We start from the raw sequence: 85,014 nt of genomic DNA, 5'->3' as shown, positions 1-85,014 counted from the left end.
TTCTTATCGAAATACTGATGCTATTATAACCAAAAAGAAAAGCCCTGTATGTTGTTAAAACAACATATCGGACTTTTCCCGTTATATTTTTACATATTTTTGATTTATTATTCTGGTCTAACTGCTGTGATAGCTTCTGCATAACGCTGTACTTTTGCTTTATACTCATCACTTCTTGCAGCAGCGCCTGCATTTTTCTCATTATTCTGAATATCATCTGCATGAATAAACTGACCGCTTAAAGTATCATGTGCATGCTCAATCTGGGATTTATCAAAGGTAAAGCGAACCTTTCCATCTTCTGTCACTAATTTACCACGGATACCGCACTGACCGCAGACTGCCACATTATCCCCCTCAATGTAGAAGTTTCTGGAATGGCAATGCGGACAGACACCGTCCTCACCCTTCCAGGTTGCATGTTCGATATCTTTTGCAGCTTCTGCAAGGTTTACACCGATCTGATGTGCACGGGCTACTTTGGAATCGTCAGTTAAAATACCAAGTGACCACATAAATACTTCATTATCGATGACTTTCCACATCGGTGTCAGCGCATGCAGATAGAAGTCATTCTGAATCTCTGTTGCCCAGTCAGAACCACCGATTCCCATATAGGAAACAACTCTTGTTTTCATATATTTCGGATCAATCCGTTTACCGCCGTTAGATGCTGAAATCTTGTCCGCAACAATGTTGTTGGATAATCCCATACGTGGTCCAAAACGGTCCATAATAGTATGGAAAATACCTGCTGCACATTTTTCAAAGATTGGAATAGAAAAGATGATTCCGTCTGCATCCAGCATTTTATCTAATAACCACTGAAAGTCATCTTTTAATACACACATGTTTCCTCTGCCGGAAAACAGGCTCATAACGCATGCCTTACATCCGGTACAGTGTTTGATATCAAGATCCATCAAACGTACAAATTCAATCTCAGCGCCCTGCTCTTTTGCCGCAAGTAACGCTTCTTTACACATGCAATCGTTGGCACCATTTTTGTTACCACCTGAAATACCTAAAATCTTCATGTTATTTTTCTCCTAAAAAAATTTGTCCTAATATGTCCTAAACTGTGCCATACAGTTTCGCAGATCCAAAAAACTTGCGTATGAGTAAAAGAATGGCGTAAAGGATCTGCGCTCCTGCATCATCTATTGTAAAAATGTTTTACAACCAAAGTTAACTTAGCGCATCGGCAGATAGCCTCTGTACTGTTTCAAATTGTCGCTGGTTGCAATATCAGTTAAAAACAGGCTTGCAAACTGGAACTGTGGGCGCAGATAAGGGAAGTTATCATACTCAGCCCATTCCGGTTTCTTGAAAGATGCAGCATTTTCAACGGCACAGTGATACCACTCTTCCGGACCGTCAAACCACATTTCCACACAGCGGTCCATATGACAGTTGTTAATCTCTTTTTTGACTTTGCTTGTCATCATGCGGGTAACTTCCGGCATTGCCGCAAAGGCAGGTAATACCTCATTCATCATCCACTGATCACCGTCCTCTTTGTGACCTTCCGGATAGGAAACAAGAAACTGCCAACGGTAATTCGGACCATCCACCATAGTACGACCGGCGCCTTTGAGATCCTGCTCCCAGAAGATCGGTAAAAAAGCAAAGATAAACGGCGGACAGCCATTGTCGCCACCGGAAGCACGGGCAGCTTCTCCATCTGCCATAAATCCATCCTCTTTCACATTTTCTGGAATTGTTCCCTGCCAGATCATGGCATCGATTGGGAAATATTCGTTCAGTGAATTTACCAGACTTTCCTGACTCATAGGATTGACCATCCAGTAGTGCTCGGTGAGCTGCATGCGGTAAGTACCAAAGCGCTCTCCCTGTGGTGGTGTCGGAAGTGCATTATAATAAGCATATTTTGTTACCCATGGCTCAAATTTTGCAATGCTTTCCGGTGCATGATAGTAATAAAGCCAGTGCTGTAATTTGTGTCGGTACTCTTCTTTGACACAGTCTACATAAATCAGGCTTCGAAGTGGCTGATACGTAATTTCTCCCATAATAAAATCCTCCTTCTTCGTACAATAAAATGTAACGTACTTGTTATCTGATACTTAAAATTATAAAGACAGGCGTGGATTGTTGCAAGCAGGAAAGAAAGATGATAGTATAAGTATAACTTATGGAGAGACGCTGTATCAGGCATTTAAAATTGTATTATCTCGGGGAAAATTGATACTGTTTTCTGGAAAGTATAAGAAAAATGGAGGGGAACTATGACATTACAACAATTAGAATACTTTGTATCCGCGGCGCATAATCTGAATTTTTCCAAGACCGCAGAGATGTTTTTTGTCTCACAGTCTGCGATCACGCAGCAGATCCGTAGTCTGGAAAAAGAACTGAAGCTGGATCTGTTTGTCCGGAAAAATAATCGTATATCATTGACAGATTCCGGTCAGGTATTTATGCGGGAAGCAGAACAGATCCTGGCAAAAGTCAGCGATTCTATTGAACGGGTACATTCGGTACAGCGTGGTCAAAAAGGAACGTTGCGGATCGGTTATATCAAATGTATGGAGATGGGAAGTTTTCCAAGAAATGTACAAAATTTTTATTTCAAATATCCAGGTGTGGGGATTGATCTGAAACGGGACAATGCAGTGGCATTGCATGATGAGTTTTTGATGGGAGAATATGACATTATTTTTAATGTGGAAAGTCCACTGCTCTCCTATCCGGATACGACAAAAATTATAAAAATCGGGGAATATCCGTTTTTGGCCGTCATTCCACCGGAGCATCCGTTGACTCATCGTGAGGTGATTACACAGGAAGATTTGAAATACGAACGACTGATCATCCATAATTTCAATCGCAGTAAATCAGAATGCCCGCATGATTTTCCAACGGGCTATTTAGATAATGAACTGGTGCAGAATATTTCCAAAACAAACGATGATGCAACAACAATACAGATTATGGTGGCGGCTGGTATGGGTATCGGAATACTAACGGAACTGGAAGTAGAAAAGGCTTCTATTCCACTAAATCTTTCATATATCCCACTGGAAACAAATGGAATTCAGGAAATCCTGTATGTCATTTATTCAAAAGAAAATGATAATCCTATGATTCCACTTTTTTTAGAAGAAATCAAAAAATAATGAAGATTTAATTAATCCTCAAATAAAAATGAGCTCTATTTTCTAAAATCAAGAAAACAGAACTCATTTTTATATTTATTTTTTAAGACTTAGCAAACAATGACAGACATTCGGTTATTATAGCGAATTACTATCTTGCTTTTGTCTCAATTTCAGTTGTCAGTTTTTCAACGAACTCGTCTAATGGAAGAACTGTAGTCTCTTTCTGACCATGGAGACGGTATGCAACTGTACCATCTTCTTTTTCTTTCATACCAATAACAAGAAGATAAGGAACTTTCTGAACCTGTCCTTCTCTCATACGGTAACCAAGTTTCTCAGCTCTGTTGTCTAATTCAACACGAACATCAGCTGCATCCAGAGCATCATAAATTTTCTGAGCATACTCATTGAGTTCCGGATCATCTGTTTTAACCGGCATGATACGTGCCTGAACCGGTGCTAACCATGTTGGCAGATTTCCTTTTGTCTCTTCAAGAATGTAGGCCATAAAACGATCCAGAGAGCCAAGAATTGCACGATGAAGTACAACAGGTGTCTTTTTCTCACCATCACGGTCTACATAAGTCAGCTCAAATTTAGCCGGCAGACAGAAGTCCAGCTGACAAGTAGAAAGTGTATACTCATTACCTACTGCTGGTTTTACATTTACATCAAGTTTCGGTCCGTAGAAAGCAGCTTCGCCGATTTCCTCAGTATATTCGATTCCGAGAGAATTCATAACTTCGCGAAGTGCATTTTCTGCTTTGTTCCACATCTCATCATCATCATGATATTTCTCTTTGTCTTCCGGATCACGCAGAGACAGCACACATCTGTAATCTGTGATACCGAAATCTTTGTAAGTAGAGAAAATTAAATCTACGACTTTGGAGAATTCATCTTTGATCTGCTCCGGAGTTACAAACAGATGCGCATCATTCTGGCAGAAATGGCGTCCTCTTTCGATACCTTTTAAAGTACCACTAGCCTCGAAACGGAAATCATGTGCGATCTCACCGATACGGATTGGCAGATCTTTGTAAGAATGAATTTTATTTGCATAAATCATCATATGATGCGGGCAGTTCATTGGTCTTAATACAAAAGACTCTCCCTCAACTTCCATCGCAGGGAACATATTATCTTTGTAGTGATCCCAATGACCGGAGGTTTTATACAGATCTACTGTACCAACACATGGTGTCATAACATGCTGATATCCAAGTTTACGCTCTTTGTTTTTGATATAATTTTCCAGTTCCTGCCAGATTACATATCCTTTTGGAAGGAACATCGGAAGTCCACGACCAACCAGATCATCCAACATAAATAATCCCATGTCTTTGCCGATTTTTCTGTGGTCACGCTCTTTTGCTTCCTCTAATAACTGAAGGTGTGCTTCCAGCTCCTCTGCAGTCGGGAAACATACACCGTAGATACGCTGCAACATCTTGTTTTTGCTGTCACCTTTCCAGTAAGCGCCGGAATGTCTGATCAGTTTGAAATGACGGCATAATTTTACATTGTCTACATGAGGGCCACGACAGAGGTCTGTAAAATCACCCTGTGTATAGCAGGAAATCTTACCATCTTCCAGGTTAGAAATCAGATCCAGTTTGTAGTTGTCATCTTTGAACATTTCCAAAGCTTCTTCCTTGGAAATTTCATGACGGATGATTTTTTTTCCGGATTTTGCAACTTTTTTCATTTCTTTTTCAATAGCGGCGATATCCTCATCACGGATAACATCATCGCCCAGATCGATATCGTAGTAGAATCCCTCTGCTACCACCGGTCCAACCCAGAATTTTGCCTGTGGATACAGGTGCTTAACAGCCTGAGCCATCAGATGGGCACAGGAGTGATTGAGCATGCTTAACTGTTCATCTTCTTTAAAATTAACCATTGTGTTTTCCTTTCCAGAACCTTGTTTATTGAGTTACTAATTACTTCTATAAACTAAAAAAGCACCTTTAAATATACCTGCTGCCAGATATACTTAAGGGTGCATACATACACGGTTCCACCTTAATGTTTTACTTATTTAGCCTGTAACGCGGCAAGACGGTGACGCTTAAAAATCTGTCCTTACAATTCGACATTCTTTCACGTACAGCTCAAGACTGGTTTTCCTGTATGATATTCATAAGCAGCTTCCACCAACCTGCTCTCTCTGGAATGTTTCAACATACAGTACTTGTTCTTTCATTGCTTTTCTCAATATCAAATCAAATTATAACATACTGAAAATTATTGTACAAGAGGTAAAATTATTCCTCTTCAGATTCAGGCTGCTTTTCCCGCAATCGAACCGCTTTTGCTGCCATACGGCGTCTGCTGTCAGCTTGTGCTGCATAGTGTTTTTTTGTTGTATTGACATCCTTGTGTCCTAAGACATCTGCTACCAGGTAAATATCTCCTGTTTCCTGATATAATGTTGTACCATAAGTACTGCGCAGCTTATGCGGTGTTATATTTTTTACCGTTGTCACAAGGCGGGAATATTTTTTTACCAGATTTTCTACACTGCGCACATTAATACGTTTATTTTGCATGGAAAGGAATACTGCTTCGGTACTTCCCGCCTTTGGCTCCATTTCCAGTCGTTCATCCAGGTAGGCATCCAGTGCTTCAGCTACTTCGTCTCCAAAATATACCATAACTTCAGAACCACCTTTTCGGTGAACTTTAATACCATTATTTTTTGGATCAATGTCATTCAAATCCAATCCCACACATTCAGATACACGAATTCCTGTGCCAAGTAAAAGCGTCAGAATCGCCACATCCCGCTTTTTCGTTTTATTGTGATAAATCTTCTGACGTTCCGTTAATTTCTCACCGGATTCCGCCTCATCCAGCAAAATCGCAATTTCATCCACATCCAGACGGACGATATTTTTCTCATGCTGCTTTGGCATTTTAACCAGTGTAGCAGGATTTTTTTCTATAATCTCTTTGCGAAAGAAATAGTTATAAAAACTGCGCAGGCAGGCAAGCTTACGCATCTGGCCACGCTCATCATTAGTATATTCTTTTCCTCTGTGATGATAAAGTTTCAGATATTGCAGATATTCTTCAATATCCATTGGCGTAATCTGTTCTAAAATATCAATCGGAAAATCGATAATCTCCATTTTTGCCATTGCAGCGTTATTTTCATGCAGATAGTGAAAAAAAACGCCCAGGTCATAGGCATAGGCAATCCGAGTCCGGGAAGACGTTGATGGCTCGATACCGATAAAGTATTCGCGGCAGAAACGTGGTAATTCGGCTACCAATGCACGGAGTTTCTGTTCGTTTTCAATATTGATCTGGTCACTGTATTTTCGTTCTTTCATATCAAATCATTCTTTCTAAAAAATTGTGTTCGGATACTGCTTTTTCGTTTATCAGTAAAAGAATATTACTCATTCTGATCTTCCCAGTCCGGAATATGTCCATTGATCAGTGCGGTAAACAGACGCGTCTTTGCTCCTGGATTTTCATGGTTGATAGTTCGGATAAGCTGTTTGATATATGCACGTCTTGTGGCACCATCCGCTGGACATGGATTTTTCACTACCGGAAGATTATATTTATTTTTGAAACCGATCACATCTGCTTCTTCTACATACAGAAATGGTCGGATGATTGTCAGATCCATGCGGTCTAAATATGTTTTGGGTGGAAAACAATAAAAATGTCCTTCATAAATCAGTGACATCATCATAGTTTCAATAAAATCATCTTTATGATGTGCGTAAGCTACTTTATTACAACCAAGCTCTTTCACAGCATTGTATAATGCACCTTTTCGCATTTTTGCACACAGGGAACAAGGATTCTTTTCTTTGCGTTCTTCAAACACAATCTGCCCAATTTGTGTTTTTACGATATGATGTGAGATGCCAAGCTCGTCACAAAGTTGTGTCACCGGACTCAGATCAAATCCTTCCAATCCAAGATCCACACTGACCGCTGTCAGAGAAAAATGCTTTGGATAAAAACATTGCAGACCATGCAGGGCATATAGTAATGCGAGAGAATCCTTTCCTCCTGATACACCGATGGCAATATGATCTCCTTCGTCAATTAAGTGGTAAGTATCTACTGCTTTTCTGGTAAGACTTAGTAGCTGCTGCAATTTCATAATATCGGTTCCTCGTTTCAGTATTGATTTTTCATTAAAAGTCCTTTAGAATGATAACATATTTTGACATTTTGGTAAACAGTTTCGAACGTTTGTTTAGATTTTGGCTTAGAAAAACATGCGTTTGAGTGAAATGGACAATGATAAGAAAGTACAGTTTGTTTCGCTGTTTTAAAGTTTATGAAGAAAGGATTTTAAACGTATGAAATTTGTAATTCAGCGTGTGCAGCACGCTTCTGTGACAGTAGACAACGAAGTAATTGGAAAAATCGGGAAAGGATTTCTGGTTTTGATTGGTGTTTCAGAGGAAGATAATACTGAGATTGCAGACAAAATGATTAAAAAGCTGATTGGCATGCGTATTTTTGAGGATGAAAATGGAAAAACCAATCTGGCACTTAAGGATGTAGATGGTGAATTGCTGCTGATCTCCCAGTTTACTTTATATGCAGACTGCAAAAAAGGAAATCGTCCGTCCTTTATTAAGGCGGGAAATCCAGATCTTGCAAACAGCTTATATGAATATATTATTGCTTCCTGCAAAAAAGAGATTCCTGTGGTAGAAACCGGAAGTTTCGGAGCAGATATGAAGGTAGAACTGCTCAATGATGGACCGTTTACCATTGTGCTGGATTCCGATGAACTTATGAAATAATAATCGTATAGTATCATGAGCAAATAAACCGGGGCATTTTATTGCCCCGGTTTGTTTGGTTCTATATTTTGTTTTACTATCTTCTGCTTTAATCTGTCATATACAAGTTGGCGGAACAAGGTATAACACACTGATGAGAGCGGAATAAACAGAAACATTCCAACAATTCCCATCAGTTTACCTCCAGCGATCACTGCCAGCAGTACCCAGATGGATGGCAATCCGACAGAGTTTCCTACCACATGTGGATAGATGAGATTGCCCTCGATTTGCTGTAATACAAAAAATATAATCAGAAATACAACCGCCTGCTGTGGATTCACAATAAAAATCAGAAAGACTCCAAAGATGCATCCTATAAAAGCACCAAAGATTGGAATCAGTGCGGTACAAGCTATGACTACACTGATCAGCAATGCATACGGCATACGGAAAATCGTTAGTGTCAGCAGAAATAATCCGCCCAGAATCAGTGCTTCCACGCACTGCCCGGTAAAAAAACGTGTAAAAGTTTTGGAAATCATGGCACAGATGCCAAATAACTTTTCTGATCTTTCTTCAGAACAAAACGCATAAATTACCTTTTTAAGCTGCATTTGCAGTTTCTCTTTTTGAAATAGCAGATAGCATGCAAAAGCAAATGCCAGAAATCCGGTCACGATTCCCTGAAATACAGAACTGATGGCAGAAATAGTGGATCCGGTAATCGTTTTCGCACTGTCTTTCAAAAAATCAGAGACCGTCTGAAGAATCTGCTGTGTTTCAAAAGTCTGCGTTCCCATCAGGTGTTTAAGCAGAGGGATTTTTTTATTTAGATGCTCCATCGTGGATTGAAATTGTGGTACAAAATCTGTAATATTTTCATTCAACATGGAAAAGCTGTTAGCCAATTGCGGAATCATAAAAAACAGAATCAGCCAGATAATCGCAATAACGATGAGCAGTGTTAATAAAAAACTGGCAATACGAATCGATATTCGATAGCTGTTCGATTTATTTCGAAACAGCTTTTTTTCAATAAAACGCATGGGAATATTCAAGATAAATGCCATAATGCATCCGGTCAGAAATGGCAGTAAAATTTCCCAGATAGTGCGTAGCAGATTCCATTCTGTGTCAGTTTTTCCAAGGAGCAGGATAAGCAAAACTGCAATAATAAGCAGTAAATATTTATGCTTTTGTATAAAATCCTGAAATTTCATTTTAGTCCCTCAATTCTTTCTATTTTTAATCCATTTACATAACTGGATGATCGGCAGACTCAAAAAAGCATACAAATATACAATTCCAAGTTGTGCCAGCGTCAAAGTCTGCACTTTAAACAGATTTTGTAATCCAGGAAGTGTGAGAACTCCGGTAATTAATACGGCTCCTAATGCAAATGCACCAATTAACCACTTGTTATTTTTTATTTTTTTTGTAAACAGAACCGGTTTTTCTGATTTGCAATTAAATCCATGGAATAATCGGGCCAGACACAGAGTTCCAAACGCACAGGTGCTTGCAATCAGAGCATTTCCCTGCTTTAATCCCGTGAGGAAAGAACAAACTGTTACAATTCCAATTACAAGTCCTTCCAGACCTATTTTTTTCATAAAAGAGGCAGTTAAAATAGAACTGGTGGCAGCTCGCGGATGTTCTTTCATTACATCATCTGTGTGCGGTTCCAGACCGAGGGCAATCGCAGGCAGACTATCTGTCAATAAATTAATAAATAACAAATGCACAGGTGCAAAAGGAACCGGAAGTCCTGCCAGAGATGCTGTTAAAACGGTTAAAATGGCACCGAGATTTCCTGATAACAGAAATTCTATGGCATGCAAGATGTTACGATACAGATTTCTTCCATTTTTCACTGCTGATACAATAGTAGAAAAATTGTCATCTGTCAAGACCATGTCAGCAGCATCCTTTGCAACCTCAGTTCCAGTAATTCCCATAGCAACGCCAATATCTGCCTGTTTCAATGCCGGGGCGTCATTCACGCCGTCTCCTGTCATAGCCACTATATTTCCACGTGCCTGCCATGCGCGGACAATACGAATTTTGTGTTCTGGTGAAACACGTGCATAAACAGATATTTCCGGAACCAATTCCTGCAATTCTTGATCTGTCATCGTATCAAGCACAGCACCTTCACAGGCTTTTGTATCCGGTGTCAAAATTCCAATTCGTCTGGCAATGGCAGATGCCGTCACAATGTGGTCTCCGGTAATCATGACTGGTCGGATACCTGCATGGATGCAGGTCGCTACTGCATCTTTTGATTCCAGACGTGGCGGATCCATCATGGCGATAAGACCAAGAAATGTCAGATGAGATTCATGGTCAAAGGTCAGTGTATCCGTATCAGAAAACTCTCTGTAAGCAAATGCAAGCACGCGCAGTCCTTGTTCAGAATATTGCTGATTTTGTATCTGAATCCGTTTTTTCTCGTCACTGTTCATAGGAATTGTGCCATTTGTTGTCCAGATCGCATCTGTTCGCTGTAATAATACATCAACTGCACCTTTCACAATTAAAATCTGTTTTTCAGCAGAATCAGAACTATAATCGTTTTTGGAACATGTATGCAGTGTTGACATCATTTTACGTTCACTGTCAAAGGGAAGTTCGTCGATTCGTGGATATTTTGCCTGTATTTCAGAAATAGCAATGTGCATTTGAGGCTCCATCTGCAGCAAGGCAATTTCTGTAGGATCTCCGATTTCTTCATTTTTATTTTCAATTCTTGCATCATTGCATAATACACTGGCAAAATAGAGTAATTTATTGGAAGTATCAGAAGATGTTGCCTCATCTGCAAGAACAGACTGTCCGTTTACATAATAGTCTTCCACTGTCATTTTATTTTGAGTCAGAGTTCCGGTTTTATCTGAACAGATGACTGAAATACTTCCAAGCCCTTCTACTGCCTGAAGTTTTCGGATAATGGCATGCTCTTTCGCCATTTTTTGTGTACCAAATGACAAAACGATAGTGACAATGGAACTTAATGCCTCAGGAATAGCTGCAACCGCCAAAGCGACAGCAAATAAAAAGGCATTTCCAATAGATTCACCGCGAAAAACGCTGATTCCAAACAAGATTCCACAAAAGACTAAAATAGCGATGGAAAGCTTTTTGCCGAAAGAATCAAGCGATATTTGCAATGGAGTTCGTTTTGCTGATGTATTGTGTAAAAGACTTGCTATCTTGCCAACTTCTGTATGCATACCGATGTCAGTAATAATGATTTTTCCGCGTCCATTCGTAATGAAACTGCCGGAAAATACCATGTTTCTGCGATCTCCCAGAGCTACCTGATTGGAAATCACATCGGTGATTTTATCGACACTAAGGCTCTCACCGGTCAAGGCACTTTCATCAATTTTCAAACCAGCACACTCAATAATTCTTCCATCAGCAGGAATGATATCACCTGCTTCCAAAAGGACGATATCGCCCGGAACCAGCTCTCTGGCAGGAAGCTGCACAACACTTCCGTTACGAAATACGGATGCTTTTGGTGCGGATAAGTTTTTTAAACTGTTTAAAGAACGTTCCGCCTGTCGGGTCTGCACCGTTCCAAGAATGGCATTTAGGGTGATAACGACCAGAATAACGACAGCACTTTCTGCGTCACCTAGCAATCCGGATATGATTGCTGCAATAATGAGAATGATTACAAGAAAATCCTTAAATTGTTCCAGAAAAAGTTTCCATAAAGGTTTCGATTTCGCAGATGTCAGTTCGTTCCAGCCTGATGTGTAATGGCGTTCCTCTGCCTGTGTAGATGTCAGTCCCTGTACGGAACTTTCAAAGTGATCCATAACCTGCGTCGCGGTCAACTGATACATTTCTTTCATGTCAAATCCTCCTTGCGTTTGCCTGCATCATGTTATCTGCAATATGTGTTCCGATTATGCAAGTTCAGATTTTTGGAATAAAAAAAGACCCTTATTGCACAATCAATGTACAATAAAAGTCTCACCGTTTCCTTACGACACCGGATGTATTTATATTACATCGTACTGACGACACCGCAAACGTATAGTCACGTAGGTTACTCCCTCTTATTGATTCTACTATATATGATAAAGAGTGGGTGTGTCAAGGAAATTTTGTTAAATAATCAGTTCCACATTTTGTTCGATTTCAATATGGGAACCCAGTAAATCGTTTTTGTAACGGGTATATTCCTCAGGTTCAATGCGCCAGGCAAGTCCGCAACCGGCGGAAAGCTCCCTTGGAACCGGGATCAGACGACCGGAGATGCCATGCTCTTTACAATACAGCTCCATAGCCATGGCTGCTGATGTTGTATGAAATGTTATAATCTGATAAGGTTTTTTCTTTCGCATGACAATAATTCTCCATTTTTCTGACATTTTTGATAATATGAATTTTAATTTAATACGTAATGATATATAGTCACCACTCGTTCGTATATCGACGAATCTTCGGCTCCCTTATTATGCGCGAAATGTGATTTCAAAGCAACTGTTTTTCTGTTGGGTTTGAAACTCTTTTTTCTGATATTTCAGCGTTTTTTCAATGTTTGTTCTTGTGTGAGCTTCATCGCCGATCACATGAATGGTTTCACCCGGATGCTCATCCATGGCGTCCATAACAAGTAAAACCGGTTCCGGACAGGAAAGTCCTCTTACATCTACTTCAATATATTCTGCCATTTTTATTTTCCTCTTTTCAGATTTCTTTTATTTGTTACTGCAATGATAAATAATACAATGATACATACGATAACTGCTGCTTTACCCGCCGTAGCCGGACCGCCTGCAACGGCTGCTTCTGTCTCAGTCGCTGCTTTTGCTGCTGCGCCTGCCAGACCAAAGTTATGTGCAAATGCAGCGCCAAGGAGCATGCCAAGAAAAGTTACGGCACTGTCGGAGGAACCTTGACCTGCCAGAATCAGCTGACGCAGCGGGCATCCGCCTGCCAGTACAGCACCAAATCCTACCACATACATGCCAAGGATATTCCACAGATGCTGGGAATGTGCGATTGGCTGTCCGGAAAAACTTAAATGGAAGTGTCCTGTTACAATATTGTAGATTAACATAACAACGAACAGTGCGCCGATAATACTGATCAGATCAAAGTTTTTCATCAGAATTACGTCACGGATACTTCCGGCAAAACACATTCTGCTCATCTGTGCGATGACGCCAATGATCAGTGCTACAATTAATGCGATGGCAATTGGCGCATGCATACTTCCAGGTCCTTCCGTACTTGCTGCATATGCACCGGTTGCTACACCGATGATCAGTAATACAATTAATGCGATTGGTAACACCATACCGTTTGCCTTTTTAGTTTCATAAGCTCTTCCAAGAGAAAATCCTTTTTTCAGAAAGAAAGTTCCGGTTGCCACACCGCCGGCAAATCCGATGAGTGCCACATAAGCATTCAAATCTCCGGCAGACATGCGAATGACCATACGAAGCGGACATCCAAGGAATACCAATGCTCCAATCATTATGATCATTCCAAGCAGGAAACGAATCATGGGGGAAGAACCTGCAGTTGCTTTATATTCCTTTGTAATCAGAGAAATTAAAAAGGCTCCTACTACAAATCCTACGATCTCCGGACGAAAATACTGTACAGGCGCTGCGGAATGAAGGGCTAGTGCTCCTGCTGTGTCACGGATAAAACATGCTACACAGATGGCCATGTTTGCCGGATTACCAAAGAATGCAAGCAATGCTGCCAGTATACCAACGATGGCACCTGCAAATGCAAGTTTCCATGTTTTGTCAAATAGTTTCATAACTGTTCTCCTCATATCTTTCTGACGTATCATTACGTCTGTTTTTGTTATATTCAGTATATCATTCCTGTATTTCCCAGTAAAATTGTTAATATTGATAACTCAAATAATTCTATTGATAAAACCTATAAATAAGAGTAAAATTCAAGTAGAAGCAGTTAATAATGATTTTTCTATAGGATATAAATTCCCTTATATAAGCAAAAATCATAAGAACAAAAATGAATATGATTTACATTATGTAATAGAAAAAATGATATAGAAGAATATCAGGATTTTTTTACACAAAATATGTAGAAAGGAAACATCTATATGGATATCAGACAACTTGAAGCATTTGTATACACCGTAAAATATCAGAGTTTTTCTCAGGCAGCACAAAAACTGTACCTGTCCCAGCCGACAGTCAGTGCTCACATCCGTTCTCTGGAGCAGGAATTTCATACGCAGTTATTAAAACGAACAACAAAAACCCTGTCCATAACACCAGCAGGCATGAAGCTGTACCAATACGCCTCTGAAATTTTAACATTACAGCAGAAAGCTGTACTGGAGCTTTCCAATGAAGGTACAAATAAATTGCAGATTGGTGTATCCTCTGTACCATCGCTTTACGTACTCCCAGAGCTTTTGACAACATATCATAACAAATTTCCAGACGTAACGTTTCATACTACCTGTGGAGACAGTCTGGAGATCATTCACAAAATAGATGATGGCGCCTGCGATCTTGGACTTGTTGGAACAACCTGTTCGGATACAACCTGCGAATTTTTATCTTTTGCATCGGACGAACTGGTTATCGCTGCTCCTGCGACACCTTATTATCAGGCTTTCACCAAACAGACAGAACCATTGGCAGTTCTTTTGAAGGAGCCATTTTTGTTACGGGAAGATAATTCCGGAACCAAACAGGAAACCCTTCATTTTTTAAAAAACAGAGGGCTTACATTGGATGATTTAAATGTTATTGCGATTATGGACGATGCGGATTCCTTAAAAAAATGCATTAAACTCGGAATGGGAATTTCGATTCTCTCCCGTGCAACAGTAGCTTCTGATGCAAAGCAGGGAAAACTGCTGATATTTCCTTTAGGTGAAGAAGCTTTTTTACGAAAACTGTATATCGTATATTCACCGGTTCGATATCTGCCGGAGCCGGCAGGACAGTTTCTGGAATTTTTGAAAAATTATTATCAACTGTCATGAAATTTGATAAATTGCAAGAAAGTGTGCTATCATACACTTACGTGTTTAAAATTATCAATAGCACATCTTTCTTGCCCGCGCCGAGCACGCTTGCAAAGCAAGAATCTCTTCTCGTGCGAGTGCGCATCATTTGCACGAAGTGCTTTTGTTTGATAGGAAATTCATCGTAATTTCCTATCAAACAAGCAATCGAACATTCTGTTCGATTGCTTGCATGATTTCACAATTATAACTCGGAAACTGTTTCCACATATGGAATCATCAGATAAGCACCACTTTCAATTGTATCATCCGTCAGATGGTTCATCTCTTTTACCTCGTCAATATACTCCTGTCTGTCGAAGCTGTTACTTCCCATATACTGATCAGCCAGTGTCCATAAAGTATCGCCTTCTTCTACCTGAATGGTCTTATAGTAAATGTTCTCCTCATGTACGGAAGAAGCCTTTACCTGATTTGCTTTCAAACAGTTTGTACTCACCAAAACTGCAGCCAGAATCGTAAGAAACATAACGGCTATTCCAAATGCCTGTCGTTTCAGTGCCTGTTTCTTCTTGGCAGCCTGGATACGTGCTCTTTTCTGCGCTTGTGTTCTGGCCTGTGCCTTCTGATACGGATTTGTATTGTAAATTACAGAATATGTACTCATGTGTGTATCCTCCCCTGTTTTCTCTTTAACAATGATGTGTTTAACAAGTATCCGATATTTTGTTCGGAACACCTGTTCGATAATTGAATTATACAAAACATATGTTCGGATGTCAAGAACAAATACGAACAGATTTTCGGAACAAGTTTTCGAATATATTTGAAATCAATAGTTCATTATGCTATAATCTAATTATTAAACAGCGAATCAATTTTAAGGAGATCTGAGTATATTATGTCATACGGAAAAATCAGCGATAAGCAGAGAGAAATTTTAGAATATATCAAAGCAGAAATTTTAAACAGAGGATATCCACCTGCAGTACGTGAAATCTGTGAAGCCGTCAAATTAAAATCAACTTCTTCTGTCCATGCGCATTTAGAGACGCTGGAGAAAAACGGTTATATTCATCGTGATCCGACCAAACCGCGTGCAATTGAGATTGTGGATGAGAACTTTAATCTGACCAGACGTGAAATGGTCAATGTACCGATCGTTGGAAAAGTTGCAGCCGGTGAACCGATTCTGGCTGTGGAGAATATCGAGAACTACTTCCCGATTCCGGCAGAATTTATGCCAAACGAGCAGACATTTATCCTGCAGGTTCAGGGCGAAAGTATGATCAATGCCGGTATTTTAGACGGGGATTATATTCTGGTGCAGCAGCAGTCTACTGCAAATGATGGAGATATGGTCGTTGCGCTTGTAGATGATTCTGCAACGGTAAAGACATTTTATAAAGAAAATGGCTATTATCGTCTACAGCCGGAGAATGATTTTATGGATCCAATTATCGTGTCCGAAGTCATGATCATGGGAAAAGTAATTGGAACTTTCCGTTTCTTCAGATAGGCTTTGCGGCACGAAGTGTAATGTAGTGCAAAATTTACAAATATCATAGTGTAAATTGAGAACACCAGCAAATTTTCTCAAGGAGCGATTGTTAGCGACTGAGACAAATTGCTGGTGTTCTCTTATAAAAAATAAATAGTAAATTTTAAGCCAAAAAATTAAAGATCTTCCGGTGCAATGATTTTACCATCCTGCCAGATTCTCTCCAGATCATAGAATAAACGGTCCTCTTTGGAGAACAGATGAATGATAATATCCTTATAATCCATCAAAATCCAGCTGGAATTATTATTTCCTTCTTTCTGTGCACAGTGGAATCCTGCTTTGTACAGATCTTCCTCTGCGGCGTCCATCATAGCCTGCAGCTGATTTGTATTTGCAGCACTTGCAATTACAAAATAATCTGCAATTACAGAAATTTCACTGATATCGATAACCTGTACATCTTCTGCTTTTTTCTCAGATAATGCGTGGCAGGCGATTTTTGCCATTTCGCGGGATACGTCGTTCATATTACTCACCCTATTCCTTTCTGATTGGTGCTCTGGTTTTCAAACCAGTCTTTATAATAATCGTAAGCGTCCAGTGTGGTCGGATCCATGGTCTGATCTTCATGTTTTTCCAGATATTCCACCGTATCTTTTAAGATGTGATACGTGGTCAGATCCAGATTCTGTTCAGCTATCTTACGAAGTTCCTTTAAATGAGGTGCTTTGTCCCGGTTTGGCTCAATATAATCTGAAATAAAAATAATTTTATCCAGAAGATTCATGTCCGGAACACCTGTGGTGTGTACACGGATTGCATGCAGAATATCAAAATCTGTCACCTGGTACTCATGTTCGGCCAGAATGGCACCGCATTTTGCATGCAGCAAGGATGGATTTTTATATTCGGCATCACTGATGGAAACGCCATATTCCCGGCAGAGAGCGATTTTTTTATCATCATCCATATATTTGGCACAGTCGTGTAACAGACCGGCCAGTTCCGCCATATCCTTGTCATAACCGTAAATTTCTGCAAGGTGACATGCTGTTTTTGCTACTCCGAGTGTATGCTCATATCTTGACGGTTTTAATTTTGCTTTTAACTTTTTTTGTATCTCTTTTGCTGTCATGTGGAATTCCCTTCTATGAGAAAAATAATACTGCTCAACACATGAAGTGGAGTCTCAGCTTAGATTGAGATAAAGTGCATGATCTCTGATATATTGCTCTACCTGTGGCGGAAGCATGTAGCGAACCGTTGTTCCCTGCATCACCCGCTCTCTCAGTTCCCTGCTGGATACACTGAAATTCGGAGTGTTCAGACGGTAAAAACCGGAATGGTATTTTTCTTTTAAATATGCAATCTGGCGGTCTACTTCATCCGCATTCAGATTATCCCGGACAGCTGCCAGAATGTTTGCATATTTACAGATTTCCTCCGGATGTCTCCAGTCGTCAAAATCGAACAGAGAATCTGCTCCGAGGATAAAATATAATTTACAGTCCGGATAATCTTTCTGAAATTGTGCCAGGGTCACATACGTATAGTTGACACCGGTACTCTCAATTTCCCGATATGAAATGGAAAACTTCGGATTATCCGCAATGGCCGCTTCTACCATATGACAGCGGTGTACACTCATTTTCTCTCCCATAAATGCCTTGTGTGGCGTATGCCCGGTAGGGAGAAAAATTATATGATCCAGATGAAACTGGTCGCAAGCATTTTCCGCAATCAGCAGATGCCCGTAGTGAATCGGATTGAAGGTACCGCCAAATATACCGATTTTCTTTTGTGTCAGAGTCATATACGATACTCCATTTCTGTCGGATTAAGGTAAAACGATCTTTGGATCATCCTTATCCGGTTTGTATAAAACGATTTTCTTACCGATGACCTGTACCACCTGGGAATGGGTACGCTCTGCAATCACATTTGCAATCTCACGCGGATCGTCAAAACAGTTTTTTAATACACTTAATTTGATCAACTCATGTGTATTAAAGCATTCAGCAATTGCATTTACGATTTCCGGTGTTACACTGGATTTCCCAACCTGAAAAATTGGTTCCAGATTCATGGCAAGACCTTTTAAATAAGCTCTCTGTTTACTTGTCATAATTATTTCTCCATATGCTGACCATACAAGCTTTTGAATATCAAAAATCCTTACATAATCAGACTGTACTCTATTTTATTTATAGTAATCAAAGGAAAGTCCATACATACGAACAGTATCGCCTTCCTGAATGCCTAAGTTTTCCAGTTCCTCTAAAATTCCCTGATCTTTTAAGAAACGCTGGAAAAACAGGAAACCTTTCTCGGATTCAATATTGGTATAGCCAAGCATTTTTTCAATACGAGGACCTTCTACCACAAATTCATCATTTTCTTCGTCATATGCAACAGTATACGGCTCATCCAGATACATTGCTGTGGACGGATCGTATTCCTGCTCAAATACAACCGGCTCAGAATCCATGCTCTGAAGCATCTCATTTACGGCATATAAAAGCTCTTTTAAGCCTTTTCCACTGACTGCAGAGATTGCAAATACACGGATACCCTGCGGTTCAAATTCCTGACGCAGTTTTTCTACCGGATCTTCATCTCCTGCATAGATGGCATCAATTTTATTTGCTGCGATCACCTGTGGTTTCTTTGCAAGTTCCGGATTGTATGCTTCTAGCTCTTTATTGATGGCATAAATATCTGCGATCGGATCACGTCCTTCGGTAGATGCAGCATCTACCATGTGGATCATGACTTTGGTACGCTCAATGTGTTTTAAAAACTCATGACCAAGTCCGATTCCCTCGGATGCACCCTCGATCAGTCCCGGGATATCTGCGATAACAAAGCCCTGTCCTTCGTCCAGATCAACCACACCAAGATTTGGATTTAAAGTAGTAAAGTGATAATTTGCGATTTTCGGCTGCGCATTGGTTACACGGGATAATAAAGTGGATTTTCCAACGTTCGGGAAACCAACCAGTCCGACATCTGCGATGACTTTCAGTTCCAGACGGACTTCCAGTTCGATGCCCGGCTGTCCCGGCTGTGCATATTTCGGAGCCTGCATGGTTGCGGTTGCGTAATTCTGATTTCCTTTACCGCCGCGTCCGCCTCTTAAAATGATCTGACGGGTATTGTCACCGGACATATCAGCGATAACTTTGTCTGTCTCGGCATCGCGGATGATGGTTCCCGCCGGAACTTTTACAATGATATCCGCACCGTTTTTGCCATGGCAGTTCCGTTTTCTGCCCTCTTCTCCGTTTTCGGCGGCATATTTACGACGATGTCTGAAGTCTGTCAGAGTGTTCAAACCTTCATCGACCTGGAAAATAACGTCTCCGCCTTTTCCACCGTCTCCTCCGTCAGGACCGCCGTTCGGAACGTATTTTTCACGGCGGAAGCTGACATGTCCATCTCCGCCTTTTCCTGATTTTATAATAATTCTTGCACTGTCTGCAAACATAATTTTCTTTTCCTTTTTTATAGTAGAAAATAGACCCGGCTATGAAAGTCGAGTCTATTGATGGTTTCATTATTCGTTCGTTGCTACTGGATAAACGGAAGCCTGTTTTTTGTCTCTTCCTTTTCTCTCGAATCTTAATACACCATCTACTTTTGCAAATAATGTATCATCTCCGCCGATACCTACGTTCACGCCTGGGTGAATCTTAGTACCACGCTGTCTGTATAAAATGTTTCCAGCTTTTACAAACTGTCCGTCTGCTCTTTTTGCTCCTAATCTTTTGGATTCGGAATCACGGCCGTTCTTTGTAGAACCTACACCTTTTTTATGAGCAAAGAACTGAAGATTCATGTTCATCATGTTTCTTACACCTCCTCGAAGATCAAATCAATATATTCTTCGTAGTTACTCTCCATGTCCTCTAAACCTAAAACCAGCGATTTCAGCAAAAGCTGTGCATCTGCTCCATTGTTTTCTGTAATTCGAAAAGATATCATTCCGTCCGCTTCATTGCTGTCGCAATAAAACAGTGTATCGGTAAATGTCTCAATAGAATTCATGCAGTTGATCGTCATTGCGGATACAGCAGCACACACGATGTCATTTTCATCGGAATATTCTGCATGTCCCAAACAATCAAAACCAACAAACTGCTGATCATGGTTCTGGTAAACTGTTATTTTTACCATCACATGTTACCTTTTCAATTAACCATTAATCTTTTCGATTTTAACTTTGGTAAAGTACTGTCTGTGTCCGTTTTTCTTATGGTAACCGGTTTTTCTTTTATATTTGTAAACGATTACTTTTTTTGCACGTCCGTTAGCTACAACGGATGCTTCTACGGTAGCGTTCTCAACAGTCGGGTTACCGATTTTCAGACTTCCGTCATTCACTGCTAATACCTGATCGAAAGTTACTGTCTCACCAGCTTCTACACCAAGCTTTTCAATGGTAATGATATCGCCTTCAGAAACTTTGTACTGTTTACCACCTGTTGCTATAATTGCGTACATATGGCACCTCCTATTTATCATTACTCGCCAATTTCGGTGTTGCATAATATGCAGTCTTGTACCTCATTGTGCGGCATCTTTTGTATAATATCAGAATGTTACTGTTCTGTCAACTGTTCTGCCAAACTTTTTTCAACTTTTTTTCTCGTAAGTTCCACGAGATTCAATCTGGTCATATCAACGACCTGAACCGGTACAGAATCTTCCCGGACATACCGTCGCAGATACTCCATAACCGTTTGCCGGTCTTCTTCCTGTTCCAGATTGATAAAGTCAATGATCACAATTCCGGAAATGTTTCTAAGACGCAGTTGTGCGGCAGTTTCTTTGGCCGCTTCCAGATTGATCTTCAGAAAATGCTCTTGCCGGTCTTTTTTTGTCACACTTTTTCCGGTATTGACATCCACAACGGTCAGTGCTTCTGTCGGCTCGATCACGAGATAACCGCCGGATTTCAGCCAGACTCTTTTCTGCAAGGCATCCTCCGTCTGTTTGTTCAGATTATAAAGTGCAGCCAGTGGAAGCAATTTATCCTCGTATAGCCGAAGAGGGATCTGTGCAAAAGAAGGATCCATTTCCTGCTGCTGCCGTACTTCCTTATAAACATCCGGCAGATCGGTCAGAATTTCCGTAAAACCATCTTGATAACTGTTTTGCAGATAGGTCATGTAGCTTTCCGGTGTACGGCTGACACAGGAAAAACAGGTGCGCATGGATGCCGTATGACAGATGGTCTGCAGCCGGTCTTTTAACTGATGCAGTTCTGCAATCAGCACATCCGCAGACACATCTCTGGCATTCGTGCGGACAATAATGCCAAAAGAACCATCCCATTCCGGCTCCAGCAACGCGCCAAGCTGCTCTTTTTCCGGTTTTGTCAGCTTTGATGAAAAACCCATTCTGCAGTCCCCACTGGTCAGAACCAGATAACGGCCAGTCAGGTTCAGATTGCCGGATACGGTCGGTGCTTTTGTTTTTACACTCTCCCGCGTCAACTGAACCAATAGTTCCTCTCCTTGAACCAGTTTTTTTGCGGAAATCTTTTTTGCAAAAATCGGTTCCGCTTTTTCTGCCATGGAATAGTAGCAGCAAAGTCCGGGCTTGATTTCTATAAAAGCAGCCTGAATGCTCGGTACGATTTTTTGTACCCGCCCCACATAGATATTTCCAAGAATGGATTCCTGACCGAGTTTCCGGCAGCGTACTTCCAGCAGACGGCGTTCTGATACCGTAGCACACATGCGTACCTGACTGCCACAGATAGTCGTATCTGTGATAATGACTTTATGATTCAATGTTGTCACCTGCCTGATACAGCGGTCTTAATCCTTCTTCTGTACGCTCATAGGTTTCCACTCTGTGGATCTGCATATTAAACGGATCATAAGTTTTTCCAAAATACTGATAAAAATCCTGTAATACCAGTTCCGGTTTGATATTATCGGTACTTCCGGTAGAAAGCCGCAGGAAAAATCCATGCCATCCAAGTTCCTCCAAATCACATGGGGCGAACTGGTAGATCAGTGGTTTGATATCAATGACACGCTCACTTTTTTTCGTCTGCTTTGTCACTTCAATGGTTTCCCGTTCCTCGTAATACTGAAGGATTTTTTCTTTCAGTTCTTCCAGTGTGAAATCAACCTGCTTTTTGAAATAAACAATATAATCTGCTGCCGCTACGGAAGTCATCGCTTTTTTTGCATCCTGACGCAGAGCAACATATTCTGTAATTTCAATACCATCCACCATAACCGCATTCAGTGCATCTATGGATTTATCGGTAGATTTTGTGGAATGTACCTCAATATCCAGATACTCACCGTCACTGGTAATGCCTACGCCAAGAGGAGCCGCAAAGGACATAATCTGATGCGGGGAAAATCCTTCTGAATAGGCAATATCGATATTGGCACGGCGCATAGCTTTCTGAAAATAACGCATGATATCCAGATGCCCGATAAAACGCATGACACCATATTTACGGAATTTAATTCTGATTCTCATAGCATACGCCTCCTTTGTATTTCATTGCTCCGCAGCCGGCGCATTTCTGGCGGCAGTTTGGTGTTACCGTCTCTGCATTTGCCGCATGCCATTCACGCAGCAGGAAGTTTTTTGTTACGCCTGCATCGATAAAATCCCATGGAAAGATCTCGTCTTCGCCGCGGACACGAGTGGTGTAGAAATCTGTATCAATATTTTCTTCGCTAAAGGCATCCTGCCAGATCTGATCATCGAAAAATTCAGACCAAGCGGCAAAAATGCCATCTTTCTCATAGACACGGATCAAAGCATCACATAGACGGCGGTCACCTCTGGCAAGAATCCCCTCAATCATGGTTACATCTGCTTCATGCCAGTTATACTTAATACTTTTTTTGTTTAACTGAGATTTGATCGTCTCATTTACGATTTTTGCACGACCAAGAAACTCATCCTTTGTGCACATCGGGCTCCACTGGAATGGCGTAAATGGTTTCGGTACAAAGAAAGAAGTACTTACGGTGATCTGGCATTTACCGTTGCGCTGATCTTTCGGAATCTCATAATAGCGTTCCGCAATCTCTTCTGCAAGTTCACCAATGGCCTTCATATCTTCCACTGTTTCTGTCGGCTGTCCAAGCATAAAATACAGTTTTACTTTATTCCATCCACCTTCAAAGGCAAGTCCTGCGCCATGCAGGATATTTTCCTTTGTCAGACCTTTGTTGATGACATCACGCAGACGCTGGGAACCGGCTTCCGGCGCAAATGTCAGACTACTCTTTCGAATATCCTGTACTTTACTCATTACATCCAGAGAGAAAGCATCGATTCGCAGAGATGGCAGAGAAATATTTACCCCTTTGTCTTTGAATTCATCGATTAGAAAGGTTAAAAGTTCTTCCAGACAGGTGTAATCACTGGAACTTAAAGAACTTAAGGATATTTCCTCGTGTCCGGTGCTTGTCAGCATCTGATAAGCCTTTTCTTTTAACATTTCAAGGCTGCGTTCCCGCAGCGGGCGGTAAACCATACCAGCCTGACAGAAACGGCAGCCACGGATACAACCACGTTGTATTTCAAGTACGACACGATCCTGTGTCACTTTGATAAATGGTACCAGCGGCTTGTCCGGATAGACAGATTCTGACATATTTTCCACGACCTGACGCTGAATCACACGCGGGATATCGTTATACATCGGGTGAAACTCTGCGATAGTGCCATCCTCTTTATAGGATACTTCATAAAGAGACGGTACATACAGTCCCGGAATTTTTGCTGCTTCATGTAGAAAATCGTGACGAGTATAACAGCCATTCTCTTTCATCTGCTCATACAGATCAAACAGATCATCATATACGGTTTCGCCTTCTCCAATATAGAAAATATCAAAAAAGTCAGCGATCGGTTCTGGATTGTAAGCACATGGGCCGCCGCCGATGACAATTGGCATATTATCTGTCCGCTGTACAGATTTTAATGGTATCTGACCAAGGTCCAGAATCTGAAGGATATTCGGATAGCAAAGTTCGTACTGCAGGGTCATACATAAAAAATCAAAGTTTTTGATCGGATCCTGGGTCTCCAGTGCAAAAAGCGGAATCTGCTGTTCCTTCATAATTTTATGCAGATCCGGCCACGGAGAATAGACACGCTCACAGTATACATCCTCCCGGAGATTAAACTGATGATATAAAATCTGAATACCAAGATGAGACATACCAATTTCATATACATCTGGGAATGCAAAAGCGACACGTATCTTCACATCTTCCGGATTTTTACAGACCATGTTCACTTCATTTCCGATATATCTGGCAGGTTTATCAATGGTCAGTAAAATTTCGTCTTTTAACGCAAGTTTATTATTCATTCTGTTGTTCCTATTCTTTTTTCTTTTCCATTTTTCACCGTTTTCAAGATATGCAGGGAATTCTGTTTCCTGCACAATTTTCCATTCTAGCATAAGACAGTAAAAAGCGTCAATATTTCATGACGCTTTTACCAATGATTTCTTATTCAGTTTTAAAGTTTAATCGATTCTAATCTTCTTGAACAAAGTTCAGGAAGTATCGTTCACATGCGAACTCTTTTGCAAATGACATAGTGAACTGCGCTTTTTTTTATTATTCAACGCTCTTGAGCGCATCCACCATATTAATCTTATCCAGCAGATGGTTTGTGATCAGATCTACCGCCAAGGCAAAAAGGAATGTCATACCGCCTGCAAACAGGTAGGTAATTGGATGTATCGAAACTGCAAAATATATAGAAGGCATTTTCAATACGCTGGTCAGCATACCACTGAAAAATCTGCCTACCGGAAGGCCGAGCAGGATACCGATTACTGTAAGAATCAGGGTCTCTTTATTAACATACATGTGAACTTCCTTATCAAAAAAGCCAAGTACTTTAATCGTTGCAAGTTCTCGCTCCCGTTCGGAAATATTTGTGGTCGCCAGAGTAAACAGTACAACAAAAGCAAGTCCTGCCGCCAGAGCTGTTACCAAAACAACTACACAGTTGATCAGACTAAAGGATTTTGAAAATTCATCCCGCATAGCCTGTACACTGTTGCAGGATACCACATCACTCTCTCTGGAGAGCGTATCCGCATAAGATACCGGATCTTTACATGTGTCAGATAAGTGTGCCAGCACTGTATTTGGAGCATAATCTCCCAGGAGTTCTTCGTATCTGCTCTGCCGCATATAGATCGCATTTCCAAGATAATTATGTAAAATACCAACCACAGAGAAAGAAGATTCTTCCATCGTACTATTTTGAATTTCTATGGTATCCCCAGTGGTAAATCCCATAACTTCTGATAGATTCTGTGTTACAAAAATATCCTCATCATCCAGTTCTTCTTCTTTGCCATCCAAACCTTCCAGATTAATGTAGTCCGTGATGGACGCATCATCTGGAATAACATACAAAGGAACTGTTTCTTCCATCGTATGTGCTGTATTTCTGACCTGTACCGTATCCATTTGAAGGCCAAGATAGTCAGAAATATTGGAATCTGAATCAATCTGATCTGTAAAGGTGCCATAATCATCAGACATCACAACTGCCATCAGATCGTAGCGATAAATATGATTATATTGCTTTGGCATCAAATCCGTAACGGAATTTTTAATTGCCATACCGACTACAAGAAGTGCGGTACAGCCTAAGATTCCACTGATGGTCATGATCAGACGCTTTTTATAACGAAACAGGTTTCGGAATGTTACCTTATTCAGGAAAGAGAGACGCTTCCACAAAAATGGGATTTTTTCTAAAAATACCCTGGATCCGGCTTTTGGTGCCTTCGGGCGCATCAACGCTGCCGGACACTGGCGCAGTTCACTGTGGCATGCACAAACCGCTGCGATTAACATACCTGCCGCAAACAGTAAAATACCACTGATACCGTAGCCCCAATGGAACAAAAACAGGTAGGATGGAATCTTATACATGACTTCAAACACGATAAACAGAAATTTGGGCAGCAGGATAAATCCACCGATATCTCCCAACAATCCACCGCAGATGCATGCAGACAGTGTATAAATCAAATATTTTCCATAGACATGAGTGTCTGAAAAACCCAATGCTTTGTAAATACCAATCTGTCCACGCTCTTCTTCCACCAGACGCGTAATGGTGGTCAGACTGATCAGAATAGCTACTGACAGAAATAAAATCGGAAATACATTGCCGATGGTTTCAATGGAATCCGCATCACTTTGAATCGTGGAATAACTGCCGATGGAACTGCGGTCCTGCACATACCATTTCGCCATGTCAATAGCATCAATATCTGCCTGGGCATTCGCAATCTCATCATATGCCTTTGTACGCTCTTCCTCTAATGTCAGCATCTGTTCTTCCAGTTCAGCGGTCCCATCTTCTAATTCTTTCTGCGACTGATTCAGCTTTTCCGTATTCGCCTGAATCTCCCTGTCCGCCTTAGCAAACTGTGCATTGGCATTTTGTTCCTGTGCTCTTAGTTCAGCAAGACCTGCATCCAGTTCTTGTCTGGCGCTTATGAGTTTTTGTTCCTGTGCGCTTAATTGCTGGACTGCAGACTGAAGCTGCTGCTTTTGTGCTGCAAGTTGAGTTTCTGAATCAGAAAATTGCTGCGCTGCCTCCTGCTGTTTTTCCTGAAGCACTGCTTCCTGCGCTTCTAACTGAAGCAGTGTCCCTTGCACAGTTTCATATTGTGTCTCAAGCACTGACATTCCATTCGGAATCTGCTGTAATTGTGTTCGCTGGTTTTCCAGAGAATTTTTTTGTATGTCATAATCTTCAGTTGTCGGATCCAACTGTGCAATCTGTGCATCCAGTATAGCGGTCATATCGTCAATGGTTTGTTGCAGCTCTGTCTGAAAGCTTTGACGCATGGCGGCATCTGTCTGACCGGATTCCACAGATGTCTGATAATCATTCCAGGATGATTCCGGCCATACAGTTCCAAGCTGTCCCTTCACTGCAGATATCTGTGTCAGAATCTGATTTTTTCCAGATGTGGCCTGATCTTTTCCGGCAGTAAGCTGAGCCTTTGCATCAGAAAGTTCCTGCATGGCAGCCATTTTTTGTTGTTTGAGTGCAGTCTCCCCCTGTTCTAACTGCTCCTGATGTGTATTTAATTCGGCCTTTCCGTCATTTAACTGTGCTTCTCCGGATGTAAGTTGTTTATAGCCATCAGAGATTTTCATATATCCCTGTAAAAATTGTTCGGAAGCTTTCTGTTTTTGCTGTTTTAACTGCTGAATGCCATCCTGTAACTGTTTCCATCCGGATGTTAACTGAAGCTTACCGTCTTCCAGTTCAGCTCTTGCTTCCGCAATTTTATCATCTGCCTCTGCAAATTTTGTATCGGCTTCATCTCTTGCATCCTGCAGTGTAGCAGTGGCCTCGCCTACGATTTTGTCATAACGAGCCTTTTCCCGGTCTGTTTTTATCTCTTTTTCAATCCGTTTTTTTACTGATGCAACTTTATTCTGATATTCTTCAGAAAAACAAGATAATTCCTTTGCACCTTCTACCCGTAATTCAATACTGGAATATACCTCATTATTCAGAGCATCCGCAGTGACATAAAAGAAATATTTTGCAGATTGTGAAGAACGGAAGGATACCGCTCCATCATCGGCAACCAGATCTGTTGCATCCTGCATGACTGCAGTAATCGTATATTCATGCTGTTTTAAGGCAGAAGTATTCTCCCCGGTATCTGCGTTCTGTGCTGTCAGCGTAACTTTATCTCCAATTTTTTTATCTGCATCAGTGCAATAATTTTGTGAGACAGCAATCTCAGATGCCTTTTTCGGAAGCGCTCCTTTCAGCAGGCGTGGCTGACTCAGGCCATTTATGTCAAGCAGCGTCACTTCCGCTTTCTGTTGCAGACCACCTGCTTGAACAAGTGCTGTTTCACTGTATGCTCCATGTACTTCTGAAATCCCATCCACTTTACTTAGGGCCGCAACGTCCTCATTCGTAAGTCCAAGTGTGGACTGTACTTTGATATCATACAGATCCTGATCATCATAGTAGCGGTCCGCAGACGCCCGCAAATCCCGGCAGCCGGCGGAGAGTCCAGCAAACATTGTCACTCCTAGAAATGTAATCAAAAGTATGGAAAAAAAACGCTTTTTCTCTTTTTTAATTGTTCTAACAATATCTTTCCAATATGCTTTCATTTGTTTGCGTTACCACTCTATTTCTGCAATCGGAATCGGTTGCGCATTTTTGGTCTCACTAATCACAGTACCATTTTTAAATTGGATCAGCCGGTCGGCCATTGGTGCCAGTGCGGAGTTATGGGTGATGATCAATACAGTAATTCCTTCCTTTCGGCAGGTATCCTGCAGCAGCTGCAGGATCTGCTTACCGGTATTGTAATCCAATGCACCGGTAGGTTCATCACAAAGAAGCAACTTCGGATTCTTAGCCAGAGCTCTGGCGATGGAAACACGCTGCTGCTCTCCACCAGAAAGCTGGGACGGGAAATTTTTCATACGCATTCCAAGTCCGACTTTTTTGAGTGTCTGCGCTGCATTCAGGGAATCTTCACAGATTTGTGAAGCTAATTCCACATTTTCCAATGCAGTCAGATTCGGAACCAGGTTGTAAAACTGAAAGACAAATCCAATATCTGTGCGCCGATACTGGGTCAGCTGCTTTTTCCCGTATGTAGTAATATCAGAGCCATCCACCAATACCTGACCGGAAGTGGCTGTATCCATACCTCCCAAAATATTTAATGCAGTTGTCTTTCCGGCACCGGAAGCACCAAGGATAACGGCAAGTTCTCCTTTTTCTACTGAAAAAGAAGCATCTTTCAATGCAAAAATAGAACTTCCTCCCGTGTTATATTCTTTCGTAATATGCTGAAATTCAATATACGACATATTTTTCTCCTTGATGTAGCATATAATTTCAAATTTATAAAATAGCTACAAAAATAACGCACATTTTATAAATCCGAATGTCTTATTTTATTATAGTTTTATCTAAAATTGAAATCAATAAAGAAAGTATAAATTTTTCAGTTTCTACAGTACACCCATTGGCTATGGAAGAAAATTGATCTGTTCCAGAATTTTCGATAGGTCAACGGTCTTTTGAATCTGACGGGTAATCTTTGCCGCATTCCATCCTTTCCAGGAAAAATCAGCCTGTTTCATCGCAAGAAAAGAAAGAAACAGTCCCAGAGCCAGTATAAAGCGAATGGCAGGAAAATTACGGTGCTGTTTTTCTGGGATCTTTCGATCAGCTTGTTCTGAATCTGCGTAGATTCCTTTCTGTCCAATAGCAGAAAAACTGCTTTTTGCGGCATCAGCGTAACGTTTTCGGTCTTCATATTGTTCGGAATACATAAGTGGTTCACTCCTTTTTAAAGCAAAAAGAAAGTTTATCATCACATCATGTAATCATAAACTTTCTTCTATCGTATCCTGCTTTTTATTTACTTATGCTATATTCCGGAATTTCAGAACTAACCCGATTCAAGTCGAACGCACGTGAGACTTGGTGCGTGATTCTGGTCAGCGTAAGCTGACATATTCATCTCAGAATCACTGCACATCTACACTTCTATCGCTGGGATAACTCCTCAAGTACCTCATCCCATGTGATGCCCTTGTCAACCATCATAACCATCATATGATACAGGAAATCAGCAATCTCGTATTTAATTTCTTCCGGATCTGGATTTTTGGCTGCAATGACAATTTCTGTTGCCTCTTCTCCGACTTTTTTCAGAATCTTATCAATTCCTTTGTCAAAGAGGTAATTGGTATAAGACCCCTCCTTCGGATGTAGTTTACGATCCAGAATGACATTGTACTCATTTTCAAATACTTCCAGCGGATTTTTCTCTTTGTACTCTTCGTGTACCAGATTTGTATAAAAACAGCTGCGGTTGCCGGTGTGGCAAGCTGCACCAATCTGGGATACTTTTGCCAGAATCGTATCTTTGTCACAGTCTATGGACAGAGATTTTACATATTGGTAATGACCGGAAGTCATGCCCTTGGTCCAGAGTTCGTTTCTGCTTCGGCTGTAGTAGGTCATTTTCCCAAGAGACAGTGTGGTATAAAAAGCTTCTTCATTCATATAAGCAAGCATCAGTACATCATTTGTCTTATAATCCTGTACAATGACCGGGATCATGCCATCAGAGTTCAGTTTGAACTCAGCCCATTCACAGGAAGTCTCCAGATGACCGGTCTCAATGCCCTGCTCTTTCAGATAAGCTTTCAGCGCCATCACATCGGTATTCGGTGCACTGATTGTTTTTGAAGAAATACCGGTAATCGTTTCATCAGACTTTAAAGCCTCGCAGACACTTTCGTTGTCTGTCTCTGTCAGCAAAACGGAATAAGGCATGTCAGTAACATTGCCCAGTGTTCCCATCAGAGCCGGATCCAGAACAATCAGTTCACTTGTGTTATTTTCCACATCTTCTTTCTGCTTAAAAAACAGATCTACATTGTGGATGGAAAGTGCCAGAGATTCTTTGCCAAAACGCATAGCACCTTCTCTTGACACCTGTGCCGTTACATCTTTCACCGGGTTTAAAATTGCTTTTTTACAACCTGCATATAAAATCTTTTTGATATCTTCCAGACGGTTGATATTACCACCTGCATATACCGGGATCTCAGATACACGGTTGATTTCTTTCATGGTATGGAGATTTAGTTCGTGTTCCGCATCATTATCGGACAGATCAAACAGATAAATCTTGTCGATTCCATTATCATTGTAGAGACGGATGCGTTCCATCAGATCATCCTGCTCTGTATAATCTTTGAAACCGTTAACCAGTTTTCCGTTTTTTAAATAAATCGTTGCGATTAAGTTTTTTTTATTCATAATTTATAAGCTGCCTTTCGTGGATAAAATATCCGTTACACGCGGATCATAGGATGACGCTTCATCCAGGGCTTTACCAAATGCTTTAAACAATGCCTCAATGATATGGTGATTATTTGTTCCGGAAATCACTTTCATGTGCAGATTCATGCCAGCTGCATAGGAAATGGCATAGAAAAATTCACGCACCATTTCCGTATCCATATCCCCTACCCGGTCTGTGGTAAATTCAGCATCAAATGAAAAATAAGGACGTCCGGACAAATCAATGGCACATAAAACCAAAGTTTCATCCATTGGAAGTATCATGCTTCCAAAACGCCTGATACCTTTTTTATCGCCCAGAGCTTCCCGGATGGCATTGCCAAGCACAATTCCGGTATCTTCAATGGTATGATGGCAGTCTACTTCCAGATCCCCTTTCACATCAAGACTCAGATCAAAAAATCCATGTCTTGTAAATCCGGACAGCATATGATCAAAAAATCCGATGCCGGTGGAAATGTTCTGTTTACCGCTACCATCTAAAGTAAGTGCCAGATTGATATCCGTCTCATTTGTTTTTCTGTGTACCTGTGCATATCGCTTTTCTGCCATTTCTATATCCTCCGGATTATTTGTTTTCGTCTTCAAATCTGACGCGGATGGAATTTGCATGCGCGGTCAGCTGCTCACAGTCTGCAAACTGTGCAATATCTTTGTATACCGCATGCAGGGCATCTCTGGAATAAGAGATGATGCTTGATTTCTTAATGAAATCGTCTACGCTTAGTGGTGAGAAGAATTTTGCGGTTCCGTTTGTTGGGAGGACATGGTTTGGTCCTGCAAAATAATCGCCCAGCGGCTCACTGCTATATTCGCCAAGGAAGATTGCACCTGCGTTTTTGATCTTTGTCATTACTTCAAAGGGATTTGCGGTTACAATTTCCATATGTTCGGATGCAATCTCATTTGCGGTATCAATCGCAGTATCCATATCCGGTGCGATCAGGATATAGCCATAGTTCTCTAATGATTTTTCAATAATGTTTTTTCTGGAAAGCACTTCGCAGAAGCCTTCTACTTCTTTGGATACTTCCTCAGCCAGTTTTTCACTTGTTGTAATCAGGATTGCGGAAGCCAGTTCATCATGCTCAGCTTGTGATAACAGATCTGCAGCCACAAAACGTGGATTTGCAGTTTCGTCTGCCAGCACAAGAATTTCACTCGGACCTGCAATGGAATCTATGCTGACATGTCCGAACACTGCTTTTTTTGCCAGTGCAACGTAAATGTTACCAGGCCCTACGATCTTGTCTACTTTCGGAATACTCTCGGTTCCGAAAGCAAGTGCCGCGATGGCCTGTGCACCGCCAACTTTAAACACACGGTCAGCGCCGGCTTCTTTTGCGGCAACCAGTGTGGATGGGTTAACTTTTCCTTCTTTGTTACATGGAGTTGTCATAATGATTTCCTCTACTCCGGCAACTTTTGCCGGCATGATGTTCATGAGCACGGAAGAAGGATAAACAGCTTTTCCACCCGGAACGTATACACCTGCCTTTGCAATCGGTGTAACTTTCTGACCAAGCATAGTTCCAGGAATGGAACTATCAAACCAGCTGTACTGTTTCTGCTTTTCGTGATATACGCGGATATTTTCTTTCGCTTTACGAATAACTTCTAACAATTTCAGGTCTACCTGTTCATAAGCCTCTGCAATCTCAGCTTCTGTCACTTCAATATTTTCTGCAGTTACAGTTGCTCCATCAAATTTTTGTGTATAATCAAAAACAGCTGCATCACCGTTTGCACGGACATTGGCAATAATCTCATTGACACTGCTCTCATACTGTGTATAGTTGTTCGGACTTCTTTTTAACAGATCTGTCAATATATTCTGAATGGTTTCTTTTGTGAGTTTTAACGTACGCATCTTAGTTTTCTCCTTTATTCATTACTTCGCGTAGATCAGAAATCAGTTTACCGATCCGTTCCTGCTCCATCTTCATACTTACCGGGTTAACTACCATACGGGCCGATAACGGACAAACTTCTTCCAGAACAGTCAGACCATTTTCACGTAAGGTGGATCCGGTCTCTACGATATCCACGATCACATCAGCCAGACCAACGATCGGAGCAAGCTCGATGGAACCATTGAGTTTGATGATTTCCACAGTCTGATGTTTTTTATTGTAAAAATAATCTTTCGCAATTTTCGGATATTTGGTTGCCACACGGATCTGTTCATGATGCTGCAGCAAATCTCTGGCAGATTCCGGACCACAGACACACATTCTGCATTTCCCAAATCCAAGATCAAGAACCTCATAAATATTACGAGCTTCCTGCAGGATCGTATCTCTGCCGACAATTCCGATATCTGCAGCACCGTACTCTACATAAGTCGGTACATCCGGTCCCTTGGAGAGAAAGAATCGCAGTTTCAGGTCTTCGTTTACAAATATCAGTTTTCTTGTATCTTTATCTTTCATTTCTTCGCAGGTGATACCGATTTTTTCAAACATTTCAAGTGTCTTGTTGGCAAGACGGCCTTTTCCTAAAGCAAATGTTAAATATCTCATGTTCCGGTCCTCCTACATATAGAAAATAATGTCCTGAATATGATTTTCTTCGGCATATTTTTCATAGACATCTTTTGTGTTCTGCTCTGTCAGCGGCATCAGTTCCACCTGTTCTCCACGGCTTCTGAGTACCTGAGCATCTTTGATGGCATCCTGACGGTATTGTTCGCTGTAAATAAACCATTTTGTTGTATTTTCAAACGGAATGCGTACGTTCTGTCGCTGCAGTGCCGCCATCAGCTGATTGATGACTACTGCAAAACCGATGGACGGTGCAGATTTTCCAAAGGATTTCAGCAAATTATCGTAACGACCACCGTTTACGATGGCCTCGCCGCTTCCAAACGTATATCCGGCAAAAATAATGCCGGTGTAATAATTAAATCCGGAAATCATGGCAAGTTCATAGGATACATATTTATGGATATTGTATAATTCTAACAGTTCATCCAGCTGTTCTAAACGGGTCAGTGCTTTCAGTACCCGAGGAAAATCCTGTGCCCATGCTTTCGCAGCAGTGATTTTATCTTTATCCAGCATCACATCGCTGAGCAGAGCGAAAAGCTGTTTCAGATTTTCATCTGTTACATGCTGCTCGACTACCTCCTGTACACCGTACAGATTACGGTTTAACAGCAGGTTACGTATTTCTTCCATCACGTCTTCTTCCAGATTTGCAGCCTCAAACAGACCACGCAGGAAATCTGCATGTCCCACACTCAGCTGAAACTCTTTTAAACCTGCTGCCTGCAATAGTTGCGCAGATAACGCAAGCATTTCTGCGTCTGCCTCCACGCTTCCGTCTCCGATGAGCTCAGCTCCGGACTGGGTATTCTCTTTTAAACGCCCCTGATAGCTGGAATTATTCCGGAATGTGTTTCCGGTGTAGCACAGACGAATTGGAATGGCCTGCTCCATATAATATTTGGATGCGCACCGTGCGATGGACGGTGTGATATCCGGCCGGAGAACAAGCGTGTTGCCCTCACGGTCAAAAAACTTGTACAGATCTCTGGATGGAGTTGTACCGATTTCTTTTCCGAATATATCAAAAAACTCAAAAGTTGGTGTCTGGATTGGGTGATAACCATAGGATTTCATTACAGAAAGCAGACGGCTTTCCAAAATAATCTTACGTTCACATTCTTCGTTGTAAATATCTCTGACACCTTCGGGCGTATGTAATAATTGATTCTTCACGTCTTTGATCCCCTCTTTGTTCTGTTGCATTTTTTATACATATTTCCCATGCACTTTAGCGTGCTACCATGCTAATATGTAAAAATCTTTAAATATTATATGAAATTAACTATAAAATGTCAATCCCTTAAATTCAAATCCATCTGCAGCGCATCCAGATAAGGAACCAGAAGTCCGGAATGACCGCTAAAAAAGAAGTTTTCATCCAGTTCATCCATGCGAAAACTTTTTCTTCCCCCCTGCTGCATCCGCGCCCAGAATTCACTGAACTGACGGAAAGGCAGATAGTAAAATTTTTCCAGATGCGTATAAAAGATCAGAAAAAAAGCGATGCCGCCTTGCTGTTCAAAATCCCGCATAAAGTCCACCTGATGGGGGTGAATATTCTGTAACGGAAAGGTATCGACCTGACATTCCTTGGCATCAAAGCATACCGGGATTCCCTGCACCACACCGATATAATCCACGGTACTTTTTTGCTCAAAATAAGCCAGAGTAATATGCCGGTTCTCCTTATCCATTTTAATAGGCGTGATCGGGGTCGGTACTTTCTGGATCAGTGCCAGATGATTTTCCCGATACCGCTCATTGGTACGGTTGATAAATTCCTCCAGTGTGGATCCGCGCAGTCCACGTGAATTCCAGGTCGGCATTACAAAATCCCCCGATGGGTGAGTTCCGGATCATTGTAATAAAGGATATTTTCTTTTTCTACGATAAACTGTCCATCTTTTACCAGAATGCGGTTGACACTGCAGTTTGGCTGATGGATCGTCCAGAACTCATCCATTGGTATATGTTTAATATACGTCAGAAACGCACGGATGACAGCACCATGGCAAACAACCAGTACATTTTCCACTGCCGGATCATGTTCCATCGGCAGAATTTCATCTTTCAGAAATGTCTCAATCCGTCCATACAGATCTGAAAAATTATCTCCGGTCTCATCGGCCACATACAGAGACGGTTTGGAAAAACAGTAGATCAGGTTCTGGTCCCCCTTTGTTCTGATCTCACTGATCTTATCTCCTTCATACTTGCCAAAACACATTTCACGCACCCGCTGCTCAATATGAACAGAAGCCGGCTGTTTTTCTGCAATGATCTTTGCTGTTTTTACCGCACGTTGATAAGGACTGGTATAAATTCTCTGAAACTGGATTCCATCTCTTTCAAAACCATCCCTGGTATCTGCGGCTAATTCTTCCCCGTAGGGAGTCAGAGCGATATCGGAGGAGCCCTGAATCAGTCCTTTTTTATTCCAGAATGTCTCACCGTGTCTCATGATATATAAATGCATTGTATCTACCTCTTCTCTTTTGCAAGTTTTATCTGCACCCGTTCAAATGCAGCCGGTTCCGGCGCAGTAACGATTTTTCCGTCCGGAAATTCCATGCGGTATGCGTGCAGCAGCTGGGAACGTACCCTGCAAGTGTCTTTTAACGTCTGGTTTACTTTTCTGTCACCGTATTTCGCATCCCCGAGGATTGGATGCCCGATACTGGCCAGATGCGCACGGATCTGGTGGGAGCGTCCGGTGATCAGATGCACTTCCAGCAAGGTCATATTTTCATATACTTTGATCGGATGATACGCAGTTTCAATATAAGAAGCATCTGCAAAAGCTTCCTTGCGGATCGTCACTTTATTGCTCTGATGGTCTTTGGCCAAATACCCTTTCAGATGTGCATCCTGCTCGATATGGCCTGACACAAGGCAACGGTAATATTTTTGCATACTGCGGGATTTCAGGGCTTCTGCCATCTCCTGTAGTCCGTGCATAGTCTTTCCGGCAATCAGAAGACCTGAAGTATTTCGATCCAGCCGATTGCAGATGGACGGATGAAAGGTGCGCAGCTCCGCACGGGTCAGCTGTCCGCTCTCCAGCAGATAGTCGATGACCATTTCGTTGGCGGAATAATCTTCTTTCTCTGCTTTCTGGGATAAAAGTCCCACCGGTTTATTCAGGATCAGAATATCATCATCTTCATAGACAATCTGAATTTTCGGATGATGCACTGCAGTTGTATTTGTAGCTGACTTAACGTTTCCTTCCTTTGCCTTCACCGGCTGTTTTTGCTCCGGTGTCTCCACCAGTGCGGAAGCGAATTTATCAAAGGTCTCATCGGACAGATAAATTTTTATCTGATCTGTGGCTTTTAACACTTCCTGCCCCGTTGCTTTTTTATCATTCAGCATAATATTTTTTTTCCGCAGCATTTTATAAACAAAGCCCTTGGACGCCTGATTTAGGATTTTGAACAGATATTTGTCCATACGCTGCCCGGCTTCTTTGGATGAAATAGAAAATTCTTTCATATACGACGTTTTTCTCTTTCTGTAAAATAATATATGGGAAGGATTGTGAGAGTGCAAAGCACGGAACAATCCGTGTAATCAAGATTTGGGTGTTTTGCCCCCAAATCTATATAGTAAAAAAATTGTATCTATCTTATTTATCTGAAAAACAAACAGATACGCCTATTTCTGTTTTTTCTTATGTACGTTACGGATGGCTTTACGCTTTTTCGGACGTACTGCAGCAGTTCCATTTTCTTGTCTGTTTCCTGTCTGGGAACGGTTATTTCCTTTTGTATTATTAGTTTTTTGACTATTGTTGTTATTCCGTCCTTTGTAAGAATCTTTTGTCCTGTTACTGCCGGAATTTCCGGTTGTTTGTCCACGGTATCTGTTGTCACCGTCCAAATGTCCGTTGTGTTTCGGCCGGATCAGACATTTCGGTCCAAAACCGATCAGATCCGTTCGGTGCGCCAGATGCAGTGCTTCATAAACCAGATCATAGTTTTTCGGATTGCGATACTGGATCAGGGCTCGCTGCATGGCTTTCTCATGCGGATTGTTGGTGACATACACCTTTTTCATGGTTCGTGGATCCAGTCCGGTGTAATACATGCAGGTAGAAATCGTGGATGGTGTCGGATAGAAATCCTGCACCTGTTCCGGCATATAACCCAGATCTCGCAGATATTCTGCCAGTTCCACTGCTTCTTTTAACGTTGAACCCGGATGGGAAGACATCAGATACGGAACCAGATACTGCTTCTTTCCGATGCGCTCATTGATCTTTTTATATTCATCTTTAAATTTATTGTATACAGCCACCGGCGGTTTTCCCATCAGGGAAAGTACTGAGTCAGAAATATGTTCCGGTGCTACTTTTAACTGTCCACTGACATGATGCTCACATAATTCCTGGAAAAAGGTCTTGTCTTTGTCGCAGATCAGGTAATCAAAACGGATGCCGGATCGGATAAAGACTTTTTTCACATTAGGAAGAACCCGCAGTTCCCTCAGCAGATCCAGATAATCCGAATGGTCTACCTTCAGGTTCGGACATGGTGTCGGGAATAGACACTGTCGGTTTTTACAGACACCACGGGTCAGCTGTTTATCACAGGACGGACCGCGGAAGTTTGCAGTCGGACCGCCAACATCATGAATATATCCTTTAAAGTCCGGTTCCCAGACCATCTGTTTTGCCTCATTAATGATGGATTCGTGGCTTCTGGTCTGAATGATCCGCCCCTGATGGAAAGTCAGAGCACAGAAACTGCAGCCACCGTAACAGCCACGGTTACTGACCAGGCTGAATTTTACTTCCTCGATGGCCGGTACTCCACCCGCTTCCTCGTAAGACGGATGATAAGTTCTCATATATGGCAGTGCATACACAGCATCCATTTCGCTGGTGCTCAGCGGTTTGGAAGGTGGATTCTGCACGACATAACATTTGTTTGGATATGGCTCGATCAGCCGTTTTGCAGTAAATGGATCTGTATTACAGTATTGTGTATAAAAACTGCGGGCATACGTTTCTTTGCTGGTGCAGATCTCTTCAAAAGACGGCAGCATAATACCGTCATACACACTGTCAGGATCTTTGGTTTTATATACTGTTCCGTCAATATAGGTCAGATCTTTGATGTCAATGCCGCTGCGCAGTCCTTCTGCCACACCTACAATGCTGCGCTCTCCCATTCCATACATCAGTAGATCTGCGCCTGAATCCATCAAAATGGAACGTTTTACTTTATTGGACCAGTAATCGTAATGTCCAAGACGACGCAGACTTGCCTCCAGACCGCCGATGATCAGCGGTGTATGCTTATATGTTCTGCGGATCAGATTGCAATATACCACAGTGGCATAATCCGGACGTTTTCCCATGACGCCCCCGGGCGTAAATGCATCTTTTTGCCGGCGTTTTTTGGATACAGAATAATGGTTTACCATAGAATCCATATTCCCGCCGGTTACGATAAAACCAAGTTTCGGTTCCCCAAGAATACTGATACTTTCCGGATCTTTCCAGTCCGGCTGTGAGATGATTCCCACGGTAAAACCGTTGGCTTGTAAAATACGGCTGATAATGGCATGTCCAAAGGACGGATGATCCACATACGCATCTCCGATGACATATACAAAATCAAGCTGTTCGATTCCCTGTGCCTTCATATCGGCACGGCTGATTGGTAAAAATTGTTTCATCTATTTAAATCCTCATAGGTATGATACAGGATCTGCCTGTAATCAGTGATATAATAATCTGCCAGTTTTCGTTTTTCTACCCGCAATGGTGCCGAATAGTCGTCTTCCACGGCGCAGACGGTCATACCGGCCCTTTTTCCTGCCAGAATTCCCATTGGAATATCTTCAAATACCAGACAGTGTGATGGATCTGTCTCCAGTTTTTCTGCAGTTTTCAGATACACATCCGGTTCCGGTTTTCCTTTGTTGACATCACAGCTTGTGGTGATGGCGTCGATGATGTTTGTCAGTTCTCTTGCTTCCAAAAACGCGTCCAAAAGCAGTCTGGAATTGCTGGTCGCAATACCGATCTTTATCTGTTTTTTTTGCAAATACTGCAAAAATGCAGGCAGACCGGGTTTTAATGTTGTTTCGTGTACATATTTATCCATGGCAAGCTGATTCCACAGTTCTTTTACTTCATTCACAGTTTTCGATAGATGATAGGTATCAATAAAATACTGTGCTGTTTCGGTAAAACTCATTCCCTCGATCTCTTCATGCAGATTTTCTGGCATGGGGATGCCTTGCTGTCGGAAAAAATCCTGATCGATTTCCTCCCAGATCCACATGGAATCTGTCATTGTGCCATCCAGATCAAAAATGACAGCCTGTATCTGTTCTGTTATCATGCTTTTTCATCCTTTAAGTTTGTAATTTCTTCTTTCGTTAACGCCCGCCAGTTTCCGGGAGCAAGTGTTTCATCCAGCGTCAGGCTGCCCATGGAAAGACGTTTCAGATAAACGACTTTTTTACCCACCGACTGAAACATCCGTTTTACCTGATGATATTTTCCTTCGGTGATGGTCACTTTTATTTCTGAAATGGAATCGGTCTCACCTGCATGCAAAATCTCAAGTATTGCCGGTGCTGTCCGCTTTTTCTCGCCGATATCCAGACCAGACTGAAACTTCACAACATCTGCACTGGTAACAATTCCGTCGATCCGGGCATAATACGTTTTCGGTACATGCTTTCCCGGAGCCAGAAGCTGATGATTGAGGGCTCCATCATCGGTGATCAGAAGCAGCCCTTCCGTGTCTTTATCCAGTCGCCCTACCGGTGAGAGGCCACGGCGCAGTTTTTCCGGGAGAAAATCCATGACCGTTTTGTCGTACCGGTCTTCTGTTGCCGTGACACATCCTGTCGGTTTGTGCAGCATCACATAATGGTATTCCTGATATGCGATTGGAACACCATCCAGACAGATAGCATCGATGTCCGGATCACATTTTTCACCGCCATCGGTAACCGTTACACCATTTTTTGTGATGCGTTTATTTTTTATCAGTTTTTTACTCTCGGAGCGGGTAGCTACCTGCATCTGAGAGAGGAATTTATCAATTCTTATCATATTTTTCTACTTTCTGAGCTGGTTTCAAAAATATATGTGACATCTTTCACACATGTTGCAATCATTCCTATTATAGTGGTCTGAAAACAAATCTGCAAGCATCAGTTACCGGTGATTCTTTTTCCGCAAATATGGAGATGATTTTTCGCAGTTAATTGATCTAATTTTTTAAAATGTCGTTAACTGAGATATTGTGCACGAATTTTGCTGTGTTCTATCTCTTTGAGGTAAAGATAAGGGTTTACAGGCTCATCCCCATGATCTCCGGGCACATAAATGCCAACATGCAGATGTACGTCAAACTGTCCGGTAGTTCCTTTCGTTCCATATCCGGAATCCCCGGCGAATCCAAGAAACTGTCCGGCTTTGACTGCCATACCCTCTATAAGGTCCGGTGCATAAGACTCCAGATGCGCATAGTAATAATAAACACCGGAAGAACTTCGGATGCCAATGCGCCAGCCACCAAGTTTGAGCCAGCCTAGCTGCTCAATCGTGCCCTCGGTCATACTGACCACCGGATATATACCCCGTTCATTTGTGGCGGTCATCAGGTCGGTACCTTCGTGTTTCCGATCCCCGCCAAAGGTCCGCGCATTCTGCCAGGAATCCTCATAGGCACAAATATTCGGTTCTGACAGATCTGCAGCAAGCGGAAAATAGACCAGATCCGATAAAACATCCGGATTTAACACGAACGTTGTGTGTTGTTTAAAAAACAGAGATTTCCCATTTGAGATGTTTTTTATCATCAGACAGTCAAGTAAGCTGAAAGACAGAATCAGAATTATCACAAGTTGCCACATTTTAATCTTTTTCATTCTTTTTTCTCCGAGGATGAATTACTTTAAGATATGAAAAATAAGATATAGTATGAAAAAGAAAATGTTAGCCTTCCTGCTGGCTTTATATATCTGTTATGGTATTCTGTTTCCAAAACTTTTTGCCGCTGCGGCAGCAAATGGACTGTATCTCTGGTATCATTCGGTATTGCCGTCCCTTCTGCCCTTCAGTATCCTGTCCGGCATCGTGATCCATACCGAGATATACGATACGGTATTTGATAAAATCTGCCCAATATTGGGACGTATTTATCCACTACGTGCCCCTTTGTTTTTTCCACTGATCGCAGGCTTTTTGTTCGGCTTTCCTCTGGGAAGCAAACTGTGCGCAGATTTATATCATGTTGGTAAAATTTCAAAGGAAGAGGCTATAATTGTCAGCTGTATCAGCAACAATTTCGGACCGGCTTTTTTGTATAACTATGTGTTCGCTTCGTTACCGGAACATCAGATGCCCGGCTGGCTTTTTCTTCTGCTTTGCTACCTGCCGCCGCTTCTGCTCGGAAGAATCCTTATATTTACTGTTCATAGCAACGTTCCGGAAAAATGCTCAGAAAAAATGCCGGCATCCAGATTTGAAATAAAATTAACAATCATTGATGACGGCATTATGAACGGTTTTACAACAATGATAAAACTCGCCGGTTATATTATGTTTTTTTCAATTGCGGCAGATATAATGCAACATATACCATTCCTACATCCAGCTGTTTCTTGTTGTTTTACCGGATTTCTGGAAATCACAAATGGAATTCATGCCATTACATGTACAAATCTGCCTCCAACAGGACAATATCTGTTTGCTACTGCATTTGTGTCTTTCGGTGGTCTCAGCGGCATCTTCCAGACGGCCTCTATGCTGTCTGAATTAAAGAGCGGAATGAGAACCTATGTAAAATTCCGAATGTATAATACTTTTGCAACGGTTTTGCTTACAGCTGCTCTGGTTTGTTGTCAGTTCCACCGATAACGTCAAACTGCTCCGGCTCAGCTGCAGTTTCTTCTGTAGTTTCTTCTTCTGTCTCCTCAGTCGGAGTAAGTTCGTTACGGTTTGCTTTTACGATATCATAGCAGTTCTGAAGAGAGGACATCAGTCCATCGTATTTTGCTTTGTTTGTATCAATGGCATGTACCACGATATTCTCCAGATTACCAAGCAGATTATCAGTATACTCGATGGCTGCTGTACGGATATTGTCCGCATCCTCGGTTGCCTTGTCCAGAATCTCCTGTGCCTGATTTGTGGCAATGGAAACAACCTCGTTCGCCTGTGCATAAGCCTGCTGCATGATCTGGTGCTCGCTGACAAGTTCATTTGTCTGAATCTGCGCCTGAGCCAGAATCTCTTCTGCCTTTGCCTGTGCATCTGCTAAAATGGCATCTTTGTTGCTAATGATCTTCTGATAACGTTTGATCTCCTCCGGAGTTTTCATACGCAGTTCTGTCAGTAACTCTTCCAGTTCCTCTTTATTTACAATAATTTTAGAATTTGACAGTGGCTGAAATTTGCAACCGTCAATATATTCCTCAATTTCAGAAATAATCTGTTCAATACGGCTTGTCATTTAAATCTCTCCTTTATCGTTTTATGTTGTATTTGCTGTACACTCTTTCAATCAGTCCCTTCGGAACAAATTTTGATATATCACCGCCATAGGAAGCGACTTCCTTTGTGATCGTAGAGCTTAAATACGCGTACTGAAGACTGGTGGTAAGGAAAATCGTATCAATTCTTGGATTGACAGCATGATTCGTCTGTGCAATCTGTAATTCATACTCAAAATCAGTTACCGCGCGCAGACCACGCACAATGATATTGGCTCCGATCTGATCTGCATAATCCGCTAAAAGTCCATCATATGCAGTCACTGTAATATTTGGAAGATGTGATGTAAATTCTTTTATCATACTAACACGTTCATCCACAGAAAACAACGGATTTTTCGCATTATTCTTTAAAACTGCCACATTCAGTTCATCTACAATTCTGGATGAACGCTCAATAATATCAAGATGTCCCAGCGTCATTGGATCAAAACTGCCAGGGTAGATTGCTTTTTTCATTTTCATATCTGTGATTTATTTATCACAGGCCCCTTTACTGTATTCTTCTCAGGAACACGTGCTGGTTTGTTTTATATTTTTTTACACGTGTAATTTCAAAACCATATTTTTCCATTTCGTACGGATCTGTCTCAAGAGATTCTTCCACGATGATCAGTGTATCTTCGTTCAGAATAGAGGAATCTTTTAAATGTGCCAGGGCATCGTATTCCAGTCCCTGTTCATATGGCGGATCCATAAAGATGATATCAAACACATATCTGCGTTCTAGCATGCGGAGTGCAGATAATGCGTCCATACATTTCAGATCACAGCTGGAGGTAAATTTTGTAAATCGGATGTTTTCCTGAATGCAGGCAGCTGCCTTCTTGCTATTTTCTACAAATACAGCTTTTTTGGCCCCACGGCTGACTGCTTCCAGACCGATGGCACCACTCCCGGCAAACAGATCCAAAAAAACAGAACCTGGCACTTCCATCTGTATGATATTAAATAATGTTTCTTTGATTCGATCGGTTGTAGGCCGCGTATCTTTGCCTTCAATGGTTTTTAATGGCATACTGCGGGCTGTTCCGGCTATAATTCTCATAGCGGACCTCCTAAATAATATAAATTAAACTATGTACTTTCATGACACCTGATTAATCCTGCTCTTTTAAAACTGCTTTGTTTTTGCAGAGATAATCAATCAGAGACACAACAGTCAGAACCAGTGCCACATACGTTGCGATCAGTGCCAGTACATGAATGATGCCAACACCAGCTACATATACGTCAAAGTTCATGTTCAGGATCAGCAAAATGATCATGGACATCTGAAATGTCGTCTTAAATTTGCCCCACATGCTTGCAGCGATAACGATCTGATGCTCTGCAGCAATGAGACGGAATCCGCTGATGATAAATTCACGGGCAATGATGATGATTACGATCCATGACGGCAGTAATTTCAGGTCTACCAGACAGATCATTGCAGAACACACCAGCAGTTTGTCTGCCAACGGGTCCATAAATTTTCCAAAATTTGTAACCAGATTATATTTTCTGGCAATTTTTCCATCCAGCATATCAGTCAGACTGGCAACGATAAAGATGACAAGTGCCAGATAGTCTCCGGCTGCTCCAAGTACATCCGTCAACAGGAAAAATACAAAAAATGGAATTAAGATCACACGAAAAATCGTAAGTTTATTAGGTAAATTCATAAGTTCCTCCTATCTCGTATCAGATCAGTTCCCCAATCAAGTCATACTCATATGCACCTGTAATGCGGACTTTCACAAAATCACCGCTTACCAGTTCCACGTCTGTGTTTACAAAGACAAGACCGTCAATATCCGGCGCATCACGGTAACTTCTTCCCACGTATGCATTTTCATCTGCTACTTTTCCTTCGATCATAACAAGAATTTCCTGTCCGATCATGGTCTCATTCTTGTCTAGAATGATTTCTTCCTGAAGTTCCATGACATCGGCCTGCCAATCTTCTTTCACAGACTCTTCTACCTGATTATCAAAGGTAGCAGCCGGTGTATTCTCCTCTGGAGAGTAAGTAAATGCACCAAGGCGGTCAAATTCTGTCTCATTTAAGAATTCCATCAGTTCTTCGTGCTGCTGGGATGTCTCACCCGGGAAACCGCAGATCAATGTAGTACGGATTGCAATATCAGGAATTGATGCACGGAGTGCCGCAATTTTTTCTTCCAGCATTTCCCGATTGGTCTTTCTGCCCATACGTTTCAAAATATCAGAATTGATGTGCTGGATTGGCATATCAATATAATGACAGACTTTTTCGTTGTCACGGATTGCTTCGATCAGTTCATCGTAGATCTCTTCCGGATAACAGTACATCAGACGGATCCAGTAAATGCCCGGAATTTTGTTTAACTCGTTCAGCAGGATATGCAGGGATTTTTTGCCATACAGATCAATTCCGTAAAGGGTTGTCTCCTGCGCAACCAGGATCAGCTCTTTGACACCTGCCTCTGCCAGATCTCTGGCCTGGCTTAAAATCTCTTCCATCGGAACAGAGCGAAAATCACCGCGGATGGAAGGAATAATACAGTAAGTACAATGTTTGCTGCATCCCTCTGCAATCTTCAGATGCGCATAATGTCCGCCGGTGGATACGCTTCGTTTTGCTTCATGTGACTCGATATTTGTCAACGGCTCGTATACCTCATATTTATCACCAAGCAGAACTTTTTCAATGGCCTCGCAGATCTTCTCTGTGGAGTTGGTTCCAAGGACCGCATCCACTTCCGGAATCTCTTTTAAAATTTCGTCCCGATAACGTTCTGCCAGACATCCGCAGACGATCAATGCCTTACAGGAGCCGCTGGTACGGTACTGTGCCATGTCAAGAATGGACTGAATACTTTCTTCTTTTGCATCATGAATGAAACAGCAGGTGTTTACTACAATGACATCTGCCTGGGTTTCATCATCAGTTACTATAAATTTATGCTGAGTCAGTTTACCAAGCATAAATTCAGAATCGACAAGGTTTTTATCACAGCCAAGTGAAATAAATAATACTTTCATTTGGTTCCTCCATTAAAAAATATCGTAACTATTCAGAGCAATCTCGATTTCGCTACGCTTCATCTCGATGTGGCTTCTCGCCAAATAGATTTACAAGAAAAAGTGCTCGTTTATACAAGCATAACTCGCATTTTTTTCTGTAAATCTGCTTGACTCTGAATAGTTACAAATTATCATACAAACAACAATGCTGCCTTTTGGAAGGCAGCATGTGAATCAAGGGGGCTTCCCTAGCGGTCACCCTCTTCTTTTACATCATCATCTTCACCGAGGATTTTTACATTTCCTGTGTATAACTCCTCTACTGCGATAGATAACGGTTTCTTGCCTGCTGCGTTTGGAACAGTCGGCTCAGCTCCGCCGATAATCTGACGGGCACGTTTTGCAGATGCAATGACGATGGAGTAACGGCTGTTTACAACCGGCTCCTCACCATACTCGGCGTTATTATTTACGACTTTCATTAATTCATTATAAGATGGATGTATCATGATAAATCTCCTTTCACAAATTGTTTTAAATCATTTTTTATTGTCTCAATGGTATTCAGGTTATGCTGCATACGCTGATGCTCACTCCGAATAATCTGGTGTACATGTTCTACTGCCTCATCCAGTTCATCGTTGATGACCAGATAATCATATACTTCACAGCCGTCCGCTTCCTCAATGGCTCTGGAAAGTCTGGAATTAATGACTTCTTCTGTCTCCGTACCACGTCCGGTCAGACGGTCTTTTAAGATCTGTGCGGAAGGAGGTGTAACAAACAGTAGCAAAGTCTGCGGGAACTGCTCTTTGATCTTTAACGCACCCTGAATTTCAATCTCAAGAATTACGTTTTTGTTGGCTTGCAGCTGTTCCTCCACATAAGCTTTCGGTGTACCATAGTAGTTTTCCACATACTGCGCATGTTCCAGAAGCTGACCATTCTCAATCATAGTAAGAAATTCTTCTTTTGTTTTGAAAAAATATTCTCTTCCATTTTGCTCTCCCTCACGCGGTCCGCGGGTGGTGGCTGAGATGGATAACGCGTATTCATCCGGATAACGCGCGATTAGCTCTTTCATGATTGTTCCTTTTCCAGAACCCGAAAATCCTGATATTACAATTAAAAATCCTGAATCTGCCATGACTCAATCTCCTCTTTACAGCATTTCTTTATGCTCTTGTGTATTTTGAAATCTGCCAGCCAGTGTATCCGGCTGAAGTGCAGACAATATCACATGTTCACTGTCGGTCAGAATAATGCTTTTTGTTCTTCTGCCCTGCGTGGCATCCACGATCCGCTCGGATTCTTTGGCTTTCTGAACGATTCGTTTGGCCGGTGCAGAGTCCGGATTAATGATAGTTACGATTTTATCTGTGTTTACCACATTTCCAAAACCGATATTGATCAATCCTGCCATATCTACTCCTTTTATTCAATGTTCTGAATCTGTTCCCGCACTTTCTCAATCTCTGTTTTTAACTCAATTGCAATGCCTGAAGTCTCCAGATCATTTGATTTGGACAGGATCGTGTTGGCTTCACGGTTCATTTCCTGCGCGATGAAATCCAGCTTACGTCCGATGCCCTCATTTCCATCCAGTGCATTTAACATGGATGTGATATGGCTTTTCAGGCGAACGGTTTCCTCATCTGTACAGATTTTATCAGCAAACAGAATAATCTCTGTGGACAGTCTCGCCTCATCAATCTGGGTATCACCAAGCAGTTCCTGTACTTTTTCTTCCAGTTTTGTACGGTACTCCCTCACGATCTGCGGTGCACGTTCCTCCACCTTATCGACATTTAACTTCATGTGATGCAGTTTTTCTACCAGATCCTGTTTCAGATGCGCACCTTCCACAGCACGGGTTTGGGCAAACTGTGTACAGGCATTACGGATTGTCTGCTCTAACTGTGACCAGAGTTCCTCCTCATCCGGTGTCTGCTCTTCCATGGTCAATACTTCCGGATATCTGGATAATGTGCTGACTCTGATATCATTTTCCAGGTTCAATTCATCTGCCATTTGCTGCAGATAGCCAAGATACTCTCGGGCAATTGCGGCATTGTACTTAACCGCCATGGTCTGCTCGGAAAAATCTTCGTAGCTGATAAACACATCTACTTTTCCGCGCTGCATATATTCTTTCAGCAGACTGCGGATAGCAGCTTCAAAGAAATTCAACTTCTTCGGCATACGGATATTTATATCGAGGTATCTGTGGTTTACGGATTTTAACTCAACCGTGATCTTTCTCTTATCATTAGAAAGTTCGCAGCGGCCAAATCCTGTCATACTTTTTATCATGTGTCTGCACCTGCTTTATCTCGAATTCTGTTTATGCAGAAGCCTTCTGCCCTGCATAATCAATTTATTATAAAATGTTTTTTTACGGAAGTCAAATATTTCTGCGTTCTAATTTATTGTTTCAGTCTAGCTTCTTTCTGGCGCATATCTTTGAACTGAAGATACACATACCATATGGTAATAACCGCTGCGGCCAGATCTGCAATCGGTCCCGCATACATGACACCATCGATTCCCATAAATACAGGAAGGATCAGGATCAGTGGCAATAAAAACATGATCTGGCGGGTCAGAGACACGATCATACCAAGTTTCGCCTTTCCGATAGATGTAAAAAATCCGGAGGACATCGGCTGGATACCATTGATGAATGTCATAAACATAAAAATACGGAAATACCGTTCCGCAAACCGGAAATATGCTTCGCTTCCACCACCGAACAGGGAAATGATCTGGCGTGGGAACAACTGGAAGCAGGCAAAAAACACAATACCGGCAATAACAGCTGCAACAGCCGCTTTTTTGTAGGTTTCCCGTACACGCTCAAATTTTTCCGCTCCGTAGTTAAATCCAAAAATTGGCTGACAGCCCTGTGAAATACCAATTCCGATGGACATGAAGATCATATTTACCTTGGAAATAATTCCCGCACAGGCAATTGGAATATCCGCACCGTAATCAGAAATGGCTCCGTATTTCCGCAGGATATTGTTCATCGTGATCTGAATGATTGCCATGGCCACCTGATTGATTCCGGAAGCAAGTCCAAGAGCTGTGATCTCACCCAGGTATTTTCCTTTTGGAATCAGCTGCTGACGGGTCAGTTTCATTTTGGAAAATTTCCAGAAATACACCAGGATCATAACACCGGAAACAACCTGTCCCAGAACGGTCGCCCAGGCAGCACCTTTAATCCCCCAGTGGAAGGCAAAAATAAATAACGGATCCAGGATCGTGTTGATGATCGCACCTGTCAGCATACAGGCCATGGAAAAAGAAGGGCTTCTGTCCGCACGCACCAGATGGCATCCACCGGTGGTCAGTGTCAGGAATGGTACACCGATGGCTGTGATGCCCGTGTAATCAATGGCATACGACAGCACCTCTTCGGTTGCTCCGAAAATATGCATCAATGGAGTTAAAAACAATAATGTAACAGCGGTGATGATCACGCCACATACCACAAGCATGGTAAGACCGTTACCGGCATAATTTTTCGCTTCTTCTGTGTGTCCGGCGCCGGATTTCAGATTAAAATTGGAAGCACTGCCGATTCCAAGCAAAAGTGCCACTGCCGTACAAATGATATTTACCGGAAATGCAATATTCGTTGCCGCATTACCCAGCATACCAACACCCTGACCGATAAAAATCTGATCTACAATATTATATAAAGAACTTACCATCATACTGATAATGGCCGGAATGGTAAATTTTAAAATCAGAGAACTTACCTTTTGTGTGGCAAGTGGATTCTTCTCTTCTGTTTGCATTGTAAAAAACTCCTTTCTTTTCTCTCTATCTCTTATTTCGTCAGTGACAAAGTACTAAAAATTTCTATATTCTTGTTTCCTGTAGTCAAACATCCAATATAATACCACAGCATTTATGGTTTTTCCAGTTTAAATTTGCTTTTTTATGAAAATCATGCTACCATTTTGTCATTAGCGAATTGCATTTTTTTCACGAAATTTGCAGTATTACAAGGCAAGGTAACAATATTGTTGTGTGGAAAAATATGGTTCAGATAGTTAGTTAGGAGGAGTTTTATGGCTCTTGATGGAATCGTAGTTGCCAGTCTGGCAAAAGAATTAAAGGAAAATTTCACAAATGCACGTTTGAGCAAAATTGCTCAGCCGGAAAAAGATGAATTACTTCTCACCTTAAAAGGAACTTCCGGTCAGAAACGTCTGCTTTTGTCTGCCAGTGCGTCACTGCCACTGGTTTATATTTCAGATAAAAATAAGCCCAGCCCGATGACAGCACCAAATTTCTGCATGCTGCTTCGAAAACATGTGGCAAACGGACGCATCATATCCATTACCCAGCCGGGTATGGAGCGTATTATCGTGTTTGAAATTGAGCATCTGGATGATCTGGGTGATCTAAGGCACAAAAAACTGATCATTGAACTGATGGGAAAACACAGCAACATTATCTTCTGTGATGAAAATGACATGATCCTTGACAGTATCAAACACATTTCTGCACAGGTAAGTTCTGTTCGTGAGGTACTTCCGGGACGCACCTATTTCATACCGGCGCAGCAGGACAAAATAAACCCGCTGGAAGAAACCGGGGAACATTTTATAGCACACGCATTACAGAAACCATGCAGCGCCGCAAAAGCAATTTATACATCCTATACCGGCATCAGTCCGCTAGCTGCCAATGAATTCTGCTATCGGGCAAATGTGGACGGTGATGCTCCATGCGCTTCACTGACAGAAGCTGAGCAGCAGAAACTGACAGAAGTTTTTCTGGCTGCCATGTCAGATATCCGGGAAGGTCGTTTTTACCCGAACATCATTATGCATCAGGATGAACCAATTGAGTATGCAGCAATCCCGCTGACTTCCTATGCTTCCGATACGATCGTTCCTTACGATTCTATCTCTGAGGTACTGGAAAACTATTATGCGCAGCGCAGTCTTTACACCCGGATGCGTCAGAAATCTGCAGATCTGCGTCATGTGATCAATACACTGTTAGAACGAAACCGCAAAAAATATGATCTGCAGAAAAAACAGTTAAAAGATACAGAAAAACGGGAAAAATACAAAGTATACGGCGAACTGATCCATACTTACGGCTATCAGCTGGAAGAAGGCTGCAAAGGATTTGATGCGTTAAATTACTATACAAATGAAACAATCCATATTCCTCTGGACGATACAATCTCACCACTGGATAATGCAAAAAAATATTTTGACCGGTATGCAAAACTGAAGCGTACTTATGAGGCACTGACGGATCTGATTGAGGATACACAGCTTGAGATCGATCATCTGGATTCCATCGCCACTGCCCTGGATATTGCAGAGACGGAAGCCGACTTGCAGCAGATCAAGGAAGAGATGATGGAAAGCGGGTATATTAAGCACAAATATTCCAAAAAGAAGACACAGGGCAAGAGCAAACCGTACCACTACCGTTCCAGCGATGGATTTGACATTTATGTCGGCAAAAATAACTTCCAGAACGATGAGCTGACGTTCAAATTTGCTGAAGGTAACGACTGGTGGTTCCATGCAAAAGGAATGCCGGGTTCCCATGTACTTGTGAAAACCAAAACTGGTGAAATGCCGGATCGTACCTTTGAAGAAGCCGGACGACTCGCTGCTTTTTATTCCAAGGGACGTGGCAACGAAAAGGTAGAAATTGATTATCTGCAGAAAAAGAATGTAAAGAAACCAAATAAAGCAAAACCAGGATTTGTAGTCTACTATACAAACTACTCTCTTACTATTCAGCCGGACATTACGGGGCTGAAACTGGTTTCGGAATAATTTTTAATTATTGACTAAAAAGAATCTGCCCGAACTGGACAGATTCTTTTTGAACATGTATTTAATTATATTTATAGAATCCTTCTCCAGTTGCAACACCTTTCTTACCTGCATCAATAAATTCTTTCAGACGAGTGGCAATCTTGCCCGGTAATGTCTCTGGATTCTTTGCCTCAGGATTCATCATTACGATATTGTAAGCGGTATCCAGTCCGACAATATCCAGAATACGGAACGGTCCAAGTGGTGCTCCGGTTCCAAGCATCCAGGTCAGATCGATAGTTTGCGGATCGGCTACGTCGTTTGCATATAAGGCCTGTCCGGCATTCAGGAACGGAACCAGCAGAGAATTCAAGATATATCCCGGCTGCTCTTTTTTCAGCTGTAACGGAATCATTCCGATTTCTTTTGCAAATGCAACGACTTCATCATAGTATTTCTGATCTGTTCCCGGGTGTCCCATGATCTCAGCCGTATTGTTTTTCCATATTTCATTTGCAAAATGAAGTGCCAGATACTTTTCCGGTCTGCCTGTATAAGATGCAAAAGTACTTGGAAGCATTGTGGAAGAATTAGTTACGACCACTGTTTTCTCCGGAAGTAATGGAGCCATTGCCTGATAAAACTCAATTTTGGCTTTCGGATCCTCGGAAAGAGACTCAATGACAAGATCTGCATCAGCCATAGCTTTTGCCATATCAAGTTCGTAAATCAGCCCCTCATATGCCTTATCAGCCTGTTCTTTTTTCAAATACAATCTGTTTTCGTGAGATATATGTACAGAAACGGATTGTATTTTTTTAAGAACAATCATGCAATTGCGCTTATTATACAGACAATTTTTCGGAAATGCAATAGGATTTCCATTAATTAATTATTTAACACTAACGTTATTTTTTTGACACACTAAAGTGTTTCTTTTGCCTCCGGATTACGGGCATATTCCTGCCGTTGTTCATCCCCCCAGATGGCATGTTCGTTCTTTTCGTTGGTACGGATTTTAGTTGCTGTACGCAGTTCATAGCTGAAAATTTTTCCATCACCGACATTTCCGGTATAAGCAGTTTTCTGGATGGTATCAATTACCTTCTCTTCCCATTTTTCGGAAGAAACCACAATCTCCAGTTTAATCTTCGGCAGCAGGTTAATCTCTACCTCGGAACCACGGACATAACGCTTTAATCCACGCTGGGTACCGCAGCCCATGACCTGTGACACCGTGATACCATTGACATGAATAGCATTTAACGCTTCTTTGACATCTTCGAATTTTTCTTCATTTATGATTGCTTCTACTTTGATTAACATAGATATCTCCTTACACTTCATCCTGCATTAGCAAAATGAATTTAAATTTTTCAATACATCATTATTTCAGGACATCGAACAATTTTCACATCAATATGCATTAATCCCAGCCGTTGAAGGACGGGTATGCTTTCTCACCATGTTCGGACAGATCCAGACCGATGGTCTCGGCACGGTCATCCACACGGATCTTTGTAAAGATACGCACGATTCCAATACAAACCAGTGTTCCGACTACTGCGATTGCAATGGTAATACCGATACCTGCAAGCTGTGCCAGAAACAGATGTAGATCGCCAAATACTAATCCATCCCAGCGTGCAGCGCTGTTGATAGAAGTTTTTCCGAATAACCCGGTTGCGATACCACCCCAGATACCACCGATACCATGGCATCCGAAGGCATCCAGCGCATCATCGATTTTCAGTTTCTGTTTGATCAGTTTGACACCAAAGAAGCAGATTGGGCTGACGAGTGCTCCAATGATAAATGCTGACCAGATCGGCACGAAACCTGCCCCCGGTGTGATGGCTACCAGACCGACAACCAGACCAGTGGATGCACCAACCAGTGTTGGCTTTTTATCCATAATCACATCCAGAAGCATCCAGGATAACAATGCAACACCTGCGGAAATCGCACTTGTCATAAATGCATGTGCAGCAAGTCCGTCTGCTTTTAAAGCACTTCCTGCATTGAATCCGAACCATCCAAACCACAGCATAGATGCGCCAAGAACAACAAATGGAATGTTATGTACCCGATAAGCCACTTTATTATAACCTTTTCTGCGGCCAAGTAAAATAGCCAGTGTCAAAGCTGTGATACCGGAACTGATATGAACGACGTTACCACCTGCAAAATCCACGGAACCAATGGCTGCCAACAGACCTCCTTCGCCCCATACCATATGAGCCAACGGATAATATACAACAACCGACCATAAAGCAATGAAGAAAAACAATGCTTTGAATCTCATTCTTCCTACGAGAGATCCTGTAATCAGAGCTGGTGTAATGATTGCAAACATCATCTGAAAAGCAATGTAAACTAAATGCGGAATACTGTCTGCATAAGGTCCCGCTTCTGACATGCTAATACCATGTAAGAATGCCCAGCGGAAGTCTCCAATAATACCTCCGTGATTGCCGCCAAATGCAAGAGAATATCCAAAAGCAACCCACATTACAACTGCAAGCCCCATGATGGATACACATGCCATCATTGTGTTTACAACATTTTTCCTGCGGACCAGTCCTCCATAAAAAAACGCCAGACCCGGTGTCATAAAAAATACCAGTGCCGAGCAGATCATCATAAAAGCGGTATCTCCTGTGTTCATTTTCAAAATCCTCCTTAACAACACAAAAAAGACGCCCGGATGAATTTCATCCAGACGTCTTTGTCTTTCTGCGTCTGATTCTAGCACAACAAAAATGCAATTGCAACACTTTTTTGTGCTCCAGTTTAAAAAATGCGAATGGTGCGTGTGAACTGTAATTACACTGAATTACTGCATCGTGGAAATGATCAGTAATTCTACCGCAAGCTGGTCTCCCATCTGACCTGTTTTGATATTTTCCTCTGTCTGTACACACTCCCGCATAATTTCTTCCAGTCTCAGGCCATCAAAAGCCCGGGCCTGCCCGGTATATTTGCGCACGGCAAATTCCGGTACACCGACCTTGGAAGCCATGCTCTTATAATCAAATCCGCCGCCGGCCATCTCACGCAGCTGCATCAGGATCTGGAAATGACGTGTGATCAGAAAAAGGATACGCATTGCAGGTTCCTTCAACATCAGAAGGTCGTAATACAGATCCAGTGCTTTTTTCTGTTCTTTGCGGCCAATGGCATCCACCATATCAAAGATTTTTCCACTGATCTGATTGGCACAGATTGCATCTACATCTTCTGCTTCAATCACATCTTTTTCCAGCGTATAACACAGCAGTTTTTCCAGTTCCTGAGCGATCAGTTCCATATCGTTTCCTGTCTTACTCAAAAACAGTTCCATAACCGAACGGGTAATCTTTTTATTTTCTTTTTTCAGTGTTCCGAGAATCCACTGCATCAGAACTGCGTCCGTCTGACGCTTGAATTCTACCACGCTGCCGTACTTTTTGACCTGCTTGTACATTTTTCCGCGCTTGTCCACTTCTTCTTCCACAAAGACGAAATAGGATGTCTCCGGAAGTTCAGCCATGTAAGTGGCAAGGTCTTCCATACTTTTTTTGAAAAATCCACTGTTTTCCACCAGAATGACACGCCGTTCTGCAAAAAATGGCAGTGTCTCCGAAAGGTCGATCAAAGCCTCTGGGCGAATATCTTTCCCGGAAAATACGGATGTATTCATGGTGTCCCCTTCTACCGACAACGCATTTTTCAGACGTATTTTATACTGCTGTACCAGATAAGGTTCTTCTCCATATAGCAAATAGCAATGTTTAAAATTTCCTGTTTTTAAATCTTCCTGTAATGTTTTCATGTCTCAAAGTATAATATGAATGCCCAAAAAACACAAGGTGGGAAAGAAAAAACTCTCCCGCCTTAAATATTCGCAATATTAGAATTTACTACTTAGCACAACTAGCGTTAAAAATCGTGGATTTAATCTGACAATAAACAGAATCAGCCACCAAGTTCTACCATACGGTGAATGCAGCGGCCTGCACCTTCCATCACATCATCCGGCAAAATAATTTCTTCGCCACCACAGCCTTTCAAACAGTTATAAACATCCATCAGTGTAGTAATTTTCATATTCATACAGGTAAGCTGTACTGTCAATGGGTAGAACTGCTTCTCCGGGCAGTCAAACTGCAGATGCTGTACGATACTATTCTCTGTACCAATGATAAATTCTTTGTGCTCGGATTTTTTTGCAAAATCCATAATCCCTGTGGTAGAACCAACGTAGTCTGCCTGTTCTACTACTTCCTGTCGACATTCTGGATGAACTAAAAGAAGTGCATTGGGATGAAGTTCTTTTGCCTTTCTGACGTGATCTGGTGTCACGATCATATGGCGTGGACATCCTCCTGTATAAAAGGCAAACTCTTTTTCTGGAATCTGCTGAGCCACATAGCGTCCAAGGTTTGGATCTGGAATGAATAGAATTTTATCAGAATCCAGTTTTTTACAGATTTCCACAGCAGAGGAGGAAGTAACACAGACATCACACTCTGTCTTTAGTTCGGAAGTTGTGTTAATGTAAGCTACAACTGCATGATCCGGATATTTCTGCTTTAAAGCACGCAGAAAATCGAGATCCAGCTGCTCTGCCATCGGACATCCCGCTGTCGGATTTGCCAGCCAGACTTTCTTTTTAGGACTTAAAATCTTGCATGTCTCAGCCATAAAACGCACACCACACATGATAACACCCTTGCAATTACTTTTTGATGCCTGCACACTCAATCCGTAGGAATCTCCCATATAATCAGCAACTTCTAAAATATCCTGCCCCTGATAGGCATGTGCCAGAATACAGATATCCTGTTCTTTCTTCATACGCATAATTTCCTGCTGTATTTCTGCTATCGTCATTTTGATTTCTCACTTTCTCATTTTTACATATCATTAGATATTTATAAGTACTCCATATAAAAGTTCTATGATATATCACCTGGTAAATATTTTCCACCGCCTAAATTGCATGCAGATGCTTCATGGAAATATCAAGAATCGGAGCAGAATGTGTCAGCGCACCGCTGGATACAAAATCCACACCTATCTCACAGATTTTCGCGATATTTTCCTTTGTAATATTACCGGAACACTCCGTCTGTGCACGACCATTGATCAATGATACTGCTTCTTTCATCACCTCTGGGGTCATATTATCCAGCATAATGATGTCTGCCCCAGCATCAACTGCTTCCTGAACCTGATCCAGTGTCTCTACCTCAATCTCAATCTTTCTGACAAATGGTGCATATGCTTTTGCCATCTGGATAGCCTTTGTTATGCTTCCGGCAGCTCCAATATGATTATCTTTTAATAAAACACCATCAGACAGATTGTAACGATGATTGCATCCTCCACCCACTCGAACTGCATATTTTTCAAAAATACGGCAGTTTGGAGTTGTTTTTCTAGTATCCAGAAGTGTCACTTTACTGCCTTTCAGCAACTCTGCTACTTGTCTTGTATAAGTAGCAATTCCACTCATGCGCTGCAGATAATTTAATGCAACACGCTCACCGGAAAGAAGCACACGGATATCTCCTTGTACAACAGCCATCCGCTGCCCCTGCTTTACATTGTCTCCATCTTTGCAGTAAAATGTTACTTTTGTCTCAGGATCCAACAGATAAAAAACCCTCGCATAAACATCAAGACCTGCGATCACACCATCTTCCTTTGCAATCAGATCCACTTCACCCGGTTGTGCAGTTGGCATTACAGCATTAGTAGACACATCCTCACTTGTAATATCTTCCTGTAATGCAAGGCGGATCAGATTGTCTGCCTGCAGTTTCATTGTTATATCATTCATGACTGTTTTTCACCCTCTCAATCTCATTTTTTACTGCGGTATGATATTCAGATAAAATCTGTTCACGGTCTTCGTATTTCTGAATATCTATCGGTATTCTCTCATATTTTGTCTGTGTTCCAAACAGAATATCATCGGCTGCTCTGCGCGAAAACACCAGTGATTCCAAGAGAGAATTGCTTGCCAGACGGTTTTTACCATGCACTCCATTACAACTTGTCTCACCACAGGCATACAATCCTTTCATTGAAGTGCGGCTTCCAAGATCGACTTTGAGACCGCCCATGAAATAATGCTGTGCCGGAACAACCGGAATCGGCTCTTTGCATGGATCAAATCCTTCCTCAAGACATTGCTGGTAAATGTTTGGAAAATGTGATAAAATCGTATCTTTGCCAAGTGGACGCATATCTTCCCAGACATGATCCGATCCTTCTTTTTCCATCTGGGCAAAAATAGCCTGGCTCACTTTATCCCGCGGCTGCAATTCATCTGTAAAACGTTGTCCGTTCTTATCCAATAGTAAAGCGCCTTCTCCACGAACAGATTCAGATATAAGGAATCTACGTCCTGGCTTCTTTGAAAAAAGAGTCGTCGGATGAATCTGTATGTAATCAATGTGCTCAAGTTGAACCTGATGCTTTAATGCAATGCCAATCGCATCGCCCGTAATATGTGGGAAATTTGTAGAATTCTGATACAAACCACCAAGTCCGCCACATGCTAATACCACATGCTGTGCATAGACCGGATAAACCTTATTATCCTGATCCATAATAATAATTCCACCGCAGACATTATTATTTGCGATTAAATCTACCATAGTCATGTATTCACAGATTTCAATATTCGTTTTTGCCTTTACTTCATCTAATAAAGTCTGTGTAATCTGTTTTCCAGTAATGTCCTCATGAAACAGAATACGTGGTTGGGAATGAGCTGCTTCTCTTGTAAACATCAGATTTCCCTCTTTATCTCTTGTGAAATCAACTTTTCTCTGTACAAGATCACGAATAATATCATTAGAACTTCGAATCATCAGATCTACAGCACGCTCATCGTTCTCATAATGTCCTGCACGCATGGTATCTTCAAAATAATTCTTATAATCATCTTCTCCGCGAAGCATGCAGATACCACCTTGAGCAAGGAAGGAATCTGACTGATCTGCTTCCTGCTTTGTAATTAATAAAATTCGTTTACGCTCCGGTAGGTTTAATGCACAGTATAAACCAGCTGCACCGGTGCCTACGATAATGACGTCATAATATTCTTTCATAGTATTTTTCCTCTTTATAATGCTTTCGCCATTATACTATCATCGTTTACAACTGTCAAGACAGCTGTTTTACACATGTAACCGTATACAACTAGATTTTTGAATTATTCTGTATAATGCTGCAACACCCACTGTCCTTTCCGATATAAAATAGACAGTTGTCCCATATCTTTAGTACAACATATTCTAACTTTCTGATTCCGCAGGCGTTCAATTGTGTCTGGTGACGGATGTCGATAGCGGTTATGTGCACTACTTGAAATCAGTGCGATTTCTGGCTGAATCCTTGTTAGAAATTTCTCACTACTGGAGTAACGCGAACCATGATGAGCTACCTTCAGAGCATTAACCGGCTTTAGCAAATTCCGTTCCAACAATAAAGTTTCCTGTGCTTCACCAATATCCCCTGTAAAAAGCATAGCAAAATCATGGCTTCGCAGTTCCCATACCTGACACAATCCATTGATGTCTGCAGCTGTCTCCTGTACATCTGGATACAGACAGTGTAATTCCATATCCCTTAAATGCAATTCACTTCCTGTCCTTACATACTGTATATTGGTGCCTTTCTGTTTAGCCAAGCTAATCAATTCCTGACAGGCCTCCTCTTTTTCCTGTGCTTTTGCCAGAATCAAATGTCGGATCGGATATTCTGCATCAAGTAGTTCCAGCAATCCTGAAATATGATCCGCATCGGGATGTGTAACAATCCAGTAATCAATAGCCGGTACTCTGTGATATTTCAGAAAAGGAAGCATCCGATAGGTACCGACAGAGGATTCTGAGCTGCTTCCACCATCCATCCATATTCTGCCACCGACGCCATCAGTCAGAAACAGCCCATCTCCCTGACCAACATCCAGCATGTAAATTCCTGGAAGTTCTGCCGGATGAAACAGCAGGGTTCCTGTCAGAAGTCCGCCACAAATTCCGGTAAAAAAGACCTTTTTCCGAATTTCCATATTATCTGTGTGTCTGCATTTCCATATACAGAATAGCGCCAGGAAAAGATAGTAAACAACCATACACCAAAGTTCCGGGCGCCCTGTCAAAAGCAAATTTCCAGGCAGTATTCGCATAAACTTCATACCTGCCTCATAGACATTTAAAATTTCATGACAGCCGACTAACATCCAGCCCGCAATATACGGCAGTTTCGGATAAAGTAATGCAGCCAGTAATCCGCCACCAAGCAGCCAGCCGCTTAATGGAAGAACCAACAGATTTAGAAAAAAAGAATATGTCGGGACTTCATAATAAAACCATGCCGTCAAGGGCAACAGCCATAGTTGTAACCACAGGCTGAACAGGCAATTGCTTTTCAAGGGGAATAGCATTTTTTGTAAAACCAACTCTTTCCAGGGTACTTTCCGTTCCTCGTGTTTCTTCTCTTTCCACCTTGTATCCTGAAACAATATACCATACAACACAATCGAAAGCATTGCGGTAAAAGAAAACAGGAAACCGCTCTGATCCAGTATCATCGGATTTTCAATCATTAATAGGATAGCAGCCAGTGCTAGTCCGTTGGCCGCTTCATAAGTACGGCCAAGTACCTGCGCTCCCATCATACATAGATACATGATAACCGCTCTGCGGGCAGGGATCCCAAATCCACTCATATAGGCAAAGCAGAAAACCAAAACGATGCTGAAAGCCGCAGAAAACAGATAAGATCTACGCATTTTTCTAAGCAACCGATATAGACTGAATCCAATAATGGAAATATGCAGCCCAGAGATAGAAAGCAAATGTGAAATTCCTGCATTCTGGTACACTTGTCTGGTGTCGGGATCCAACTGTGATCTGCTCCCTGCTGCCAGTGTACACAATATTCCTGCATCCCGTTCATTTAAATTTTCGACATACACCTTAACCATCTTTTTTTGAAGTTGATATATGGTTTCTCTTATAAAAAAATGTGGTGCAACATTTTGCCTGATCATGTCCGCATTTACGCGGCAAATAATATTTAATTGTCTGTAATACGTGGCGAAATCAAAATTTCCATCATTTCGCGCATGGGAAAACAACTGTGCCTTCCCGGATACAGTAACCACCGCTCCCACCGGAATGTCGTCCTGTTCGTTTGTTACAATAATTTGCCCAAGAAAAATAGGCGTTTGGTCTGCATTCAGATATGTCTGTCTGATATGATACAGATAAGAATCAGATTTTATTTCTTTACGGCTTACGATGCCGATGATTTCAACCTCTGCAAGGTTCTGAACGACCGCTTGTCGTTCTGCATAAGATGCTATATATCTTCTAGTCCGTGCAGCACCCAAAATACTGCATATTGCGAGGATCACGATCATGACCCTCATTTCCAATCGGGGTGTATTGCCCCGTTGTAATAGTCCGGTCACACAGCCAAATAAAAGAAAAACTGCCGGAATCACATGAATGGCCGATACTTCACCGGCCAGCAGAATTCCAGCAGTCAATGCAGCTGCACACAAACAGATATGTCGTTTACTGTCCAGAATCAAGTAAGCCCTCCTTCTCCTGTTTTTGTACGACTTCAACGTCGTCCCCCTCTTCTGTGACAAGATCCAGATTACGTTTATAATATTCGCTTAATGACATCTTTTCTCGATATGTGATATTTGTTTTTCCGTTGACTGCAATCTGTACCGTGTTGATGGTATCCAGTTCTGTCAGCGAATCCACGATAGAATAAATAATTACGTCTTCTTTGATCTCAAAATTCTGTGCCAGGAAACCTTCCCCAAGATTTACCAGGCACACGCCATCCATGACAGACACACTGATCAGGTCTGTATTATCCGGTATGGCAGATCTTGCATTGGAAGATTTCGGTCCATCTAAAAGCCGCTCCATGATCAGTTTTTCAATAGACGTATTGCTGGAATAATACACATGCTGTGTCTCCCGCACAAGCCCGTCTCCTGTAGTAGAAGCAAAATATAACGTCAGATTTGCCTCCTGAATATTGTTGATCTTCTCCCCCGGATTTTCCACAAAGGAATCATTGGTGAGAATACCGACTTCCTTGCCGTTTACATCCGTTAAGGGCAGATTGTTGACATAGAAAGACACACCTTCCACATCCGGAATCTGCATCATATTGTGGACAACAGCTCCACGGCAAAGCACCTCTTCCGTAACCGGAATATCGCTGTACGCCTTGTTAAAATACAGATAAAGCTGATGATTCGTATATTCATAACGCTCAATCTGTACATTATCCGGAAATATTTTTTGATAATCCACATCATCCGTCTCTTCTGACATCTGATCAATAAATTCTTCGATGAGATCCGTTGTGTCCGATGCCACCGGTTCATAAGACTGGCTCACAATTTTGGTTTTCTGTTTGTTCAGATAAAACATTGTATATCCGGTATTTTCTTTTTTGTGCTTCCCGCATCCGGCAAACGAGCCGAAAGCTACTAAAACAGCCAAACACAAAACACCTGTTCGTTTCCAAATTTTCATAGATATCCCCTTATCTTAACCTGCGATATAGGTCAGAGGAATCCGCACCGTAAAGGTTGTTCCTTCCCCTTCCATACTGTGTACCTTAATCGCGCCACGATGCATAAGGATCGCATTTCGCGCAATGGCAAGTCCCAGCCCGGTACCACCAATCTCTCGTGAATGAGATTTATCTACCCGGTAAAATCGTTCAAAAATGCGATCCTGTGCTTCTTTCGGAATGCCAATACCATTATCTTCCACTGTCACAAAGAAATTCTGATGATCCGCATTCAGAGATACATGTACCCATCCTTCCGGGTTATTGTATTTAATCGCATTCTCAATCAGATTTGATAATGCCAGTGTCAGTTTTACCTCATCTACCTCAGCCACAACCGGACGAAAACTCTCCATCACCAGTTCCACATTCTGTTTCTGGGCAATTGGACGCAGGCGTTTCATAATACGCTCTAACAGCTCATTAATCTGTACGCTCGCAATGTTGATATTTCCTGCAGACTTGTCCATTTTCACAAGTGAAAGAAGATCGTTGATAATCTTGTTCTCACGATCGATTTCGTCTCCGATATCAGACATAAATTCCCTGTAAAGTTCCACTGGAATGTCTTCCTGACCAATCAGGGAATCTGCCAGAACTTTCATAGATGTCAAAGGAGTCTTCAACTCATGGGATACGTTGGATACAAATTCCTGTCGGCTTTCGTCTAATGTCTGCAAACGCTGCAGCATTTCATCGCAAGCTGCAGAAATCGTCTCTGTCTCAGAATAGGAACTGACACTGATAAAATCCGCTTCATAGCCATCCTGCACATCTTTGATAGATTTTGTCAGACGTTTAAATGGTCGAACCAGTCCACTGGATGCGGCAAATCCTGCGATTACAACAATTACTGCTACCAAAAACTGCAACATTAGCGCATATTGCTTTAAAATGCCAAGTGTAGCCGCAATGCTATCGGTAGAAACACTTACCAACATAACGCCAATTACATGTTTACCGGATTCATCATTAATCGGAAGCGTCATTTCAATATAGCGATTGTCTGCATCATATTTTTGCACTGTTTCTCCGCCATAAGACTGTATCACTTCTTCGGACAAAATTGTTTTCTGCTCATCCAGTGCATATGTATCTTTCACAATTGTGAATGTATTGTCGATCAACATGACACGCCCGTCATAAATTGTGGAAAGCTGATCTAGCTGTGTAGTAATGCTTGGTGCTGAGGTATCTAGCAGATAATTATTTGCCACAATCTGTGTGGCTAACAATTTTGCCTGACTTGTGATATCTACGGTACGAGTATCTACCGCTCGTTTTTCATAAGCCGACAAAATACCAGCCCGCAACAGAAAGGTTGGAACAAGTCCAAATAAAATAATCAATAGAAAAATACGGAATTTCAGACTTTTAAAATATGTGATAATTGCTTTCAAATCTACTACCTCTGTTTGTCAGAATGATAATAATAGCCCACGCCCCATTTGGTATGCACATATTTCGGCTCACTCGGATTTGCCTCTACTTTCTCACGCAGACGGCGTACATGCACATCCACGGTACGGAAATCACCTGGATATTCATAGCCCCATACCAGATTCAACAGGCGCTCCCTGCTGTATACTTTTTCCGGTGTCTTAACCATAAGTTCCATCAGATCAAATTCTTTTGCGGTCAGTTTGATCTCACGGCCTTTGATAAAAAGACGTCTGCTCTCACAGTCGAGACGCACATCTCCATCCACGATCACATTCGGATTTTCTTCTACTTCTTTGCGGGAAGTACGACGCATGATTGCTTTCAGCCGGGCCTTAACCTCCAGAATATTAAACGGTTTCGTTATGTAATCATCTGCTCCATATTCCAGACCAAGGATTTTGTCCATATCATCACCTTTTGCAGTCAGCATCACGATCGGTACGTTTGAAAATTCGCGAATCTGCTGGCATACTTGAAATCCATCCAGTTTCGGAAGCATGATATCGAGTAAAATTATGTCATACTCCTTTGATTTTGCCATATCCAGCGCTTCTTCACCGTCATAGGCACAGTCAACTTCCATACCATCCTGCTCCAGACTGAACCGAATTCCTTTCACGATTAATTTTTCATCATCTACCACCAGCACTTTTTTCGCCATTTCGTCACCTCATTGAACTCTAATGTTATCTTTTATCTTGTCATAGGTTCCCTGCTTGATCCCGTCGACATTCATAATTGCCTCCGGATTGGCAAAGGAACCATATTTTTCTCTGTATTCCAGGATCTGTTCCGCACGGGTCTGACCGATGCCTTTTAAGGTCATCAGTTCTTCCACGGAAGCTGTATTAATATTGACACGACTGTCGGTTGTTATCTCACCGTTATCGCTCCCCTGTAATTCAGAGACTTCTCCCTGAAAAGGAATCTGCAGTTTCTGCCCGTCTGTCAGCACTTCTGCCAGATTCACAACTGTTCCGGCTGCATTTTCTGACATTCCGCCGGCCTGCGCTACCGCTTCATAAGCTCTGCTGTCCGCAGGCAGTTCATATACCCCGGGATTGCACACGGCACCACAGACATAGACAAATATCGTGTCCGCCTGTACCAGATCTTCCTGCAGTTCTGTAACCGACAGTTCCTGCGAGGAATCCTTCTTCAGTGATGGTGCTGCTTCCTGCTGTACGGATGACTCCGCTGCCAGAAGAATTTCTTCTGGTTTTGTACCGCATCCGGGTAATACACTCAAAAGTAACAGAACACCCATCCAGATTCGTATCCATCGTTTCATTTTCATCCTCCTTTGTATATGCAAAGGAGATTCTCAAATACCTGTAACAATTTTATCAAATATTACAAATATTACAAGCCTTGTTTTTGCTATCTAAAAAATTCTTAATAATTTCTAAACGACAGAGCAAACGTTTTTCGTATCAGTAGGGTGTACTTCTCTGTTTCGAATTCGTACATCAGTTTTACTACTTCCGCTCCCACTGGAAAATGACCACACCTGTGATCGCAATTGCCATTCCAATTAACTTCTGCATCGACCAGTCCGCTTTCTCCGTTCCGAACCACCCAAGCAATTCTATGACATAGGCAGTGATCATCTGTGCAACCACGATAAAGAGTACCGCCTGCGCCGGGCCAAGGGTATTCATGCTTTTTACAACCGTCAGTGTAATAAACGCACCGATCACACCGCCCACCAGCACATACTTCGGCTGCACTTTCCAGAGAGCCGCAAAAGAAGATCGGTCTGATATTCCCCATGCCGCCAGACAGACAGCCAGCGCGGTAAACTGCACCCAGCTGTTTGCCACCCACAGACTGCTCTGCTTTGTCACATCTGTATTAAATACGCCTTGAACACTCATCAGCATTCCAGATAAAATTGCTATCAAAATTCCCACCATAAGTTCCGCTCCCTTTTTTGTCTGATATATTTTTATGCATGTATTTACTATTATGTCACAGAGCGGATTTTTTATACGCAGGATACTTCTTTTTTATTCAAAACGCAATACGATCTTACTCACGCGTAAAAACAGACAGTCCTGCTTTTCAAAAAGAAAAACACAACTGTCTGCCTGATTTTCAAGTCAAACGTATATAAATTTAATTAGAATGTTGCAAGAATCTCATCTAATTTTGCGGCCATCTCATCCACATGCTCTTTTTCAATTACAAGTGGTGGAACGAAACGAACCACGTTAGAACCTGCGGTAATGATGATCAGGCCTTTCTCCAGAGCTTTTGCCGCAACCTGACCAACCGGAATATTCATCTCCAGTCCCTGCATGAGTCCCATACCGCGACGGTCTGTGATAAAGTCATATTTTGCAGCCAGTTCATCCAGCTTCTGCTCCAGATACGGTGCGATCTCATGTACATGGTTGATGATCTGGTCTTTTTCAAAAATATCAAATACTGCGCTGACAGCAGCTCCAACGAATGGGTTTCCACCGTAAGTAGTTCCGTGATCACCCGGTGCCAGAGATTTGTCTGCCACTTTCTGAGTCATCATAAATGCACCTACCGGCACACCACAGCCCAGTGCTTTTGCAACGGTCATGATATCCGGTTTTACACCATAATTCTGCCATGCAAACATTGCTCCGGTACGTCCCATACCACACTGGATCTCATCCAGAATAAGTAAGATGTCATTCTCATCACAGAGTCCACGAACACCTTTTAAAAACTCTGGATCAGCCGGGTAAATACCACCCTCGCCTTGTACCGTTTCCATAATGATAGCACAAGTCTTGTCAGTAATCTGTGCTTTTACGCTCTCCAGATTATTATACTCGGCAAAGCGGATCCCCGGAATCAGCGGCTCAAACGGCTCCTGATAATGCTTTGTTCCGGTAACAGATAATGCGCCAAGGCTTCTTCCGTGGAAGGAATGCTGCATTGCAATCACTTCGTGACCTGCATGTCCGTCTCTGGTGTAAGCGTATTTTTTTGCTGCTTTTAATGCACCCTCAATTGCCTCGGTACCACTGTTGGTAAAGAAGATACGATCCATCTCAGCGGCAGCCAGTGCTTTTTCGGCGGCTTCCATAGTTGGTACATTATAATATAAATTAGAAGTATGTAATAATTTATCTACCTGATTTTTCAGAGCATCGTTATACTCCTTTTTGCCATATCCGAAGGCACAAACGGCGATACCAGCCGCAAAATCAAGATACTGTTTATTGTCTGTGTCATACAGGTATACGCCCTCGCCGTGATCTAATACAACCGGAAAACGATTGTAAGTATGAAGCAGGGACTGCTCTGCATGATCAATATAATTCTGTTTATTCATGGTCAAATCTTGCCTCCTCATCTCCAAGGATCGCTGTTCCGATTCCTTTGTTTGTGAAAATTTCCAGTAACAGGCAGTGAGCCATACGTCCATCTAAGATATGAACTCTGGAAACACCGTTTTCTACTGCATGGATGCAGTTATTTAATTTCGGAAGCATACCGCCAACGACATAACCGCTGTCAAGCAGGTCTTTTGCTTCAGAAACTGTCAGTTCAGAAATCAGTGTGGACGGATCCTTCGGATCACGGTAAACACCTTCGATATCTGTCAGAAAAGCAAGTTTTTCCGCATGAACTGCTGTTGCAATCGCGCATGCCGCATCATCAGCATTGATATTGTAAGTTTGATAATCATCATCCAGACCGATTGGGCATACGATTGGAAGGAAATCTTTCTCTAACAGGTCAAATAAAATTTTTGGATCTACGGATTTTACATCACCTACAAATCCGATATCCTGTCCCTGAGAATATTTTTTTTCAACTTTCAGTAAACCACCGTCTTTGCCGCTGATGCTGACAGCCTGAACACCCAGTTTTTCTACCATGGATACCAGAGATTTTCCGACTTTTCCAAGTACCATTTCTGCGATCTCCATTGTCTCTGCATCTGTTTTTCTCAGACCGTTTACAAATTCCGGCTCCATTCCGGCTTTTGCAACCCATTTGCTGATTTCTTTTCCTCCACCATGTACGATAATCGGTTTAAACCCAACCAGTTTCAACAGTGTCACGTCCTGAATCACACGTTGTTTTAATTCTTCATCCAGCATGGCACTTCCGCCATATTTTACGACAATGATCCGGCGGTTAAAACGCTGGATATATGGCAATGCCTCAATCAGCACCTCGGCTTTCGCCCGTAATGCTTCGTATTTACCTTCGTTCATCTATCTGTCCTCCTGTAACAAATCACTTTTTTATATTAAGAACGATAATCCGCATTGATTTTTACATAGTCATAGCTGAGATCACAGCCCCATGCAGTTCCCTGTGCATCGCCAAGTTTCAGATCTGCGATGGCAGTTACTTCCGGCTCGGATAAGATTTTGGTTGCTTCTTCCTCGCTGTAATCAAGCGCAACACCGTTCTCGATCAGTTTGATCTTACCGCCTTTGCTCTCAAAATACAGATCTACTTTGTCCGGATCAAAAGTTGCTCCGGAATAACCCATGGCACAGAGAATTCTTCCCCAGTTTGCATCATGTCCGAAAATAGCTGCTTTTGTCAGGCTGGAGCAGATGACAGATTTTGCAAGTACCTGCGCCTGTTCTTTTGTCTCTGCATTGACAACGGTTACTTCAAATAATGCTGTTGCACCTTCGCCATCTCCTGCCATCATTTTTGCTAACGTTGTGTTGACAAAATTCAGTGCTTCACAGAATGCATCATAATCTGCGTTTTTTTCTGTAATCTCCGGATTTCCTGCCAGACCGTTTGCCATTAAAAGCAGTGTATCGTTTGTGGAAGTATCTCCGTCAACTGAGATCATATTGAAAGTATCTTTAACATTGGCAGAAAGTGCTTCCTGTAATAATTCTTTGGAAATTGCAAGGTCTGTTGTCACAAAGGCAAGCATGGTGCACATATTCGGATGAATCATACCGGAACCTTTGCACATGCCACCGATGGTAACAGTTTTTCCGCCAACTTCAAATTCCACTGCCACTTCTTTTTCGTGTGTATCTGTGGTCATAATGGCTTTTGCTGCTGCATTTCCTGCTTCCACACCATTTGCAAGTTTTGGTGCTAATGCCCCCACACCTTCCATGATACGGTCGATTGGAAGCTGTTTTCCAATGACACCGGTAGATGCTACGCAGACAGCACTTGCCGGAATACCAAGTACTTTTGCTGCCTGATCTGCTGTCTTCTGGCAGTAGTCTAAGCCTTCCTGTCCGGTACATGCATTTGCGATACCTGCATTGACAACAACTGCCTGTGCATATTCACTGTTTTTTACAATGTTCCGATCCCAGAGTACCGGTGCCGCCTTTACAAGATTTGTTGTAAATGTTCCTGCCACACGACATGGTACCTGACTGTAAAGCATTGCCATATCGGTACGATTTTCATATTTGATTCCGGCTGCTGTGCAAGCTGCCTGAAATCCCTTTGCCGCTGTCGCGCCACCTGTAATCTGTTTCATGATCCAATCCTCCTGTAAGATACCTGCCAGATCTGTTTCTATGTATATCCGGTATCATCGTATCTGTTATTTTTATCTTTTCATTTCATTTAAAAATTTATTTGAAAACATTGCTTATTTATTCGTTGAATTTTGTAATGTTCTCGTCATTCAAAACAAAGTCATAATAATTCACATCGTCTCTCATCTTCCAGCCTTCTTCCCGCCAGAACTGATTGCCAAGTTCATTTTTCTTAAATGCGATCAGATTAACTTTGTTGATCTGTTCACTCTGTAGGGCACGCATTGCTGCGGTTGCCATCTGTTTTCCTATTCCGCGGTTACGATAAGCTTCATTCACACATACATGGTAAAAACATCCTGTTCTACCATCATGACCGCATAAAATTGCTCCGACAAGCTTGCCGTCTGCTTCTGCCACGATACTTGTGGTTGGATTCCGTTTCAGGAAACGTTCGGTTCCCTCTCTGGAATCATCAATGCTCCGGATACCAAAACCTTTGATCGTCATCCACAGTGCATATACCTCATCGTAATCTTCAATCGTCATCGGACGAATCTTTATTTCCATAAAATCCTGTTTCCTTCCATGTATTTACATATTTACGGGAACATTGGAACAAGATTCAATCCTTCGCTTTCATCCAGACCAAACAACAGGTTCATATTCTGAACTGCCTGTCCCGCAGCACCTTTCACAAGATTGTCAAGAGCTCCCATCATAACGATTCTGCCGGTACGCTCATCAATCTTAAAATTAACATCCACATAGTTGCTGCCCTCTACCCATTTTGTCTCAGGCACAACATCTTTTTCCAGAACACGGACAAATTTCTCATTCGCATAATATTTGTCATAGGCAGCTTTCACTTCTTCATAAGTAGGAAGGGAACCGTCTGCTTTTCTATTTAAAGTTGCATACTCTGTCGCCAGAATACCACGGTTCATCGGAACAAGGTGCGGTGTAAAATTAATCACGATCTCTTTGCCCGCTGCATAACCAAGCTGCTCCTCAATCTCCGGAGTATGACGGTGAGTTGCCACACCATATGCTTTCATATTTTCATTTACTTCACAAAACAGATTTGCTACTTTTGCGCCACGACCTGCTCCGGAAGTTCCGGATTTTGCATCGACGATCAAGGTATCCGGATCAATCAGTCCTTCTTTTACCAGCGGATAAGCAGTCAAAATAGAACAGGTTGTATAACATCCCGGATTTGCCACCAGACGGGCACCTTTCACTTTATCACGGTTGATTTCGCACAGACCATAAACCGCTTCCTCAATAAACTGCGGACTCTTATGCTCGATCTTGTACCATTTTTCATAAGTAGCAACATCTTTGATACGGAAATCCGCACTCAGATCTACGATCTTTGTTTTGGATAAAATCTCCTCTGTCAGAACAGATGCTAAAAAACCCTGTGGTGTTGCGGTAAAGATCACATCTACCTGCTCACAGAGAGCTTCCATATTATCATCCAGACATGTCGCATCTACAATTTCAAACATATTGTGATATACAGATGCATATTTCTGATCAATATAACTTCTGGAACCGTACCAGACAATTTCTACTTCTTTATGTCCCATCAGAATACGTACAAGCTCTGCTCCAGCATAACCTGTTGCTCCGATAATACCTGCTTTAATCATTTGCAGCCTCCTTAATCTTCAACTGAACTGTTTCTTATAATAATACTTCTCACGCAATTCGTAAAGTATTGATTTTCTGCCTTGCATATTTTATACACAAGAGTGTATATTTATACACATATTCAGTTTTTTATTCATTCTTCAATTTTCGGGCATTTTTTGCTCTGCATCAAATAATAGCACAAGTTTTTTCAAATGAAAAGGACTTTTTATTTTTTTTGTTATTCTGTGCGTCCTGAATAAAAAGGTGTATTTTTATAAGTAAAATATGTATAAATTTACACTTGCATTCTCATTCTGATTGTAGTATGATGAATCAGGTCGAAAACAAAGGGTAAATTTGTTTTCAGAATAAATATTCAAATGATTAGATTCGAATTCTTTCTATTATTAGAAAATATTTCATTTAATGAACGGATCTGCATAACAGTAAGAAGAGAAAGGAATAATTAAAATGAAAGAAAAAGTTGTTTTAGCATATTCTGGTGGACTTGACACAACAGCAATCATCCCGTGGTTAAAAGAGACATACGACTATGATGTAGTATGCTGCTGTATCGACTGTGGACAGGGCAAAGAGTTAGAGGGACTTGAGGAGCGTGCTCAGTACTCAGGTGCTTCCAAATTATATATCGAAGATATCTGTGATGAATTTGCAGAGGATTACATTATTCCTTGTGTGCAGGCGGGTGCTGTATATGAGAACAAATATTTACTTGGTACTGCTATGGCTCGTCCGGGTATCGCAAAAAAATTAGTTGAGATTGCAAGAAAAGAAGGTGCTGTTGCCATCTGCCACGGTGCAACCGGAAAAGGAAATGACCAGATCCGTTTTGAACTTTCCATCAAAGCACTTGCTCCGGATATCAAAATCATTGCTCCTTGGCGTGATCCGAAGTGGACCATCGATTCCCGTGAAGGCGAAGTGGAATACTGCAAAGCACATGGTATTGATCTTCCATTTGCCATGGATCAGAGCTACAGCCGTGACTGCAACTTATGGCACATCAGCCATGAGGGACTGGAACTTGAGAACCCGGCCAATGAGCCGAACTACGATCACCTTCTTGTATTAGGTGTTTCTCCGGAAAAAGCACCGGATGAACCTGAATATGTCACAATGACATTTGAATCCGGTGTTCCGAAAACAGTAAATGGCAAAGAGATGAAAGTTGCTGATATCATCCGCGAGCTGAACCGTCTTGGCGGAAAACATGGTATCGGTATCATTGATATCGTTGAAAACCGTGTTGTTGGTATGAAGTCCCGTGGTGTATATGAGACTCCTGGCGGAACCATCTTACTTGAGGCTCAGAAACAGTTAGAGGAGCTGACTCTTGACCGTGCTACTATGGATACAAAGAAAGATATGGGTAACCGCATGGCTCAGATCGTATACGAAGGAAAATGGTTCACACCGCTTCGTGAAGCTGTTCAGGCATTTGTAGAGTCCACTCAGAAATATGTGACCGGTGAAGTTAAATTCAAACTTTATAAAGGTAATATCATCAAAGCCGGTACTACTTCCCCATACTCCTTATACAGTGAGTCTCTGGCAAGTTTTACAACCGGTGACCTTTACGATCATCACGATGCAGACGGATTCATCACATTATTCGGTCTGCCGTTAAAAGTTCGTGCCATGAGAATGCAGGAACTGGCAAAAGAAAACCAGAAATAAGCGAGCGTATTTTGCGAGCGCTACTTCTTGAATGACAATTCAAGAAGGGAAAACGTAAAACAATTTCATACATAAATTGCAAAGCGTGAACGCTACTTCTTGAACGATAGTTCAAGAAAGAAAACAAAGCATATATTTAACCCCGGCAGCAGGATAATAAGAATATTCTGCCGCCGGGGTTTTTATTTTCAAAAAAATGATGTTGGGGTAAAAAGATGCCATTCGAATTGTTCCGTACTTCATACTCCCACAATTCTCTCCAATATTCGCATATCGTAAAACATCTGCTCTATCCCCTGCAGATTTTTCCACAAAAAACCGCCATTTTCATAAATCATATATCCATGCCAGCTTTCCTCTTTTGGAATGGAAACAGATCCGGGATTCATGTAAATATAATCCGGATGTTCTACGCATTTTGGTACATGGGTATGCCCATTCAGCAAAATGTCTCCTTTATGAAGCGGCGGCAGATTATCCTCGTTAAAATGATGACCATGTGTGGCATAGATCACATTTTTCTCATCTGTGATCACACAGTAATCTGCCAGAACCGGGAACTCAAAACCATCTGATCCACTTCTGTATCACAGTTTCCACGTACACAGAGAATGTCCTGTTTACGCTGGTTTAACAATGCGATTACTTCCTTTGGGTTATATTCTTTTGGCAGATTATTTCTTGGACCATGGTACAAAATGTCACCAAGCAATAATAACCGGTCTGCTTTTTCTCTGTCGTATGCTTCCAGCAATTCTCTGCAATAATATGCTGATCCATGAATATCTGATGCGATCATCCATTTCATAAATAATATCCTCCACGTATCGTATTTATTAAGTCTATCTATATTATTATGTTTATGTTCTTTTTGTTTTTATAAAAATAGTGACTAGATAACGTTTCCTTCTATTTTCTTTAGAGAACCAGCGTCTCTAAATCTTCCGGCACAAAAATAGTTCCATTGAAATACTTTCGTCCTTCATTTTGATAAAGTTCTTTTCTTCGTAGCAGATTTTTGTCTTCCGTATGATATAACAACAGATTTTTTACATGCAATTCTTCTGCCAGTTTGCTTGCATCTGCCACTGTGGAATGATGCTTTTCATACGGATGAAAAATATCTGCTTCGCTCTCCAGACAAAATGCTTCATGCAATAACCATGTGCTGTTCTCTGCAAACTGTTTTTCACATGGATTATATTGCTCATCACCGCAACAGGTAAGTTTTTCTCCATTACCAAGTTCCATGCAGAAACCGAATTGTTTCGCTTTCGTTGACTGGATATCGAAGAACGTAACTTTTTTAGATAAAATGCTGACAGACTCATCATCTGCAACGGGAATGAGATGCAGTCGTTTTCCAATAAACGCAACATCTTTCTTTTGCAGAAGTTTCTCTGCCAGATTCTTCAGCAGTTCAATCACTTCTTCATGCGCATAGACCGTGGCCTCACCTTCATATTCGCCCTGTCTCATATGCTGACAGATCATACGCAACATCCAAATGATACCGGTAATATGATCAATATGCTTGTGCGTCACAAAAAAGGTTTTGATGTCCTTCCAGTTGATTCCGGCGTATTTTAACTGATGCAGTATCGTACTTCCTCCACCACCGTCTACCATAAAATATTGCTGATCTTCCTGTAATACAAAGCAGGTGTTGTAGCACTCCGTCACAAGCGCATTTCCGGTTCCAAGCATTGTGAGTTCCATAATTTTCTCCTTCTGAATCAAAAAACTACAGGGATATTATAACACATATGATTTGCAAATACATATTTTTTCCATTCCTCTACTACACATTGCCAACATGTAATGTTATAATAGACAAACATGATACTAAAATATTTTTGAGGTGAAAAAATGACCATACGAACTGCTACTATGAATGACTTAAATGCGATCACTGCTGTGGAAGCAGAATGTTTTCCAGCGGCAGAAGCGGCTTCCAGAGAAGAATTTTCCAAACGACTGACATATTATAACGACCATTTCTGGTTGATGTTTGATGAAGATAAACTCATTGCCTTTGTGGATGGATTTGTAACAGATGAAGAAACTCTGACCGACGAAATGTTCCATGACGCTTCCCTGCACAACCCTAACGGCGCATGGCAGATGATTTTTGGTGTAAATACGATTCCTGATTATCGCAAACATGGCTATGCCGGTGAACTGATCAAATCCTGCATTGCAGACGCAAAAGCGCAGGGCCGAAAAGGACTTGTTCTGACCTGCAAAGAAAAATTGCTGCACTACTATGCAAAATTCGGTTTTGTAAATGAAGGACTTTCTGAATCCGATCATGGCGGCGCAGAATGGTATCAGATGCGTATTACATTTTAAAAAGGAGCCATTTTCGGCTCCTTTTGCTTCTCATATAGAATATTTTCTAAAGATAGCATACTAAGAAATAAATTTCTTAATATCCTTAATCCACTGGTCAATCTGGATTTGTGGTGTCTTTTTTGTTGTTTCCTCCTATGCATTTCTTTTTCTGTTGGTATCATAGCACTTGGAGTTCACTCCATGTCAAGAAATTTTATTCGCTCTACCGTAAAATGTAATGGCAACTTCCTGCTTATAGGACTTAATTCCGGGTAGCTGACGTTAGCCTTATATGACATTCTACTTCCAACGATAATGTCCCACAATATCATCCCGTTTTTCCAAAATATCCTGTTCATAGGATTTCTGCCACGGATCATTATGATGAATCACATATGAAACACCATTTTTATTTCTTCGGTCTGAAACAATTCCGATATGCTTTTGAAAAATAACGATATCTCCGCCCTGCCATTCCTCTGTTTTGGAAGCATCTGTGGTCAGGCTTTCTGCATTATTTGCAAAAAACACCTGCAGATTTTTCACTCTGCGAAAGTCAATGTTTGAATCTGGCTCTTGGATATCATAATCTTCCGGATGATTCTGAATGTCTTCATTTACAAGCTGCATCAGATCATAACCGGCAGCCTGCATTGCAAATGCTACCACATCCGTACACACACCATAATTATCATTCGAATAACCACTGTTATAATATTTACTCTTATACTTCGGTTTTGTGTTAATATAATCCTAAGCTCCCTGAAGGATGTCTGTCTGATCGTCAATGCCATCCTGGTCATAATCTATGGAGCTGTGCACTTGCTCATACTTTTGTTCGGATAAATCAGGTAACCTTTTCGGAGAAGTATGCTGATATCGAAGGAAAATGCCAATAACTATGACGACTACTATCACAAGTATGATAAAAATACATTTCTTCTTTTTCATAAAATCTAACCTATAATTTGTACAAGTCCAAGTTTCATGTGTTCTTCTCTCCAATTCTTTGTAAATGCTGGATCTACTAAGTTTGTCTGCTATTAGAATATCATCAATCTCAATTTTTTAGTGCATTTATTTCGTTTTGCAGATATTCAAAAAATAGTCCGATATGATAGCCATCCGCTACAGCATGAGCAATCGTAATATTTACGGGCATATCTATTCTATCACCATTCTTTTCATATTTTCCCATCGTAATAATTGGAAAAAAAGCCGGTTCTCCATTTGCAACTCTGCTTCCACAGCCAGTAAAAGCCGTCCATGGTGTACAGGATATACAATAAAAATTTGCCGGTTGTTGTTCTTTTACTTTAATTCCTTTTTTGTCCTTATAAGTATGCATATCTGTCGTTATATTCTGAAAGCATTTTTCAAAATCTTCCTCATATTCCGACCAGCAATCGGAAAAAGTTTTGTCATCCTGATGAAAAATTGTATAATTTGGATTTATTTTATCCCATACGCATAGATTTCCTTCATTGTCCCGAAACATCTTGAAATTTTCTATTTTATTAAGAACTTTGGTAACAATATATATTACAGTCGGATAAAATTTGTAGTTGTGAATATAGCAGAAATCCAATAAATTTTTAACATCAATTGGTGCTGTCATATTTACTTCTATTTTCAACTTTTCTGTATAATACCGATAATGTTCTTTACGCGCCCAATTTTCAATATCTATCTTTTTAAAATTCATAAATCATGCCATCCCTTTTCATTTAGTTCTCTCCATTCGTTCACTTGACGCGGGGGAATGCTTATTCTGCGTTCAAATTTTATTTCATATCAAGTAAAATACCATACACCATTTCGTTCCCCTTAACTACAAAAGTCAGATTTTCCTTTGCCTGATTCAACAGGTGAAATAAGCTCCGCACCTCGGATTGTCCATTCCTCATCAGATTCCTGGATCTGAGATACTGTTCATCGTCATAATAATAACGTTCATCTAACATCACAACCATTTTCTCAGTATCCCGAACCGCTGTAATGCCAAGTTCTGTACTTTCCCCTTGTGGAAAATACTGATAACCCTGTCGTACATAATCCTGCACCAGCGTATCTGCCTCTTTTGCATCATTTGCATATACCACAGACACATGTGGATACTGATTTTGATTTTTCCTTATGGGCAGATGCATCATATTTTGAATAAAAGAAGAAAGTTCTGCATTGGTTCGAATTCGATTTGTAAGGCGGAACGTCTGTAAATTCGGCAGTTCTTGCATCCGTTTTAGGGTGCTCTGGTCCATTTCTTTCGGCGAAATCATTTCTTCGGAATCACTGGAAAAAATGATCGGACGATTTTCACTCATATCCAGTAACACATTTAATTTATCTACCGAAAGCAGATGCGCCTCATCTATCAATATCGCATGATAATCATCTAATGAATATTGTGTTTCCAACTGATTGTCTGATAAAAAATCAATCCGCTGCAAACGTTTATGTAAGATTTCCCATTTCTTTCCTGCTTCCCCACAATGAATGATGCAGACTTGCTGTCGACTAGATAGTTTCATTGCGATATCATAAAGAAGCAATGTCTTTCCTGTACCCGGCAGCCCACTGAAAGAAAAAAATCCAGTCTGTTCCTCACGGATTTTCTTTAAAATCTGACGTTTGATATCCCGCTGCTGTGCCGTCAGAAAATATTCTTTGTTTAAAAATCGATTTGGTTCTGTCAACGGCGAAAACAAATACCATTCTGCCCGGAACAGATTTTCAATATCACCGAAATAGTCCTTACCCTCTTTTTGCAAAGCTGCGCACAACTGTTCCCAATTTGCCTCTATTACATGATCGTGGTTCGTCAACCGCATTAATTGATTCTGACTGCTGATATAAGTGTAAGACTGAACCGGTTTGCCAAGCACGGACAGATAATATCGATTCTGAATTAACTGTTTTTGTATTGCTTCTTCCGAAACAGTTCCGCTTTTCAACTCGATATTGACAATCTGATCCTCTCTGATCTGTAAAAGATCAAATTCTTTGCCAAGACGTGGAATCTGAAACGAATAAAACATGCGAAGTGCCGATACATCCTGCATATGAAGTTGCAGCTGTTCGACCAGTGCCCGCATACTTTCCAGTTCCCACTCTTTCATTTTCAGCATGTGTTCTCTGCCGGATAACTGCTGCTCCAGTTTCTGTAAATGTTCCATATTCTGTTTTCTAGTCAATGCATAGATAGATATTGATCTCATAAAATTGCCCTTTATTATTGTGCAAGCAATTTCTAACTACTTGCACTTATCTTTTTGCTGTGTCTGCATTCTTAAAACAAATCCAGCATACTATCCAGATAAATTACTTCTCTGACCTGTAGTTGATACTCTGGTTTGGTCATGTAATATAATAAAAATTCTAATACAATAGCACTGCCCAATCCCCGACCTTCAATCTTAAAATTTGAAAATCCCATTGGCAGATACACATTCTGAATATCGTCAATACTGATAAACGCAGGATTTCTCATTGCCTCTGAAAAACGATAGCCATACGCAGCATTCGGTGCTGTACAACGATGATCCGGACAGTTCTCCCCCAGGTTTTGGCGACTGACCGTCTCATAACATCTCTTTCTATCAGTACAGCCAATCCAGCAACACTCATTGCACAAAAATTCTGCTTTGTCTTTTTCTGATTGCGTCAATGTATTTAACTGTTCAAATGCCTTATTCAATCTGAAATCAGGTACAACATACTGAAACTCTTCTCGTTTTACTTCTTTTGCAAATTCATGAAAATCAGTCAGAACTTTTGTTGTGGAAGATACTAAATATAGATTCGGATAATTTTGTTTTAAATAATCCACCAGTAATTCTGAATGGACGATAACACCATTTTTTGCACCACTGTTTTTTGAATTACCATTTTCATTATCCTGCTCAAATAAAGCACATAATTCGTTGCATTTTCTATCTGATAAATGTTCTTTTCTGAGCATGGAATTACTGAAAGTCAGTCTGGCAGATATGCCATATTTCCTCATCAAATCCAAAACATCCTGCGGATTTTCGTCTCCACTTCCGATTCGCCCACCGCCCCAGAGACAGTCTGTCGGTGCACCGTAAATGGAACTGATCTCACACCAGTCATAAAAATATTCTCTATGCTCCTGATAAAGAGGAAGGAATATTCTATACAGTTCATAAAATTCAAACAATCCCGGCAAATGGTAATATGCTTTTTTCTTAATGACATTCATTTTCCATCACTCATCCAAAATATCTTTTTTCGAATATTCCGTACTCGCTGTGCCAGCTTTTGATCCAATTCTTCTGCTGTTTCCCATACTAACCGCTCCATATGCCACCTCATTATATAGACAATATTTTATCTAAAATTACATATTTTTTTCAAAATAGATAATATTCTATCTATACAATTTTTATCATATAATTCATACAACATCAATATCAGTCCGATAAATAATAGGTTGTAAAAGATTAATCAAAAATTTTTTCAAAAGTATATCGTGGTTTTCCTTCGCTTTTCTTTCCATATTCGATTGCTTCTGCCGGGCAGTAACAGATACATGCCATACAGTGCGTACAATTTGAACCCCATGCAGGTTTTCCATTTTTCAACTGAACATTGTTTAACGGACAGACCTGTACGCATTTGCCACAACTTATACAAGCATCCGTAGCCATAAACTTGTCTGCTTTTACAAACATTGGATAAAAAATAGTATTTACCGCGCTGCTCATAATTTTATCATACATATTATTACGCGGCTTTGAAAACTCCCGTTTTGCCTGAATATCTTTTATTACGTCATCAATCGACGGTTCTGCTTTTGCAACAATCTCCTTTGCTTCCGCTTTACCCGGAACTCCAAACATTGCGATATAGTTTTCCGGCATCACAATCTGTGCAGTTCCCATATAAGAAAGATGCAATTGTCGGCTTAATTCTTGATTGTATTTTGCTGCATTTCCAATTTCGCCACCACAGTCCATCACAAACCAGATTTGCTTCGCTTCTGGAAATTTTGTCTGCTGTAACCAGTTCAAAACAACACGCGGAATTCTCCATGCATAAGTCGGAACAACAATCACCATACTTTTACCAGTCATGACATTAGCCGTATTTCCTTCTTTTATCCGATCATTCATACTCAATATGTCTTCATTTAGTGCTGTTGCAATTCGTTCAGCAATATATTTACTGTTTCCAGTTCCTGTAAAATATAAAACCATTTTAAATGCTCCTTATATAACACAAAATTTTTTCAAAATTTACATAAAATCTTCCAATGTCATCTGACCATTGATCCAACTTTTCTGCTCCGCCTTATGCACCCTATCATCTGGCATCCGATTTCCAATCAAAAACGGTGAGGTCGGATCATGTCTGGCATAATTTGCATTTACCGTATCCGCATCATAATTTGCATAACAATACCGACACAGATGCAGACAAGTATTATAGGCTCCGATATCTGCTCCCAACAAACAGGCACATTCTTTCCGAAGCTGATTTCTCTTTGGAAAATCCATGCTTGTATGCAATGCCTGTTCATAAATCTGTTCTGTCATGCATCCGCTGCAGTCTGCTCCATATACTGCCAGTTCATCGCCTTCTCCACATGGACGAACCGTCATGCCATGTTCTGCAGCAATCTCAATCATTGCCTTACCAAGATACAGACGATCTTCTTTTTCCACAGATCGTACTTCTGGAAAATTCTTTCTTACTTTTTGATACAGATCAATAAAACTGATGACACAGTTTTGGGTATATCCCTCCAACACAGAAGCCATATGGCTAAATTGCTGAACATGATAATTTACCGTGTAGGTATCATCCAGAAAAATCGGATCATACCGCCAGCCAATCGAATCAATTCCTACAATTTCAGATAATTGCTGAAATGCCAAAAGCACACGTTCTTTATCTGGAACCATCGGTTCGATATCTTTTCCATATGGTGTAATCGTCACATACCAATACATGCCATAGGGTTGCAATAAATCCATATATTTTAACATTGGTTCTGGATTCTTTGTACAAAATCCAACCAGATCAACAACAGAAGGATCTAAACTATACTCCGTCACCTGAATTGGATTATAGGGATTCCGCACACAGATAAATCCTTCCTGTATTCTGTTTGCAAACCAGTCTGCATAAAATGCCGGAATATCCGTACGCATTCCTGTATGAATAATCATATGCACCCTTCCTTACAACTGCTCCAACAGTCCCTGCAGTCCATCTGTTTCGTAAATCTTCTTATAATAAGCAACTTCATCCTGAATCAGCTGATCGATCACACGCATACCAAGCAGCTCCACCGGTGCTTTATCATCCGTCATAATATAATCTCCACCGCTGTAAGCCACCGCATTTGCGGAAACCTTTGCCATCAGATTTCGTAAATCTGAATCTGTCACCTGTGCTGTATTTTTCTGCAATACGTTCATCATATCCACATCATCCGAAGCAAACAATTCACGGTTTGTGGAACCGTCCACATCTACAGTATAAACGTTCCCAAACACAGAAGAAATGGTATCAGACAAATACTGATTAATATTGCCCTCTCCGCTGCCGCGCATATTCATATTTACCACCATAATGCCATCATCCGTCAGATGCTCTTTTACCATACGGAAAAATTCTTCGGAAGACATCTGAAAGGGGATTGTAATGTCCTGATACGCATCCACCATGATCACATCATATTTTTTATCTTCTGCCTGTAAATAAGCACGTCCATCATAAGTTGTCACTTTTACATCATCCGGCAGGGAAAAATATTTTCTTGAAAGATCGGTGATTTTTTTATCAATCTCTACACCTTCCATCTGTATATCACCAAAATATTTTTTGCACTGTGTCGCATAAGTGCCGGTTCCCATACCAAGGATCAGCATGTTCATATCTTTGGTTGCTTTCTCTGGCACCATCAGCGGTGCTGCCATAGCATAATCGTAATACATTCCGGTCAGCCCATCTTCTTTCATATAGACAGACTGCACGCCAAACAATACGTTTGTGGACAGAATCACCTGTCGGTCATTTTCAGACACCTGCAGATAATTGTAAATAGACTCTCCTTCGTAAGTTAGATCTTTCTGCCAGAATGCAAAAGAATCAGAATAGCCCAATGCACAGCAAAGTCCGAAGATCACACATGATGTGATCACTTTCTTTTTCCCGGTATGAGTTGTAAGAAAATAAATCAGACTCAGCACAATTAAAATTCCGGAAAAAATGAGAAATGTGATGGATGTTCCTACCGCCGGAATTGTTACAAAGGTCGGTACGAATGTTCCGATAATGCTTCCGATCGTATTAAATGCACCTAATGTACCTACCGTTTTTCCACTGTCCTCCAGACTGTCTACGGAATATTTTGCCAGAGACGGAGTTACTGTTCCAAGTAAAAACAGCGGGAATACAAAAATCACCATACATGCTACAAAAGCTGCTATAATCAGGAAATTGTTATTGACCGTAAAAATTAACAATGCCGAAATTCCAAGCACGATATATTTTCCAACAACAGGAATCAGTGCAATCCAGATCGCTGCAATCAGAATCCGGCTGTATAATTTTCCCGGATCCGGAGACTTGTCCGCGCTTTTACCACCGTAAATATTGCCCAGCGCCATGGCGATCATAATGGTTCCAATGATGATCGTCCATACAATCTGTGACGAACTGAAATACGGTGCCAGCAGTCGGCTTGCACCAAGCTCCACTGCCATGACAGACATTCCGGCGAAAAATTCCGTCAGATACAAAAATAACTTGTTCTTTAAAATGTTCATGACTTTAAATACCTTTTCCCTTTACTGTTACTTTTTTGTCAAAAATCTAACAACAGTATACCATAAATTTTGAAACAGTTTTTATTTTTTTGTATATCTTAATCCTATTCGTGTTCTATTCGCTTTCCATGTCCTATTTTTACTGAAAAACAGAATGATAGATTTGTGCTTGAGACCGCGAAATCACTGTACTTTTAGCGGATTTAGTGCTATTATGCTTAAGTGACATTTTTTGTCATTACATATATCTTAAATTTATGAGGTGAATGAGCTTATGAAACAAAAGAGTGGTTTTAGTGGACAGCTGGGATTCGTATTCGCAGCTGCCGGCAGTGCCGTCGGTGTCGGTAACTTATGGAGATTTCCATATCTTGCAGCAAAAGACGGCGGCGGTCTGTTTCTGATCATATACCTGATACTTGTTTTTACGTTTGGCTTTACACTGCTGACTACAGATATTGCAATTGGTCGAAAAACCGGTAAAAGTGCAATTTATGCGTATCAGGAAATGAAAAAGAAATGGAAATTTTTAGGTATTTTAACCTTCTTTGTACCTGTACTGATCATGACTTATTATGCAGTTATCGGTGGATGGATTTTGAAATACATCACTATTTATCTGACCGGTTCCGGAAAAGAAGCTGTGGAAAGTAACTGCTTTACAAACTTTATTTCCTCTCCGTCTTCTGTATGGTTCGGTCTGATCTTTATGTTTTTGACTGCACTGATTGTATACAACGGAGTGGAAAAAGGTATTGAGCGTGTATCCAAATTTATCATGCCGATACTTTTACTGATGGTCATTGGTATCGCGATTTTCTCACTGACATTAAAACATCCGGTAGAGGACGGAACTGTCAGAACCGGTCTGCAGGGTCTAAAAGTATATCTGACACCTGATGTAAAAGGACTTACGGTAACAAGATTTTTACAGATTTCTCTGGATGCAATGAGCCAGTTATTCTTCTCCTTAAGCGTATCCATGGGAATCATGATTACATACGGTTCTTATGTAAAGAAAGATGTAAATTTAAATAAATCCATCTCCCAGATTGAGCTGATGGATACCGGTGTTGCTCTGCTTGCAGGTGTTATGATCATCCCGGCAGTTTATGTATTTTCCGGCTTGGACGGTATGTCCGCAGGACCTGGTCTGATGTTTATATCCCTGCCGAACGTATTTTATTCCATGGGACTGGCAGGACGAATCATTGGTCTTCTGTTCTTCGTTTTGACTGCATTTGCGGCACTGACTTCCTGTATTTCTGTACTGGAGTCCATCACCGCAAACTGTATGGAATTATTCCATGCAGAAAGGAAAAAAGTTACCAGCATTTTAACGGTTATTTATCTGGCAGCAACTGCAATCATTGCACTTGGTTACAGCACATTTTATGTGGAAGCACAGCTGCCAAACGGAACTACCGGACAGTTACTCGACATCATGGATTATATCAGTAACAGTTTTATGATGCCATTTATCGCACTGCTCTCTTCTATTCTCATCGGTTGGATTGTAAAACCATCCTGGATTGCAGAGGAAATGGAGTTAAATGGCAATAAGTTCAAACGAAAAAAATTGTATAATGTAATGATCCGCTATATCATGCCAGTTATTATGTTTATTCTGTTCCTTCAGTCCACCGGATTACTGAATAAGATTGCAGGATAAATACGATATCTGATAGCAAAGAAAAAATAAAAGGATTGATTGTTTGTACACAATTAGATGTACCTACATATCAATCCTTTTTATTATCTTTGTTTTTATTTTGAACAGGCAAGCCTATTCTTTCCCCTCTGCATACTGTTCCAGATATTTATGTACAGAACGTGACATTTCTTTTGAAAAATCAGAATTGTATTTACGCTT

82 protein-coding genes and 1 pseudogene are annotated in these 85,014 nt (G+C 41.4%); 9 read left to right on the top strand and 74 right to left on the bottom strand.

Annotation, left to right across the window (positions count from 1 at the left end; all coding sequences use genetic code 11):
- Positions 1-107: 107 nt before the first annotated feature.
- Both Q0I54_RS01365 and Q0I54_RS01360 read right to left on the bottom strand, forming a co-directional pair.
- Entirely contained in the window at positions 108-1,037 is a 930-nt protein-coding gene (locus Q0I54_RS01365; protein WP_296115814.1) for a flavodoxin family protein, read from the bottom strand.
- Between the two features lie 156 nt (positions 1,038-1,193).
- Positions 1,194-2,033, bottom strand: coding sequence for an acetyl-CoA hydrolase (locus Q0I54_RS01360; protein WP_296115813.1), 840 nt, complete (start codon positions 2,031-2,033; stop codon positions 1,194-1,196).
- Positions 2,034-2,249: 216 nt separating this feature from the next.
- Here Q0I54_RS01360 and Q0I54_RS01355 point away from each other — a divergent pair, with 216 nt between their 5' ends.
- Entirely contained in the window at positions 2,250-3,140 is an 891-nt protein-coding gene (locus Q0I54_RS01355) for a LysR family transcriptional regulator (RefSeq protein WP_296115811.1), read from the top strand.
- 130 nt (positions 3,141-3,270) lie between these two features.
- Here Q0I54_RS01355 and thrS read toward each other — a convergent pair whose 3' ends face one another.
- From thrS to Q0I54_RS01340, 3 genes are all read right to left on the bottom strand, one after another.
- Positions 3,271-5,028: a threonine--tRNA ligase gene (gene thrS / locus Q0I54_RS01350; RefSeq protein ID WP_296115810.1), complete on the bottom strand. Its 1,758-nt coding sequence runs from the start codon at positions 5,026-5,028 to the stop codon at positions 3,271-3,273.
- Between the two features lie 364 nt (positions 5,029-5,392).
- Positions 5,393-6,463 carry a tyrosine-type recombinase/integrase gene (locus Q0I54_RS01345; protein ID WP_296115808.1) on the bottom strand — a complete coding sequence of 357 codons (1,071 nt, stop codon included), beginning with the start codon at positions 6,461-6,463 and terminating at the stop codon, positions 5,393-5,395.
- Between the two features lie 65 nt (positions 6,464-6,528).
- Positions 6,529-7,254, bottom strand: a complete 726-nt coding sequence (locus Q0I54_RS01340; RefSeq protein ID WP_296115806.1) for an ATP-binding protein — start codon at positions 7,252-7,254, stop codon at positions 6,529-6,531.
- 202 nt (positions 7,255-7,456) lie between these two features.
- Here Q0I54_RS01340 and dtd point away from each other — a divergent pair, with 202 nt between their 5' ends.
- Positions 7,457-7,909 carry a D-aminoacyl-tRNA deacylase gene (gene dtd / locus Q0I54_RS01335; protein ID WP_296115804.1) on the top strand — a complete coding sequence of 151 codons (453 nt, stop codon included), beginning with the start codon at positions 7,457-7,459 and terminating at the stop codon, positions 7,907-7,909.
- A 38-nt stretch (positions 7,910-7,947) separates the two neighbouring features.
- On the opposite strand, the gene Q0I54_RS01330 is transcribed toward dtd, so the two are convergent.
- The 5 genes from Q0I54_RS01330 to yedE form a co-directional block, all read right to left on the bottom strand.
- Complete coding sequence (locus Q0I54_RS01330; RefSeq protein ID WP_296115802.1) at positions 7,948-9,111, bottom strand: AI-2E family transporter; 1,164 nt, start codon at positions 9,109-9,111, stop codon at positions 7,948-7,950.
- A gap of 9 nt (positions 9,112-9,120) precedes the next feature.
- Complete coding sequence (locus Q0I54_RS01325) at positions 9,121-11,757, bottom strand: cation-translocating P-type ATPase (RefSeq protein WP_296115800.1); 2,637 nt, start codon at positions 11,755-11,757, stop codon at positions 9,121-9,123.
- Between the two features lie 258 nt (positions 11,758-12,015).
- Positions 12,016-12,252 carry a DUF3343 domain-containing protein gene (locus Q0I54_RS01320; protein ID WP_296115798.1) on the bottom strand — a complete coding sequence of 79 codons (237 nt, stop codon included), beginning with the start codon at positions 12,250-12,252 and terminating at the stop codon, positions 12,016-12,018.
- 111 nt (positions 12,253-12,363) lie between these two features.
- A complete protein-coding gene (locus Q0I54_RS01315) occupies positions 12,364-12,582 on the bottom strand; it encodes a sulfurtransferase TusA family protein (RefSeq protein ID WP_296115797.1) in 219 nt (72 codons plus the stop codon).
- Between the two features lie 2 nt (positions 12,583-12,584).
- Complete coding sequence (gene yedE, locus Q0I54_RS01310) at positions 12,585-13,700, bottom strand: YedE family putative selenium transporter (protein WP_296115817.1); 1,116 nt, start codon at positions 13,698-13,700, stop codon at positions 12,585-12,587.
- Positions 13,701-13,997: 297 nt separating this feature from the next.
- On the opposite strand from yedE, the gene Q0I54_RS01305 reads away from it, so the two are divergent.
- Positions 13,998-14,894: a selenium metabolism-associated LysR family transcriptional regulator gene (locus tag Q0I54_RS01305; protein WP_296115795.1), complete on the top strand. Its 897-nt coding sequence runs from the start codon at positions 13,998-14,000 to the stop codon at positions 14,892-14,894.
- A gap of 226 nt (positions 14,895-15,120) precedes the next feature.
- Here Q0I54_RS01305 and Q0I54_RS01300 read toward each other — a convergent pair whose 3' ends face one another.
- Entirely contained in the window at positions 15,121-15,543 is a 423-nt protein-coding gene (locus tag Q0I54_RS01300; RefSeq protein ID WP_296115792.1) for a LysM peptidoglycan-binding domain-containing protein, read from the bottom strand.
- 234 nt (positions 15,544-15,777) lie between these two features.
- On the opposite strand from Q0I54_RS01300, the gene lexA reads away from it, so the two are divergent.
- Positions 15,778-16,395 (top strand): transcriptional repressor LexA, encoded by a 618-nt coding sequence (lexA, locus tag Q0I54_RS01295; RefSeq protein WP_296115791.1) that lies wholly within the window; start codon positions 15,778-15,780, stop codon positions 16,393-16,395.
- Between the two features lie 158 nt (positions 16,396-16,553).
- Here the strand turns inward: lexA and rsfS are convergent, their stop codons facing one another.
- The 26 genes from rsfS to Q0I54_RS01165 form a co-directional block, all read right to left on the bottom strand.
- Positions 16,554-16,907, bottom strand: a complete 354-nt coding sequence (gene rsfS / locus Q0I54_RS01290; protein ID WP_296115789.1) for a ribosome silencing factor — start codon at positions 16,905-16,907, stop codon at positions 16,554-16,556.
- A gap of 5 nt (positions 16,908-16,912) precedes the next feature.
- Positions 16,913-17,515: a bis(5'-nucleosyl)-tetraphosphatase (symmetrical) YqeK gene (gene yqeK, locus Q0I54_RS01285; RefSeq protein WP_296115786.1), complete on the bottom strand. Its 603-nt coding sequence runs from the start codon at positions 17,513-17,515 to the stop codon at positions 16,913-16,915.
- Positions 17,516-17,569: 54 nt separating this feature from the next.
- A complete protein-coding gene (nadD, locus tag Q0I54_RS01280; RefSeq protein WP_296115784.1) occupies positions 17,570-18,193 on the bottom strand; it encodes a nicotinate-nucleotide adenylyltransferase in 624 nt (207 codons plus the stop codon).
- Between the two features lie 24 nt (positions 18,194-18,217).
- On the bottom strand, positions 18,218-18,505 hold the full coding sequence (gene yhbY / locus Q0I54_RS01275; protein ID WP_177975351.1) for a ribosome assembly RNA-binding protein YhbY: 288 nt from the start codon (positions 18,503-18,505) through the stop codon (positions 18,218-18,220).
- A 75-nt stretch (positions 18,506-18,580) separates the two neighbouring features.
- A complete protein-coding gene (obgE, locus tag Q0I54_RS01270) occupies positions 18,581-19,867 on the bottom strand; it encodes a GTPase ObgE (RefSeq protein WP_296115782.1) in 1,287 nt (428 codons plus the stop codon).
- A 69-nt stretch (positions 19,868-19,936) separates the two neighbouring features.
- Positions 19,937-20,227: a 50S ribosomal protein L27 gene (rpmA, locus tag Q0I54_RS01265; protein WP_021738743.1), complete on the bottom strand. Its 291-nt coding sequence runs from the start codon at positions 20,225-20,227 to the stop codon at positions 19,937-19,939.
- Positions 20,228-20,232: 5 nt separating this feature from the next.
- Complete coding sequence (locus tag Q0I54_RS01260) at positions 20,233-20,556, bottom strand: ribosomal-processing cysteine protease Prp (RefSeq protein WP_296115781.1); 324 nt, start codon at positions 20,554-20,556, stop codon at positions 20,233-20,235.
- A gap of 18 nt (positions 20,557-20,574) precedes the next feature.
- The gene (rplU, locus tag Q0I54_RS01255) at positions 20,575-20,883 is read right to left on the bottom strand and encodes a 50S ribosomal protein L21 (protein WP_296115779.1); all 309 of its coding nucleotides are present in this window, start codon (positions 20,881-20,883) and stop codon (positions 20,575-20,577) included.
- Positions 20,884-20,981: 98 nt separating this feature from the next.
- Entirely contained in the window at positions 20,982-22,178 is a 1,197-nt protein-coding gene (locus Q0I54_RS01250; protein ID WP_296115777.1) for a ribonuclease E/G, read from the bottom strand.
- Positions 22,168-22,887, bottom strand: coding sequence for a TIGR03936 family radical SAM-associated protein (locus Q0I54_RS01245; RefSeq protein WP_296115774.1), 720 nt, complete (start codon positions 22,885-22,887; stop codon positions 22,168-22,170). Before Q0I54_RS01245 ends, Q0I54_RS01250 begins: the two co-directional genes overlap by 11 nt.
- Positions 22,871-24,742: a TIGR03960 family B12-binding radical SAM protein gene (locus Q0I54_RS01240; protein ID WP_296115772.1), complete on the bottom strand. Its 1,872-nt coding sequence runs from the start codon at positions 24,740-24,742 to the stop codon at positions 22,871-22,873. Before Q0I54_RS01240 ends, Q0I54_RS01245 begins: the two co-directional genes overlap by 17 nt.
- Positions 24,743-24,995: 253 nt before the next feature.
- The gene (locus tag Q0I54_RS01235; RefSeq protein ID WP_296115770.1) at positions 24,996-28,466 is read right to left on the bottom strand and encodes an FtsX-like permease family protein; all 3,471 of its coding nucleotides are present in this window, start codon (positions 28,464-28,466) and stop codon (positions 24,996-24,998) included.
- Positions 28,467-28,568: 102 nt separating this feature from the next.
- Positions 28,569-29,270 (bottom strand): ABC transporter ATP-binding protein, encoded by a 702-nt coding sequence (locus tag Q0I54_RS01230; RefSeq protein WP_296115768.1) that lies wholly within the window; start codon positions 29,268-29,270, stop codon positions 28,569-28,571.
- 162 nt (positions 29,271-29,432) lie between these two features.
- Complete coding sequence (locus Q0I54_RS01225) at positions 29,433-29,738, bottom strand: hypothetical protein (RefSeq protein ID WP_296115767.1); 306 nt, start codon at positions 29,736-29,738, stop codon at positions 29,433-29,435.
- Positions 29,739-29,955: 217 nt separating this feature from the next.
- Positions 29,956-31,239 carry a bifunctional phosphoribosyl-AMP cyclohydrolase/phosphoribosyl-ATP diphosphatase HisIE gene (gene hisIE, locus Q0I54_RS01220; protein ID WP_296115765.1) on the bottom strand — a complete coding sequence of 428 codons (1,284 nt, stop codon included), beginning with the start codon at positions 31,237-31,239 and terminating at the stop codon, positions 29,956-29,958.
- Positions 31,240-31,242: 3 nt separating this feature from the next.
- Positions 31,243-31,836, bottom strand: coding sequence for an imidazoleglycerol-phosphate dehydratase HisB (gene hisB / locus Q0I54_RS01215; RefSeq protein WP_296115763.1), 594 nt, complete (start codon positions 31,834-31,836; stop codon positions 31,243-31,245).
- 16 nt (positions 31,837-31,852) lie between these two features.
- Positions 31,853-33,154, bottom strand: coding sequence for a histidinol dehydrogenase (hisD, locus tag Q0I54_RS01210; protein ID WP_296115761.1), 1,302 nt, complete (start codon positions 33,152-33,154; stop codon positions 31,853-31,855).
- 1 nt (position 33,155) lies between these two features.
- Complete coding sequence (gene hisG, locus Q0I54_RS01205) at positions 33,156-33,806, bottom strand: ATP phosphoribosyltransferase (protein WP_109214601.1); 651 nt, start codon at positions 33,804-33,806, stop codon at positions 33,156-33,158.
- Positions 33,807-33,818: 12 nt separating this feature from the next.
- A complete protein-coding gene (gene hisZ / locus Q0I54_RS01200; RefSeq protein ID WP_296115759.1) occupies positions 33,819-35,006 on the bottom strand; it encodes an ATP phosphoribosyltransferase regulatory subunit in 1,188 nt (395 codons plus the stop codon).
- A gap of 119 nt (positions 35,007-35,125) precedes the next feature.
- Positions 35,126-35,659, bottom strand: a complete 534-nt coding sequence (locus tag Q0I54_RS01195) for a Holliday junction resolvase RecU (RefSeq protein ID WP_296115756.1) — start codon at positions 35,657-35,659, stop codon at positions 35,126-35,128.
- On the bottom strand, positions 35,659-36,309 hold the full coding sequence (locus Q0I54_RS01190; protein ID WP_296115755.1) for a histidine phosphatase family protein: 651 nt from the start codon (positions 36,307-36,309) through the stop codon (positions 35,659-35,661). Before Q0I54_RS01190 ends, Q0I54_RS01195 begins: the two co-directional genes overlap by 1 nt.
- Before the next feature lie 5 nt (positions 36,310-36,314).
- Positions 36,315-37,328, bottom strand: a complete 1,014-nt coding sequence (locus Q0I54_RS01185) for an RluA family pseudouridine synthase (RefSeq protein WP_296115754.1) — start codon at positions 37,326-37,328, stop codon at positions 36,315-36,317.
- A 162-nt stretch (positions 37,329-37,490) separates the two neighbouring features.
- Complete coding sequence (locus tag Q0I54_RS01180) at positions 37,491-39,518, bottom strand: YgiQ family radical SAM protein (protein ID WP_296115752.1); 2,028 nt, start codon at positions 39,516-39,518, stop codon at positions 37,491-37,493.
- Positions 39,515-40,189, bottom strand: coding sequence for an HAD family hydrolase (locus Q0I54_RS01175; protein ID WP_367270765.1), 675 nt, complete (start codon positions 40,187-40,189; stop codon positions 39,515-39,517). Before Q0I54_RS01175 ends, Q0I54_RS01180 begins: the two co-directional genes overlap by 4 nt.
- A complete protein-coding gene (locus tag Q0I54_RS01170; protein WP_296115751.1) occupies positions 40,186-40,911 on the bottom strand; it encodes a pseudouridine synthase in 726 nt (241 codons plus the stop codon). Before Q0I54_RS01170 ends, Q0I54_RS01175 begins: the two co-directional genes overlap by 4 nt.
- A 179-nt stretch (positions 40,912-41,090) precedes the next feature.
- Positions 41,091-41,732 carry a M23 family metallopeptidase gene (locus tag Q0I54_RS01165; RefSeq protein ID WP_296115750.1) on the bottom strand — a complete coding sequence of 214 codons (642 nt, stop codon included), beginning with the start codon at positions 41,730-41,732 and terminating at the stop codon, positions 41,091-41,093.
- A gap of 52 nt (positions 41,733-41,784) precedes the next feature.
- Here Q0I54_RS01165 and Q0I54_RS01160 point away from each other — a divergent pair, with 52 nt between their 5' ends.
- Positions 41,785-42,723, top strand: a complete 939-nt coding sequence (locus tag Q0I54_RS01160; RefSeq protein ID WP_296115749.1) for a hypothetical protein — start codon at positions 41,785-41,787, stop codon at positions 42,721-42,723.
- On the opposite strand, the gene Q0I54_RS01155 is transcribed toward Q0I54_RS01160, so the two are convergent.
- The 10 genes from Q0I54_RS01155 to Q0I54_RS01110 form a co-directional block, all read right to left on the bottom strand.
- Complete coding sequence (locus tag Q0I54_RS01155; RefSeq protein WP_296115748.1) at positions 42,686-43,318, bottom strand: ATPase; 633 nt, start codon at positions 43,316-43,318, stop codon at positions 42,686-42,688. The genes Q0I54_RS01160 and Q0I54_RS01155 overlap by 38 nt on opposite strands.
- A 13-nt stretch (positions 43,319-43,331) precedes the next feature.
- Positions 43,332-43,817, bottom strand: a complete 486-nt coding sequence (coaD, locus tag Q0I54_RS01150; RefSeq protein ID WP_296115746.1) for a pantetheine-phosphate adenylyltransferase — start codon at positions 43,815-43,817, stop codon at positions 43,332-43,334.
- A gap of 34 nt (positions 43,818-43,851) precedes the next feature.
- A complete protein-coding gene (rsmD, locus tag Q0I54_RS01145) occupies positions 43,852-44,406 on the bottom strand; it encodes a 16S rRNA (guanine(966)-N(2))-methyltransferase RsmD (RefSeq protein ID WP_296115744.1) in 555 nt (184 codons plus the stop codon).
- Between the two features lie 52 nt (positions 44,407-44,458).
- Positions 44,459-45,022 carry a CDP-diacylglycerol--glycerol-3-phosphate 3-phosphatidyltransferase gene (gene pgsA / locus Q0I54_RS01140; protein ID WP_296115742.1) on the bottom strand — a complete coding sequence of 188 codons (564 nt, stop codon included), beginning with the start codon at positions 45,020-45,022 and terminating at the stop codon, positions 44,459-44,461.
- A 19-nt stretch (positions 45,023-45,041) separates the two neighbouring features.
- Positions 45,042-46,364, bottom strand: a complete 1,323-nt coding sequence (gene rimO, locus Q0I54_RS01135; RefSeq protein WP_296115740.1) for a 30S ribosomal protein S12 methylthiotransferase RimO — start codon at positions 46,362-46,364, stop codon at positions 45,042-45,044.
- 230 nt (positions 46,365-46,594) lie between these two features.
- Positions 46,595-46,855 (bottom strand): DNA-directed RNA polymerase subunit omega, encoded by a 261-nt coding sequence (rpoZ, locus tag Q0I54_RS01130; RefSeq protein WP_296115738.1) that lies wholly within the window; start codon positions 46,853-46,855, stop codon positions 46,595-46,597.
- Positions 46,852-47,493 carry a guanylate kinase gene (gmk, locus tag Q0I54_RS01125; RefSeq protein WP_296115736.1) on the bottom strand — a complete coding sequence of 214 codons (642 nt, stop codon included), beginning with the start codon at positions 47,491-47,493 and terminating at the stop codon, positions 46,852-46,854. The genes rpoZ and gmk overlap by 4 nt, the downstream gene beginning before the upstream one ends.
- Positions 47,494-47,508: 15 nt before the next feature.
- Positions 47,509-47,769: a DUF370 domain-containing protein gene (locus Q0I54_RS01120; RefSeq protein ID WP_296115734.1), complete on the bottom strand. Its 261-nt coding sequence runs from the start codon at positions 47,767-47,769 to the stop codon at positions 47,509-47,511.
- Positions 47,770-47,780: 11 nt separating this feature from the next.
- Entirely contained in the window at positions 47,781-48,659 is an 879-nt protein-coding gene (locus Q0I54_RS01115; protein WP_296115732.1) for a YicC/YloC family endoribonuclease, read from the bottom strand.
- 113 nt (positions 48,660-48,772) lie between these two features.
- Positions 48,773-50,152, bottom strand: coding sequence for an MATE family efflux transporter (locus tag Q0I54_RS01110; RefSeq protein WP_296115730.1), 1,380 nt, complete (start codon positions 50,150-50,152; stop codon positions 48,773-48,775).
- A gap of 276 nt (positions 50,153-50,428) precedes the next feature.
- On the opposite strand from Q0I54_RS01110, the gene Q0I54_RS01105 reads away from it, so the two are divergent.
- On the top strand, positions 50,429-52,168 hold the full coding sequence (locus tag Q0I54_RS01105; protein ID WP_296115729.1) for an NFACT family protein: 1,740 nt from the start codon (positions 50,429-50,431) through the stop codon (positions 52,166-52,168).
- A 61-nt stretch (positions 52,169-52,229) separates the two neighbouring features.
- Here the strand turns inward: Q0I54_RS01105 and Q0I54_RS01100 are convergent, their stop codons facing one another.
- From Q0I54_RS01100 to argC, 18 genes are all read right to left on the bottom strand, one after another.
- Positions 52,230-52,982 (bottom strand): 3-hydroxyacyl-CoA dehydrogenase, encoded by a 753-nt coding sequence (locus tag Q0I54_RS01100; protein ID WP_296115728.1) that lies wholly within the window; start codon positions 52,980-52,982, stop codon positions 52,230-52,232.
- Positions 52,983-53,074: 92 nt separating this feature from the next.
- Positions 53,075-53,476: a P-II family nitrogen regulator gene (locus Q0I54_RS01095; protein WP_296115726.1), complete on the bottom strand. Its 402-nt coding sequence runs from the start codon at positions 53,474-53,476 to the stop codon at positions 53,075-53,077.
- A gap of 100 nt (positions 53,477-53,576) precedes the next feature.
- A complete protein-coding gene (locus tag Q0I54_RS01090) occupies positions 53,577-54,818 on the bottom strand; it encodes an ammonium transporter (RefSeq protein ID WP_296115724.1) in 1,242 nt (413 codons plus the stop codon).
- 168 nt (positions 54,819-54,986) lie between these two features.
- Positions 54,987-55,964, bottom strand: coding sequence for a DNA polymerase III subunit delta (holA, locus tag Q0I54_RS01085; RefSeq protein ID WP_296115722.1), 978 nt, complete (start codon positions 55,962-55,964; stop codon positions 54,987-54,989).
- Between the two features lie 143 nt (positions 55,965-56,107).
- Entirely contained in the window at positions 56,108-57,025 is a 918-nt protein-coding gene (nadA, locus tag Q0I54_RS01080; RefSeq protein ID WP_296115720.1) for a quinolinate synthase NadA, read from the bottom strand.
- A 100-nt stretch (positions 57,026-57,125) separates the two neighbouring features.
- On the bottom strand, positions 57,126-57,977 hold the full coding sequence (nadC, locus tag Q0I54_RS01075; protein ID WP_296115719.1) for a carboxylating nicotinate-nucleotide diphosphorylase: 852 nt from the start codon (positions 57,975-57,977) through the stop codon (positions 57,126-57,128).
- The gene (locus Q0I54_RS01070; RefSeq protein ID WP_296115717.1) at positions 57,970-59,256 is read right to left on the bottom strand and encodes an L-aspartate oxidase; all 1,287 of its coding nucleotides are present in this window, start codon (positions 59,254-59,256) and stop codon (positions 57,970-57,972) included. The genes nadC and Q0I54_RS01070 overlap by 8 nt, the downstream gene beginning before the upstream one ends.
- A gap of 104 nt (positions 59,257-59,360) precedes the next feature.
- The gene (locus Q0I54_RS01065) at positions 59,361-61,748 is read right to left on the bottom strand and encodes a DNA internalization-related competence protein ComEC/Rec2 (RefSeq protein ID WP_296115715.1); all 2,388 of its coding nucleotides are present in this window, start codon (positions 61,746-61,748) and stop codon (positions 59,361-59,363) included.
- Complete coding sequence (locus Q0I54_RS01060; protein WP_296115713.1) at positions 61,732-62,718, bottom strand: GerMN domain-containing protein; 987 nt, start codon at positions 62,716-62,718, stop codon at positions 61,732-61,734. The genes Q0I54_RS01065 and Q0I54_RS01060 overlap by 17 nt, the downstream gene beginning before the upstream one ends.
- A 15-nt stretch (positions 62,719-62,733) precedes the next feature.
- Positions 62,734-64,158, bottom strand: coding sequence for a cell wall metabolism sensor histidine kinase WalK (locus Q0I54_RS01055; RefSeq protein ID WP_296115711.1), 1,425 nt, complete (start codon positions 64,156-64,158; stop codon positions 62,734-62,736).
- Between the two features lie 5 nt (positions 64,159-64,163).
- Positions 64,164-64,862: a response regulator transcription factor gene (locus tag Q0I54_RS01050; protein ID WP_296115709.1), complete on the bottom strand. Its 699-nt coding sequence runs from the start codon at positions 64,860-64,862 to the stop codon at positions 64,164-64,166.
- A 9-nt stretch (positions 64,863-64,871) separates the two neighbouring features.
- Positions 64,872-65,492, bottom strand: a complete 621-nt coding sequence (locus Q0I54_RS01045; RefSeq protein ID WP_296115707.1) for a helix-hairpin-helix domain-containing protein — start codon at positions 65,490-65,492, stop codon at positions 64,872-64,874.
- A 187-nt stretch (positions 65,493-65,679) separates the two neighbouring features.
- Entirely contained in the window at positions 65,680-66,117 is a 438-nt protein-coding gene (locus Q0I54_RS01040) for a DMT family transporter (protein ID WP_109214572.1), read from the bottom strand.
- Positions 66,118-66,323: 206 nt separating this feature from the next.
- Complete coding sequence (locus Q0I54_RS01035) at positions 66,324-67,517, bottom strand: aspartate aminotransferase family protein (RefSeq protein ID WP_296115705.1); 1,194 nt, start codon at positions 67,515-67,517, stop codon at positions 66,324-66,326.
- Positions 67,510-68,409, bottom strand: a complete 900-nt coding sequence (gene argB, locus Q0I54_RS01030; RefSeq protein ID WP_296115703.1) for an acetylglutamate kinase — start codon at positions 68,407-68,409, stop codon at positions 67,510-67,512. The genes Q0I54_RS01035 and argB overlap by 8 nt, the downstream gene beginning before the upstream one ends.
- A gap of 35 nt (positions 68,410-68,444) precedes the next feature.
- Positions 68,445-69,668, bottom strand: a complete 1,224-nt coding sequence (gene argJ / locus Q0I54_RS01025; protein WP_296115701.1) for a bifunctional glutamate N-acetyltransferase/amino-acid acetyltransferase ArgJ — start codon at positions 69,666-69,668, stop codon at positions 68,445-68,447.
- A 118-nt stretch (positions 69,669-69,786) separates the two neighbouring features.
- Positions 69,787-70,239 carry a GNAT family N-acetyltransferase gene (locus Q0I54_RS01020; protein ID WP_296115699.1) on the bottom strand — a complete coding sequence of 151 codons (453 nt, stop codon included), beginning with the start codon at positions 70,237-70,239 and terminating at the stop codon, positions 69,787-69,789.
- 32 nt (positions 70,240-70,271) lie between these two features.
- A complete protein-coding gene (gene argC / locus Q0I54_RS01015) occupies positions 70,272-71,327 on the bottom strand; it encodes an N-acetyl-gamma-glutamyl-phosphate reductase (protein ID WP_296115698.1) in 1,056 nt (351 codons plus the stop codon).
- Positions 71,328-71,781: 454 nt separating this feature from the next.
- Between argC and Q0I54_RS01010 the strand changes: the two genes are divergently transcribed.
- Positions 71,782-73,008: an argininosuccinate synthase gene (locus tag Q0I54_RS01010; RefSeq protein WP_296115696.1), complete on the top strand. Its 1,227-nt coding sequence runs from the start codon at positions 71,782-71,784 to the stop codon at positions 73,006-73,008.
- Between the two features lie 239 nt (positions 73,009-73,247).
- On the opposite strand, the pseudogene yfcE reads toward Q0I54_RS01010, so the two are convergent.
- Both yfcE and Q0I54_RS01000 read right to left on the bottom strand, forming a co-directional pair.
- Positions 73,248-73,816: pseudogene (gene yfcE / locus Q0I54_RS01005) on the bottom strand (phosphodiesterase).
- A gap of 110 nt (positions 73,817-73,926) precedes the next feature.
- Entirely contained in the window at positions 73,927-74,727 is an 801-nt protein-coding gene (locus Q0I54_RS01000; RefSeq protein ID WP_296115694.1) for an MBL fold metallo-hydrolase, read from the bottom strand.
- 150 nt (positions 74,728-74,877) lie between these two features.
- Between Q0I54_RS01000 and Q0I54_RS00995 the strand changes: the two genes are divergently transcribed.
- Entirely contained in the window at positions 74,878-75,360 is a 483-nt protein-coding gene (locus Q0I54_RS00995) for a GNAT family N-acetyltransferase (protein WP_022035651.1), read from the top strand.
- A gap of 282 nt (positions 75,361-75,642) precedes the next feature.
- Here Q0I54_RS00995 and Q0I54_RS00990 read toward each other — a convergent pair whose 3' ends face one another.
- From Q0I54_RS00990 to Q0I54_RS00960, 7 genes are all read right to left on the bottom strand, one after another.
- Complete coding sequence (locus tag Q0I54_RS00990; protein WP_367270766.1) at positions 75,643-76,089, bottom strand: DUF1287 domain-containing protein; 447 nt, start codon at positions 76,087-76,089, stop codon at positions 75,643-75,645.
- A gap of 313 nt (positions 76,090-76,402) precedes the next feature.
- Complete coding sequence (locus Q0I54_RS00985; RefSeq protein ID WP_296115691.1) at positions 76,403-77,047, bottom strand: chloramphenicol acetyltransferase; 645 nt, start codon at positions 77,045-77,047, stop codon at positions 76,403-76,405.
- 79 nt (positions 77,048-77,126) lie between these two features.
- A complete protein-coding gene (locus Q0I54_RS00980; protein ID WP_296115690.1) occupies positions 77,127-78,518 on the bottom strand; it encodes an ATP-binding protein in 1,392 nt (463 codons plus the stop codon).
- 113 nt (positions 78,519-78,631) lie between these two features.
- Positions 78,632-79,564, bottom strand: coding sequence for a hypothetical protein (locus Q0I54_RS00975; RefSeq protein WP_296115689.1), 933 nt, complete (start codon positions 79,562-79,564; stop codon positions 78,632-78,634).
- Positions 79,565-79,805: 241 nt separating this feature from the next.
- Positions 79,806-80,561: an EFR1 family ferrodoxin gene (locus tag Q0I54_RS00970; protein WP_296115688.1), complete on the bottom strand. Its 756-nt coding sequence runs from the start codon at positions 80,559-80,561 to the stop codon at positions 79,806-79,808.
- A 39-nt stretch (positions 80,562-80,600) separates the two neighbouring features.
- On the bottom strand, positions 80,601-81,536 hold the full coding sequence (locus tag Q0I54_RS00965; RefSeq protein ID WP_296115686.1) for a DUF1848 domain-containing protein: 936 nt from the start codon (positions 81,534-81,536) through the stop codon (positions 80,601-80,603).
- A 12-nt stretch (positions 81,537-81,548) separates the two neighbouring features.
- The gene (locus Q0I54_RS00960) at positions 81,549-83,141 is read right to left on the bottom strand and encodes a spermidine synthase (protein WP_296115684.1); all 1,593 of its coding nucleotides are present in this window, start codon (positions 83,139-83,141) and stop codon (positions 81,549-81,551) included.
- Between the two features lie 274 nt (positions 83,142-83,415).
- Here Q0I54_RS00960 and Q0I54_RS00955 point away from each other — a divergent pair, with 274 nt between their 5' ends.
- Complete coding sequence (locus Q0I54_RS00955; RefSeq protein ID WP_296115683.1) at positions 83,416-84,813, top strand: sodium-dependent transporter; 1,398 nt, start codon at positions 83,416-83,418, stop codon at positions 84,811-84,813.
- Positions 84,814-85,014 lie beyond the last annotated feature (201 nt).

This window comes from uncultured Eubacterium sp. (assembly GCF_934295145.1).
GTDB lineage: Bacteria > Bacillota > Clostridia > Lachnospirales > Lachnospiraceae > Eubacterium_I.
This window is presented reverse-complemented; position numbering and strand designations above follow the sequence as displayed.

What these genes read in the sequence shown, in the direction of transcription:
- Q0I54_RS01365 (WP_296115814.1), bottom strand. Translation starts at nt 1,037, where the DNA reads ATGAAGATTTTAGGTATTTCAGGTGGTAACAAAAATGGTGCCAACGAT.
- Q0I54_RS01360 (WP_296115813.1), bottom strand. Translation starts at nt 2,033, where the DNA reads ATGGGAGAAATTACGTATCAGCCACTTCGAAGCCTGATTTATGTAGAC.
- Q0I54_RS01355 (WP_296115811.1), top strand. Translation starts at nt 2,250, where the DNA reads ATGACATTACAACAATTAGAATACTTTGTATCCGCGGCGCATAATCTG.
- thrS (WP_296115810.1), bottom strand. Translation starts at nt 5,028, where the DNA reads ATGGTTAATTTTAAAGAAGATGAACAGTTAAGCATGCTCAATCACTCC.
- Q0I54_RS01345 (WP_296115808.1), bottom strand. Translation starts at nt 6,463, where the DNA reads ATGAAAGAACGAAAATACAGTGACCAGATCAATATTGAAAACGAACAG.
- Q0I54_RS01340 (WP_296115806.1), bottom strand. Translation starts at nt 7,254, where the DNA reads ATGAAATTGCAGCAGCTACTAAGTCTTACCAGAAAAGCAGTAGATACT.
- dtd (WP_296115804.1), top strand. Translation starts at nt 7,457, where the DNA reads ATGAAATTTGTAATTCAGCGTGTGCAGCACGCTTCTGTGACAGTAGAC.
- Q0I54_RS01330 (WP_296115802.1), bottom strand. Translation starts at nt 9,111, where the DNA reads ATGAAATTTCAGGATTTTATACAAAAGCATAAATATTTACTGCTTATT.
- Q0I54_RS01325 (WP_296115800.1), bottom strand. Translation starts at nt 11,757, where the DNA reads ATGAAAGAAATGTATCAGTTGACCGCGACGCAGGTTATGGATCACTTT.
- Q0I54_RS01320 (WP_296115798.1), bottom strand. Translation starts at nt 12,252, where the DNA reads ATGCGAAAGAAAAAACCTTATCAGATTATAACATTTCATACAACATCA.
- Q0I54_RS01315 (WP_296115797.1), bottom strand. Translation starts at nt 12,582, where the DNA reads ATGGCAGAATATATTGAAGTAGATGTAAGAGGACTTTCCTGTCCGGAA.
- yedE (WP_296115817.1), bottom strand. Translation starts at nt 13,700, where the DNA reads ATGAGGAGAACAGTTATGAAACTATTTGACAAAACATGGAAACTTGCA.
- Q0I54_RS01305 (WP_296115795.1), top strand. Translation starts at nt 13,998, where the DNA reads ATGGATATCAGACAACTTGAAGCATTTGTATACACCGTAAAATATCAG.
- Q0I54_RS01300 (WP_296115792.1), bottom strand. Translation starts at nt 15,543, where the DNA reads ATGAGTACATATTCTGTAATTTACAATACAAATCCGTATCAGAAGGCA.
- lexA (WP_296115791.1), top strand. Translation starts at nt 15,778, where the DNA reads ATGTCATACGGAAAAATCAGCGATAAGCAGAGAGAAATTTTAGAATAT.
- rsfS (WP_296115789.1), bottom strand. Translation starts at nt 16,907, where the DNA reads ATGAACGACGTATCCCGCGAAATGGCAAAAATCGCCTGCCACGCATTA.
- yqeK (WP_296115786.1), bottom strand. Translation starts at nt 17,515, where the DNA reads ATGACAGCAAAAGAGATACAAAAAAAGTTAAAAGCAAAATTAAAACCG.
- nadD (WP_296115784.1), bottom strand. Translation starts at nt 18,193, where the DNA reads ATGACTCTGACACAAAAGAAAATCGGTATATTTGGCGGTACCTTCAAT.
- yhbY (WP_177975351.1), bottom strand. Translation starts at nt 18,505, where the DNA reads ATGACAAGTAAACAGAGAGCTTATTTAAAAGGTCTTGCCATGAATCTG.
- obgE (WP_296115782.1), bottom strand. Translation starts at nt 19,867, where the DNA reads ATGTTTGCAGACAGTGCAAGAATTATTATAAAATCAGGAAAAGGCGGA.
- rpmA (WP_021738743.1), bottom strand. Translation starts at nt 20,227, where the DNA reads ATGATGAACATGAATCTTCAGTTCTTTGCTCATAAAAAAGGTGTAGGT.
- Q0I54_RS01260 (WP_296115781.1), bottom strand. Translation starts at nt 20,556, where the DNA reads ATGGTAAAAATAACAGTTTACCAGAACCATGATCAGCAGTTTGTTGGT.
- rplU (WP_296115779.1), bottom strand. Translation starts at nt 20,883, where the DNA reads ATGTACGCAATTATAGCAACAGGTGGTAAACAGTACAAAGTTTCTGAA.
- Q0I54_RS01245 (WP_296115774.1), bottom strand. Translation starts at nt 22,887, where the DNA reads ATGAGAATCAGAATTAAATTCCGTAAATATGGTGTCATGCGTTTTATC.
- Q0I54_RS01240 (WP_296115772.1), bottom strand. Translation starts at nt 24,742, where the DNA reads ATGAATAATAAACTTGCGTTAAAAGACGAAATTTTACTGACCATTGAT.
- Q0I54_RS01235 (WP_296115770.1), bottom strand. Translation starts at nt 28,466, where the DNA reads ATGTTTGCTGGACTCTCCGCCGGCTGCCGGGATTTGCGGGCGTCTGCG.
- Q0I54_RS01230 (WP_296115768.1), bottom strand. Translation starts at nt 29,270, where the DNA reads ATGTCGTATATTGAATTTCAGCATATTACGAAAGAATATAACACGGGA.
- Q0I54_RS01225 (WP_296115767.1), bottom strand. Translation starts at nt 29,738, where the DNA reads ATGTATTCCGAACAATATGAAGACCGAAAACGTTACGCTGATGCCGCA.
- hisIE (WP_296115765.1), bottom strand. Translation starts at nt 31,239, where the DNA reads ATGAATAAAAAAAACTTAATCGCAACGATTTATTTAAAAAACGGAAAA.
- hisB (WP_296115763.1), bottom strand. Translation starts at nt 31,836, where the DNA reads ATGGCAGAAAAGCGATATGCACAGGTACACAGAAAAACAAATGAGACG.
- hisD (WP_296115761.1), bottom strand. Translation starts at nt 33,154, where the DNA reads ATGCGTACGTTAAAACTCACAAAAGAAACCATTCAGAATATATTGACA.
- hisG (WP_109214601.1), bottom strand. Translation starts at nt 33,806, where the DNA reads ATGAGATATTTAACATTTGCTTTAGGAAAAGGCCGTCTTGCCAACAAG.
- Q0I54_RS01195 (WP_296115756.1), bottom strand. Translation starts at nt 35,659, where the DNA reads ATGCCGACCTGGAATTCACGTGGACTGCGCGGATCCACACTGGAGGAA.
- Q0I54_RS01190 (WP_296115755.1), bottom strand. Translation starts at nt 36,309, where the DNA reads ATGCATTTATATATCATGAGACACGGTGAGACATTCTGGAATAAAAAA.
- Q0I54_RS01185 (WP_296115754.1), bottom strand. Translation starts at nt 37,328, where the DNA reads ATGAAAGAATTTTCTATTTCATCCAAAGAAGCCGGGCAGCGTATGGAC.
- Q0I54_RS01180 (WP_296115752.1), bottom strand. Translation starts at nt 39,518, where the DNA reads ATGAAACAATTTTTACCAATCAGCCGTGCCGATATGAAGGCACAGGGA.
- Q0I54_RS01175 (WP_367270765.1), bottom strand. Translation starts at nt 40,189, where the DNA reads ATGATAACAGAACAGATACAGGCTGTCATTTTTGATCTGGATGGCACA.
- Q0I54_RS01170 (WP_296115751.1), bottom strand. Translation starts at nt 40,911, where the DNA reads ATGATAAGAATTGATAAATTCCTCTCTCAGATGCAGGTAGCTACCCGC.
- Q0I54_RS01165 (WP_296115750.1), bottom strand. Translation starts at nt 41,732, where the DNA reads ATGAAAAAGATTAAAATGTGGCAACTTGTGATAATTCTGATTCTGTCT.
- Q0I54_RS01160 (WP_296115749.1), top strand. Translation starts at nt 41,785, where the DNA reads ATGAAAAAGAAAATGTTAGCCTTCCTGCTGGCTTTATATATCTGTTAT.
- Q0I54_RS01155 (WP_296115748.1), bottom strand. Translation starts at nt 43,318, where the DNA reads ATGACAAGCCGTATTGAACAGATTATTTCTGAAATTGAGGAATATATT.
- coaD (WP_296115746.1), bottom strand. Translation starts at nt 43,817, where the DNA reads ATGAAAAAAGCAATCTACCCTGGCAGTTTTGATCCAATGACGCTGGGA.
- rsmD (WP_296115744.1), bottom strand. Translation starts at nt 44,406, where the DNA reads ATGAGAATTATAGCCGGAACAGCCCGCAGTATGCCATTAAAAACCATT.
- pgsA (WP_296115742.1), bottom strand. Translation starts at nt 45,022, where the DNA reads ATGAATTTACCTAATAAACTTACGATTTTTCGTGTGATCTTAATTCCA.
- rimO (WP_296115740.1), bottom strand. Translation starts at nt 46,364, where the DNA reads ATGAAAGTATTATTTATTTCACTTGGCTGTGATAAAAACCTTGTCGAT.
- rpoZ (WP_296115738.1), bottom strand. Translation starts at nt 46,855, where the DNA reads ATGATACATCCATCTTATAATGAATTAATGAAAGTCGTAAATAATAAC.
- gmk (WP_296115736.1), bottom strand. Translation starts at nt 47,493, where the DNA reads ATGGCAGATTCAGGATTTTTAATTGTAATATCAGGATTTTCGGGTTCT.
- Q0I54_RS01120 (WP_296115734.1), bottom strand. Translation starts at nt 47,769, where the DNA reads ATGGCAGGATTGATCAATATCGGTTTTGGAAATGTGGTAAACACAGAT.
- Q0I54_RS01115 (WP_296115732.1), bottom strand. Translation starts at nt 48,659, where the DNA reads ATGATAAAAAGTATGACAGGATTTGGCCGCTGCGAACTTTCTAATGAT.
- Q0I54_RS01110 (WP_296115730.1), bottom strand. Translation starts at nt 50,152, where the DNA reads ATGCAAACAGAAGAGAAGAATCCACTTGCCACACAAAAGGTAAGTTCT.
- Q0I54_RS01105 (WP_296115729.1), top strand. Translation starts at nt 50,429, where the DNA reads ATGGCTCTTGATGGAATCGTAGTTGCCAGTCTGGCAAAAGAATTAAAG.
- Q0I54_RS01100 (WP_296115728.1), bottom strand. Translation starts at nt 52,982, where the DNA reads ATGATTGTTCTTAAAAAAATACAATCCGTTTCTGTACATATATCTCAC.
- Q0I54_RS01095 (WP_296115726.1), bottom strand. Translation starts at nt 53,476, where the DNA reads ATGTTAATCAAAGTAGAAGCAATCATAAATGAAGAAAAATTCGAAGAT.
- Q0I54_RS01090 (WP_296115724.1), bottom strand. Translation starts at nt 54,818, where the DNA reads ATGAACACAGGAGATACCGCTTTTATGATGATCTGCTCGGCACTGGTA.
- holA (WP_296115722.1), bottom strand. Translation starts at nt 55,964, where the DNA reads ATGAAAACATTACAGGAAGATTTAAAAACAGGAAATTTTAAACATTGC.
- nadA (WP_296115720.1), bottom strand. Translation starts at nt 57,025, where the DNA reads ATGACGATAGCAGAAATACAGCAGGAAATTATGCGTATGAAGAAAGAA.
- nadC (WP_296115719.1), bottom strand. Translation starts at nt 57,977, where the DNA reads ATGAATGATATAACAATGAAACTGCAGGCAGACAATCTGATCCGCCTT.
- Q0I54_RS01070 (WP_296115717.1), bottom strand. Translation starts at nt 59,256, where the DNA reads ATGAAAGAATATTATGACGTCATTATCGTAGGCACCGGTGCAGCTGGT.
- Q0I54_RS01060 (WP_296115713.1), bottom strand. Translation starts at nt 62,718, where the DNA reads ATGAAAATTTGGAAACGAACAGGTGTTTTGTGTTTGGCTGTTTTAGTA.
- Q0I54_RS01050 (WP_296115709.1), bottom strand. Translation starts at nt 64,862, where the DNA reads ATGGCGAAAAAAGTGCTGGTGGTAGATGATGAAAAATTAATCGTGAAA.
- Q0I54_RS01045 (WP_296115707.1), bottom strand. Translation starts at nt 65,492, where the DNA reads ATGAAACGATGGATACGAATCTGGATGGGTGTTCTGTTACTTTTGAGT.
- Q0I54_RS01040 (WP_109214572.1), bottom strand. Translation starts at nt 66,117, where the DNA reads ATGGTGGGAATTTTGATAGCAATTTTATCTGGAATGCTGATGAGTGTT.
- Q0I54_RS01035 (WP_296115705.1), bottom strand. Translation starts at nt 67,517, where the DNA reads ATGAATAAACAGAATTATATTGATCATGCAGAGCAGTCCCTGCTTCAT.
- argB (WP_296115703.1), bottom strand. Translation starts at nt 68,409, where the DNA reads ATGAACGAAGGTAAATACGAAGCATTACGGGCGAAAGCCGAGGTGCTG.
- argJ (WP_296115701.1), bottom strand. Translation starts at nt 69,668, where the DNA reads ATGAAACAGATTACAGGTGGCGCGACAGCGGCAAAGGGATTTCAGGCA.
- Q0I54_RS01020 (WP_296115699.1), bottom strand. Translation starts at nt 70,239, where the DNA reads ATGGAAATAAAGATTCGTCCGATGACGATTGAAGATTACGATGAGGTA.
- argC (WP_296115698.1), bottom strand. Translation starts at nt 71,327, where the DNA reads ATGATTAAAGCAGGTATTATCGGAGCAACAGGTTATGCTGGAGCAGAG.
- Q0I54_RS01010 (WP_296115696.1), top strand. Translation starts at nt 71,782, where the DNA reads ATGAAAGAAAAAGTTGTTTTAGCATATTCTGGTGGACTTGACACAACA.
- Q0I54_RS01000 (WP_296115694.1), bottom strand. Translation starts at nt 74,727, where the DNA reads ATGGAACTCACAATGCTTGGAACCGGAAATGCGCTTGTGACGGAGTGC.
- Q0I54_RS00995 (WP_022035651.1), top strand. Translation starts at nt 74,878, where the DNA reads ATGACCATACGAACTGCTACTATGAATGACTTAAATGCGATCACTGCT.
- Q0I54_RS00985 (WP_296115691.1), bottom strand. Translation starts at nt 77,047, where the DNA reads ATGAATTTTAAAAAGATAGATATTGAAAATTGGGCGCGTAAAGAACAT.
- Q0I54_RS00980 (WP_296115690.1), bottom strand. Translation starts at nt 78,518, where the DNA reads ATGGAACATTTACAGAAACTGGAGCAGCAGTTATCCGGCAGAGAACAC.
- Q0I54_RS00975 (WP_296115689.1), bottom strand. Translation starts at nt 79,564, where the DNA reads ATGAATGTCATTAAGAAAAAAGCATATTACCATTTGCCGGGATTGTTT.
- Q0I54_RS00970 (WP_296115688.1), bottom strand. Translation starts at nt 80,561, where the DNA reads ATGGTTTTATATTTTACAGGAACTGGAAACAGTAAATATATTGCTGAA.
- Q0I54_RS00965 (WP_296115686.1), bottom strand. Translation starts at nt 81,536, where the DNA reads ATGATTATTCATACAGGAATGCGTACGGATATTCCGGCATTTTATGCA.
- Q0I54_RS00960 (WP_296115684.1), bottom strand. Translation starts at nt 83,141, where the DNA reads ATGAACATTTTAAAGAACAAGTTATTTTTGTATCTGACGGAATTTTTC.
- Q0I54_RS00955 (WP_296115683.1), top strand. Translation starts at nt 83,416, where the DNA reads ATGAAACAAAAGAGTGGTTTTAGTGGACAGCTGGGATTCGTATTCGCA.